Origin of the sequence: Bacillus nitratireducens (genome assembly GCF_036320425.1) — a bacterium.
In the GTDB taxonomy this organism is placed as follows: domain Bacteria; phylum Bacillota; class Bacilli; order Bacillales; family Bacillaceae_G; genus Bacillus_A; species Bacillus_A nitratireducens.
Genome location: NZ_JAUMJO010000004.1, coordinates 57,672 through 173,014 on the forward strand (window position 1 = coordinate 57,672; position 115,343 = coordinate 173,014).

111 protein-coding genes, 3 pseudogenes and 2 other annotated features (2 of these 116 cut by a window edge) are annotated in these 115,343 nt (G+C 35.0%); of the genes and pseudogenes, 87 read left to right on the plus strand and 27 right to left on the minus strand.

The window, feature by feature from the left end; all coding sequences use genetic code 11:
- Positions 1-6, minus strand: partial view of a MocR-like pyridoxine biosynthesis transcription factor PdxR gene (gene pdxR, locus Q3V31_RS15825; RefSeq protein WP_090813621.1) — the 5' end (the start) only. The gene continues 1,437 nt to the left of window position 1, outside the view; the window shows 6 of its 1,443 coding nt (coding positions 1-6); the start codon lies at positions 4-6; the stop codon falls past the left edge of the window.
- A 124-nt stretch (positions 7-130) separates the two neighbouring features.
- Between pdxR and Q3V31_RS15830 the strand changes: the two genes are divergently transcribed.
- On the plus strand, positions 131-1,042 hold the full coding sequence (locus Q3V31_RS15830; RefSeq protein ID WP_090813620.1) for a DMT family transporter: 912 nt from the start codon (positions 131-133) through the stop codon (positions 1,040-1,042).
- 18 nt (positions 1,043-1,060) lie between these two features.
- Here Q3V31_RS15830 and Q3V31_RS15835 read toward each other — a convergent pair whose 3' ends face one another.
- On the minus strand, positions 1,061-1,528 hold the full coding sequence (locus tag Q3V31_RS15835) for an NUDIX hydrolase (RefSeq protein ID WP_000623998.1): 468 nt from the start codon (positions 1,526-1,528) through the stop codon (positions 1,061-1,063).
- Between the two features lie 189 nt (positions 1,529-1,717).
- Here Q3V31_RS15835 and Q3V31_RS15840 point away from each other — a divergent pair, with 189 nt between their 5' ends.
- From Q3V31_RS15840 to Q3V31_RS15855, 4 genes are read left to right on the plus strand one after another with little or no spacing between them, the layout of a single operon-like run.
- Positions 1,718-2,032 carry a DUF3980 domain-containing protein gene (locus Q3V31_RS15840; RefSeq protein ID WP_083583378.1) on the plus strand — a complete coding sequence of 105 codons (315 nt, stop codon included), beginning with the start codon at positions 1,718-1,720 and terminating at the stop codon, positions 2,030-2,032.
- A 17-nt stretch (positions 2,033-2,049) separates the two neighbouring features.
- A complete protein-coding gene (locus Q3V31_RS15845; protein ID WP_016129786.1) occupies positions 2,050-2,520 on the plus strand; it encodes a GNAT family N-acetyltransferase in 471 nt (156 codons plus the stop codon).
- Between the two features lie 48 nt (positions 2,521-2,568).
- Positions 2,569-3,459: an AraC family transcriptional regulator gene (locus tag Q3V31_RS15850; protein ID WP_090813619.1), complete on the plus strand. Its 891-nt coding sequence runs from the start codon at positions 2,569-2,571 to the stop codon at positions 3,457-3,459.
- Between the two features lie 23 nt (positions 3,460-3,482).
- Positions 3,483-4,424, plus strand: coding sequence for a serine hydrolase domain-containing protein (locus Q3V31_RS15855; protein WP_001192446.1), 942 nt, complete (start codon positions 3,483-3,485; stop codon positions 4,422-4,424).
- Positions 4,425-4,607: 183 nt separating this feature from the next.
- Here the strand turns inward: Q3V31_RS15855 and Q3V31_RS15860 are convergent, their stop codons facing one another.
- Complete coding sequence (locus Q3V31_RS15860) at positions 4,608-5,363, minus strand: CPBP family intramembrane glutamic endopeptidase (RefSeq protein ID WP_002076494.1); 756 nt, start codon at positions 5,361-5,363, stop codon at positions 4,608-4,610.
- 173 nt (positions 5,364-5,536) lie between these two features.
- On the opposite strand from Q3V31_RS15860, the gene Q3V31_RS15865 reads away from it, so the two are divergent.
- Both Q3V31_RS15865 and Q3V31_RS15870 read left to right on the plus strand, forming a co-directional pair.
- Positions 5,537-5,890: a hypothetical protein gene (locus tag Q3V31_RS15865; RefSeq protein WP_000361374.1), complete on the plus strand. Its 354-nt coding sequence runs from the start codon at positions 5,537-5,539 to the stop codon at positions 5,888-5,890.
- 255 nt (positions 5,891-6,145) lie between these two features.
- Entirely contained in the window at positions 6,146-7,183 is a 1,038-nt protein-coding gene (locus tag Q3V31_RS15870; RefSeq protein ID WP_000697745.1) for an SDR family oxidoreductase, read from the plus strand.
- A gap of 59 nt (positions 7,184-7,242) precedes the next feature.
- Here Q3V31_RS15870 and Q3V31_RS15875 read toward each other — a convergent pair whose 3' ends face one another.
- Positions 7,243-8,034, minus strand: a complete 792-nt coding sequence (locus Q3V31_RS15875; protein ID WP_071734922.1) for a DUF4240 domain-containing protein — start codon at positions 8,032-8,034, stop codon at positions 7,243-7,245.
- Between the two features lie 190 nt (positions 8,035-8,224).
- On the opposite strand from Q3V31_RS15875, the gene Q3V31_RS15880 reads away from it, so the two are divergent.
- The 21 genes from Q3V31_RS15880 to Q3V31_RS15980 all read left to right on the plus strand — a co-directional run bounded on the left by Q3V31_RS15880 (position 8,225) and on the right by Q3V31_RS15980 (position 30,284).
- Positions 8,225-8,692: an NUDIX hydrolase gene (locus Q3V31_RS15880; protein ID WP_071734921.1), complete on the plus strand. Its 468-nt coding sequence runs from the start codon at positions 8,225-8,227 to the stop codon at positions 8,690-8,692.
- A gap of 21 nt (positions 8,693-8,713) precedes the next feature.
- Positions 8,714-9,355 (plus strand): alpha/beta hydrolase, encoded by a 642-nt coding sequence (locus tag Q3V31_RS15885; protein ID WP_090813617.1) that lies wholly within the window; start codon positions 8,714-8,716, stop codon positions 9,353-9,355.
- Positions 9,356-9,628: 273 nt separating this feature from the next.
- Positions 9,629-10,987 carry an MFS transporter gene (locus Q3V31_RS15890; RefSeq protein WP_000836226.1) on the plus strand — a complete coding sequence of 453 codons (1,359 nt, stop codon included), beginning with the start codon at positions 9,629-9,631 and terminating at the stop codon, positions 10,985-10,987.
- A gap of 129 nt (positions 10,988-11,116) precedes the next feature.
- Positions 11,117-13,321 (plus strand): helix-turn-helix domain-containing protein, encoded by a 2,205-nt coding sequence (locus Q3V31_RS15895; RefSeq protein ID WP_090813616.1) that lies wholly within the window; start codon positions 11,117-11,119, stop codon positions 13,319-13,321.
- Between the two features lie 175 nt (positions 13,322-13,496).
- Positions 13,497-14,318 (plus strand): MerR family transcriptional regulator, encoded by an 822-nt coding sequence (locus Q3V31_RS15900; protein ID WP_016129777.1) that lies wholly within the window; start codon positions 13,497-13,499, stop codon positions 14,316-14,318.
- A gap of 349 nt (positions 14,319-14,667) precedes the next feature.
- Positions 14,668-14,970 (plus strand): PTS sugar transporter subunit IIB, encoded by a 303-nt coding sequence (locus Q3V31_RS15905; protein WP_001244592.1) that lies wholly within the window; start codon positions 14,668-14,670, stop codon positions 14,968-14,970.
- A 39-nt stretch (positions 14,971-15,009) separates the two neighbouring features.
- The gene (locus Q3V31_RS15910; protein WP_090813615.1) at positions 15,010-16,302 is read left to right on the plus strand and encodes a prolyl oligopeptidase family serine peptidase; all 1,293 of its coding nucleotides are present in this window, start codon (positions 15,010-15,012) and stop codon (positions 16,300-16,302) included.
- Positions 16,303-16,389: 87 nt separating this feature from the next.
- Positions 16,390-17,172: a histidine phosphatase family protein gene (locus Q3V31_RS15915; RefSeq protein ID WP_000038011.1), complete on the plus strand. Its 783-nt coding sequence runs from the start codon at positions 16,390-16,392 to the stop codon at positions 17,170-17,172.
- Between the two features lie 33 nt (positions 17,173-17,205).
- On the plus strand, positions 17,206-18,504 hold the full coding sequence (locus tag Q3V31_RS15920) for a PTS sugar transporter subunit IIC (RefSeq protein WP_000770437.1): 1,299 nt from the start codon (positions 17,206-17,208) through the stop codon (positions 18,502-18,504).
- A gap of 113 nt (positions 18,505-18,617) precedes the next feature.
- Positions 18,618-18,938 carry a PTS sugar transporter subunit IIA gene (locus Q3V31_RS15925; RefSeq protein WP_329765614.1) on the plus strand — a complete coding sequence of 107 codons (321 nt, stop codon included), beginning with the start codon at positions 18,618-18,620 and terminating at the stop codon, positions 18,936-18,938.
- Between the two features lie 197 nt (positions 18,939-19,135).
- Complete coding sequence (locus Q3V31_RS15930; RefSeq protein ID WP_016129774.1) at positions 19,136-20,521, plus strand: glycoside hydrolase family 1 protein; 1,386 nt, start codon at positions 19,136-19,138, stop codon at positions 20,519-20,521.
- Between the two features lie 256 nt (positions 20,522-20,777).
- A complete protein-coding gene (locus Q3V31_RS15935; protein ID WP_090813613.1) occupies positions 20,778-21,632 on the plus strand; it encodes a 3-hydroxyacyl-CoA dehydrogenase family protein in 855 nt (284 codons plus the stop codon).
- An 18-nt stretch (positions 21,633-21,650) separates the two neighbouring features.
- Entirely contained in the window at positions 21,651-22,430 is a 780-nt protein-coding gene (locus Q3V31_RS15940; protein ID WP_090813612.1) for an enoyl-CoA hydratase/isomerase family protein, read from the plus strand.
- 15 nt (positions 22,431-22,445) lie between these two features.
- Positions 22,446-23,624: an acetyl-CoA C-acetyltransferase gene (locus tag Q3V31_RS15945; RefSeq protein ID WP_071734259.1), complete on the plus strand. Its 1,179-nt coding sequence runs from the start codon at positions 22,446-22,448 to the stop codon at positions 23,622-23,624.
- A 107-nt stretch (positions 23,625-23,731) separates the two neighbouring features.
- Positions 23,732-25,288, plus strand: a complete 1,557-nt coding sequence (locus Q3V31_RS15950; protein WP_329765615.1) for a class I adenylate-forming enzyme family protein — start codon at positions 23,732-23,734, stop codon at positions 25,286-25,288.
- 20 nt (positions 25,289-25,308) lie between these two features.
- Positions 25,309-25,725, plus strand: a complete 417-nt coding sequence (locus Q3V31_RS15955) for an acyl-CoA thioesterase (RefSeq protein ID WP_000393358.1) — start codon at positions 25,309-25,311, stop codon at positions 25,723-25,725.
- Between the two features lie 55 nt (positions 25,726-25,780).
- Positions 25,781-27,010 carry an FAD-dependent oxidoreductase gene (locus tag Q3V31_RS15960; RefSeq protein ID WP_000514039.1) on the plus strand — a complete coding sequence of 410 codons (1,230 nt, stop codon included), beginning with the start codon at positions 25,781-25,783 and terminating at the stop codon, positions 27,008-27,010.
- Between the two features lie 55 nt (positions 27,011-27,065).
- On the plus strand, positions 27,066-27,623 hold the full coding sequence (locus tag Q3V31_RS15965; protein ID WP_329765616.1) for a hypothetical protein: 558 nt from the start codon (positions 27,066-27,068) through the stop codon (positions 27,621-27,623).
- A 92-nt stretch (positions 27,624-27,715) separates the two neighbouring features.
- Entirely contained in the window at positions 27,716-28,660 is a 945-nt protein-coding gene (locus Q3V31_RS15970; protein ID WP_016129770.1) for a fumarylacetoacetate hydrolase family protein, read from the plus strand.
- Positions 28,657-29,157 carry a DinB family protein gene (locus Q3V31_RS15975; protein WP_000167462.1) on the plus strand — a complete coding sequence of 167 codons (501 nt, stop codon included), beginning with the start codon at positions 28,657-28,659 and terminating at the stop codon, positions 29,155-29,157. The genes Q3V31_RS15970 and Q3V31_RS15975 overlap by 4 nt, the downstream gene beginning before the upstream one ends.
- A gap of 14 nt (positions 29,158-29,171) precedes the next feature.
- The gene (locus Q3V31_RS15980) at positions 29,172-30,284 is read left to right on the plus strand and encodes a cupin domain-containing protein (protein ID WP_071734269.1); all 1,113 of its coding nucleotides are present in this window, start codon (positions 29,172-29,174) and stop codon (positions 30,282-30,284) included.
- A gap of 64 nt (positions 30,285-30,348) precedes the next feature.
- Here the strand turns inward: Q3V31_RS15980 and tet are convergent, their stop codons facing one another.
- Positions 30,349-32,292, minus strand: a complete 1,944-nt coding sequence (tet, locus tag Q3V31_RS15985) for a tetracycline resistance ribosomal protection protein (RefSeq protein WP_329765617.1) — start codon at positions 32,290-32,292, stop codon at positions 30,349-30,351.
- 264 nt (positions 32,293-32,556) lie between these two features.
- Here tet and Q3V31_RS15990 point away from each other — a divergent pair, with 264 nt between their 5' ends.
- The 13 genes from Q3V31_RS15990 to Q3V31_RS16050 all read left to right on the plus strand — a co-directional run bounded on the left by Q3V31_RS15990 (position 32,557) and on the right by Q3V31_RS16050 (position 44,956).
- A complete protein-coding gene (locus Q3V31_RS15990; RefSeq protein WP_000204168.1) occupies positions 32,557-32,985 on the plus strand; it encodes a MarR family winged helix-turn-helix transcriptional regulator in 429 nt (142 codons plus the stop codon).
- Between the two features lie 17 nt (positions 32,986-33,002).
- Positions 33,003-33,641 (plus strand): nitroreductase family protein, encoded by a 639-nt coding sequence (locus tag Q3V31_RS15995; protein WP_090813609.1) that lies wholly within the window; start codon positions 33,003-33,005, stop codon positions 33,639-33,641.
- A 44-nt stretch (positions 33,642-33,685) separates the two neighbouring features.
- Positions 33,686-33,979 carry a putative quinol monooxygenase gene (locus tag Q3V31_RS16000; RefSeq protein ID WP_000583820.1) on the plus strand — a complete coding sequence of 98 codons (294 nt, stop codon included), beginning with the start codon at positions 33,686-33,688 and terminating at the stop codon, positions 33,977-33,979.
- Between the two features lie 145 nt (positions 33,980-34,124).
- Positions 34,125-35,057 (plus strand): AAA family ATPase, encoded by a 933-nt coding sequence (locus tag Q3V31_RS16005; RefSeq protein ID WP_001023372.1) that lies wholly within the window; start codon positions 34,125-34,127, stop codon positions 35,055-35,057.
- A complete protein-coding gene (locus Q3V31_RS16010; protein WP_071734277.1) occupies positions 35,054-36,163 on the plus strand; it encodes a DUF58 domain-containing protein in 1,110 nt (369 codons plus the stop codon). Before Q3V31_RS16005 ends, Q3V31_RS16010 begins: the two co-directional genes overlap by 4 nt.
- A gap of 15 nt (positions 36,164-36,178) precedes the next feature.
- On the plus strand, positions 36,179-36,913 hold the full coding sequence (locus Q3V31_RS16015) for a hypothetical protein (RefSeq protein WP_000932783.1): 735 nt from the start codon (positions 36,179-36,181) through the stop codon (positions 36,911-36,913).
- A 312-nt stretch (positions 36,914-37,225) separates the two neighbouring features.
- The gene (locus Q3V31_RS16020) at positions 37,226-37,732 is read left to right on the plus strand and encodes a DUF3902 family protein (RefSeq protein WP_000805744.1); all 507 of its coding nucleotides are present in this window, start codon (positions 37,226-37,228) and stop codon (positions 37,730-37,732) included.
- A gap of 222 nt (positions 37,733-37,954) precedes the next feature.
- Positions 37,955-39,058, plus strand: coding sequence for an efflux RND transporter periplasmic adaptor subunit (locus Q3V31_RS16025; RefSeq protein ID WP_000727469.1), 1,104 nt, complete (start codon positions 37,955-37,957; stop codon positions 39,056-39,058).
- Entirely contained in the window at positions 39,055-39,729 is a 675-nt protein-coding gene (locus Q3V31_RS16030) for an ABC transporter ATP-binding protein (RefSeq protein WP_016129764.1), read from the plus strand. The genes Q3V31_RS16025 and Q3V31_RS16030 overlap by 4 nt, the downstream gene beginning before the upstream one ends.
- Positions 39,730-39,731: 2 nt before the next feature.
- Entirely contained in the window at positions 39,732-40,910 is a 1,179-nt protein-coding gene (locus tag Q3V31_RS16035; RefSeq protein WP_141435212.1) for an ABC transporter permease, read from the plus strand.
- 190 nt (positions 40,911-41,100) lie between these two features.
- Complete coding sequence (locus Q3V31_RS16040; protein WP_016129762.1) at positions 41,101-42,267, plus strand: serine hydrolase domain-containing protein; 1,167 nt, start codon at positions 41,101-41,103, stop codon at positions 42,265-42,267.
- A 294-nt stretch (positions 42,268-42,561) separates the two neighbouring features.
- Positions 42,562-44,316, plus strand: coding sequence for an adenine deaminase C-terminal domain-containing protein (locus Q3V31_RS16045; protein ID WP_000504430.1), 1,755 nt, complete (start codon positions 42,562-42,564; stop codon positions 44,314-44,316).
- A 112-nt stretch (positions 44,317-44,428) separates the two neighbouring features.
- Complete coding sequence (locus tag Q3V31_RS16050; protein ID WP_329765618.1) at positions 44,429-44,956, plus strand: hypothetical protein; 528 nt, start codon at positions 44,429-44,431, stop codon at positions 44,954-44,956.
- A 120-nt stretch (positions 44,957-45,076) separates the two neighbouring features.
- On the opposite strand, the gene Q3V31_RS16055 is transcribed toward Q3V31_RS16050, so the two are convergent.
- Complete coding sequence (locus Q3V31_RS16055) at positions 45,077-46,456, minus strand: catalase (protein WP_071734287.1); 1,380 nt, start codon at positions 46,454-46,456, stop codon at positions 45,077-45,079.
- A gap of 271 nt (positions 46,457-46,727) precedes the next feature.
- Between Q3V31_RS16055 and Q3V31_RS16060 the strand changes: the two genes are divergently transcribed.
- Together Q3V31_RS16060 and Q3V31_RS16065 are read left to right on the plus strand one after the other, a co-directional pair.
- Complete coding sequence (locus tag Q3V31_RS16060; protein ID WP_001286446.1) at positions 46,728-47,942, plus strand: aspartate aminotransferase family protein; 1,215 nt, start codon at positions 46,728-46,730, stop codon at positions 47,940-47,942.
- 302 nt (positions 47,943-48,244) lie between these two features.
- On the plus strand, positions 48,245-49,702 hold the full coding sequence (locus tag Q3V31_RS16065; RefSeq protein ID WP_090813606.1) for an MFS transporter: 1,458 nt from the start codon (positions 48,245-48,247) through the stop codon (positions 49,700-49,702).
- A 57-nt stretch (positions 49,703-49,759) separates the two neighbouring features.
- Here the strand turns inward: Q3V31_RS16065 and Q3V31_RS16070 are convergent, their stop codons facing one another.
- The 3 genes from Q3V31_RS16070 to Q3V31_RS16080 are packed head-to-tail and all read right to left on the minus strand — an operon-like array spanning position 49,760 to position 52,933.
- Entirely contained in the window at positions 49,760-50,869 is a 1,110-nt protein-coding gene (locus Q3V31_RS16070) for a DUF4018 domain-containing protein (protein ID WP_329765619.1), read from the minus strand.
- On the minus strand, positions 50,844-52,007 hold the full coding sequence (locus Q3V31_RS16075; RefSeq protein ID WP_090813604.1) for a DUF58 domain-containing protein: 1,164 nt from the start codon (positions 52,005-52,007) through the stop codon (positions 50,844-50,846). The genes Q3V31_RS16070 and Q3V31_RS16075 overlap by 26 nt, the downstream gene beginning before the upstream one ends.
- Complete coding sequence (locus Q3V31_RS16080; RefSeq protein ID WP_090813603.1) at positions 52,004-52,933, minus strand: AAA family ATPase; 930 nt, start codon at positions 52,931-52,933, stop codon at positions 52,004-52,006. The genes Q3V31_RS16075 and Q3V31_RS16080 overlap by 4 nt, the downstream gene beginning before the upstream one ends.
- Before the next feature lie 204 nt (positions 52,934-53,137).
- Here Q3V31_RS16080 and Q3V31_RS16085 point away from each other — a divergent pair, with 204 nt between their 5' ends.
- Positions 53,138-53,455 carry a PadR family transcriptional regulator gene (locus Q3V31_RS16085; RefSeq protein WP_000991891.1) on the plus strand — a complete coding sequence of 106 codons (318 nt, stop codon included), beginning with the start codon at positions 53,138-53,140 and terminating at the stop codon, positions 53,453-53,455.
- Between the two features lie 7 nt (positions 53,456-53,462).
- On the plus strand, positions 53,463-53,999 hold the full coding sequence (locus Q3V31_RS16090; protein ID WP_090813602.1) for a DUF2812 domain-containing protein: 537 nt from the start codon (positions 53,463-53,465) through the stop codon (positions 53,997-53,999).
- Between the two features lie 118 nt (positions 54,000-54,117).
- On the opposite strand, the pseudogene Q3V31_RS16095 reads toward Q3V31_RS16090, so the two are convergent.
- A pseudogene (locus Q3V31_RS16095) lies at positions 54,118-54,395 on the minus strand (hypothetical protein).
- Positions 54,396-54,537: 142 nt separating this feature from the next.
- Positions 54,538-54,786 (minus strand): hypothetical protein, encoded by a 249-nt coding sequence (locus Q3V31_RS16100; protein WP_000433610.1) that lies wholly within the window; start codon positions 54,784-54,786, stop codon positions 54,538-54,540.
- Positions 54,787-55,068: 282 nt separating this feature from the next.
- Between Q3V31_RS16100 and Q3V31_RS16105 the strand changes: the two genes are divergently transcribed.
- The 5 genes from Q3V31_RS16105 to Q3V31_RS16125 all read left to right on the plus strand — a co-directional run bounded on the left by Q3V31_RS16105 (position 55,069) and on the right by Q3V31_RS16125 (position 57,883).
- The gene (locus Q3V31_RS16105) at positions 55,069-55,452 is read left to right on the plus strand and encodes a VOC family protein (RefSeq protein ID WP_001049873.1); all 384 of its coding nucleotides are present in this window, start codon (positions 55,069-55,071) and stop codon (positions 55,450-55,452) included.
- Positions 55,453-55,467: 15 nt separating this feature from the next.
- The gene (locus Q3V31_RS16110) at positions 55,468-56,010 is read left to right on the plus strand and encodes a GNAT family N-acetyltransferase (RefSeq protein WP_000506646.1); all 543 of its coding nucleotides are present in this window, start codon (positions 55,468-55,470) and stop codon (positions 56,008-56,010) included.
- The gene (locus Q3V31_RS16115) at positions 56,010-56,603 is read left to right on the plus strand and encodes a kinase (RefSeq protein WP_000106088.1); all 594 of its coding nucleotides are present in this window, start codon (positions 56,010-56,012) and stop codon (positions 56,601-56,603) included. The genes Q3V31_RS16110 and Q3V31_RS16115 overlap by 1 nt, the downstream gene beginning before the upstream one ends.
- A 556-nt stretch (positions 56,604-57,159) precedes the next feature.
- Positions 57,160-57,300, plus strand: coding sequence for a hypothetical protein (locus Q3V31_RS16120; RefSeq protein WP_165444522.1), 141 nt, complete (start codon positions 57,160-57,162; stop codon positions 57,298-57,300).
- 271 nt (positions 57,301-57,571) lie between these two features.
- Positions 57,572-57,883, plus strand: a complete 312-nt coding sequence (locus Q3V31_RS16125; RefSeq protein WP_329765620.1) for a hypothetical protein — start codon at positions 57,572-57,574, stop codon at positions 57,881-57,883.
- 41 nt (positions 57,884-57,924) lie between these two features.
- On the opposite strand, the gene Q3V31_RS16130 is transcribed toward Q3V31_RS16125, so the two are convergent.
- Both Q3V31_RS16130 and Q3V31_RS16135 read right to left on the minus strand, forming a co-directional pair.
- Positions 57,925-58,140 carry a helix-turn-helix domain-containing protein gene (locus Q3V31_RS16130; protein WP_000974613.1) on the minus strand — a complete coding sequence of 72 codons (216 nt, stop codon included), beginning with the start codon at positions 58,138-58,140 and terminating at the stop codon, positions 57,925-57,927.
- A gap of 10 nt (positions 58,141-58,150) precedes the next feature.
- Entirely contained in the window at positions 58,151-58,633 is a 483-nt protein-coding gene (locus Q3V31_RS16135) for a DUF2975 domain-containing protein (RefSeq protein WP_088009447.1), read from the minus strand.
- Between the two features lie 361 nt (positions 58,634-58,994).
- Between Q3V31_RS16135 and Q3V31_RS16140 the strand changes: the two genes are divergently transcribed.
- From Q3V31_RS16140 to Q3V31_RS16170, 7 genes are all read left to right on the plus strand, one after another.
- The gene (locus Q3V31_RS16140; RefSeq protein WP_000844591.1) at positions 58,995-59,783 is read left to right on the plus strand and encodes a DeoR/GlpR family DNA-binding transcription regulator; all 789 of its coding nucleotides are present in this window, start codon (positions 58,995-58,997) and stop codon (positions 59,781-59,783) included.
- 172 nt (positions 59,784-59,955) lie between these two features.
- Entirely contained in the window at positions 59,956-60,822 is an 867-nt protein-coding gene (locus Q3V31_RS16145) for a carbohydrate ABC transporter permease (protein WP_090813599.1), read from the plus strand.
- Between the two features lie 10 nt (positions 60,823-60,832).
- Positions 60,833-61,651: a carbohydrate ABC transporter permease gene (locus tag Q3V31_RS16150; RefSeq protein WP_000715652.1), complete on the plus strand. Its 819-nt coding sequence runs from the start codon at positions 60,833-60,835 to the stop codon at positions 61,649-61,651.
- Positions 61,652-61,676: 25 nt separating this feature from the next.
- Positions 61,677-63,038 carry an extracellular solute-binding protein gene (locus tag Q3V31_RS16155; protein ID WP_090813598.1) on the plus strand — a complete coding sequence of 454 codons (1,362 nt, stop codon included), beginning with the start codon at positions 61,677-61,679 and terminating at the stop codon, positions 63,036-63,038.
- Between the two features lie 89 nt (positions 63,039-63,127).
- Positions 63,128-64,555, plus strand: a complete 1,428-nt coding sequence (locus Q3V31_RS16160) for a CehA/McbA family metallohydrolase (protein ID WP_000570213.1) — start codon at positions 63,128-63,130, stop codon at positions 64,553-64,555.
- The gene (locus tag Q3V31_RS16165; RefSeq protein WP_001030209.1) at positions 64,548-65,255 is read left to right on the plus strand and encodes an HAD family hydrolase; all 708 of its coding nucleotides are present in this window, start codon (positions 64,548-64,550) and stop codon (positions 65,253-65,255) included. Before Q3V31_RS16160 ends, Q3V31_RS16165 begins: the two co-directional genes overlap by 8 nt.
- A 61-nt stretch (positions 65,256-65,316) precedes the next feature.
- Positions 65,317-66,417, plus strand: coding sequence for an ABC transporter ATP-binding protein (locus tag Q3V31_RS16170; protein ID WP_090813597.1), 1,101 nt, complete (start codon positions 65,317-65,319; stop codon positions 66,415-66,417).
- Between the two features lie 454 nt (positions 66,418-66,871).
- On the opposite strand, the gene Q3V31_RS16175 is transcribed toward Q3V31_RS16170, so the two are convergent.
- The gene (locus tag Q3V31_RS16175) at positions 66,872-67,462 is read right to left on the minus strand and encodes a hypothetical protein (RefSeq protein ID WP_090813596.1); all 591 of its coding nucleotides are present in this window, start codon (positions 67,460-67,462) and stop codon (positions 66,872-66,874) included.
- A 628-nt stretch (positions 67,463-68,090) separates the two neighbouring features.
- On the opposite strand from Q3V31_RS16175, the gene desA reads away from it, so the two are divergent.
- Positions 68,091-69,122 (plus strand): Delta(5) desaturase DesA, encoded by a 1,032-nt coding sequence (gene desA, locus Q3V31_RS16180; protein ID WP_001053256.1) that lies wholly within the window; start codon positions 68,091-68,093, stop codon positions 69,120-69,122.
- A gap of 183 nt (positions 69,123-69,305) precedes the next feature.
- Here desA and Q3V31_RS16185 read toward each other — a convergent pair whose 3' ends face one another.
- Positions 69,306-69,509 (minus strand): hypothetical protein, encoded by a 204-nt coding sequence (locus Q3V31_RS16185; protein ID WP_329765621.1) that lies wholly within the window; start codon positions 69,507-69,509, stop codon positions 69,306-69,308.
- Positions 69,510-69,877: 368 nt separating this feature from the next.
- Positions 69,878-71,128, minus strand: coding sequence for a helix-turn-helix domain-containing protein (locus Q3V31_RS16190; protein ID WP_329765622.1), 1,251 nt, complete (start codon positions 71,126-71,128; stop codon positions 69,878-69,880).
- Between the two features lie 147 nt (positions 71,129-71,275).
- Here Q3V31_RS16190 and Q3V31_RS16195 point away from each other — a divergent pair, with 147 nt between their 5' ends.
- Positions 71,276-72,034 (plus strand): SDR family NAD(P)-dependent oxidoreductase, encoded by a 759-nt coding sequence (locus tag Q3V31_RS16195; protein WP_090813595.1) that lies wholly within the window; start codon positions 71,276-71,278, stop codon positions 72,032-72,034.
- A 442-nt stretch (positions 72,035-72,476) separates the two neighbouring features.
- Complete coding sequence (locus Q3V31_RS16200; protein ID WP_329765623.1) at positions 72,477-74,642, plus strand: S-layer homology domain-containing protein; 2,166 nt, start codon at positions 72,477-72,479, stop codon at positions 74,640-74,642.
- Positions 74,643-74,797: 155 nt separating this feature from the next.
- Here the strand turns inward: Q3V31_RS16200 and Q3V31_RS16205 are convergent, their stop codons facing one another.
- Positions 74,798-76,030 (minus strand): helix-turn-helix domain-containing protein, encoded by a 1,233-nt coding sequence (locus Q3V31_RS16205; RefSeq protein ID WP_000995832.1) that lies wholly within the window; start codon positions 76,028-76,030, stop codon positions 74,798-74,800.
- Positions 76,031-76,276: 246 nt separating this feature from the next.
- Here Q3V31_RS16205 and Q3V31_RS16210 point away from each other — a divergent pair, with 246 nt between their 5' ends.
- On the plus strand, positions 76,277-78,565 hold the full coding sequence (locus Q3V31_RS16210) for a glycoside hydrolase family 3 C-terminal domain-containing protein (RefSeq protein WP_090813594.1): 2,289 nt from the start codon (positions 76,277-76,279) through the stop codon (positions 78,563-78,565).
- Positions 78,566-78,789: 224 nt separating this feature from the next.
- Here Q3V31_RS16210 and Q3V31_RS16215 read toward each other — a convergent pair whose 3' ends face one another.
- On the minus strand, positions 78,790-79,281 hold the full coding sequence (locus tag Q3V31_RS16215; protein WP_000516601.1) for a DinB family protein: 492 nt from the start codon (positions 79,279-79,281) through the stop codon (positions 78,790-78,792).
- 318 nt (positions 79,282-79,599) lie between these two features.
- Here Q3V31_RS16215 and Q3V31_RS16220 point away from each other — a divergent pair, with 318 nt between their 5' ends.
- From Q3V31_RS16220 to Q3V31_RS16250, 7 genes are all read left to right on the plus strand, one after another.
- Positions 79,600-80,643 (plus strand): ArsR/SmtB family transcription factor, encoded by a 1,044-nt coding sequence (locus tag Q3V31_RS16220; RefSeq protein WP_000451636.1) that lies wholly within the window; start codon positions 79,600-79,602, stop codon positions 80,641-80,643.
- Between the two features lie 57 nt (positions 80,644-80,700).
- Complete coding sequence (locus tag Q3V31_RS16225; protein ID WP_090813592.1) at positions 80,701-81,915, plus strand: MFS transporter; 1,215 nt, start codon at positions 80,701-80,703, stop codon at positions 81,913-81,915.
- Between the two features lie 97 nt (positions 81,916-82,012).
- Positions 82,013-82,339, plus strand: a complete 327-nt coding sequence (gene hmoA / locus Q3V31_RS16230) for a heme-degrading monooxygenase HmoA (protein ID WP_000469495.1) — start codon at positions 82,013-82,015, stop codon at positions 82,337-82,339.
- A 184-nt stretch (positions 82,340-82,523) separates the two neighbouring features.
- The gene (locus Q3V31_RS16235) at positions 82,524-82,961 is read left to right on the plus strand and encodes a VOC family protein (RefSeq protein WP_000250787.1); all 438 of its coding nucleotides are present in this window, start codon (positions 82,524-82,526) and stop codon (positions 82,959-82,961) included.
- A gap of 165 nt (positions 82,962-83,126) precedes the next feature.
- The gene (locus Q3V31_RS16240; protein ID WP_000572076.1) at positions 83,127-83,822 is read left to right on the plus strand and encodes a nucleotidyltransferase domain-containing protein; all 696 of its coding nucleotides are present in this window, start codon (positions 83,127-83,129) and stop codon (positions 83,820-83,822) included.
- A 217-nt stretch (positions 83,823-84,039) separates the two neighbouring features.
- Positions 84,040-84,459, plus strand: a complete 420-nt coding sequence (locus tag Q3V31_RS16245; protein WP_090813591.1) for a VOC family protein — start codon at positions 84,040-84,042, stop codon at positions 84,457-84,459.
- A 303-nt stretch (positions 84,460-84,762) separates the two neighbouring features.
- Positions 84,763-85,266, plus strand: a complete 504-nt coding sequence (locus Q3V31_RS16250) for a GNAT family N-acetyltransferase (protein ID WP_000213828.1) — start codon at positions 84,763-84,765, stop codon at positions 85,264-85,266.
- Between the two features lie 140 nt (positions 85,267-85,406).
- On the opposite strand, the gene lsrF is transcribed toward Q3V31_RS16250, so the two are convergent.
- Genes lsrF through Q3V31_RS16270 form a run of 4 tightly spaced genes read right to left on the minus strand, consistent with a single transcriptional unit; the run spans position 85,407 to position 89,078 of the window.
- A complete protein-coding gene (gene lsrF, locus Q3V31_RS16255) occupies positions 85,407-86,189 on the minus strand; it encodes a 3-hydroxy-5-phosphonooxypentane-2,4-dione thiolase (RefSeq protein ID WP_000219756.1) in 783 nt (260 codons plus the stop codon).
- 6 nt (positions 86,190-86,195) lie between these two features.
- Entirely contained in the window at positions 86,196-86,558 is a 363-nt protein-coding gene (locus tag Q3V31_RS16260; RefSeq protein ID WP_000921867.1) for a cupin domain-containing protein, read from the minus strand.
- A gap of 25 nt (positions 86,559-86,583) precedes the next feature.
- Positions 86,584-88,146, minus strand: coding sequence for an autoinducer-2 kinase (gene lsrK / locus Q3V31_RS16265; RefSeq protein WP_090813590.1), 1,563 nt, complete (start codon positions 88,144-88,146; stop codon positions 86,584-86,586).
- The gene (locus Q3V31_RS16270) at positions 88,146-89,078 is read right to left on the minus strand and encodes a sugar-binding transcriptional regulator (RefSeq protein WP_000080656.1); all 933 of its coding nucleotides are present in this window, start codon (positions 89,076-89,078) and stop codon (positions 88,146-88,148) included. Before Q3V31_RS16270 ends, lsrK begins: the two co-directional genes overlap by 1 nt.
- A gap of 197 nt (positions 89,079-89,275) precedes the next feature.
- On the opposite strand from Q3V31_RS16270, the gene Q3V31_RS16275 reads away from it, so the two are divergent.
- Genes Q3V31_RS16275 through lsrB form a run of 4 tightly spaced genes read left to right on the plus strand, consistent with a single transcriptional unit; the run spans position 89,276 to position 93,784 of the window.
- On the plus strand, positions 89,276-90,769 hold the full coding sequence (locus Q3V31_RS16275) for a sugar ABC transporter ATP-binding protein (protein WP_139265929.1): 1,494 nt from the start codon (positions 89,276-89,278) through the stop codon (positions 90,767-90,769).
- Complete coding sequence (locus Q3V31_RS16280) at positions 90,766-91,734, plus strand: ABC transporter permease subunit (protein ID WP_090813589.1); 969 nt, start codon at positions 90,766-90,768, stop codon at positions 91,732-91,734. The genes Q3V31_RS16275 and Q3V31_RS16280 overlap by 4 nt, the downstream gene beginning before the upstream one ends.
- The gene (locus Q3V31_RS16285) at positions 91,731-92,744 is read left to right on the plus strand and encodes an ABC transporter permease (RefSeq protein WP_141534518.1); all 1,014 of its coding nucleotides are present in this window, start codon (positions 91,731-91,733) and stop codon (positions 92,742-92,744) included. Before Q3V31_RS16280 ends, Q3V31_RS16285 begins: the two co-directional genes overlap by 4 nt.
- Positions 92,741-93,784: an autoinducer 2 ABC transporter substrate-binding protein LsrB gene (lsrB, locus tag Q3V31_RS16290; protein ID WP_000823642.1), complete on the plus strand. Its 1,044-nt coding sequence runs from the start codon at positions 92,741-92,743 to the stop codon at positions 93,782-93,784. Before Q3V31_RS16285 ends, lsrB begins: the two co-directional genes overlap by 4 nt.
- Positions 93,785-93,923: 139 nt before the next feature.
- On the opposite strand, the gene Q3V31_RS16295 is transcribed toward lsrB, so the two are convergent.
- Positions 93,924-95,426: a malate:quinone oxidoreductase gene (locus Q3V31_RS16295; RefSeq protein ID WP_000069135.1), complete on the minus strand. Its 1,503-nt coding sequence runs from the start codon at positions 95,424-95,426 to the stop codon at positions 93,924-93,926.
- Between the two features lie 423 nt (positions 95,427-95,849).
- Between Q3V31_RS16295 and Q3V31_RS16300 the strand changes: the two genes are divergently transcribed.
- From Q3V31_RS16300 to Q3V31_RS16325, 6 genes and pseudogenes are all read left to right on the plus strand, one after another.
- Positions 95,850-96,896 (plus strand): DUF2332 domain-containing protein, encoded by a 1,047-nt coding sequence (locus Q3V31_RS16300; protein ID WP_329765624.1) that lies wholly within the window; start codon positions 95,850-95,852, stop codon positions 96,894-96,896.
- 362 nt (positions 96,897-97,258) lie between these two features.
- A complete protein-coding gene (locus Q3V31_RS16305; RefSeq protein ID WP_097872203.1) occupies positions 97,259-98,998 on the plus strand; it encodes a sigma 54-interacting transcriptional regulator in 1,740 nt (579 codons plus the stop codon).
- Positions 98,999-99,254: 256 nt separating this feature from the next.
- Entirely contained in the window at positions 99,255-100,859 is a 1,605-nt protein-coding gene (locus Q3V31_RS16310; protein WP_090813585.1) for an ATP-dependent acyl-CoA ligase, read from the plus strand.
- Positions 100,860-100,912: 53 nt separating this feature from the next.
- Positions 100,913-101,704 carry an enoyl-CoA hydratase gene (locus Q3V31_RS16315; protein WP_000428757.1) on the plus strand — a complete coding sequence of 264 codons (792 nt, stop codon included), beginning with the start codon at positions 100,913-100,915 and terminating at the stop codon, positions 101,702-101,704.
- Positions 101,705-101,824: 120 nt separating this feature from the next.
- Positions 101,825-103,261: a GntP family permease gene (locus Q3V31_RS16320; protein ID WP_000364903.1), complete on the plus strand. Its 1,437-nt coding sequence runs from the start codon at positions 101,825-101,827 to the stop codon at positions 103,259-103,261.
- Positions 103,262-103,437: 176 nt separating this feature from the next.
- Positions 103,438-103,615: pseudogene (locus Q3V31_RS16325) on the plus strand (flavoprotein); the annotation flags it as partial.
- A gap of 91 nt (positions 103,616-103,706) precedes the next feature.
- Here the strand turns inward: Q3V31_RS16325 and Q3V31_RS16330 are convergent.
- Both Q3V31_RS16330 and Q3V31_RS16335 read right to left on the minus strand, forming a co-directional pair.
- Positions 103,707-104,192, minus strand: coding sequence for a GNAT family N-acetyltransferase (locus tag Q3V31_RS16330; protein WP_000549261.1), 486 nt, complete (start codon positions 104,190-104,192; stop codon positions 103,707-103,709).
- Between the two features lie 53 nt (positions 104,193-104,245).
- Positions 104,246-104,626 carry a VOC family protein gene (locus tag Q3V31_RS16335; RefSeq protein WP_090813583.1) on the minus strand — a complete coding sequence of 127 codons (381 nt, stop codon included), beginning with the start codon at positions 104,624-104,626 and terminating at the stop codon, positions 104,246-104,248.
- Positions 104,627-104,874: 248 nt separating this feature from the next.
- Between Q3V31_RS16335 and Q3V31_RS16340 the strand changes: the two genes are divergently transcribed.
- Genes Q3V31_RS16340 through Q3V31_RS16355 form a run of 4 tightly spaced genes read left to right on the plus strand, consistent with a single transcriptional unit; the run spans position 104,875 to position 107,145 of the window.
- The gene (locus Q3V31_RS16340) at positions 104,875-105,366 is read left to right on the plus strand and encodes a hypothetical protein (RefSeq protein WP_000529637.1); all 492 of its coding nucleotides are present in this window, start codon (positions 104,875-104,877) and stop codon (positions 105,364-105,366) included.
- A 52-nt stretch (positions 105,367-105,418) separates the two neighbouring features.
- Entirely contained in the window at positions 105,419-105,985 is a 567-nt protein-coding gene (gene satA / locus Q3V31_RS16345; protein ID WP_329765625.1) for a streptothricin N-acetyltransferase SatA, read from the plus strand.
- A 34-nt stretch (positions 105,986-106,019) separates the two neighbouring features.
- A complete protein-coding gene (locus tag Q3V31_RS16350; protein ID WP_090813581.1) occupies positions 106,020-106,433 on the plus strand; it encodes an SMI1/KNR4 family protein in 414 nt (137 codons plus the stop codon).
- 37 nt (positions 106,434-106,470) lie between these two features.
- Positions 106,471-107,145, plus strand: a complete 675-nt coding sequence (locus Q3V31_RS16355) for a hypothetical protein (RefSeq protein WP_000177657.1) — start codon at positions 106,471-106,473, stop codon at positions 107,143-107,145.
- Between the two features lie 29 nt (positions 107,146-107,174).
- Here the strand turns inward: Q3V31_RS16355 and Q3V31_RS16360 are convergent, their stop codons facing one another.
- Positions 107,175-107,678: a kinase gene (locus Q3V31_RS16360; protein ID WP_000843216.1), complete on the minus strand. Its 504-nt coding sequence runs from the start codon at positions 107,676-107,678 to the stop codon at positions 107,175-107,177.
- Between the two features lie 376 nt (positions 107,679-108,054).
- On the opposite strand from Q3V31_RS16360, the pseudogene Q3V31_RS16365 reads away from it, so the two are divergent.
- The 3 genes and pseudogenes from Q3V31_RS16365 (at position 108,055) to Q3V31_RS16375 (ending at position 109,481) form a co-directional block, all read left to right on the plus strand.
- Positions 108,055-108,360 (plus strand): annotated as a pseudogene (locus tag Q3V31_RS16365) (YfzA family protein).
- Positions 108,361-108,373: 13 nt separating this feature from the next.
- Positions 108,374-108,913 carry a GNAT family N-acetyltransferase gene (locus Q3V31_RS16370; RefSeq protein ID WP_000898787.1) on the plus strand — a complete coding sequence of 180 codons (540 nt, stop codon included), beginning with the start codon at positions 108,374-108,376 and terminating at the stop codon, positions 108,911-108,913.
- A gap of 43 nt (positions 108,914-108,956) precedes the next feature.
- Complete coding sequence (locus tag Q3V31_RS16375; RefSeq protein WP_000709522.1) at positions 108,957-109,481, plus strand: cysteine hydrolase family protein; 525 nt, start codon at positions 108,957-108,959, stop codon at positions 109,479-109,481.
- A gap of 161 nt (positions 109,482-109,642) precedes the next feature.
- Here the strand turns inward: Q3V31_RS16375 and Q3V31_RS16380 are convergent, their stop codons facing one another.
- Positions 109,643-110,080 carry a YndM family protein gene (locus tag Q3V31_RS16380; protein WP_033656767.1) on the minus strand — a complete coding sequence of 146 codons (438 nt, stop codon included), beginning with the start codon at positions 110,078-110,080 and terminating at the stop codon, positions 109,643-109,645.
- 151 nt (positions 110,081-110,231) lie between these two features.
- On the opposite strand from Q3V31_RS16380, the gene Q3V31_RS16385 reads away from it, so the two are divergent.
- The gene (locus tag Q3V31_RS16385; RefSeq protein ID WP_090813580.1) at positions 110,232-113,744 is read left to right on the plus strand and encodes a DUF4020 domain-containing protein; all 3,513 of its coding nucleotides are present in this window, start codon (positions 110,232-110,234) and stop codon (positions 113,742-113,744) included.
- A gap of 108 nt (positions 113,745-113,852) precedes the next feature.
- Positions 113,853-114,089, plus strand: a binding site (T-box leader).
- A gap of 54 nt (positions 114,090-114,143) precedes the next feature.
- Positions 114,144-114,378, plus strand: a binding site (T-box leader).
- Positions 114,379-114,572: 194 nt separating this feature from the next.
- On the plus strand, positions 114,573-115,343 hold the 5' portion of the coding sequence (locus Q3V31_RS16390; protein WP_001273571.1) for a bifunctional 3-deoxy-7-phosphoheptulonate synthase/chorismate mutase. The gene runs 306 nt beyond the window's last position; the window shows 771 of its 1,077 coding nt (coding positions 1-771); the start codon lies at positions 114,573-114,575; its stop codon lies beyond the right edge, outside the window.

Sequence of the window (115,343 nt, forward strand, 5' to 3'; positions counted from 1 at the left end):
TTCCATACAAACGCCTCCGCATCTCTTATATACATTAAGTATAACAAATTGGCTGGGTAAAAAAACAGCCAATTGGACGGTGTTATATCCAGCCAATTTTACTATGCTAAATATGGAAGGGGAGATTCGGATGAAACGATGGCAAATGGAATGGCTCCTAGTATCAGTAGCATTAGTATGGGGAGCAAATTATACAATTGGAAAGTATGGCGTGGCATATATGTCATCCATTCAATTTAATAGTTTACGATTTTTAGTAGCATCACCGGTATTATTACTTATTACTTTTATGATGGAACGCTCATTACGTATTGAAAGAAAAGATTGGTTACGATTAGTAGCAGTCGGTATCGTTGGTACGGCAATGTATCAAACGATGTTTATGCTATCTGTAAAATATACTTCAGCAACGAACGCCTCATTATTAATTGCGATGTCACCTATTTTTACAGGAATATTAGCAGTATTACACAAACAAGAACGTTTTTCGATAAAAGTACAAATTGGTTCAATAATAGCGTTTATTGGTGCAGCATTCGTTTTATTAACAGGGCATACAGGAGGAGCTACATACGAGTATGCATGGCTCGGAAATGTAATTGGATTAGTCGCAGCAATTGCGTGGGGATGGTATCCAATATTAGCACAACCTCTTATTACAAAATACTCCGCAATGAGAGTCACATCATGGTCTACTTTAATTGGAATTGTACCTCTCGTTATATACTGTTTATTCAACGTAAATTCTTTAACGTGGCCAGTAGATACGCCAAGCTGGGGTTCTCTAGCATATTCAATCGTCTTTGCGACAATCTTCGGACTTGCAATGTGGTATGTCGGTATTAGTAAAATTGGCTCAACGAAAGTAATGGTTTATATGTATCTAGTACCATTGTTCGCAGTTATCTTTGCAGCTGTAACAATTGGAGAGCAAATCAATATGATGCAACTCGTTGGCGGACTTATTATCTTTATCGGCTTATATGTTGTAAAAAAAGACGGAATCAAAAAGCCAGCTCTCAATTTGAAAAAAGTAAGCTAACAGTAAAAAGGATCTCTTTCATATAGAAGGAGATCCTTTTTTATTTCGTAATAAAAGCGCTTGTTCAACGGCCCATTTTTGATGATCATGAATGAGAATTTCTACAGCAAGTATAGGAGACATCCACTTTAAAACATGGTCCTCTTCACAGTTATCAGTTTGCTGATGTACCATGTTTGCGCTATAAAAGAACCCATCGTTTAAATAATATGTATCTTCCTTTTCTGCATAAAAATATCGTGCTGCATTACCGATATATTGATCCATTTCAATTGCCCATCCTAATTCCTCTAGTAGTTCACGGTGCAAACATTCTTCTTTTGTTTCATTACCTTCCATACCACCACCAGGTAAAAAGTAACGGTCTCCTTTTTGGATAACAGCAATCATTGAAGAAGATGAATGGAAAATAACCGCATAACAACTAGGTCTTAATACATAATGAACGGTATGTTTTTTCGAGCCAAACGTAAGTTTTGAAATCATAAAACACGACCTTTCTCTATAAAATACATAAAAGGGATATTAAGGTAAATACAGAATGGTATAAGTATAATCTTAATGGATTGGAGTGGTAACAACATGATAAATCGAAAATGTTCAAGGTGTAAAGAGATAACGGGTACAATACATGGGGGTAAAAAAATTAAGGAAGAATTTTAATGTGAGGACTGTTTGCAAAAAGGAATTGCGAGCGGAGAAATCGAATTATCACAAGTGGAGCAAGAACAAACTTCTTATCTTTCTATAAAAATATTAAAAATAATGAGTGTGATTTATTTAATAGCATCTATTTTTATGGCTTTTTCAACCGGTCCATTTATACATAATATAGGATTTGATGAAATGTCAATTTCAGGATCAGAATTAGGTTTAATAAGTATAGTTATGCTAGGTTCTCTATTCCAGTCTGTTCTTGTATTTTGCGGGATATGGGTATTCATCCTATTAGTAGAAACAGTCATTAAAATTTATGAAAAAATGAAGTGAGTGAGAGGGAGAAATACATGCGAGTAAGGAACATTCAAGGGGAAGATTATGTTAAGATTCATTCTGTTTTAAATGATTGGTGGGGCGGGAGAGACATGGCTGCCTTGTTGCCAAAATTGTTTTTCGTTCACTTTCAAGAAACGAGTTTTATCATTGAAGAAGATGGCGAAACGTTAGGTTTCTTATGTGGATTCTTTTCACAAACATATAAAGATGAAGCATATGTTCATTTTATCGGTGTAAATCCAAAGTATAGAAGAAGAGGAATCGCATCGACATTGTATTCTTATTTCTTTGATGCCGCTCGTGCAAATAACCGTAAAGTTGTAAAAGCAATTACGTCACCAATTAATAAAAATTCGATACAGTTTCATCAAGAAATCGGTTTTCGAATCGAGGCTGGGGATGATGAGATAGAGGGTGTATCGGTACATACAAATTATGATGGGAACGGCGGTAGTAGAGTGCTATTTTTAAAAAATGTGTAAAAGGAGGCTAGCTTAACGTTAGCCTTTTTGTTGTGAGGAGTGATAAATATGGAGAGTTCTCAAAGTAGAAACGAGTATTTACGACGTGTTTATAAAGTGCAAGACTATATAGAATCACATATAAATGATTCACTTTCAATTGAAGATTTAGCTAATGTGGCAGGCTTTTCAAAATTTCATTTTCATAGAATTTTTAAAGGGATGATGGATGAGCCGTTATCTCGGTATGTGAATCGTTTGAAATTAGAGAGGGCAACACACCTTCTTACTTATCGTACAGATATGACGATTACAGACATTGCGTATTACTTCGGGTTCACAGATTCAGCAGTTTTCTCCCGGACATTTAAAAGTTATTACGGAGTAAGTCCGTCTCACTATAGAAATCACAATAGCAAGAAGTGCAAAGACGTTAGCGAAGATTCTCAATACAATGAGTGTAAGAAGGTTCGAGGAGAGGTCGAAATTGTAACAGCGGACAACGTAAACGTCGCATACATAAGACATGTAGGTACATATAAAGATTTAGCTATAAATTTTCCGAAAATGATAGAAAAACTATTTCATTACGCATCGGAGCAAAACTATCATGTATTTGAGGATACGAAAATATTAACCATTTACCACGATCATCATGAATTTACTGAGGACTATCATTTAAGAACAAGTCTATGTATAACAATTCCAGATGAGTCCGCAGTAGAAACGAGCGACATTGGAATAATGGTAATACCTTCAGGCAAGTATGCGGTAGGTCATTTTGAAATATTCCAAGATGAATATAAAGGAGCATGGGATTTCTTATACGGTGAGTGGCTTCCAAATAGCGGATATAAGCCGAGAGATTCGTATCCTTTTGAAGTATATAGAAATGATCCAAGGCAGTACCCGGAAAATAAACATATAGTTGATATATATGTACCTATCGAACCTTTTTAATCATTGATTAAGGGGGAAGAACGATGCAAACTGCTGAAAAGTTAGATCAGATTATAAAAGAAGAATATGAAAATGTTAATGGTATGTTAGTAGTACAGAAAGGTAATGTTATTTTTGAAAACTATTATAACGGTCACGGTCCAAATGATGCATTTCATATAGCGTCGGTCACAAAAACGATAATCTCTGCGTTAATTGGGATATGTATAGATAAAGGATATATCAAAAGTGTAAATCAAAAAGTAATAGAGTTTTTTCCTGAATATAATCTTAAGGCATCTGAAGTAACAGTTCGGCATCTACTTACAATGACAGCTCCATATCCTTATATAGACTGGCAGGAACCGTTAGAAGAACTATGTACACAAATGGACTGGGTGAAGTATACGTTAAATAGGGCAGGAAAAGGTGGAGAAATTGGACCTTTTAAATATTCATCGGCAGGCGCACATGTACTATCAGCAATTATTACGAGTGTAACAGGAAAAAGTGCGCGTGAATTTGCGAATGAATACTTATTTCAGCCACTCGGCATGAGAGAAATTCCAAACTACAATATGAAAGCATTTGGATTCGATGACTTATTCGGAAAAGATGTAAAGGGATGGGTTCACGATCCAAATGGAATTTCGACGGGCGGCTGGGGACTAATGTTAACAGTTAAAGATATGGCTAAGTTTGGACGATTATATTTAAACGCAGGTACTTATGAGGGGAAACAAATTCTTTCAAAATCATGGGTAAAAGAATCAATAGCGATGAATCCGAATCAATATGGCTACTTATGGTGGTTACGAGAAGAAGATGGTATCTTTTCATATTGTGCAATGGGCGATGGTGGGAATATGATTTGCTGCGTACCAGAGAAGGAACTGGTGGTGGCGATTGCTTCTGAAGTCATACCGAATGCAGGGGATAGATGGAAGTTAATTAAAGAGTGCATATTTCCTTATTTAAAAGATTAATATGGTTATTTTTATAAAAATAAGAATGAAAGGTTTAGTTAAACTTGTTTTGTTCTTCATGATAGAAAAAAGTGTTTTATTAACCAAGTTGTTCAACTAAGATTAGAAAACTTCAACACCTATACGATTATTGAATAATTGCAAGGTGTTGAAGTACTTTATAATTTGTTTAGGTACTTTTAACTATTTTTTAACTTTTCGATGTATTAGATACATCATGCCAAACACAATTGCCAGCAAGATAAATTTAATTAATTCCATTAGGCTAAAATCCCATTTCGTTTCTACTCCATCTGTTAAATAAAATACATTAAACATACCGTGTAAAATAGCGGGTGGTATTACAGAACGACCATACTCTCTCATATACGTCAAAATTATAGATAATATAAATAATAATGATAGATAGCTTAATATTCCTACAAACCATAATTCATAGTTTTTATAAAAGATTGATACTGGTAAATGCCATAAAGACCAAAGCGATGCAGTAATGATTGCTGTTTGTTTTAATGAATATTTTTTTCGTAAATGGTAATGAAAATTTCCACGCCATATGATTTCTTCTAAAAATGCAGACAAAGCTGCAATTGTAAGACCAATGAGTAGGAGAAATCCCAATTCATTGCAGTGATTAAATAAGAACTTTATATTATAAATATAAAAATAGAAATGGAGACATAGACCTAGAAGTAGTGGGAATAAAATGGAGAAAATTAGTGATTTTAATGTTGGACGTGAAATGCCAAATGTATGAAAAATTTCTTGTTTCTTATATGCTTTTTGATATAAAAGAACGGCTAACAACGGAACAACCATCGTGAAACCCAAATAACTACGACCATTTTCTATGTTTAGCAAAAAGATATAAAAGAACGATGTGAGAGAATAAATGTAAAATGTTGAATGATAAACTATGTTTTTATTAATATTTATCACCTACCTAAGTACGTATAATTTGTTAATCAAATATTGGATATTTTAATTATATATGAAATGGAAATAGACAGAATGAATATTTTCATATTGTTGATTCTAGTAATAGAGAAGGGGATTAAATTATATCTCTTTTTTTTGCTAGTATAGTAAGAGATAGAAAGAGACTTCACTAGATGGATAAAAGGCGTTGTTTGAAAGGTGAGGGTATGATGACAAAGTCTAATGTTGTAGAAATCATTTCAGCATTAGTAGCTATTATCGGTGTGTATGTACTAATAAATGCACCAGAAATGGGGAGTAAGGCAACAAGTGAATCTGTTGCAGAGCAGGGCGGTCATATGGATACAAGTACGTATTTAGCTTTATTACAAGGATATGGAAATTCTTATACAATTCTAGGTGCGATTTGTTTATTTATGGGGTTGCTTAGTTTGATTTCGATAATTTCAATTCAAATGTATAAAAGTAAATGGGGGTTGAAAAAAAACAATGCTCCTGTCAATTTGATAGGAGCATTGTTTTTATGAAAATCAGCAGTCAATTTTAAAAATAGCGTAATTTAGAATTTATGTCATTTTGGTAGAGTAAATGTAAAAAATACGTAAAAACGTTAATTAAAAGAATATTCTAACTTTTCTGTTGTTTTTTCTTATATAATGAGGTCACGGTCCGAAAATAGTTAAATATTTAATTGAAGTAAAACAACAAATCCCCCGTAACTTTTCACAACAAAAAATCGTTTAACAAAAGAAAGGATTTTCAATCATGAATGGGGGAGAAACATGAAGATTTTAATTCTAGGTGGTACACGTTTTTTAGGAAGAGCTTTCGTAGAAAAAGCTTTAAAAAGAGGACATGAAGTTACATTATTTAATCGCGGAACGAATAAAGAAGTTTTTCCTGAAGTAGAGCAGTTAATCGGTGACAGAAATGATGATGTTTCAAGTTTAGAAAATCGAAAATGGGATACGGTAGTCGACACGTGTGGATTTTCTCCGCATCACATTAGAAATGTTGGAGAAGTCTTACGGGATAATATAAAGCATTATATATTCATTTCAAGTCTTTCCGTTTATAAAGATTGGATTCCGCATCATATAAAAGAAAGTTATATTTTACAACCCGAACCAACGGGTGATCAAATAAAGGCTGTGGAGAATGATGAAGTTTCTCCTTATGAGTATTACGGTGCGCTGAAAGTATTGTGTGAAAAAGAAGCAGAGAAGTATTGGCCGGGGCGTGTTTTACACGTAAGAGCAGGACTTCTTTCAGGGATGTTTGATTATACAGATCGGCTTCCATACTGGATTGGGCGTGTAGCAAAGGGAGGAGAAGTGTTAGTTCCAGGAAGAAAGGACCGTCCAGTGCAGATAGTTGATATAAAAGACGTCGCAAACTGGGGACTAAACATGGCAGAAAACAATAAAGCAGGTACATTTAATGTAACGGGTCCGAAAGATGAATTGACGATGGAAGAGTTATTAAATACGTGTAAAGAAGTTACGAATAGCGATGCTGAATTCGTTTGGGTTGATGAATCGTTTATGCATGAAAATAAAGTACATCCATGGACGGAAATGCCATTATGGCTTCCCGAAACTTTTTCATTAGAAGGTGAAACAGATCCGTGGAAAGGTGGATTCTCTATTAATATAGAGAGCGCAGTTAAAGAGGGTCTTACTTTTAGAAGATTAGAAGATACAGTTACAGACGTGTATGAGTGGATGAAAGAAACGAAAGGTAGGGAATTTAAGGCAGGTATTTCAATTGAAAGAGAAAAGGTGCTGTTAGATAAGTGGTATGAAATAAAGAGAGGTTAAATAAGAATCCTATGAAAAAAGGACTCTGTCTATTGGTTAAACAGAGTCCTAATATTAGTCTACCACTCAATCGGTTCTTCCCCGTACATTTCCCATAGCTTAGGAAACATCTTTTTCAAACCTTCTTCGTCATCTTCATCCCAGTCTAACTCGATATCAACTTCCTCAAATTCTTCATTTGATAAGACATGGTATAGTGTAAAGTATGTATCATCTTCATCCCCAGTCTTCTCCATATATACTTCTTGTCCGAAATATAGCGTAAGTTCTTCAATTTCTGGAACATCATACTCACTCAAATTTTCTAATACAGGAATTAACCGTTCTGGATCTTCAATACATGCTTCGTAAACTTCTTTTCCTTGGAACAATAACCACCCGCGGAAGTAATCAAAACTATCATCCGAACAACCGCCCATAATTATATATGCAGCTGCCCATAAGTGAGACGTATAGGAGGCTTTTAAAATATGGTGCATATGTGTGTCAAAAGCTACAATTTCATGTACTGTACGTTTAGCGAGGTGAGAAGTGAGCCATTCTATTTGTTCTTCTTGGTCTTCGCCTTTCGATTTTGCACGAGCAAGTAGTTCCCAAAAATTTTCTTCTGTTATCGTTTTTTCTTTTATGTAATCTTTCCCTAGAATAGGGTCGGTATATCCTTTTTTTCGTTTGGAAGCGATTAGTTTGTTAGCTTCTTTTATGCATTCTTCTTCTGTTTCTAATTCTTTCGCTTTCACACTACCAGCTGTGCCAATTTTTCCGTAAAACACAACGTAGTCTCTATCTTTCACAACGATTTTCCAAAACTTATTTGATTTCTCAGTTTGCTGGATTAATAACGTTTCCATTTGTACCCCCATAGTGCTTTTCTAGTGTGCATTGTGATTGTAACATATGTATAAATACCTGTAATGACAAAAAGGTAAGTGTAGTTTTCGGAAAGTTCGAAAATCATTGAATGAAATAGAAAAATTTAGTAATCTTATTTGTACAGCACATACATAATAGTTTTGTAATGATACATTGGAGGGATTCGTTGTGGATCTTACATTTAAAGTAGAGGAAACATGTTTTAATTACCGCGTTGGAGCAATTTGTAAACATGATAATAAAATACTCATTCTGCAAGGTGACAGTGAAGATTTTTGGTATGTACCGGGTGGACGAGTGAAAATGCTAGAAAGTAGTGAAGATGCGTTAAAACGAGAGCTTGCTGAAGAATTAGCTGTTCCTATTAAGGTGAAGAGATTAATATGGTCAGTAGAAAATTTCTTTACACTTTCTGAGCGAAAGTTTCATGAGATTAGTTTTTATTATGAAGTAGAATTGCATGAGTTACCTGCAAATGGGGCTGATCAATATATTCTAGAAGAAGAAGGTAGAAGGTATTTATTTATGTGGGTGCCGGTAGAAGAGTTAGATGCGTATAACTTACAGCCAGCGTTTATAAAAGATAAAGTAAAGGATATATCAATTCATACAGAACATATCGTTTTGCAAAAATAAGCGTGTTTGGAGGGGAAAACGGTGAAGGGGACTAAAAAAGAGATACATATAGATAATAAAGTCATTCGTTACACACATATCGAAAAAGGTTCTAATACAATCTGTTTTATGTTCTCAGGCTCAGGCTACAATTATGACAAGCCGTTATTTTATTATGCAACGATGCTTATGCTTGAAAATAAAATAGATGTAGTACATATTCATTATTCCTACGATGGACAGTTAATGGAAAAACCAATGGAAGAAGTAACGAAAGTAATGATGGATGATATTAATCCTATCATTAATGAAGTGCTAAGAAATGGACAATACAACGATTCGATGTTTTTAGGAAAATCACTCGGAACAATCCCGATTGCAAATGATTTAATGAAGAGAGAAGAATTTGCACAGTCAAAAATAATACTACTTACACCTTTACTAACTTTTGATTCCATTTTTGATTCGATCTTACATAGTCATCACGAAGGGCTTTTAGTAATTGGAGACAAAGATCATCAATACAATGTAAATCAAATGAATCAAGTACATAAAACGAATTTAAAAATTGTTGTTGTTAAGAACGCTAATCATTCTTTAAATGTTGGGGAATTTGAAACAGAGAATTCAATTACAGTTATAGCAAAAATGATAGGGACACTTGAAGAAACAATAAAAGACTGAATAACAATTATTAATTTACATGCAAAAGAGGTGCTTATTGCGCCTCTTTTTTTATGTTCAAACTTTAATTCCTATGAGGCAACGCCCGCATTAAAGAGGAATATTACTTTTCTATTTCCTATAAAAAACGGATAACAATTTTTAATAGTAATTATTACAATTTAAATACGGAAAATTCAGAAAAGTATTTAGAAACTTAAGGGAGGTAATTGAAAGCGTTTACTGTTGTTGAGGTACAAGAAAAGAAGATTCCCATATAAGGAGGCTATTAAGATGAAATCGATTAACCCGATGAATGTGATAGACGAAAGCCGTATTCATTCCATGCATATTTGGTTAATATTTTGGTTATTTATCGTAATTGCATTTGATGGATATGATGCTGTTATTTATGGAGCATCAGTACCTTCACTCATTAAAGAGTGGGGAATATCGGATGTTACAGCAGGGGCAATTGGTAGTTATACAGCTATAGGAACAGCAATTGGTGCTGCTTTCTTTGGTTTATTAGCTGATAAAATAGGTCGTAAAAATATCATAATAGTAACTACAATCTTATTTAGTCTATTTACATGTCTATCTGGTTTTGCGAACGGTCCTGTAATGTTTGCGATTTTTCGTGTTATCGCAGGTATAGGGCTTGGCGGAGTTATGCCGAATGTAATTGCTATAGCAACAGAATTCTCGCCGAAACGAGTTCGGACTGCTATCGTATCATTTATTTTTTGCGGATATTCAATTGGAGCAATGGTAGCGGCACTTACAAGTCGTTCCCTTCTTACGACAGCAGGATGGGAGCCAGTTTTTTGGTTAGCAGGAATTCCGTTATTGTTTATCCCGTTTTTAATGAAAAGTATTCCTGAGTCTATTGGTTTTCTTTTAATGAGAGGAAAAATAGAAGAAGCGAAAAAAGTAATAGCTAAGGTAAATCCAGAGTTAAGTAAAGATGCGGCAATTGAATTTACAAAACGACCGACTAAAGAAGTAGGTTCTCCTGTTGTTAAGTTATTTGAGGAAAAGCGCGCCGTAAGTACAATTATGTTTTGGATTTCATGTTTTAGTGCTTTCGTACTCATTTACTCTATGAGTACATGGTTACCAAGGCTTATGATGCAGTCAGGATACGATCTTAAATCAAGTCTCTCATTTACAGCTGTCATGCAAATCGGAGCTATCATTGGAACTCTCATATTCGGTCCAATAGTAGATAAAATTGGATTTAAAAAAGTACTTGTCCCATTATTTTTCTGTGGAGCAATTGCATTATCACTCATCGGATTTGTAAATAATATGTTTGTTGGATTTTTGTTAATTTCAGTAATTGGTGCTTCTTCTGTTGGACTACAAAATATGTCAAATGCATTTGTTTCTCAATATTATCCTAGTAATATGCGCTCAACAGCGGTAGGAAGTACAATGGCCTTTGGGCGTCTTGGAGGTGTGGTAGCTCCAACTTTGATAGGTATTCTACTTTCCATGCATTTATTGCCTCAATATAATTTTGCAGCAATTGCGACTGCTGCTGTAATTGGCGGTATAGCATTGTTATTTGTGAAAGAAGAACACGGGATTTATTATAAAGAGAAAAAAGAAATCACTAGTAGAGATAATAATGTAACTACAGCAAAATAGTAAATGATCAATCCCGGGGATACATTTCTTCGGGATTTGCATTTGTTCAGTGAATAATTAGAATATTTACTTTTATTTTATGTAACGTTTCTTATACAATAGATAGAAAGATGAAATGGGGGATTGGGCGTGTCTAGTAATAAGAGAGAGAGATTAATGAAAAGAATAGAATATCATTTGCGAAATACATCACGCCAGCTTATTAAAATTGATACGGAAGAAGAGGCGCTTCAATATTTAACTCATTCCTTTTGCGCGGAATTACATTGTGATTTCGTCGCTGTAATTTTTAATGAAGGTGGACAATTTTTGCCAAAAGCCTGGAGTGGTAATTTAACTTCTTTAGCTTCGGCGTTTCCACTTCATTCTGATGAATGTTCCTCCAAACTACAATACCAAAGCATGACGGATCAAACGGCAGATTTACCAGAAGTGTGTCTTCTATCTGAAACTTTGAAAAATGCTGGGGTGGAGACTTGGTTTACTGTTCCATTAAAAGATGATATCCAGCATTTTGGTTTTTGTATTGTCGCCTTTTCAAGTCATATCCCGCTTTTAGATATGGAAATTTCATTTGAAGAGTTTGGAAAAGATATAGCAGTGGCAATAGCTGTAGCGAGACAAAAAGAGTCACAGTTGAAAAAAATTGAAGGGTTTGGATGGATTAGTAAAAATCTGTCGCTAGATGTTCCATTAGAAAATCATGTATATGAGGTAACTTCTAAAGCCGGAAATGAAACAAATTCGAATTTTGCTTGTGTTTATTTATATAACGAGACTGAAAACTGTTTTGTTTTTCAAGCACCTTCATATGGAGAAATGAAGAAGCCATACAAAATTATGGTTGAGGATAAATATGTATTAAAAGAACACTTTCCATTTTTTGAAACGATTGGTGGTGAACAGTATACTGCTCCAATCATTATTGATATGAAACCAATTGGAGTATTACATGTTGAAAAGGAATGCGAAGGGTTTTTTACGGAAGCAGATGCGAAATCACTTGAAATGATTGCAAATCATTTAGCAACTATACTAGATAATGCAAGGTTATATAATGGTGAGAAAGAACATAAGCAACGTCTTCATTTTCTATTAGATTATCAGCAAGCATTATTAAAAGAAACGGTCGATGATAATAATTTTGAAGGCATTACAACAATGCTTGGTAATCTGTTTCAAGATACAGTATTTATTTTTGATAGATTTATGCAACCAATAGCATTTCATGATGAAAAGGATAGTCGCTTAGCAGAACATTTAGCTGAACTAACAAGAGAAGAACGTAAAAAGAAAAGATTTACTGATACTTTCCAAATTCATGATCCGAATAATAGTGATTATTGTTTTTCGTTTTGGATCATTAATGGGGGCGGTAATTTTTTAGGATATTTAGCAGTACGAAGAAATAGCGGGGGGATGGATGAATTTGATCAATTAACGGTTGATTTAGCCCGAAATATATGCTCCATCCAGTTTATTAAACAAAAGCTCGTTCTAGATACGAAAGAACAGATGAAAGACAGCTTTATTAGTAAATTATTAACTGAAAGAATTGAGGACCGAGATAATATTTTGCAATATGCAAACTTGTATCAATGGGATCTTTTCAAAAAACATCGAGTCGCGGTATTATCAATTTCACTCGATGAGAAAGAATTAAAGAAAGGAAACCTACTCGAACAACAAGCGAAAAAGTCACTTATATGGGATTTGATTAAGACGCGTGTTCCAGAACTAGGGACAGGCATTTTAGCAGTATCCCATAACGATGAACAACTTTTAATTGTTCCAATTGAAAATCAGAAAAAGGGCGCAGATACATTTTGGGAATCGATGTTTTATAGCATAAAAAAATGGATTGGCTCATCACCTATAGGCTGTCGTGTTTTATTAGGGATTGGCGGTGTTACAAAACAGTTGGAAGATTATTATACTAGTTATCAGCAAGCTATACAGACTTTAAATATTTTAGATAGTCGCTTCCGCAAACAGGGGTTTGCACTATTTGAAGATCTAGGATCGTATGCCATTTTACATCATTTAAATCATTCAACAGCTGTAGATCTTTTTGTTAAGAAACAAATCGGTCCGCTAATTGAATATTCAGAAGGGAAGAATATTGATTTATATAATACATTACATGTATTCTTACAAAACAATGGAAATGTAAAAAGTGCTGCAGAAGAACTTTTTATTCATAGAAGTTCACTCTTATACAGGCTAGAAAAAATTGAATCGCTCATTTCAGTTGATTTAAATCATGCTGAAGTTAGATTTAATTTAATGATGGCGTTGAAGCTTTATGATATGTACGGGGAAGTAGTAGGGTAATAGAAGTTTATATTTTCAGTGATGTTCTATTTTGATAAAAGGAGGTTTCACCTTTATCCGAAATCTCTTTTATCCCACTGATTAAAGTTGCACTTTATTTTTATATAATTGTTTTTCAAAACTTGTTACACTATATAGGTATTTAAAAGGAATTATAGAGTTGAAGGTGATATGCATGAAGAAATATAAAATAGGAGAAGTAGGAAAGGAATTTGGAGTTTCAATAGATGCTTTAAGGTTTTATGAAAAGAAAGGGTTCCTAAAACCACAAAAAGACAAAGATAACGGTTTTAGATTTTATACATATGAGGATTTTGGAGTATTTTTAGCAATTAGAAGCTTTAGACAGATGGGATTTCATGTAAAAGAAATTGGATCGGTTTTTAACGGTTTAGAGTATGATGACATAATGAAAAAATGTAATGATAAAATAGCTGAAAAAAATGAAGCAATAAAACAGTTAGAGTTAGAAACAAAGCAAATAAATGAATTTATGAACTTATTAAACGAATATAAACAAGAAGATAGGCGATGGGTTATAAAACAAGCTGAGACTTATTATTTTCTCAAACATGTTCATTTAAATGAAGGAAGGTTATGTGTAAATCCTCTATTAAAGAAATGGTTAAATTTCTTGCCAACAGTTTCCACAGCATTATGTATTCCACTTGAAGAATATAAAATGAAAAATATAGATAATAGTTACTGGGTAATGGCTATCTCTGAATCAAAGATGAAAGAATGTCAATTACCTATGGATGATTCAGTTATTCAAATGCCTATGGGAGAGTGCTTGAATTATTTATATGAAAAAGACGTGGATGAACCGTTATCATCGTTGATATTAGATGAACCATTCCATATTATGCATGAACAGGGATACGCTCTTAATGGAGATGTTTTATGTCGATATGTTTGTGAAACAAAGAGTCAAGACAAAACAGTTGAACATTATATTATTATGATTCCTATTATTAAATCAAACGGTACAAAGTGACTTGAAGTAGAGAAGGAAATGAAAAAATGCATGTAATTGTTAGACACAGTCTACAGTTACATGCATTTTTTTTGAAACAAAAGAGTTTTTATACGGTGTTTAGCTAGGTTTATCCAGCTATTTATGGGCAGTAAACGCCCGATTGGTATGGGCTGATAATCAGTAGGGAATGAACAAAATCCCATTGATTAAAGTTACACTTTATACAAATTATACAAAATAAATGAATTAATTAAATTAAGCTATTGACCCTAGTCTTAGACCATAGTTTATATTGAACCTATGAAGAAAGCGCTTGCAGAAGTAGAAAGTATGCAAGCACTTAAAATAAATATTGGAGGTTTTTATTATGAGAAACATCGTACTTTTATGTAATGCAGGTATGTCTACAAGTATGTTAATGAACAAAATGAGAGGGTATGCAGAATCAGCAGGTTATAACTGTGAAATTAATGCTTATGCACTAACTGAAGCGAAAAATGTTGGGCCAACAGCAGACATCATTTTATTAGGACCACAAGTTCGATATGCATTAAATAATGTGAAAAGCCAATTGCCAGAAAAGCATATTGAAGTGATTGATATGGCAGCTTACGGCATGTTAGATGGAAAAAAAGTAATTGAGCAAGTGAAAAACATTTTAGGTGATTAAAAGGTCATACATAGGGAACGATTAACGAGATTATGAGTTATGTCAGTTATGAAAAGTACATATTTTGAGGGAGGTCATCTTCTGAAAAAGATAAGAAAATTTCCAATTTTATGTATGGTAATAGGGAGCCTGGCAGGTGGTTTGGTACTTTCAGGATGTTCATCAGAAAGTAAAGATAAGGATTTAAAAGACTCAGATATAACACTTATAACAAATGTTCTTCCATATGGTGAAGTAGGAGCTACCGTCGTTTGTGATTTTGGAGATACAATAGATAGCTCAAAATTAACAAAAGATAGTTTCAAAGTTGAGGTGGAAGTGAATGGGAAGCCTCAAAATAGAAAAATAAATAAAGTGTACACAAATAATAAAGCTGAGGTATCAGAGACTTCAAAAGACGGACAATACGTTGTAATCGAATTAGATGAAAACGATAAATATGCATCTACCTCAACATTTAATGAAGAAAAATTTTTAAGCACAAGAGATAATTTAGACTATAAATTATCTCTTACGAAAGATATTAAGACAAAAGATGGTGCAAATTTTAAAGCATCCGAACAGAAAAATAAAATTTCAAATGTAGTTACTCCAGTTGTAGATGATTTTAAAAAAGGGGTATATCAAGATACATCTGGAAGCAAAATGCAATATAGACTTTTTGAGCCTAAAAAAGAGGCTAACAAAAAATATCCATTAGTCTTATTTTTACATGGATCAGGTGAACGTGGAAATGACAACTATATGCAAGTCGTAGGAAATGAGGGTGCTGTAGCGTGGGCTAATCCAGAACAGCAAAAGAAAAACCCTGCATATGTGTTAGCTCCTCAGGTTGAAGCAACTGAAACCCTTACAGCATATTGGACCGAGGAACCTAACTATTCTACTATGTTGAATTTACTCAAAGAAACCATCGATAAATATGATATTGATAAAAATCGTATATATGTTGTTGGTATGTCCAATGGTGGAATTGGGACTTGGAATGTTATTAAGAAGAACCCAGATCTTTTCGCAGCTGCTGTTCCGATTTGTGGAATAGGTGATTTGCCGGAAAATAAGCTTGTCAGTGAATATGAACCGATGCAAGATACTTCAGTATTCAAAGATATTAAAGATATGCCAATTTGGGTCTTCCATGCAGAAGATGATCCGCTAGTTGATGTGAGATATAGCAGAGATGCTGTACAAGCGATTAAAGAACTAGGTGGTTCTTTGGTCAAATATACAGAATATCCAACTGGAATCGTTCAACCGATGGGACACTTCTCTTGGGTACCAGCTTTGCAGGATAAAGAGATGATAAATTGGTTGTTTAATCAGTCAAAATAATTTTTAAATATCTTGATTATAAAAATAGCATTCTACTCATGTAGGTGGTGCATGCATATTTTTATAAGCCCATAAGGAGAATTCATAATGAGTAAAAAGATAGTATCACTTTGCTTGTTAGCTTCTTTAACAGTTTCATTATTTGGATGTTCAGCAAATGAAGACCAAAAAGTGAAAGAGAAAAAAGAAGAAAAGCCGGTTGAGTTTTATTTAGTAAGGCATGGGAAAACGATGCTAAACACGACTGATAGAGTACAGGGGTGGGCAGATGCGCCCCTTACTAAAGATGGAGTTGAAGTGGCAGAGTATCTTGGTAAAGGTTTGAAAGAAGTTAAGTTTGAAAAGGCATATAGTAGCGATAGTGGACGTGCAATAGAAACTGCGAAAATTGTATTAGATCAAAGTGGAAATAAAGATATGAATATCAATCAAAGTAAAAATTTGCGTGAAGTGTGTTTCGGTGAGTTTGAAGGGGAGTTAAATCATACTTTTCGGGAAAAACTTGCACAAGCAAATAATATGAGCCATGAAGAATTTATGAATAATTTCGACATCGATATTATGCAAAAAACTGCAGCGAAGATCGATAAGAGTAAACAGGCTGAAGATACTGAAACAGTCACAAAGAGAATGAAAAACGAAGTTGATAAAATTGCAAAAGAAGTAGCAGAAGATGGCGGCGGTGAAGTCCTTGTTGTATCACATGGTATATCTTTAATGGATCTATTATATTCAATATCTCCTGAATCTTTAAATGAGGTTGAAGAAGGGTTAGGAAATGCAAGTGTTTCAAAAGTTGTATATAAAGATGGGAAATATAAAGTTCAATCTGTAAATGATATGAGCTACGTAGAAAAAGGAAAAAAGTAAATTAATTAAAAGTCAGAAATGTTGGAGGTAATTATGAAGCTGTTAGAAGGGATAAGAAACGGATTAGAACGAATCATCACACCACTAACAAATTATCTCGGAAATAGTAAAGTAGTGAATGCTATTACATCAGGGATGATGATGACGATTCCTGTTACGATTGGTGTTACATTGTTTGCTATTTTAGGTAATCTACCATTTAAAGGGTGGAAAGAATTTTTAATTCAAATTGGTTTATATACGCACATGCAAGACATGATTAGTGCGACACTTAGCTTGTTAGCAGTATATATGGTTGTCATTATCGCTTATTCTTATGTGAAAGAAGAAGGCATGAACGGAATGACAGCTGCTGTTATAGCATTAGGTAGTTTCTTATGCTTAATGCCAATGTCAATTAAAGTTGGAGAAGAACAAATACCAGCCATTTTAAATCAGTATTTAGGTAGTGATGGAATATTCGTTGCCATGTTTGTCGGCGTGTTCACCGGTAAATTGTACTGTGCATTAAAAAGAAAAAATATTGGAGTAAAATTACCAGAATCGGTACCACCTATGGTAGCTGATGCGATTAATCCAGTATTTATTTCAATCATTATTTTCACGCTTATCTTCTTTATTAGAGTAATATTTGGCTATACTCCATATGAAAATATTTTTAACTTTGTAAGTCAAGTAATCTCGTTACCTGTAAAAGTAATTGGATCGTCTGTATGGTCAGTTATTGCTATCTTTACTTTTATGAATTTATGTTGGTTCTTCGGTTTACATCCAGCTCCAATCATAAATGTATGGTATAGTGCGACGGCTCCATTATTTACGGCAGCAATTACAGCTTTCGCTTCAGGAACACCTTTTGCGGAAATTCCTTATTTAGGATTTAGTTTAATGCATTTTGCAGTTGCCATTGGTGGAACAGGAAATACGTTAGGTTTAGCAATAAATCTACTATTTGCGAAGTCACAGCAATATAAATCACTTGGGAAAATCGGTATCGTCCCAAATATCTTTAATATTAATGAGCCGATTGTATTTGGATTACCGCTTGTTCTGAATCCAATCTACTTTATTCCATTAGTAGCATCTTCAATAGTTGGCGGGTTAATTTGTGTCGTATTCCTTAAAATCACGGGAATTTTATCTACCTTTAATCCACTTATTGAATTGCCATGGGTAACACCAGCACCATTTGCAGGTTATATTTCTGGTGGTTGGTTACTATTAATCATGACGGTATTAATTATTATCTCTCAAATTCTACTATATTATCCGTTCTTTAAAATGGGAGATAAGAAAGCTTATGAGGCAGAACAACAAGCAGCACAACAATAATAATGAATCCCTCAAAAGCCCGATTATTGCGGGCTAGTAATCAGTGGGAATGAGCTAAACCTCACTGATTGCTTTTTAAATAATAAAAATAAAAAAATGTTAGGAGAATAGTTATGGAACAAAATGAATTAGTAGTATTTCAAATTATATCAGCAGTAGGTAGCGCACGATCTTCCTATATTGAAGCAATTCAAGAAGCAAAAATGGGTAACTTTGAACAAGCAAGAAAATTAATGAATGAGGGTAGTGAAACTTTCATTGAAGGGCATAGAGCGCATGCTGGACTGATTAGTAGAGAAGCAACTGGTGAAAAAGTAGAAGTAAGCTTATTGTTAGCACATGCAGAAGATCAATTAATGAGTGCAGAAGGATTTAAAATAATAGCGGAAGAGCTAATTAGTGTTTATGAAACATTTTTAGTGAAACAAGCTTAATATAAAGTGAAATTTTAATCAGTGGGGGGTTCATCCCACTGATTATCAGCCCTCACCGATCGGGCATTTACGGGCAGCCCGACTCCCACCTAACTACTTTGCTCCACCTGAATTTTGAGGTGGGAGTTTTACTGCCCACAAATAGCGGAATCAACAAACTATAACAATACTATTTTTGAAAAGGACAGGTAAAAATTATGCTCAATAGTTCATTTAAAAAAGACTTTTTATGGGGGGCTTCCACAAGTGCTTACCAAGTAGAAGGAGCCTATAATGAAGATGGGAAAGGCCTTTCTGTTCAAGATGTGAAAGTTATTCCTGAAGGTACGTCAGATTTTAAAGTTTGTAGTGATCATTATCATCAATTTAAAGAAGATGTGAAGCTTTTTTCTGAATTAGGGCTAAAAGTATATCGCTTTTCAATAGCTTGGACTCGAATTCTTCCAAATGGTACCGGCGAAGTGAATGAAAAAGGTATTACATTCTATAGCAATCTTATTGATGAATTGCTGAAGCATGATATCGTACCGTTAATAACGATGTATCATTTTGATTTGCCGTATGAATTAGAGAAAAAGGGTGGCTGGAGTAACCGTGCTACGATTGATGCATTTGTTACATATTGTGAAATCCTTTTTGAACGTTTTGGAGATCGAGTAAAGAATTGGTTAACGATTAATGAACAGAATATGATGATCCTACATGGACAGGCCATTGGGACATCGATACTATCTCAAAAAGAGCTATATCAGCAAAATCATCATATGCTTTTAGCAGAGGCAAAGGTAACAAACTTATGTCACGAGATGATACGTGATGCGAAAATTGGTCCAGCGCCAAATATTAGTTATGTGTATCCGAAAACATGTAAGCCGAATGATATAATTGCAGCTCAAAATTGTAACGCAATTCGTAATTGGTTATATCTAGATATGGCTGTATATGGACGATATAACAATATAGCGTGGAATTTTATGAAAAGCAAAAATATCGAACCAGTCATTCTAGAAGGAGATATGGAGATTCTATCTAGTTCAAAACCAGATTATATAGCTTTTAACTACTATTCTTCTATTACTGTTAGTGAATATGATGAGAACTTTGTAATTGATGATGCGGGTGATCAACAAATTGAAGTAGGTGAAGAAGGATTCTTCATGGGTGACGATAATGAACATCTAGAATTAACCGATTTCGGTTGGGAAATCGACCCAATTGGCTTCCGAGTTACATTAAGAGAAGTGAATGATCGTTATAACTTGCCGATTATCGTTACAGAGAATGGGATAGGTGCTTACGACAAAGTAGATGAAGATGGATCAGTCCAAGATCACTACCGAATTGATTATTTGAAAAAACATATTGAACAGATGGAATTGGCAATTGCGGATGGAGTGGATGTAATTGGTTACTGTCCTTGGGCCGCAATCGATTTAATTTCTACGCATCAAGGTTTCAGAAAAAGATATGGTTTTATTTATATAAATCGTGATGAAGACGATTTAAAAGATTTAAAAAGAATAAAGAAACAGAGCTTCTATTGGTATAAAGAAGTTATTTCATCAAATGGAAAAGAACGATAACATATAGTTTCAAAATTCACATCATAGAGTGCGTACCTCAAGGGAAAATTATTTAATTTGAGGTGCGCATTTTTTATATGAAATATACCAATACCTCTCACTAAATGGAAAATGAAGCTGTTTGTACTGAAATGAATACCCTCAAAATGTATGAAAGAAATATATGTATTTCCTACACTATGTATATACAAAAACTTTTTGGATATAGATATAATTTATTTACAGAATATTAAAAAGTTAGGTAGGGGGATGAAAGATGTCGATTCAAACAATTGGTATTGTAGGTGCAGGATCTATGGGTTCTGGCATTGCAAATTTAGCTGCACTAAATGGATTTACAGTTATTTTACATGATATTGAAGAGCGTTATTTAGATAGTGCAATACAACGTATGAATGGTTTTATGACTAAAAGTGTTACAAGAGGAAAGATGACGGAAGAAGATAAAGAAAAGGCGCTTGGCCGAATTCGACTCACTACAACGTTAGAAGATATGAAAGATGCGGATGTAGTTATTGAAGCAGTGTTAGAGAAGTTAGATTTGAAGAGGGAAGTGTTTGCAGCTCTAGATCGAATCGTTCCTGAAGGGGTTATACTTGCAACGAATACTTCATCTATGTCGATAACAGAGATTGCTTCAGCAACGAATCGTCCGGAACGTGTGGCAGGTATGCATTTCTTTAATCCTGCACAACTTATGAAACTTGTAGAAGTTGTTCGTGGTTATCGAACGAGTGATGAAACAGTTGAAGAATTGAAAGCGTTATCTAAAAAGCTTTCGAAAGAACCAGTTGAAGTAAAGAAAGATTCTCCAGGATTTATTGTGAATCGAATAATGATTCCACAATTTATAGAGGCAATTAAATTGCTAGAAGATGGAGTTGCTTCTGCAGAAGATATTGATAAGGCTGTTACACTAGGTCTTAATTATCCGATGGGGCCATTTACACTTCAAGATTTTGCAGGTGTAGACATTGGGTATCATGTGATGGAGTACTTCAAAGAAGAATTAAATAATGATCAATACGCGCCACCGCTTCTTTTAAAACAGCTAGTTAGAGCAGGTAGAAATGGCAAAAAAACAGGCGCTGGTTTTTATGATTATGAATAAAGAATGGGGGATTAAGTTATGAATTATGAGTTTTTAATTTGTGAAATTGAAAATAGAGTTGCGATCGTTACAATTAATCGACCACCTGTAAATCCATTGAATACACAAGTGTTTAATGAACTTTCCGGTCTATTTAGTGAACTAGAGGCAAATGAAGAAGTACGAGTAATCGTTCTTACAGGAAGCGGAAGGAAGGCATTTGTCGCAGGCGCTGACATTAATGAAATGGCAGCACTTGATCTTGTCGGTGTTAACAAAATGAATAAGACTTCACGAACGGTGTTTAGCAAAATTGAAAATATGTCAAAACCAGTTATTGCGGCGATAAATGGATTAGCTCTTGGCGGTGGTTTTGAACTCGCTCTCGCTTGTGACTTACGCATTTGTTCGGATCAAGCAAAATTCGCTTTTCCAGAAGTCGGACTCGGAATTATTCCTGGAGGCGGAGGAACACAGCGTCTGCAAAAGATTGTCGGCCAGGGCATAGCGAAAGAATTACTTTATTTCGGAGACATGTTTGATGCGCAGCGTGCGTTCGATTTACATATTGTCAACAAGGTCGTACCTGCGGAAGAGTTGTTTGAGTTTGCAAAGGAATGGGCATATAAATTGGCAAAAAAACCACCAGTAGCACTTCAAATGTTAAAAACTGCGGTAAATGTAGGAAGTAATGCTGATCTTGAAACAGGCTTAATTATTGAAAGCACCTGTTTTGGAAATGCTTTCGCAACAGAGGATCGTAAAGAAGGATTACAAGCATTCGTTGAAAAAAGGAAACCAGTTTATTTAGGGAAATAATGAGGTGAAATGGATATGAAAGAAATTGTTTTGTTAGAGGGAGCGAGGACTCCGTTCGCTGAAATTTCGGGATCGTTCAAAGGATTAAATGCAACAGATTTAGGGGCGATTGCCGCTAAGGAAGCAATACGAAAAGCTTCTATATCTGCAGAAGATATTAATCAAGTTGTATTTGGTAATGTTCAGCAGTCTAGTAAAGATGCACATTTATTGGCAAGGCATGTTGGTTTAAAAGCCGGAGCGCCTATTCATGTCCCAGCTTTGACGATTAATCGTCTTTGCGGAACTGGTGTTGAATCTATTTTAACGGCAGCTCGTTATATTCTATGCGGAGAAGCAGACGTTGCACTTGCCGGGGGAACGGAGAATATGAGCCAAGTTCCACATGTAATACCTGGAATGAGATGGGGAAGTCCACTCGGCGGTCCGGCTATAGAAGATTGGTTATGGGATGGTCTGTATGATACGTATGGTAAATGTACGATGGGAGAAACTGCAGAAAATTTGGCTGCAAAATATAACTTAACGAGAGAAGAAGTAGATCAGCATGCACTCTCTAGCCATGAACGAGCTCTTTTAGCAAGGGAGAAAGGGTATTTAAAAGAAGAGATTGTCCCAGTAACAGTGAAAGGAAGAAAAGGAGAACAGGTCATTGAAGAAGATGAGCATATCCGTCATACAAGCATAGAAAAACTTGCAAAGCTAAAGCCACGCTTTGTGGAAAATGGTGTCGTAACTCCTGGTAGTGCAAGTGGGATGGTAGATGGTGCAGCGGCAGTTGTTTTAGCATCAAGCGATTATGCAAATGAAAGAGGATTAAAACCGATTGCTAAGCTCGTTTCTTGGGCTGTAGTTGGGGTAGAACCGAAGTATATGGGAATCGGACCGGTTCCGGCTATTCAAAGCGCATTAGAAAACGCAAATCTAAATCTAGCAGACTTAGACTTAATTGAAATTAATGAAGCATTCTCCGCGCAGTACTTAGCTTGTCAAAAAGAATTAGGATTCGATCTTAATAAAGCGAATGTAAATGGCGGGGCAATTGCGATCGGGCATCCACTTGCTGCGAGTGGAACGAGAATTTCTCTATCCTTAATTTATGAATTAAGAAGAAGAAATAAGAAGTACGGGGTATCCGCTGTTTGTATTGGCGGAGGGCAAGGAATTGCAGCGATTTGGGAAGCTTTGTATTAGAAAAGCCAGGGGGATCCTTCCTGGTTTTCCTACATCGTTTATCCGGCTATAAGTATGGGATAAAAAACTCGGGCTAGTTGGTAAGACGATAGAAAGTGAGTGAGAGAATGAAAAAGGATAAAAACTTATTAGCGGTGTATGAGCTGATAGAATCTATTACTTCATCTTACGGTGAAAAAGAAGCAATATATGATTTAACGAGACGAATTACATACAAACAATTGAAAAACGAAGTAGATTGTTTGGCTACTGCATTTAAGAGACTAGGAATAGGTAAAGCGGACTGCATCGCCGTATCTCTACCAAACTGGTCCGAAACAGTAGTTATATATTTTGCAGCAGCAAAATTAGGAGCGACAATTGTTCCGTTTAATCCAAAATATAAATCATTTGAAATTGAATATATATTGAAAAGTTCAGCTCCGAAGCTATTAATAGCTTCGGAAGAATTTGAAAAGAATTTTGGTTTTGAAAAAGTACTTAATATGGTACAAAAAGCTATTACAGTAAGGTTTCCACAAGAGAATCTTAGTACGTATGAGGAGTTAATGCGTACGGAAATAATGGATATTGAACCAGTAAGTATAAATGTGAATGAAGATTTGTTTTGTATATTATATACGTCAGGTACGACGGGAACCCCAAAAGGTGTAATGGTTACACACCGTGCTGTTGTACAATCCGCTCAAACGATAGGAACAGAGCTACATTGTACACAAGATGATGTATTTATAATTTCAGCACCACTGTTTCATATTTTCGGTATGGCAATAAATATGCTTTGTGCTGTAGCGATGGGGGGACGAATCGTATTACAAGAAAAATTCCGTCCGCGAGAAACTTTACAATTAATTGAACAAGAAAAGGTAACCATCCAAAAAGGCGTACCAACCATGTTTATAAAGGAACTAGAATTAGAGGACTTTGATAAATATGATTTATCTTCATTACGTGCCGGATTAGTTGGTGCAGCACCTATTCCAGCAAAAACAGTGACTGAGATACGAGAACGGATGGGGATTAACCTTTGTCAATCATTTGGGATAACTGAAACGGTTTCTATTACGATGACCTCGTATGATGATACAAATCAGAACATAACAGAAACTCTCGGAAAGGCAATCCCAGGAGTAACATTGAAAATTGTAGATGAAAATAGAGTGGCGCTCCCGCCCGGAGAAGTAGGAGAAATCGCCGTTAATGGATTTGGAGTAATGAAAGGTTATTATAATATGCCTGAACAGACAAAGCAGGTTTTAGATAATGAAAATTGGTATTATTCAGGAGATTTAGGCACCCTAGATGATCAAGGTTATTTAAGGTTCGTAGGGCGAAAGAAAGAGATGATAATACGAGGAGGGTTAAATGTTTATCCTCAAGAAATTGAGGCAGTCATTATGAAACATCCAAAAGTAATCGAAGCAGCAGTTGTGGGACTTCCAGATAAAGTGCTAGGGGAAGTTGCATGTGCGGTCATACGGTTAAAGAATGGGGAAGTAAGTACAGAAGAAGAAATAAAATTCTATCTTAAAGAGAGAATGGCAATTTATAAACTGCCAGAGAAAGTGGTCTTTACTAATGAATTTCCTGTAACAGCAAGTGGGAAAATTCAAAAGTTGAAACTGAGAGAACAAGTATCTTCTAATATTAGTCCAACAGTTTGATAGATAGGAGGGAAGACATAATGGAAGAATATGCTTTTCAAGTAAGGTGGGGAGACACAGATGCTGCGGGCATTGTGTATTATCCTAATTTTTATAAATGGATGGACGAAGCAACCCATGAATACTTTAAAAAAATTGGTTATCCTTCAGTCGAACTTTACGAAGAACAACAAATTGGTTTGCCCTTACTAGAAGCAAAATGCCAATTTAAGTCGCCTCTTCGTTTTGAAGACCAAGTAGTTGTGAAAAGTACTGTGAATGAATTGCATAATAAAGTTTTTACAATTCAACATGTTTTTGTAAAAGGCGAACAGGTCGTGGCAGAAGGTTATGAAACGCGTGCATGGACTTCTTTTAAAGAAAAAGCGAAAGCGCAACCAATACCTGAATATATTCGGCAGAAGATGATGCCGGAGATCAAAACTGTGGAAAGTTAAAGAAGGACGAGCAAAGATATCGTAACTAGAAATTGTTAATAAAGGGGAGATATTGATGGGAAAAGAAAAAAAATATGATGCCATTGTTGTTGGTGCGGGACCAGTTGGACTTGTAGCAGGACTTGCATTACAAAAGAAGGGAATATCAACGTTAGTAATAGAGGCAGATTCATTCGGAAGACCCCGTCCAGGAAGCAGAGCAATTTATTTGCACAGTGCTTCGTTAAAACTACTGGAGGAGACTGCCGAAGGTCTTGGTTTTACACTTGCTCATAACGGAATTATTTGGCCTGTAAAACGAACATTTTATAAAGGTAAAGAAGTATATGTAAGAAATTATGGTAAGGATGAAAACCTTAAGTTCAACAGATTGCCTCATTTCACAGCTCTTCACCAAGATGAGATTGAAAAGCATATGTATGAGGCTTGTATAAATACGGGCGTTGAATTCCTTTGGGATGCTCCAGTTAAAAAGTTACACATTACAGACTCTGGAGTAGAAGTAACAATTACAAATGACGAAATTTTAAAGGCGCAGTATGTAATTGGATGTGATGGAGCACGTTCAATTGTAAGAGAGCAAGCGGGATTAACGTTTGAAGGTCCGCGCACAGCAGATACTTTTATCGTCGTAGATGCGAAAGAAGATGAAACAGATCCACTTCCTTTAGAAAGAATATTCCATTATCAGCATCCAGCTATGGAGGGAAGAAATGTAATGTTTGTTCCGTTTAAAGGGGGATGGCGTATCGATTTACAACTGCTTGAGTCAGATAACCCAGATGATTATACAAATATTGAAAGTGTTAAGAAATGGTTACCGAAAGTCATGGATGCTAAGTACGCTGAGAGGATTACGTGGGTGTCTTCCTATCGTTTCCATCAAGTAGTGGCAAATTCATTTACTGACGAAAAACGTCGTGTTCTTCTAGCTGGGGAAGCAGCGCACTTATTCGCCCCATTCGGAGCACGTGGATTAAACTCTGGAATTCCAGATGCTGTTCTCGCTGCGAGAGGTATTGAGAAGGCGCTACAATCTAACTCTGAAGAAGAGCGGATAAACGCGATTGAAGCAGCTGCAAACGAACGCCGAATTGCAGCTAAATGGAACCGAGATGCTTCAACTACTGCGCTTCATCACCTTCAGGGGAACTCTCCTGAAATGAACATGAAACGCGACATTGCTGCTTCAATGGTATCTATCGTTCCAAGGCTTGGAAGATGGCTTGATGAGGGGCCATACGGACCGAAATTTGGACCTCCTGAACTGACAACGAAATATTAAAAGTATAAAAATATTTAGATGGGTAACATGAACGATATGAAAGGAGCGATAAGAAATGGCTTTGTCTCAATTCATGAGTGAAGAAAAATATGGTTCTCATGCACGTTCTAAAAATGGAATGATTGAACGGTTAATGACGATGAACTGGTATTGCAACATTGGACAGCAAAATGTAGAAGCTGAGAAGAAAATGGATCAATTTATGAGTTCTCTAAACATTAGTGAATATGAAATCAAATGGATTTCAAGAAAACAATTAAATGAAACAATTGAGCGGATTTCATTTGAAGATAACGATTTATGGGGGGCACTAGCAGCAGCACCTGATCAATTGAAAGAAAAAATTGAGCGCGCTGATAACGAAAAACTTCTTGTAGATGTAGTAGATAAAGTACCAGAAGCAATCTTTCATGGCGTTTTTAAAGAAGCTTTCAAGCATTTTGGAGAGGAAAAGACAGTGAAATTTCTCGTTGGGCATGCGATGTACATAAGTGTTGTTGCATGTGCCGCTGAATTAGCTGAAGAAAAAAATGTATTTCTGCCAATTGTAGAGTTATTAGAATTGGGACATATACCACTTGGTCCAGAGGGAAATACTTTCTATCTTTTATAACAAAAAGTGGGCTGGAAAGTTATACGCTACTATCGTTCTCGATTATTTGAGAAGGTAGAACTTTCAATCATTTAAAGGAAAGGGAGATAAATATGAAACTTGTTACTTTTACACATAATGGAGAAGCGAGAATTGCTGCCTTAGAGAATGGAAAATTGATTGATTTGCATGCTGCTTATAAAGCGAAATTGACCAGCGAAGGAAACATTCGGGCCGCTCAAATTGCAGAGGCGTATATACCAAAGGATATGAATGGATTTTTACAAGGTGGAACAGAAAGCATGAATTTAGCAAAAGATGCGATTGCTTATGCACTTATGAAAAATCATGAAGATAAATTGGTATTTGAAGAAGGTGAAGTGAAAATAGAAGCTCCAGTACCGGCGCCAGGAAAAATTATATGTGTAGGTCACAATTATCGTGAGCATATTTTGGAAATGAAACGAGAATTACCTGCATTTCCGGTCATCTTTGCGAAGTTTGCGAATACAGTAATCGGTCCAGAAGATGATATTCCGTATTATCCGATTTCTGAACAACTAGATTACGAAGCCGAATTTGCTTTTGTAATCGGAAAGCGTGCTCGAAATATTTCAGAAGGAGATGCCCTCGAATATGTAGCAGGTTACACAATTGCAAATGATATTACTTATCGTGATATTCAGCGCCGTACGATTCAATGGCTTCAAGGTAAGACAGTTGAAGGAAGTGCCCCAATGGGACCGTGGTTAATTACATCAGATGAATTAACGAACCCGTCTGGTTTGGAAATCGTTTTAACGGTAAATGGAGAGACACGTCAGCAATCTAATACTGCTAATCTAGTATTCTCGGTACAATATCTCGTTTCGTTTTTATCTGGTTTAATGACACTAGAGCCAGGGGATGTCATTTTAACAGGTACGCCAGGTGGGGTAGGTGTTGCACGTAATCCGCAAGTATTTCTTAAAGATGGAGATATCGTTCGTATTGAAGTTGATGGAGTAGGCGTACTTGAAAATAAAGTAAGACAAACAGTAGAGGTGCCAGTACTATGACGAAAAGTTTGCAAATCCACGCAGCCGAATCTGTTTATGAATCAATCGATAAGATCAAGACTATTGTTAAGCCTTTGCCAGAGGAAATCATCTATTGGAAACCTTCAGAAGATGAATGGTCAATTATGCAAATTATTACACATGTAGCGGAAGCTGTCCCGTATTGGGCAAAAGAAATTAACAATATTAAATTGAACCATGAAAACTTATGGGGGCGTGGTTTAACAGATGAAGTACGTCTACAAGCAGTATCAGAAGAGAATATTAATAATCAGTCTATAGAAGAAGTCATAGAGCAGTTGTCTTCTATACCACTTATCATAGAAAATGTACTAAACACATTAACAGACGAAGAGTTAAATATTCAGGCTCCAAGTCGCAATCCCCGATTTAACAATAAGTCGATTGACTTTATCGTGAATCACCTCATCGTAGAACATACAGAAAAACATTATAAACAAATCGAGCGGAATTTATGTAAATTTAATGAACGATAAAGGGGGCAAATAAAATGGCGGAAAAAAATGCTTTTTTTGAAAGTACACTCGTACAAGATTTCAACCGTGATATAGAACAATATCATCTCGGACCACTTTGGAACGCGATTCCAGATTTAATGAAACATACACCTGAACCTCATGCACAAGCGTACCTTTGGAAAGCTGAATTGCTTCAAAAGAAGTTAACGGAGGCGACGCAAATATTTACACCAGACCGCGGGGGAGAACGCCGGGCCATCTACTTTCAAAATCCTGGACTTAATTATAGAAAACCTTGGGGATGGGCATCGACCACCCAAACATTATATGCAGCGGTTCAATTGATACAACCTGGAGAAACCGCTCCGTCACATCGGCATGTTCAAAATGCGTTACGTTTCGTTATGGAAGGAGAAGGGGCTTATTCAATTGTGCAAGGAGAGCGTATTTTCATGGAACGAGGAGACTTTTTAACAACTCCAAATGGACTGTGGCATGGACATGGTCACACAGGTGACAAACCGATGATTTGGATGGATTGCCTTGATATTCCGACCATTTATTATCTCGGCGGTACGTTCTTTGAGCCGTATCCAGAAAAAATTGAACAGCCAAACGTACCAGACAATTATACCGCTCAGCGTTATGCAGGTGGAATGGTTCGCCCGGTTTCAGACCGATATGCAAAGAAAGCACCACTTAGTTCCTACAAATGGGCAGGGACGGAAGCTGCACTTAACGGATTAAGTCGTTTTGAGCCAGATGCGTTTGATGGTTATGCGGTTGAATATATCAATCCATCGAACGGTGAAACAGCGTGTCCAACGATTGCAGCTTGGATGCAAAAACTGCCGAAGGGATTCAAAGGAAAAGCGCATCGCCATACACATGCATCAATCTATCATGTACATGAAGGAGCAGGATATACGATTATTAATGGTGTTCGCTTCGACTGGTCTAAAGGCGACTTCTTTGTTGTACCAAACTGGGCATGGCACGAACACGTTGCGCTAGAAAATAGTTATGTATTTTCAACAAATGACCTGCCTATTTTAGAAAAGTTCGGGTTAGAGCGGAAGCAGGAATATGAGAATAATAACGGATATCAAACAATCACAGGAGAGTTTGAACCAGCTTTACCTTAATTTGGCTTACAAAAAAGCGCCCACATATCATACTAGTGGGCGCTTTTTTTGTTATTTATATGATTTAATAAGCCTTCAGCACATGAAGTAAATAATCCTTACGATTCAGCGGATTATAATCAACACGTTTTCGAGTAGGGAAGGGAGCCGTAAGTTTTGTAAAACCACCTGGCCTTGTTGCAAAGATTCCTTCTCCTTCAGTAAATGAATGGAGCATTCTTTTAAAATCCTCTGTTTTCGCAACAGGTAATGATCCTGTTAAATGGTAGGAGTCATTATATAATTTAGGCTCTCTAAAAGTTGCTGAAATAGCAGCAAGCTTATACATTGCGGTACTAATTGCGTGCTCTGGTACAGTTAATTCAAATTCGTTTAATGGCTCATATACACATGTTTCAGCTTGCTTTAAAGAATTCATAAATACGAGTGGTGTTAAGTTTCTAAAGTCACTCGCTGTTGTAACAGGGCTTGCATAACCAGTATGGGCTAGCGTAACGATAATATCGGTAACTTCCCATCCGTATAATCCTTGTTTTATCGTCTGAAATACAGTATCTTCAATTGCTTTATGAAATGCTAAAGGCAGTGATCCAAGTTCAACACCTAACTTATACGTTATACCAGAATTAAGTTCACCAGGTTCCACTTTGAAGCCGATTGTTGCGTAAAATGGATTCGCTTTTTCACCTATTACTTCAACGCTATTACCTACGCCAATTGGTTTCTCAATACATACAACTCGTGTATTTGAGAAAGTGACCTGCAAATTATACTTCTCACAAAGTGTTGTTTCAATAACCTCTTTTTGTACTTCACCGAATAGGCGAATGTACAGTTCATTATGAATATCGTCTTTCCACACTTTAATGAGCGGATCTTCTTCGCATAGTTCCATAAGAGCTACATATAAATCATGAGTTCTTTCTTTAGGCATTGCTTCAATAGCCGCTTCCATTTGTGGTTCGGCAAAGCGAATATCCTTTATATAATCCGTCCGCTCACCGATAATATCACCAATTTTTATATTACTCAGTCCCCACACTTTGCAAAACTCTCCGCTTTGAACAGTAGAAGATTGAACGGCATCTCCATTATGAAACATGCACATTTTTTTAATCTTTTCTTTATGTGATAGAAACTCTCCGCGCTGTATATCAACATATTTTCTAACGTGTAAACTACCAGAAAAAACTCTTATATAAGCAACCTTTTCTCCAGAAGGTTCGCGTTCAATTTTAAAAACAACACCAGATAATGTTTCATCTTGTGCCGATGTATTAGCTGGAATTAGGGCCGGAAGTTTTTCAAGTAGTTCAGTTACGCCCATACCTGTCATGGCTGAGCCGAAAAAGATTGGATACACATTAGCTTGCTGTATTTGTTTTTCTAGTTCTTTTCTTAATAGTGAGTCCGGTATTATTTCATTATTTACATATGACGCAAGCAATGATTCATTGTATGGTATTAATCGCTCTATACAGTCTTCATATGATCTATATTCAAAAATACGAGCTTCCTTTGTTCCTTCGTTTTGGACAGAGTAGAAGGGGAATGCTTCATTTGAAAGGATTGTTTTTATTTGTTTTACAACTTTTTCAGTATTTGCACCACTACGATCAATTTTATTAACAAATAAAATTGTCGGTATGTTTAGTTTCTGTAATGTCCGCATTAAAATCTTTGTTTGTGCTTGCACACCTTCAACGGCAGAGATAACTAAAATCGCACCGTCTAAAACCCGGAATGATCGCTCCACTTCAGCTATAAAGTCAGCGTGTCCAGGTGTATCAATGACATTTACTTTTAAATTGTCAATAAAGAAAGAAACGACAGATGCTTTAATCGTAATTCCGCGCTGTCTTTCTAATTCCATTGAGTCAGTTTGCGTATTGCCACTATCTACTCGGCCAACTTCTTTAATCACATTCGTTTCATAAAGAATACGCTCAGTCAAACTCGTCTTGCCGGCGTCTACGTGCGCGACAATCCCTATATTTATTGTTGTCATATGTGAATATCCTCATTTCATTTTCCATTTTTATTTCCTCATTTCTATTTGTGTATTGCCGCATTACAATCACTCTCCAGTCATTTAAATTAGTACTATTATAGTGCAATTAACATTTTTTGTAACGCGACAAAGCGCCTTAATTTGGAAAAATAAAAATGTAAACAAAATGCTTGCATTCTAAATCGATATAGATTATATTAATTGACATATCAACTATTGATACATCAAACGTTTTTGTTTTTCATGTAAAGGAGGGGTAATTTGACAAGTTCATGCTCAAAAGAAGCAATAATTTTATATAAATTACACTTTCTCAACAAAGAAGTAAGTTCGAAATTTGAAGGGTGTACGGGTATGAGTCAATCTAGACTAGAGCTTATACTTCAGTTATATGAAGTAGATGAAATTAGTCAAAAAGCACTTCAGCAAGAAGTGAATATTGATAATGCCGCGATTACGAGGCATTTAAAACAGCTGGAAGCAAACGGAATGATTACAAGACGTAAAAATCCAGATGATAACAGAATTACGTTAGTTTCTCTTACAGAAGAGGGGCGAAATAAAATTCAAGTGTATCAAGAGGAAAAAGAGCGTTTCGCTACTTCAGCATTTAAAGGATTAAGTGAAGAAGAGCGCGACAATCTTTTAACGATGTTAGACCGCATTCAAGAAAATATAAAAGAACTTTAAAAAGGGAGAATACAACTATGACTAACTCAGTAAAAACAAATGATTTTAACGAAATTTTAACAGGACGCCGTTCAATTCGTAAGTACGATCCTTCAGTGAAAATTAGTAAAGAAAAAATGACAGAAATCCTTACAGAAGCAACACTTGCACCATCATCTGTAAACATGCAACCATGGAGATTCCTTGTTATTGAAAGTGACGAAGCAAAAGCAACACTTGCGCCACTTGCGAAATTCAATCAATCTCAAGTAGAAACATCTTCAGCGATGATTGCTGTATTTGGTGACTTAAACAACTTTGATAACGCAGAAGAAATTTACGGTACAGCAGTTGAACGTGGTTTAATGCCAGCCGAAGTAAAAGAAGATCAAATGCAAAAACTTTCAGGTTACTTCTCAATGGTTACACCAGAAGTAATGAAAGATACTGTTTTAATTGATGGTGGTCTTGTAGCAATGCAATTTATGCTAGCAGCTCGTGCTCACGGTTATGACACTTGCCCAATTGGTGGATTTGAAAAAGACCAAATCGCAGAAGCATTCGGATTAGACAAAGAGCGTCACGTACCAGTAATGTTAATTTCAATCGGAAAAGCAGCAGACAGTGGTTACCAATCAGTACGTCTTCCAGTTGAAAAAGTTGCTGAGTGGAAGTAATTTTATAAATACAGAAATAAGTGAGATATGAGAGGGGAAACACCATGATTATTATTCACGCAATATTTCAAGTAGATCCAGCAAAACAACAATCATTTTTAGAAGAAATTCAGCCACTACTTCATGGTTCAAGAGAAGAAAGTGGAAATGTATCTTATGATCTTTATAAAGATACGGAAAAAGAAAGTGTTTATACGATGGTAGAAGTATGGAAAGATGAAGCAGCAGTTGCGAGTCATAATACGAGTGAACACTTTACATCTTTCGTTAGCAAAGCACCACAATTTTTAACTGCTCCACTTGATATAAAAGTTTATAGTGGTGAACTAGTAAAATAATTAGGTAGAAAAAGATGACTTTAGCATATGGCTGAGGTTATCTTTTTTATTTTGATAGGAATATATTTACTTCTAACGTAATGTGTTATAATTTGGAAAATAAATATTCTTAATTTTAAAAATATTTAAAGGGGTAGTGAAATGTATGAACATATTAAAGAAAATCACTAACAATATTTCAAAGGTCATTATAGGAAAAGATGAATCGATTGAACTCGCAGCGATAGCCCTTATAGCAAGAGGACATGTTTTATTAGAAGATGTACCTGGGACGGGAAAAACAACATTAGCGAAAAGTTTGGCTAAAAGTGTAGACGCTAAATTTCAAAGAATTCAATTCACAGCGGATACTTTGCCTGGAGATGTTATTGGTCTCGAATATTTTGATGTGAAGGAATCAGATTTTAAAACGAGGTTAGGGCCTATTTTTGCAAATATAGTATTAGTGGATGAAATTAATCGAGCTGTACCGAGAACACAATCGTCGTTACTTGAGGTTATGGAAGAACGTACTGTTACAATTGCGAAACAGACACATTCATTACCAGAACCTTTTTTAGTAATTGCAACGCAAAATCCTCTTGAATCGGCTGGTACATTTCCTTTACCTGATGCTCAATTAGACCGATTTTTACTTACTATACGACAAGGTTATCCTACGAGGGAAGCAGAAAAGGAAATGATGAATCGCTTTCAAACGAATGATCCATTAGAAACGCTACATTCTATTATTTCGAGTGAAGAAATAATAAATATACAAAAACGTGCAAGGGAAGTGTTAGTAGGGAATGATGTGCAAGATTATCTTCTTGAAATTATTGAAGCAACTCGTAAGCATGAGTTAATTGAAATTGGTGTAAGCCCGCGAGGCACATTGGCATTTATGCGGGCAATCCAAGCACGAGCAATATTAAATGAAAGAGATTACTGTACACCAGATGATATAAAACTACTAGCTGCATCCGTTTGTGCTCATCGTTTAACGCTAACGATTGAAGGGGAGATGAAAACGACGAAAGAACAAATCATGAAAGAAATTCTTCATACGATTAGTGTGCCAGTGGAGAATGTACGATGAATCAACAGCTTGTGTATACACCTTTAGCGGAGCCTTTCGTAATAGGAGTTATGTCAGTTGTAGCCGTTATTTTATGTGTATTTTCAAGTAATCTACTCATATTATCTCTCGTATTTTTGTATTTAATTTTAATAGGCGCTACGCATATATATATTCGGAAAGTATCTCGCGTTAACTGGAAATACAATCAAGGTAATTCGAACGTTTTTATAGGTGAAACAAATATGTGCAAATTGAAAATTTCAAACAAGTCGATATTTCCTATTTTCAATATCGTATTTCGATTTAAATGTGAAAACAAGCTAACTTGGAATCATGATGAACTAAACAAAAATCATAGTACAGGTTCAAATTATTATTTGAATTTCAATATAAAAGGTGGAGGGACCGTTTCATTTGATTTACAAGCTGTAGCATTAAAAAGAGGTATCGCGAAATGGGAAGAAGTTGAAATTGTTATTACTGATCCATTTGGATTCATAACGAAACATATAACATATAAACAAGTTGATACGCCGTCCTATTTAGTTTTACCAGCCGTTCCGAAAATGCAAGTTCCTGAATTACAAGAATGGTCACGTGGATTTCGAAAAGCGATGTCTTCTCCGCTATATGATGAAACGAAAGTAATGGGAGTGAAGTCTTATGAAAATGAAGATTTTCGTTCTATCCATTGGAGTGCAACGGCCAAAACAGGGACGATAACTGCGAAAAAATATGAACGAACACAATCTGATAAATATGCGATTTATCTCAATTTACAAAATAAAAATGGCGTTTCTTTACGAAATGATATTGAAGAGCTTATTGAATTAACCGCAGGCATATGCAAACAACTGCTCATGCAAGAGTGTTCATTTGAATTATGGATTAACAGCGTGAAAGATAACGGATTATTGCATATAAAGAACGGGGATAATCGGAAACATTTGCAAAATGTATTAAAGGTACTTGCCTCAATATCGGACCAAGATACGCCTGTATCTTCTTCTTATTTTTACACAGCTGGCTTTCGTCGCAAGGAATTGGATGCGGTTCCTTTAATTCTTGGTACTTCTCCAAGGAAATATAGTAGAACGAATAAATGGATTGTAATTAAAGAATAAGAAAGGGCTTATGTTATGTTGAATAAAAAGCGGCATATGAAGGTGAAGTTTTGGAGTGTAAGAGTTTTAATACTACTTTTCTTTGTGGTTAGTGCGATCACGTTATCACAAGGTATTGTGCATGTACAAGACATAGTAAAAGAGCGTTTTTTTAGTGAAAAGAAACCTAAAGAAATTTATAAGGAAACAATAAACAATGAAAATAATGAAGATTATGGCAGACCTTTGGAAGAGACAAAGGTAGGAGATAATGGGAATAGAACGACAACGGGTAAAAAATTTAAAGGTTTTGAAAGGGAAAGTTCATGGGGAGACGTATTTTCTATGCTCTCAAGCTCATGGATTAGTATAGCTTTTTATGTGATTATTGTAATGTCAATTATATATTCCATCTACAAGTACATTAGGAAAAGGTTGACGAAAACTGAAATAATACAGGAGAAAGAATCGGTCACAAAGCAAACTGTGGTAAGAACTATAAAAGATGAAAAAATCATTGATCAGTCAGAAAAGTCATTGCCTACTGATACGATAAGGAAAACGTTAGTTGAATGGGAAAGAACTTTACCATTTCACGAACAGCGAAGGTCTTATGAAACGATGCAACAGTGGTTAAGCAGAATCTGTAGAACACGAGATATTATTCCGATATATGAGTCTGTTCGATATGGTGAAAAGACGTATACGGAGTTAGATGTTAAGAAGACTATGCGGTGGATAGAGCGGGATGGAAAAGGACGACATGAATAATAGAAGATGTACTATAATGAAATAAAAAAGATGGCGGATATAACAAGTAGATAAGTAAATAAAATTAACTGTAAATTAATTTTATTTACTTATATTTAATTACGTGGTAGTGTATACTTACTTTTTTATATCGCTACCAATGGGAAAAGGTTGCCTTAGTAGAGTATTGCTCGTTAAATTCTTTATGAGATTATGTTTGTTTCATTAGTATAGAATGAAAAAGTGATGTACTAGAGTTAAAGAATTAATGGGTAGCATATAAATAAAAAATTATATTTTATTATTAAATTTTTGTAAGGGTGTGAAAATAGAATGAAACCGGTATTGAAAAACATACTTCTTTCCTTTATTTTTTCTGCAGCAGGGATGTGTTGGTTTCTGTTTATGTTAGTTAGAGGAGGCGGAGACTGGTTATTGTCTTGGGTAGGTGTATTAATGGCATTTTTATCTTTATACACATTAATAGATTTATATTGTAAGTATACATACGATAAAAAATTAAGTAAATTGTTTATCAAAGCAACAGTTACTACCTTTAGTTTTGGAGTATTAGGAATCATATTTGGTATAATACACGAGCTATTAACACCATGGAGTCTCAGTTTAATGGTTTGGTATTGGTTGTTAGTGTTACTTTTATTTGTAACGACCATAATATTATTAGTTTTTGTAGTATTTGTTAATCGTAAAAATTATAATATCCCTGGAAGATATAGAATACTTATATTGCTAAATCTATTTCTTACGTTAGGGCCAGTACTATGGCCACTACTTCTTACTATTATCGGAAATGGTATAAACGCTAGTGCAGGATGGTAAAAGTGAATGAAATAAAAAGTTGATATAGGGTTTTAAGTATGTAAGAGAACGTGTTTTCATAAATTGAAAACACGTTCTTTTTTATTGTTAATCTTTATACGAACTTCTTATATTAAGAAAAACTTAAGAAAACATACGAGAAATTATTAAGAAACCAAATATATACTAAAAATCGTCTTCTCCAAAAGAAGAAATAAAAGTATATGAAAAGGTGACATGTAGATGAAAAAGAAAAAGAAAGTATTACTTATCGGTGTATTAATTGCCGGGATTGGGGCTGGAACATATTTTGGTTTAGCAGGTAGTAGTCCGGAAGTAGCGATGGCATATGATACGTATAAAATTACAGAGAAAAAAATTGAAAATGCTCAGAAATTTGGCGGAGAAGTTATTCCGAATGGTATTGAAATGATTGCGTTCGATCTATCAAAAGGGAATTATGAGCTCGCAGTGAAAAAAGGTGATGAAGTAAAAAAAGGACAGTTACTTTTTAAATACAGTGATGCATCTATAAAACTAGAAAAAAGTGAAGCAGATACGCAAAAAAAGTTAGCTGAAAAAGAAGTAGCGTTACTGCAGAAGCAAATTGATAATGCGAAACAAAAGCTGCAAAAGGATAAAGCAAGTGGTGTAGAAAAAGCGATGCTACAAGCAGCTGAGCAAGAAATGCAAGGACAGGAAACACAACTTGAAATGAAGAAGTTTGAAGTTGAAAAGGCTAATCAAATGATACAGGCAATTAAAGAAAAGACGAATGCTTTAGCGGTTACTAGTCCTGCTGATGGTGTGATTGAAGAGATTAGCAAAGAAGCAGATGGGAAAGCAGGAATGAGCGGAGTTACGATTCGAACAGCTGGTTCTTTGAAAGTGAAAGGTCAACTATCTGAATATGAATTATCTCAAGTGAAAGTCGGACAAGAGGTTTCTATTACGTCAAAAATAATAAAAGATAAAGCGTGGACAGGAGCTGTGACGGAAATTGGCACAACACCAATAAAAAGTGCGGATGAGAATAACACAATTTCTAATTATCCATTTGTTGTTACACTAAACAACTCTGAAGAATTACAAACGGGTTTTCATGTCAATGTAATAAGTAAAACCGGCGAAGCAAACGGAACAGTGATTCCGAAAAGCAGCATCGTGAAAAAGGGTGATAAAAACGTTGTATTTATTGTGAAAGACGGTAAAGCAAAGGAACAACCTATCAATATTGATTTTGAAACAGACAACGAGGCGAAGGTTTCTGGTGTGAAAAAAGATAATCAAATTATTTCTAAACCGGAAAAGGATATGGTTGATGGTATGGAGGTTACCACTCAATGATCGAATTAAAAGACATCACGAAATCTTTTCAAAATGGGGAAGAAACAGTTGAAATATTACATGGTATAAATGTAACACTTAACGAAGGGGAATTTACTTCGATTATGGGTCCGTCTGGTTCAGGGAAATCAACGCTTATGAATATTATTGGTTGTTTAGATAAACCGACGGCTGGGATTTATTCATTAGCGGGTCAAAATATATCAAGCATGTCTGAAACAAAATTAGCACACATTCGAAATGAAGAAATTGGCTTTGTGTTCCAAAATTTCATGTTACTTCCGCGCTTAACAGCATTACAAAATGTGGAGTTGCCCCTTATTTATGCAGGGGTAGATAAAAAAGAAAGGCGTAAACGTGCATTAGCAGCCCTAACGAAAGTAGGACTTGCCGAACGATCAAACCATCTTCCAAATGAACTATCAGGCGGGCAAAAGCAGCGTGTCGCTGTTGCTCGGGCGATTGTAAATAATCCGAAATTTATATTAGCTGATGAACCAACGGGTGCACTGGATACGAAAACAAGTAAACAAATTATGGACCTCTTTTATGAGTTAAACAAACAGGGTGCAACAATTATTATTATTACTCATGACCGTGAAATTGGGGAAGCGGCAGCGCGCCAAATTGTAATTCGTGACGGAAATATTGTCCAAGATTGGAGAGGATAAAGTTGAATATAAGTGAAAATATACGCATGGCTATATCTTCTATCTTTGCACATAAAATGCGCTCTATATTAACGATGCTCGGAATCATAATTGGAATTAGTGCAATTATCACAATTATTTCAATGGGCGATGGATCGAATGAGAAGCTGAAAGCAGAGTTAAGCCAAGGGAAAGATGATGAAGTAACCATCTTTTACGAAAATCTTGATTACGGTACAGAGAATGCAAAAATTACCCCTGAAATGATAAAGCGGATCGAGTCCGTTCAAGGAGTAAAGGCTGTGTATCCGAATGTAAGTATGGACGTGAAAGTATTTTCTGGTGCAAAAGGAACAAAATTAAGTTTAAATGGTGGAACAGGTAATTTTATGGAGGATAATAAACTAACAATTACCCATGGACGAGAGTTAAATGATCGAGAGTTAGAACAACCAACGCCAGTTGTAATTATAAACGAAGCGGCATTTACAAAATTATTTCATGAGTGGGAAGATGATCTGTACATTGATATAAAAGGAAAACCTTATAAAATTATTGGAGTTTACAAAAGTGAAGAAAGGTTTATTTCTCCAAGTCCTGCAGGGTATACATCACTTGAAAATACGCCAGTAATTTCAGGAGTAAGTGAATACGATACAATCACAGTAAAATTACATACTAGAGAGGAGCGAGAAAGTGTTGGAAAAGAAGCAGTGGCACGAATAAATGAAATCAAATCGCCAAAATTTGAACATAAATTCAAAGCTTCAGAAGATGGAGACGAATTTATGGGAGATTTAGACGAATCTACGAATATGATGAAAATGGTTTTTGGTGGAATTGCTGGAATCTCATTATTAGTAGGTGGCATCGGTGTTATGAATATAATGCTTGTATCTGTAACAGAACGTACGCGTGAAATTGGTATCCGAAAGGCACTTGGTGCAACGCGTAGTAAAGTATTAATGCAATTTCTTATTGAATCTTGTATTTTAACAGCATTAGGTGGCTTAATCGGATTTATACTTGGCGTATTCTTTGCATGGTTAATTGCGATTTTTGCAGAGTGGCCTTTAATCGTTTCAGTAAACTTAGGACTAATGTCGGTTGGGATATCTATGTTTATCGGTATTGTATTTGGTATATTACCAGCAAATAAGGCGGCCAAATTAGATCCAATTGAGTGTTTACGATATGAATAAGTTGAGGAGAGAATATAACTTTTGTTATGTTCTCTTTTTATATTTGGATAAACGCTTTTTCTCAGCCGATCGTATCAAATTTTGAACGTAAGTATTTCGTAAGGAATGGATAAGAAAAAAGAGAGTTTTATCATATAGGATGAAAGTATAGCTTGAATCAATATGATATGAATAGAGGAGAGAAAGCCTTATGAAAAAATGTTATTCTATTAAGTTAGCGAGTTTGGCAATTTTATTAGCGGGTACTACTTTATTCACACCAGGTTTTACTGTAAAAGCAGAGTCTACTCAAAATATTTCTAGTTCGTCAGAAGCGCAGGATCAAAAGAATCGGAATGGTTGGAAACAAGTCATGCAGGAAACAATCCAAATTGGAGCGCCAGGGGTACTAGCTAAGACGTATAATAACGGAAAAATTAGTAGTTATAATGCTGGCGTCGCGGATTTAAGTACAAAGAAATCGATGAAATCAGATTATCGCTTTCGGATTGCTAGTGTGACGAAGACTTTTACTGCTACGACTGTTCTTCAATTAGTAGGAGAAAATCGCGTGCAACTTGACGATCCAATTGAAAAATGGTTACCGGGTCTCGTAAAAGGAAATGGGTATGATGGCAATCAAATTACGATACGTCAACTTTTGAATCATACGAGTGGTATAGCTGAATACTTAAAGTCAAAAGACGCGGACTTTACGAATACAAGAAAATCGTATACAGCTGAAGAATTAGTGAAAATTGGACTTTCTTATCCACAAGATTTTTCACCAGGTAAGGGATGGTCATATTCAAACACAGGATACGTAATACTAGGAATGCTTATTGAAAAAATAACTGGAAATAGTTATGCGGAAGAAATTGAAAAGAGAATTATTGAACCTCTGGACTTGTCAAACACATTTTTACCAGGGAATTCAACCGTTATTCCAGGAAATAATCATGCTCGAGGGTATTTGAAAATTGACGGAACGAGTGAGCTGAAAGACGTAACGTATTATAATCCGAGTATAGGTAGTTCAGCTGGAGATATGATTTCTAATGCGGACGATTTAAATAAATTCTTTTCATCTTTACTCGGTGGTAAGTTACTGAAGGAACGTGAGCTAAAAGAAATGCTTACTACAGTTCCTACAGAAGGAGAAGGTGTTGGTGATGCATATGGCCTTGGAATCTATGAGACTAAACTTCCAAACGGTATTTCAGTTTGGGGTCACGGAGGAGCAATTCCTGGGTTTATGACTTTTGCTGGCGGAGTAATTGGAGGCAAGCATACATTTGCTGTCAATGTTAACTCTTTAGGTCCGGTTGATATTCTTAAACAGTTTAATAAAATGATGCAAATAGAATTTAAGAAATAGATGAAAAGAATGCAAATGGCATCCTGCTTTAAAGGAAAGTATTAGCATTCATAGTATGACATCAAGTGTAATTCAACCTTATAGTTTAGTATAAAAAAGGATGTCAGTTACACGACATCCTTTTTTATTGAGGATCAAAGAGAGTTTATAATTCTGAAAATTGTTATTTTTATAATCATTTCATATAATGAAAGGTATAGGGCTATACAGGGGAGTAATGAATGGAGAATACTTTAGTTAGTTAATTGTTTTTATTTTAATAAATAAAAGTAAATTGATTTGGAGTGAAATTCATTGGGAGAAAATCAGTTTAGATGGAGTAACAAGCAATTAAGAGAACATGTTGAAGTAATAGATGGCAAAAGAAGTCCGCACATTTTGTTCAAGAATGCAACATATTTAAATTCCTATATGCGCGAGTGGGTGCAAGCAAATATTTGGATCTATGATGACCGCATTATATATGTAGGAGAAAAACTACCAGAGCAACTACACGAATGTGAAGTCATTGATTGTGATGGAAAGTATATAGTTCCAAGTTACATAGAACCGCATGCACATCCATATCAATTATATAATCCTGAAACTTTAGCAAATTATGCGATGCAATTTGGGACGACGACGTTTATTAATGATAATTTAACTTTATTTTTCACATTACAACGTGAAGAAGCATTTCGTGTATTAGATGAATTTGAAAAGATTCCAGCAAGTATGTATTGGTGGTGTCGTTTTGATGGGCAAACTGAATTGCAAAACGGCGAATCTTTATTTAATCGTGAAGAAATAATAGGGTGGCTTAAGCATAAAGCAGTTCTTCAAGGCGGTGAGCTAACGGCGTGGCCAAAGTTATTACATGGCGATGATGAAATGTTATATTGGGTGCAGGAAACGAAACGATTACATAAAAAAGTGGAAGGGCATTTTCCAGGAGCATCTGAAACGACTTTAGCAAAGTTAAAGCTGTTAGGTACAGATTGTGATCATGAAGCGATGACAGGGCAGGAAGCTTTCGCTCGTCTTATGCAAGGTTACACTGTTTCCCTTAGGAATTCTTCAATCCGCCCAGATTTAGAAGTTTTACTGAAAGAATTGCTAGAACTAGGAGTAAAGCAGTTTGATAGATTCATTCTCACTACAGACGGCTCACATCCGTCATTTTATGAAAATGGAATGACGAATAGGATGATAGAAATAGCGATAAAGCAAGGGGTTCCAGTAATTGATGCTTATCATATGGCAAGCTATAATATTGCTCGTTATTATAATGTGGAGCATTTACATGGTTCAATTGCGACAGGTAGAATTGCTAATATTAATATTTTGGAAAGTAAAGAAAATCCGATTCCAATAAGTGTAATTGCAAAGGGGAAATGGATGAAGCGTGACGGAATAAACAAAAATGCATCATTACATATAGACTGGAGTAAATTCAAAGTAACGCCATTATTATTAAACTGGTCCATAGAAAAAGAGGATATGATTTTTTCTCATAAAATGGGTATACAATTATTAAATAACGTTATAACAAAACCATATATGAGTGAAATCGATTTAAACCGTGATGAACTTTCTCTAAATCATGATGAGTGTTTTCTTATGATGATTGCTCGTGATGGTACGTGGCGAGTGAATACAGTTGTAAAAGGCTTTGCAAAAAAATTAGGAGGCCTTGCTAGCACTTATTCTGGTACAGGTGACATCATTCTTATTGGGAAGAATAAAGAAGATATGCTTACAGCTTTTCATAGAGTAAAAGAGCTTGGCGGGGGAATGGTAATAGCTGAAAAGAATGAAGTATTACACGAAATTGCATTACCATTGCTCGGGATTATGTCTAATTTGAAAATGAATGAATTAATACAGGAAGAGAAACAGATGGTGAAATTATTGCAAGAGCGTGGCTACGCATATGACGATCCGGCATTTACCATTTTATTCTTTTCTGCGACGCACCTGCCTTTTATACGGGTAACGCCTATAGGACTATATGATGTGAAAAATAGTAAGGTAGTGGCTTCACCGGTGAATTTGATAAAGCAATGTTAATATGAAAGGCCCTATAAAAGTCCAATTTATAGGGCCTTTCACATTGTTAGCATAAGAATATTGCAAGCCTCAAATAATATAGTATCTAAGTTACTTGAGGTGAAACGTAAGTATGAAAAAAATATTGTATATTTTAAGTGTATTTATATTATGTGTATCTATTCAACAAGTTGTACATTCTCAAACAGATGCACCAGAGCTATCTTCTGATTGTCTTGAAAAAAGGAAAATTCGAGATGACAAGCATGTGAAAAATATAATAAGTGATATTAAATCCACATTTAATTTAAAAATTGATGAACATAGTTTTTGGGAAGTAAGTAAAAGAGATCTGGAGGCTGCGTATTTGATGTATGGTGGGTGGGAAAATGATTCTTATTATAATTCGCTAACTAAAATTTATGATAGTGGTGGATTTAGCGAGCAGCCTAGCTTATTCATGAGGGTACAAGAAGCATTTTTACTTTATAAAGAAAAAGATAATATCAATGTAATGAAACACTTAAACCTAGATGTTGAAAAAGGGGAATGGATCGTTATAGAAACGAAAAAGAAGAAAGGGAAAAAAGTGAAATTCAAGCCGTTACAATGTGAAAAAAAATATTTGAAAAAGAGAAATGAGTACCATAATCTAAAATGAAATAACGGAATTTTGAATGCGGAAAATTTCGTTAATAATTGTAAATAAAGTGGTTGGAATTCCTAGTAATTTCGCCATAAAAAAACGTCATTTTTTATTTTAAAATGACGTTTTTTATACTTAAAGCTTTTGCATCGCACTTTCAATCCTCTTCACCAAATCAGTTGACACTTTATGAAAATACCCTAAAACGACCTTTCTAATATCATCGGAGATAACTTTCAAATCACTAGCTAAGTTTTTAGCAAGATGTTCTTTTTCAATCGGTTTTAACTTCGCATAAAATTCACTAGGCTGCGTAAAGTCATCCTGTTTCGTAATAGAAGTTCTTTCAAGTTTACCTTCAACGTATCTTCCGTCACCGCTCGTTATTTGATTAGCAGGTGTCCAATTTTGCTGTTGGTTAATTGTTATTTTGCGAAATTCAGGTCCAATTCTTCTTCTTTGTGAATCACTATAAATGTTAGCGCGTCCTTGCAGCATTTTATCATCTGATAATTCAGCGCCGTCTAGTAAATTAGAAGGGGAGAAAGCGACTTTTTCTACTTCTTCCATATAATTTTCAGGATTTTTATTTAATATCATTTTGCCGACTGGTATAAGAGGATACGACTTTTCATCCCATACCTTTGTATCATCTAAAGGGTCATAAGAAAGATGTGCTTCATCTTTCGGATCCATGAGCTGGACATATAAACCATATTCCACTGGTTTACCATTTGCAATTGCATCATATAAATCTTTCCCGCTATAATCAGGGTTTTCGGCAGCCAGTTTATTTGCTTCCTCACTAGTAATGAATTGTACACCTTCAAATGGGTACCAATGATACTTTACATACTTTCGAGTACCTTCTGCATTTCTCCAAACATATGTATTAACACTATGTCCTGGGATGTGGCGAAGACTTTTGGCCGTACCAGCATCAGAGTATAAATGGACAACGAAATGAATGGATTCAGGTGCTCTAGCGACAAATCTCCAAAATCTATTCGGGTCTATTAAGTTATTTATAGGTGAAGGTAACAACGCTTGAATCGTTTCAGGGAAACGCATCGGATCACGAACAGAAAAGACAGGAATGTGATTACATAAAAGATCGAAAATGCCTTCCTTTGTATAAAACTTTGTAGAAAAACCGCGTACATTTCTAGAAGTGTCAGGTGTTCCTTTCGTACTAACAGCTAATGAAAATCGAACCATAACAGGAACTTTCTCATTAGAATTTTGTAGAAAACTTAACTTTGTATGTTCTGACATTGGATAGATCGTTTGAAAATAACCGAACGCACCAAATCCTTTTACATGAACAGGTCTTTCTAAAATTTTTTCGTGAATAAATTCTTGTAACGTCTCGTGAAGTACACTATCTTGCTTTAAAATAGGTCCACGTGAACCAACTGTTTGAGAGTGATGTTTGGCTGGTTCATTAAGTTCTCGATTGATATTAAAGGATTCTCCTAATAAAGATTCCCGCTGTTTATCATGTTTTTCATCCATCGATATAGCCTCCAAATCTTTTTTGTCCATTGTTACTAAATATGATTTTATAGCGTTGATTATGTATGACACGCAAAGTTCAAACTAGTAACAGACCGCTAGATGAAAAAAACACGTATGTAGTGGACCTGTTGAAATAGAAGAAATTATGGAAAAATGAATATCGGGAAGGAAATTCCTATTAAAATATTAATCTGAAAAATGAATTTATACATGAATTTATAGAGAATGAACATAAATAAACAGGGGAAATAACTAGGAGGAATTTAAAATGTCGGATTGGTTTCAATTAGATAAAGAATACATTATGCCTACGTATTGTCGTACGGAGGTTGCGATAGAAAGAGGAGAAGGAAGTAAACTTTATGATGTAGATAGTAAAGAGTATTTAGATTTATTTTCTGGTGTAGGAGTAAACGTATTAGGATACAATCACCCTAAAATTGTGCAAACAACAATGGAACAAGTTACGAAATCGTTGCATCTTCCATTTCATTTTTTAAATCCAGTTGCGATTGAGTATGCAAAGAAATTAGTTGATTGCTCTTTAAAAAACGGAAAGGTCTTTTTTACAAACTCTGGTACGGAAGCGACAGAAACGACGTTAAAATTAATTGATAAATATAAATCTATTACGAATGAAGAACGTGACGGAGTAGTTGTGCTGAAAGATAGTTTCCACGGGCGAACATTAGGGGCGTTACATTTTACGAGACAAGAAAATGTATATCAAAATTTCCCTAAAACATCGATTCCTGTATATGAAGTGGAACGTGAAAATATAGAACAATTAGAAGAAATAATTATTAACGAAAATCCCATTGCAATTATGTTAGAGCCTGTTTTAGGAAGCGGGGGGATCTATCCTTTATCAAGTGAATATTTACATGGTGTTCAATATCTATGTGATAAATATAATGTACTTCTCATAGTCGATGAAGTACAAAGTGGTATGGGGAGAACAGGAAAACTATTCGCTTATCAAAATTTCAATATTACACCCGATATTATTCAAATTGGCAAAGGAGCAGGAGGCGGGATACCGCTAGGGGGAATTATTGTAGGTGAAAAATTATGTGATGTATTTGCACCAGGAGATCACGGCACAACGTTTGCTCATTCTTCAATGGGAACCGCTTTAGGGTTAACGGTTTTAAATACATTGATTGACGATGGTTTAATGCAAGAAGCGTATGAAACGTCACACTATCTAAATGATAAATTGCAAGAAATTCAGAAAGAAAATTCTTATTATATTCAGGAAGTACGCCATGCTGGTATGATGTTTGGAATTAGTTTGAATGATACGAATGAAAACGTAAAGAAATTACAGGTAAAGCTAATGGAGAAAGGGATGTTAGTTGACGTTACACAAGGGAACATCATCCGTTTACTTCCGCCATATATAATTACAAAAGAAGAAATCGATACATTTGTTAATGAGTTTATCTCTTGTATGCATAGTTTAGCAGCTACAAGTGTTTAAAAACTTTAATGAAAAATCACCTTATTTTTAATGCAAATAGGAAGAAAATAGTGGTAAAAAAATAAAATTACGTAAAAAAATAAAAAGCTGAAAAAGGTACTCATATAGCGCCTTCTTCAGCTTTTTATAATACTAAAATTAATTAACCTAAGGAGCATCTCATTGGACAAATAATTAATTATGTGAAACAATAATAACAGATAAGGAGACATTAATTTTCCTTAAGTGCTTCTAATTAATTTTATTCAATAAGAGAAGGTGTGCTTAAAGAAGTTAAATTAAATAAGGAGCTGTTTTATTATATGCAACAAAATAATGATTTGAATTTTGAACCTCAAGACGTTAATATTGTCAATCCTAAACAAGCCAGGAAAGCAGTAATTGCTACTGGTATAGGGAATGCAATGGAGTGGTTTGACTTCGGATTATACGCGTATTTAGCGGTTATCTTAAGTCAATTATTCTTCTCAGGTGTTAATAATAGTGGATTGCAACTTGTACTTACATTCGGTACATTTGCAGCAGCCTTTCTCGTTCGACCAATCGGAGGTGTATTCTTTGGTAGAATAGGAGATAAGTACGGCCGAAAAATCGTGTTAAGTACTACTATTATTTTAATGGCACTTTCTACATTATTCATCGCATTACTACCAACCTATGAACAAATTGGTGTATGGGCACCAATACTACTTTTAGTTGCCCGAATGATTCAAGGCTTCTCTACAGGCGGCGAATATTCAGGTGCAATGGTTTATATCGCAGAATCTTCTCCAGATAAAAAGCGTGGTATACTCGGTAGTGGTCTTGAAATTGGAACACTCTCAGGTTACATTGCTGCATCGGTAATTGTTACCATTTTGACGTTATTGTTAACAGATGAACAAATGCTCAGCTGGGGCTGGCGTATTCCTTTCTTAATAGCTGCACCAATTGGTTTGGTCGGTTTATATTTACGCCGTCATTTAGATGAATCTCCCATCTTTGAAGAGATGGAAAAAGCACAAGAGGAATCTGAAGACAACGAACAATTTTCATTTATGGATATATTAAAATATCACAAAAAAGACTTCTTATTAAGCACAGTTATTGTCGCCTTCTTTAATATTACAAATTATATGATTCTTTCGTATATTCCTTCTTATCTAACTCAAGTACTTAAAGTCAAAGAAACAACTGGCTTATTAATTATTTCTATTACGATGGCACTTATGATTCCACTGGCCCTTTATTTCGGTAAATTAAGTGATAAAATTGGTAATAAACGTGTCGTGCAAATTGGTTTACTTGGTTTAACAGTATTTGCAATTCCAGCATTTTTACTAATAGGTAATGGACATATTGCAGCTATATTTGCAGGTATTTTCATTTTAGGATTCTTCCTAAGTGTATATGAAGGAACACTACCTTCATTATTACCATCACTATTTTTCACCGATGTACGTTATCGAGCACTTTCGATCTCATTTAATATTTCTGTATCGATATTCGGTGGAACAACACCGCTCGTATGTTCATACTTAGTTCATGCAACCGGTAACCCGCTTGCACCGGCATTTTATTTAGCAGGTGTAAGTATTATTGGATTAGTTGCATTTAGTGTATTATTCGTTACAACTTCAGGACGTGCACTTAAAGGTTCATATCCTACAGTTGAAACGAAAAAGGAAGCACACCTAATCGCTAAAGAAGACCCTGAAGAAACACTTTGGTGGTATGAAGAGTCGTTAGAAATTGAAGCAGGGAAAAATGCTTCAATTTAAAAAGTAACTTAGAAGTATAAAAAGACTCCTATGAAAATAGGAGTCTTTTTTGTTATGTTATTTCTTTCTTTTCTTCAAACTCTTCTGATACAAGTAAAGTTTATGAATCTCTTCCTTAAATTCTTGAAGTAGTATCATATCCTCACGATTCGAATATCTTACTGCATTATAAGCATCTATAATAATATGACTCTGAATATTTGCACCTTCTTCAAGATTTATTCTTTCTAACCAAGCCTCAACCGTTTCTCCTCGCTCTCGGTTTAAAGGGGGGGATAGTTTGCTCTCGAGTTTGAAAATTTCTTTCCGAATTTCGTTATTTGGTGGTTTATTTCGTTTGAACCGTTTTTGACCGGTTCCTTCTTTATCAGCAATGATAGTAGATTCGAAGATAGGCATATTTGGTAAACTTAAATGTTTTCGATTTTTTATTATTTTCCTTACGACATAAATAGCGATGACTGTACAGACTATTATTGTAGCGGTATTTATGAGTATTGGGTCAAAATCAGGAAGTTTTTTCCCGTCTTCAATTCGTGGCTTTAAGAGATGTCCTTTATTTGCCCAAACTCCTTCTGTATCTTTCATTTCAGCTGCTTTAATTAATGGCATTAGAGCATAGCCGACTCCTAATGCGATAAATTCTGTCATAAAACCAAACATAAGTCGAATAAAAGGGAACACTTGAACAATTAACATACTCATTACACCAATCGTAATGATAGAAGCAAAACGTAATAGTTGTTGTTTACGATTTGCCCCGGTTAACCAAAAGGTAATCATAATGTGTAAAGCTAATAGTAACACTTTCCACAATGGCGGAAAGGGGGCATAAAATATTGCTGAAACGACAAACCATACAATACCGCCTAACGATTTTTGAACTGGATAGCCAGGTCCGACCGCGTGTACGATAAAGAAGAAAAGCGGTAACATAATTGTTCCAAATAAAGAGAAAGGGAGAAGGAAAGAAAAACCGACTATTTGAATAACTAACAGTATTACAAACCCTGTTGTTTTTTTCTTCATTAATTTATGAATAAGAAATACCCCTACATAGCCTGTTGTTAAAAATATTGCAATACCAATGAGTTCATCTCTTTCCGTTAATAATGAAAGAAGGAGGAGTAGAATAAAGTCATTAACGTGATAGAGCCAAGTTTTCAAGCTTTTCCACCATCCCTTCATTATTAATGAGAAACGTAGGCTGAGATAGAAGAGGGAGCTCATGCTTCTGCGTACCAATGTATATCATTGTTGATGAGCGCTCTCTTTTTCTCGTTAAATAGTGAAGAAATCCTTGTTTCGGAAGTAACGTACTATCATCTGAAATACGTGCTAATTCCTCTAAAGCCTTCCCGTAATGTGTTTGTCCTTCGTTTAATGGTAAATGCAATGCACCAGCTTCTGCTAATACACTAATAAATAATTCAAACGGTATTTGATGCTTCGTTGCGAATTGACAAATGTATGTTGTAAATGAAATAAGGTCTTCTACATTTTCTTTCCAACCGAATCCGCGATCAGCAGCTAAAGAAAGACAAATCGTCCAACTATAATTTTTTACAGGTTCATATTGCTTCGCTTGTAACGCCTGCATTTTAGCAGATGCTTTCCAATGAATAGAGCGGAAAGACTCACGTTCATATCGCTTTACACCGATAATGGATGTTTCATCATTGTAAAAAGAGAAATTCGTTCGATACGAACCTGTTAATAATTGCTGAAGTTTTTGTAAACCGGCTACTTCTTTAGGAGTAGGGTATACAATAATTTCAGTCTTTAATTTATCGAAAACAGGTAAATGTACAGTTAAAAGATGAAAAGGATCTTTTAAAACACATTCGAACTGTTCAATTTGAAACACACCACGCTTCGTTGCGGTTAATGTTAAATCCCATTTTTGTGCTGAATGAGCAGGTTGTGAAAATGGGAAAGAAAATAACGTTTTTGATATTTGTTCAATCCCTTGATCTTTATGCGGTATAAGGGACGAATTTAAATGAAAATAACAAACACCATTAACGAGTGGTATATTTGCTCCATTTTTTAAATGAATAAAAAACTGTCCGGATTCATCAGGGAAAAGCCGAGTTGTTTGTTTTTCATTTATAACTTGAAATCTTTTCTCTATGTAAGCGACATATTTATAAATGAAAATCGCAAATAAATAATAGAAGAAAAAGAGAAACATAATAATTCGTTGCGGCAGAAAAAACGTAAAAAGTAAAGCGATGGGCACAGTTAATTGAATAATGTGGATTTGAAAAAATAAAGGTACAGTTACAACGCGCTGTCCATTCATGCTTGTTCAATCTCCACAGGTACGTCAACTTCTTTTAAAATCCTTTGCGTGATTTCATTTTTTGTCGTGCGTAAGGCACCTTCCATTGATAAGACGATACGGTGATTCCAAACGGAAGGAACTAAAAATTGTATATCTTCAGGTGTGCAATATTCTCTGCCGCGTAAAAAGGCTAATGCTTGAACGGCACGTACTAAAGCTAATGTAGCACGCGGGCTTACACCGTTAGCAATGAAATCATGATTTCTTGTAGCGTGAGCAAGTTTAATAATGTAGTGTTCTAACGGTTCTGATACGAAAATTTCTTTCACTTGTTTCTGCGCTTTTAAAATGTCTTCTAAAGAAATGACTGATGTGACGCTTTCTAAAGGTGTATTGTTACGAAAACGACGCATCATTTTTAATTCATCTTCAGGAGCCGGATAACCAATTGAAATCGTCATTAAAAAGCGATCAAGCTGTGCATCTGGAAGAGGAAAAGTTCCTTGTGATTCAATCGGGTTTTGCGTCGCAATAACAAAGAATGGTTTCGGAAGAGGAGTAGACTGCTTTTCAAGCGTTACTTGTCGTTCTTCCATAGCTTCTAACAAACTAGATTGTGTTCTCGGCATCGCGCGGTTAATTTCATCTGCAAGTAGTATATTTGTCATAATTGGTCCAAGTCTTAATTCGAATTCACTAGTTTTTGGATTGAAATATTCAATACCTGTTACATCACTCGGAAGTACATCAGGGGTAAATTGAACGCGAGAAAAATTACCACCAATGCTTTTTGAAATTGTTTTTGCAAGTAATGTTTTTCCGGTGCCAGGCACATCTTCGAGTAGTACATGTCCATCAGCAAGCAATGAAACGAGTAATAGATCTATAACATTGTCTTTACCGACAAAAACGGACCTTATGTTATCTTTCAATTTATTTATCATATGTATCATTCCTTTCAAAATATAAACGGATATTTCTATATTTTAACAAATTATTCAGAAAATTGATATGATTTTTTAATTTAAAGAAATAGATATTAAGTTATTAAATTACTCTTGCATATTTTGGAATATGATTATACAATATCGATATATGATGTATCGTTAGTCGATATATCATGAAGCGATGTATCGGAGGTAGTTATAATGAATGCGAAAGCGCAAAAATATATTCCGTTAACTGAAGCAACCTATTACATATTATTGTCACTTGTGAAGCCAATGCACGGTTACGGAATTATGCAAATGGTAGAAGAGATGACAAATGGGGAAGTAAAACTAGGTCCTGGTACTTTATATGGGAATACGACGAAGTTACTAAAAGAAAAGTTAATAGTCGAAGTTGCCTCTACGGACAGAAAGAAGTGCTACGAATTAACACCATTTGGTAGAGAAGTGTTAGAGCTAGAGTATAACAGATTGCAAAGATCTGTAAGGAATGGAAACAGTATATTAGGGGAGTGAATGGAAGATGGAGACAAAGAAGATATTCAAACCTTTCGCGGTATGGAGCTTAGAAAAAGAAGAAGCTTTTTTACGGAATATGCACCAACAAGGCTGGGCATTACAAAAATATAATATAATGTATACGTTTAAGAAAACTAAGCCGAAAGATGTAGTATATAAAGCGGATTTTAGATTGGATTATAAAGATTCAAAGGAAAAACAAAAAGAATATATTAAAATATATGAAATGTGTGGATGGAAACATGTAACGAGTTTTGCAAAATGGAATTATTTTTGTAAAGATGTAGAAGAGGAAAAAGAGTTGCCTGATATTTATTCAGAAAAGGAAACGAAGGTACAAAAAATGAAGGAATTACTACAATTTTTTGCCTTTATTTCAATAACTATATTACCCTCAATGTATAACGCATTTTTAAGTTCAACAGAATCAAGAGTGCCAATTTGGGCGAAAGTTATGCTGGGGTTTGTTGGTTGTATGTATATGTATCTCTTTATAAGGCTCTCTTGGAAAATTAAGAAATTGAAAAGCGAAATATTATAATAAAGAGTGGATTTTAAAAGAAGATGATTTCGTAGATAATTATACTGGAATCATCTTCTTTCATTTCTATGTAATTTTATTTTGTTCACTCTTTTTTACATAATAAAAGACTATATATTTAAGGAATATAACTAACAGTTACAAAGAATAATTACTAGTAATAATACCTAAAAAAATCATAAATAATGAACTACTGATTAATACTATTTTATTAGAGTTTTGATGTTTAAAGTGGTAATAAAGTAAAAAGCCGCAAACAGTAGAAACAGTCCATATAGCTAGACTGTAAGGAGTTGTTATCTTCTTCCAATCGAAAATCCAAAAGTAGAGTATGATCATGTGGCAAACTAATAGTAGTAATGCGGATGGAATCATTAATCTGTTATTAAATATCATTTATTTCACCTCTCTTATGTAAATATTACTAAAAGAGTATGGAGTTTAAAATATAATATGGAAGAAATACGTTTTGTACTACCGCATTAAAAGGAAAAATCCCTTATAGAAAAATCTATTTCTATAAGGGATAGTAATGATTTTATGAAAAAGACTGATTTTGAGCAGGTTTAATAAATTGTTCTGGATTTTCAACAAGCCCGCATACAGCACATTGGACACGGTAAGTAGGTCCTTGATAAGCCATATGAAAAGCATTCATCGTTTCATTTGTGTATTCTTCTTCTACTTGACCAGTTTGTGGATTTAATTTGACTGGTTTTACTTGTTGCTCAAGAATATTAAAGCGAGTACGGTTCGTTTTACAGCTTGGACATAGCATTGGTTCCATATGTATACACCTCCATTTGTAGCATTTCTTAAGCGGTATGATTTTATGCAAGTAAAAAAACTTTCTCAATATAAATAGGTGTTTAATGCATTTAAAATTCAGAAAAAATAAAATATAATAAAAGTACGAACTGGTTATGTCCAAACCAAATCTCCTGTTTTATGCCAATAAGCTGGGGGGCCGAGAAATCGGCCTCATTTTTTTGTGCTCGGCTCTATGAGGTACAAGGTTTTTAAAAACATTTGTCGAATTTTTAGAGGTGAAGGTAAAGGGGGAATAATTATGAACTTAAAAATGAAATACATTATTTTATATGTAGAAAAGTTTGAACAATGTCTTCAGTTTTATAAAGAAATTTTAAAATTACCAATAAGAGCTGAACACGGTACATATATTGAATTTGAAACGGGAGCAACAATTTTAGCGATGAATACACGAGAGGATGTTAAGGCGTTAACGGGACTACCTCTTACAGAAGGTGTACTACAATCTTCTCATTTTGAGTTAGGGTTTGTTGTAGAGAATGTAAAGGAAACGATTGAGAAATTAAAAGAACAAGGGGTTAAAGTTCTAGTTGAGCCAATCGTAAAACCGTGGGGACAAACTATTGCTTACATTGCTGATCCAGACGGTAATTATATTGAAATTTGTAGTTCATTAGAATAGAGGGAGAAAAAGAGGATGGGGTTTCCAAAATTAGAAACAGAACGTTTACTATTAAGAGAACTTACACTATTAGATGCAGAAGCGATGTTCCATTATTTTTCAAAAGAATCTGTTATTCGTTATTTCGGAATGGACTCTTTCGAAAATATTGAGCAAGCGAAAACGACTATTCAAACGTTTAGAAAGCGAAATGAAGAGGGAAATGTGTTTCGCTGGGGGATAGAGAAGAAAGGCACGGATCAATTAATCGGTACGTGTGGGTTTCATTTAATTAACAATCACCATAAACGAGCTGAAATTGGCTATGAGCTAGATGATACATATTGGGGACAAGGATACGCAACCGAAGCACTGCAAGCAATGCTAGCTTACGGATTTGAAACGTTGCACTTTATAAGAATTGCAGCTGTCGTATATATAGAAAATGAAGCTTCCCGTAATTTATTAAAAAAATCTGGGTTTCAAGAAGAAGGATTACTTCGAAAATATATGATTCAAAATGATGTTGCTCATGACACGGTCGTTTATTCATTATTAAAAGAAGATTGGCAAAAGTAATGAGCACAAATGAAATAATGAAAGTTATTCAGGAACATAAAGATGAGCGATTTATACTAGGTATAGACGGACTAAGTCGTTCGGGTAAAACAACATTGGTTAAAAAATTAGAAGAAAATATGAAACGAAGTGGAATCTCGTTTCATATTTTTCATATTGATGATCACATTACCGAGCGAAATAAGCGATATAATACTGGATTTGCAGAGTGGTACGAGTACTATAACCTTCAATGGGAAATTGATTGGTTGCTGCGAAACCTTTTTCAAAAGTTACAAAGCGACATTGAATTAGAATTACCTTTTTATCATGATGAAACCGACTCATGTGAAATGAAGGAAATACATCTTCCTTTAGTAGGTGTAATAATTGTAGAAGGAGTTTTTCTACAGCGAAAAGAATGGAGAGATTTCTTTCATTATATGGTGTACTTAGATTGCCCAAGAGAGAAAAGATTTCTGCGAGAAAGCGAAGAGACACGAAAGAAACTTTCGAAGTTTCAAAATAGGTATTGGAGAGCAGAGGATTATTATTTGGAGATGGAATTGCCGAAGGATGGGGCGGATTTAGTAATATGTAACGATATTAAATAGAAGGTGTAAGAAATGAGGTTTTCAAGTAGTTATTTATAAAGAACTATCAATTTTAATAAAGACTGTATCTTTCAATTTAAAGGTACAGTCTTTATTTTCTATATACTTCCATACGTTATTTCCCCCTGTATTCAACAAGTTATATATAAAATGAGTATAGTAATAAATAATGTAAAATGAAGTGTAGCTGATAGGTTTAGTAAGGGTGTCTATCGTGGTTGTTAGCTAAGGGAAGAAAGAAACATTAATTACCATAATTATAGTAATTAATAAATTGGAAATTATGATTTGAGTAAAGATGTTTTTACAAAAGGTGTGGAAACACCAAATTAAAAACTTATCCGATAGAAAGCACTGAGTATTCTTATTGCATGGTACATGGCTTTTTGTTTTTAGAGCAACTCTTTGGTGGCTCTTTTATTATGTGAAAATTATATAAGCTATGTGAGAGTTGAAAAAATAGCATAGTATCTTTCTCAATGTACATATTAAGTGAAGTGCGTCATATGTACATAAAAGGCGGGATAATATGGATAAAAATAAGAGGAATGACGAATTGGATGAGTTTAAGAAACGTTGGTTTAATGAAGATAATCAACCAGTAGCTGGAATAGAGTTAGCTTTGCCACCTGATATTGGAAGCATGTTAGACTCGAAACTCATTAATGATGAAAGTAGAGAAAGTAAAAATGAATAACTTTTATCTAAGCATCCATTCGGGTGCTTTTTATTTTGGAGGAGAAAGTAAAGTGGAACTAACTAAACAAGAACAAATAGTTATTATCGGTAGGTTAATTATACGTATGAAAAGGGTATACGTCACCGTAACAAGTGTGTTGTTAATTTTGTAGCGTTATATGTTCCAGGGGAAAATGGGATAATTGCTGCAGAAGTATCTGTTTTTTTAACCAAATTATGGTTATTCATGCTAATATGAACTCATAGCTATATAGAAGGGGTGGGTAATTATGAAAACAGAAATAGTTCCCAAGAAGAAGTATAGCATAATAAGCTATGTATCTTTACTCATCGGGATTATGTGTTTTTTATTCGTTTTTATAACTCCGACGAGGATAGCGAATGCGGGTAATATAGTGGGAGGTTATATTACAATTGCTCTGACAGGCGTAGGTATTATACTTTCAAGCATTGGAATTGCGAAACAAACAGAGAAGAAGGCAATTGTAATTATCTCATTAATACTTTCCTCATCTTTCTTCATTTTTTGGATTATCGCGATTATCTTATTGTTTACTGGGCAAATAAGTTTTGCGCCTTAATGAGCAATAAAAAGAGTCCTTCATTAATAGAAGGACTCTTTTTATTCGGTATCTTCAGGTTGATATTCTAAAATATCCCCAGGTTGGCATTCTAATGCTTTACAAATAGCATCTAAAGTTGAAATTCTAATTGCTTTTGCTTTTCCATTTTTTAATATAGAAAGGTTAGCCATTGTAATTCCAACCTTCTCTGAAAGCTCTGTTACGCTCATTTTTCTTTTAGCTAACATTACATCAATATTAATTATTATTGCCATGTTATTCACCTCAGACCGTTAAATCATTTTCTGATTTTATATCTATCGCATCTTTTAAAAGTCTTTGGAGAACGGCAGCAAAGACTGCGATAACCATTGAAGCAAAGATTAGAAGCATCCCAAGTATAATAATACCAGGTGCGTCATCTCTCTCTGCCACAAGATAGAAGAGTGGCATGCCTACTACATATAATATACTAATTGTTACTGCGCAGTGTTTTATCTTCTTTAAAGCCCTAACAGATAATTTCGAGAAGGCGTTACCCTTGTCAATGTAGCTTACAAGTTTAAAGGCTTGATATAGAGCAAAATAAAAAGGTATCACTGTTGCATATAGAGTAAGTAACACCAGATATTTTATTAATGCAAAATCGGGGTACAATTCCGCTGCATAATTCCCTATGTTAGGAACTAAAAATATACATAAAGCAAGAACAGGAATACCGATAAGGATAATAGCTGTCTTTAAAAAGAGTGTGGATCCTTGTTTCATTTAAAGCACCTCATTTATTAATTATCTATTAAATCTAACATGAAATTTATCGTTTAACAATAAATTATTATTTATTTTAATCGTGTTTTTATTGATAAGTAAATTTCAATTTTAGATGAAAATAAAAAGTACTGCTCTTTATAAAAAAGGGCACCAAACAAATAGACTTCCTGTAATAAAAAAGTATGGTGAATATATAACAAGGTGATATAAATCATTGTTCCTATGACGATATATAGAAAAGATAATCGTTCCTTCTTTCTGTAAATGATGTTATGTTAAAAGTAACGATTCAGTCTTTCTTATAATAAGAGTTTTTAGAAAATCAATATTTTGCGTAATTTGACGAGGTGTTAATGAAATGAAATCGTACACACAATTTGAAAGAAGAAAATACATACTAGATGAATTAGAAAAGTATAACCGAGTAATGGTAAATGATTTAGCGAAGGTATTAAATGTTACAACGGAAACGATACGAAGAGATTTAGATATGATGCATAAGGAAGGGACCCTTACTAAAATACATGGTGGTGCACTTAAGAAAAAAGATCAAACACTAGAATTTCATTTTGATAAGCGACGATCTGAGAATATTGAAGAGAAACGAAAAATTGCAATGGAAGCGAGTAAGCTCGTAGAAGATAATGATATAATCGCTATTGAAATTGGGACAACAACTATGCAAATTTTAGATTACATACACGATAAAAAGAATTTGACGATTTTAACAAACTCGATACCAGCTGTTAATAAAATTATTGAGCTGAAAGAACAGTATGATTCCTTTGATTGCAGGTTAATAGTCATTGGAGGAATATTGAATACAAATTCATTAGCATTGTCTGGAGAAATGACGTTAAACTATCTTGACCATTTCACTGTTAATAAGTTATTTGCTTCTTGTGATGGAATTTCTTTAGAAAAAGAACTAACATGTTCGTATATTGAAGATGCACAAATATATAAGCAGTTAAAGAATAATGCAAAACAAGTTGTAATGATGGCAGATGAGTCAAAGTTTAATTTAACAAAGTTTTATAAAAGCGGGAATTTTAGTGATATAGATGCATTATATACAAACGCTAAGCTCGATGAGGCGTGGCAAAATGTATTAGCAAGTAATGGGGTAGAAGTAATAATAGTATAGAATAACCAAAAGAAGAAGACTATTTCTTAGCAAATTGAGAAGTAGTCTTCTTCTTTCTGTTTGTTTATATGTTGTTTTATTTTGTTAATTTGTTGTTTTTACAATTAGTTAACAAATTAACAACATTGTGTTAATAATATACTCGTACAATATGAATTAGGAGGTGGCAAGAATGCAAATAAAACTATCAAAAGCTGTGTTCTTTTTAATACCAGTTGGAATACCTCTAATATTGTTTTGGATTATTCCGAATTTCATTAGTTTAGGTATTAGTTTTACTGATTGGGATTTTATGACGAATGATTTTAACTTTGTTGGTTTAGAAAACTATTTCAATTTATTTACACAAGATTCTTTTATGCAAGCATTGCTAAATACGTTTTATTTCGGAATTGGAACAGTGATTCCAACGATTGCATTAGGTTTAGGATTCGCATTATTCTTCCGAAAAAAATTCAAAGGTTCCGCATTGTACCAATTAATGATTTTTTCACCTTGGGTAACGCCAACAATAGCTGTATCTATTGTGTGGTCACTTTTATATGAACCTCAATTTGGAGTTATTAATAAAGTTCTAAACTTTTTCGGGGTACCAGGTTTGGACTGGCTTCAGAGTAGTCAAACAGCGATGTTAGCAGTCATTATTGTGACAGTTTGGAAATTAGTTGGTTGGACGATGATCTTCTATGTCGGCGCATTAGAAAAAGTTCCAGATAGTTTATATGAAGCAGCTAGTATTGATGGAGCAAATTCATGGCAGAAATTTCGATATGTAACACTGCCAATGGTTTCATCAACAACTTTCTTCTTAGTTGTTGTCAATACAATTTCTTCAGTGCAGGCTTACGATCAAATAAAAATTTTAACACAAGGTGGACCTAGTGGTTCGACGCGTACGTTACTTTATTTATTCTTCCAACAAGGCTTTGAACAATTTGATATGGGATCTGCAACAGCAATCGCATTTATCATACTTATCATTACAATTCTACTATCTGTTATAAACAAAATAATAGGTGACAAGTGGGTGAACTATTAAGGTGAATAATATGAAAAAAGGTCCATTAATCGTAAAGCATCTCTTTCTAGCGTTATCAAGTATACTATTTGTTTTTCCATTCATATGGATGGTACTTGGTTCGTTTAAAACATCTAGTGAAGTATTACAAGGAGGTTTTTGGCCTAAGGAATTTCACTGGGAAAATTATCGGCAAGTATTAGATATACTTCCATTTAGCACATATTTATTTAATAGCTTCTATACTTCTTTCATCATTACTATATATGTACTTGTTTCGTCAGCGCTTTTTGCTTATATGTTGGCATTTTATAAGTTTAAAGGCAAGAATATTACGTTTAGTGTTGTGATGGCAACCTATATGATCCCTGGAGCTGTTTCGTATGTTCCTGTATATGTAATGTTAGGGAAGTTTGGTTTACTTGATTCACATTTTGGATATATGATTTCTATGGCTGTTAGCGTATTCGGTATTTTCTATTTAAAACAAACGTTCCACAAAGTTGGTTTTGAAATAGTAGAAGCAGCCAAAATTGATGGAGCAAGTGATTGGCGTATTCTTTGGAAGATTATTTTCCCGATGACACGATCATCATTTGTAACATTAGGATTGGTCACATTTATTGGTAACTATAATAATTACATTTGGCCAGCTCTTATTTTGAAAGATAATACGCAAAAGTTAATCACGAATGGAATTGCTGATTATTTCATTAATAGTTCTTTAGGACGAGATTGGTCACACATTATGGTTGCAAGTACAATCGCAACAGTGCCACTCTTACTCGTATTTTTAATTCTACAAAAATGGTTCTTATCCGGTGTTACTGATTCAGGAATAAAGGGGTAAGTAAATAGTAAAGGAGATACGTGGGATGAAAAAACTATTCATGCTTCTAACAGTTTTAACATTGTTTGTTAGTGCACTTGCGGGTTGTTCAGGTGGAAAAGGAAGTACGGTTAAAGCAAGTAAAGAAGGCGAGAAGGTTGTTGTTCCATTCATAAATGGAGTGGGGGGTTCTCTTGCAGACCGTGTAGACACAATCGTGGAAGAATACAATAAAAGTCAGGACAAATATGTAGTGAAAACGACGAAAGCAGGTAACTACGATGAGTCTTATCAAAAGCTGCAAAGTGGATTTGCAGCGAATAACCAAGAAGCAATCGCATTACTAGGCTCAGACGTCATTCAAGAATATGTTAAAAAACAGTTAATCGTACCTTTAGATGAATCTGTTAAAAATGATACTGATTTTAAAAAGGAAGATTACGGAAAAGGTTTTATGGAGCAAGCAACAATTGACGGAAAGTTATATGGAATTCCGTTTTACGGTACAACGCAAATCTTTTATTACAATAAAAAAGCATTAGCGAAAAATGGCTTTACAAAAGAGGATTTAAAGACGTGGGAAGGTGTAGAAAAAGTAGCAAAAACAGTCGCAAAGCGTGGTGAAAATGGAAATGTTTCATATGCTGGCTGGATGCCAATGTGGGGGACGTCAAACTTAATTGATGCGGTCCGCAGTGCTGGCGGCAATGTATTAAGTGAAGATGGTAAAAAAGTGTTAATTAACGATGATACTTGGGTTACGGTATGGGAGAAATTCCGGACATGGCTTCATGAAGATAAAATTATGAAAATACATTCAGGCGGTACTGGATGGGAGTATTGGGATAAAACAGTAATTGATTTAGTTGAAGGTAGAACGCTAGGATTTACAGGATCATCTGGTGACCAAGCATTTGTTTTTAAATCATTAGGTAAAGGAATGAATGAAGAAGAACGCCTAAACACATTTGAAGCTTTACCACAACCAGCTTGGGGTAATAATAAACCAGCGCCAAAATTAGAAACATATTTATTCACATTAACGAGAAATATTGACCCAGAAGTAGCAAAGGGTGCATATGACTTTATGAAATTTGCGACCAGCACTGAAAAAACGGCTGAATGGTCAATGGCAACAGGCTATATTCCTGTTCGTAACAACGTAACAGAGTACGGTCCATATGCTGAATTTGTTAAAAAACAACCACAAGCACTAGTTCCATTAGAACAAGCTAACAATAATGGAGTGGGACCATTTGTAGATCCAACGGGCGGGAAAATCAATGACGCTTTAAATGTAGCGAAAGATAAAGTAGAGATTGAAGGAGTTCCAGCAAAGAAAGCATTAGATGAAGCAGCTAAAGTTGCGCAGGAAGAATTAGATAAAGTTTTGAAAAAGAAGAAGTAAACCTGTTTGTAGTACGAACGTGAGGTGCTTTTTAACGAAGGAAGTGCTTCTAAAATTCCTTCATTAAAACTTAAAAAGGTGTGAGAACTATGATCGAAATAACAAGTACGATAACACTTTCTCCATTCGTAAAAAATAAACACTGTTTCCGAATGGATGAAACTGATATTACAAACTTTACATTAACTATTAATCAAGGGGATAGCCGAAAGATTCCGCTTTTACTAATTTTGAGAGATCCTAACGGTTATGTACGTATACAATATCAAACTCCAATTGTAAATGAAAAACTAGTCGTTTCGAAAGATTCAAAGTTTTGCTCGGCTGGTTGTATTGGAGGAGCAATACAGTCAGGTAATTGGGAATTAGAAGTCGTATATATCCCTCATTGTGCAAAGAAAGTAGTGAAATTTTCTGGGGGAAAAGTTGACTATACAATAAATATTGAAGTGAATGATCAGTTGGAACGAAAGTATAATAGAGAGCATTTTTGTAAGGGAAATGTTTTTATCGATGAAGACCGTTTTAATAAGGTAGTAAATGAAGAACATCGTTGGTATAAAGGGGATTTTCATGAACATACAGATTTAACAGATGGCGAGATAGATGATGAACTTGGAATGAGAGTATGTGAAAAACAAGAATTAGATTTTTTATATGCGACGGAGCACAATATTGTTATGCCATCTTATGAAAAAGGAAACACATTGATTATACCATCCATGGAACTTACAACTCCTTTCGGTCATTACAACATATTTGGTATAAGAGAATTCATTGATTTTACAGAGTATGTAGATGAATCATTTAGTGCTGAAAAAATGAATACACTATTTTCACTCATGAAAGAAAAAGGTTATTTATTGAGTGTGAATCATCCGTTTATGAAGCCTTGGGCGAACCAAGTTAATATTAACTTAGAAAATGTTCATACGATGGAAATTATGTGTGATCCAACTTATAAAAAAAGTAAATCATCTACTTTAGAAGCGTTACGTTGTTTCGATCAAATGTGGTCAAATGGTCTTAAAATCTGGGGAATAGGAGGAAGTGATTCTCATTTACATCCATCTAAAACATTCCCAGGATCAAAAGACCCATCAATTTACGGTGATCCAGGAACATATGTATTATGTAACGGTTTATCTATTAATAACTTAAAGTTTGCGATCAAAAACGGAAGAATTTATTTCTCTCGATTTAGAAAACTAGCTATAGATATTCAAAACGAAGGTGAAACGATTTATGTCGGCGATGAGGTTAAAGGAAATATTATTTATAACGTTCAAACAGATAAACCGTGTGAGTGGAGATTACTTATAAAGGGACGAACGATTGAAAAAGAATACGGCAGCGATGTAACCTTTGCATTCTCTTTAAGTGAAGGGGAATACGCTAGAGTTGAGGGATGGGAAGAGGACGAATTAGTAGCATTTATTAATCCTATTCATAATAAAGTTCAGAATAAAAATATGAAAACATGGAATGAAGTTATAGGGGGAATAAAAGGTGAATAAAGCGATTATTTTTGATAAGGATGGAACATTGATACAGTTAGATTCAGTTTGGTACAAAATTGTGCATCGTGTATTAGATGATATATTCCAAACGTATCCAAATGAAAAAAATAAACGAGATGACTACTTAACGATTATTGGTATGAATGATAACGATTTTGAGAGTACGAGTTTACTAGCTTGTCGCACAAATTACTTTATTGCGGCTGCATGGTATTCGTTGTTAGAAAATCAATATGTGGATAAAGAAGATTTTATTCAAAAAGTATGTCTTTTATTCAAAAAGCATTCTACTGCAGATGATCTTGTATTTACAGAAGTGGAAGGTGCAAAGGAAACGTTACGATATTTAAAAGACAATGAATATATTATTGGAGTTGTTACGGCAGACGATGTTGATGCAGCTATTCATTCTCTAAAAATGACAGAGTTATATGATTATGTAGATTTTTTAGGTGCAGATGATGGTGTGAATAGAACAAAACCTGAAAGTGATTTTTATCATATGTTTAAAGAAAAATTTTCACTAACTGAAGAAGATGTGCTTATGGTAGGTGATACATTAACAGACGTTACATTTGCAAGAAATAGTAACATTAAAGTAGTCGGCGTCTTATCGGGTGCGAGCAGGAAGGGAGATTTAGAAGGGAAAGCGGATTATATTTTAGACAGTATGAAGGATATTTCAAAGATTTTATAATTCATGTCATCATAATTTTTAGCAATATCTATAAATATAGCTCAAATTCTAGGAGGATATTATGGCTCAACTATCATTCAAAAACATTTACAAAAAATATGATCATGATGTGACTATCGTAAAAGATTTTAACCTAGAAGTAAATGATGGAGAATTTATCGTTTTGGTTGGTCCTTCAGGGTGTGGGAAATCTACAACGTTACGTATGATTGCAGGACTTGAGGAAATTTCAGAGGGTGACTTTTATATTGACGGAAAGCGTGTAAATGATATTACACCGAAAGATAGAGATATTGCAATGGTATTTCAAAACTATGCGCTTTATCCGCATATGAGTGTTTATGAAAATATGGCATTTGGATTAAAGCTACGAAAATATAGTAAAGAAGAAATTGATAAACGTGTACAACACGCAGCAAAAATTCTTGGGCTTGAGCAGTATTTAAGCCGAAAGCCAAAAGCACTTTCAGGTGGACAGCGTCAGCGAGTTGCCTTAGGCCGAGCGATTGTTCGAAATGCAAAAGTATTTTTAATGGACGAGCCTTTATCAAATTTAGATGCGAAGTTACGTGTGCAAATGCGTGCTGAAATTACAAAATTACACAAAAAGCTGCAAACAACAACTGTGTATGTTACACACGATCAAATAGAAGCTATGACGATGGCAACGCGTCTAGTTGTGCTAAAAGATGGTATTGTACAACAAGTCGGTACACCGAAAGAAGTGTATGATAATCCAGAGAATGTATTTGTCGGCGGATTCATTGGTTCTCCTGGAATGAATTTTTTCAAAGGAGTATTAACAGATAATGCAGTTATGATTGATAAGTGGAAAATTGAAGTGCCAGAAGAGAAGATGAAAGGCTTGCGAAATAACGGATATACGAATAAAGAAATCATAATAGGAATACGTCCAGAAGACTTTTATTATGGAAAAGAAATCGAGACTTTACCATATAACGCAAAAGTAACGGTATCTATTGATGTAGCAGAATTAATGGGGGCAGAAACATATCTATATTCTAACATTAATGAACAATCTTTTGTTGCACGTGTGGACACATCTTTAGATGTGCAAAGTCAATCTAATATAGATTTAGTTTTGAATATGGATAAAGTTCATTATTTCGACACTAAAACTGAGAAGCGAATTATTTCATAGATAATAATTAATATGATTATACCCTTATAATTTCTTCAACTACTACAAAGAAATGAATAGTAAAAAGCCGATTATCCTTTAGATTACAGGAAATCGGCTTTTTTATATAAAAAATCGCTTAGCGTACGAAAATCGCTTTTTGTTGGCAGTGCCCTGTCACAATCAAGTTGAGAAAATTCTTAATTTGATGGATGTGTGATGCTACTCCTATGTTAAGGTTCGAGTCATTTGAAACAGCAACTTTTATATTGAGTAGTGTTAAAGCGACGTATATGATAAAAAAAATGTATCGCTTGTGAAAAAATTGTATCACCTTTGAATGAGCTAATACGACAAGAATTCGTGTCAGGCCTAATTAGGGAATGCAGTACAAATCATTATATAGTATACAAGCATTCCCTTTCTTTAAATACGATATGTTTTTAATATAATTAAAAGAAAATTTTTGTGTTCTTTAATATGATGTGACATAATACCAGTTTTTTTCTATTTTTGTGATCTCTTTATATTCATTATTAAAGTCGTATTTGTTTGGTCTTGTATCATTTGGTGTGTAAATAAATCCTGAAAAATTATCTAATATACCACGATAAGTAAAAAAGAAAACAGAAATATCATTTTTATTTTGTTGAATAATTACATCCCCACCGTTTTTGGAAGTGGATGCAAACTGTTTAGGTAAATGAATTTGTCTACTATCATAATGAACATTAGGAGTTAACTCTTTATGTTCTATAAGTGCTATAACTTTTTCACGGTCTTCTTTATAGATAATAAAATCTAAATTTATATAAATCTCATTAAATGGTATACATATCCAAGTAATTACTATGATTAGTTGAATAATTAACGGTTTCCAATTTTTGTATTTAATGAGATGTATGATTGTGAAAATTAATATTAAGAAAAACAATCCATGAACTATTATTGAAAGAAATGGCATAACAAATGGGGTAAGGAATTCAACTAAATACCATTTGAAAAAATGATAAAGTATAAGAGCGATACCGCTTATTAATGTAATTTTGGTTAAATTCTTATTCAAATTTTGAATCTCCTTTCTATACTAAAAACTATGTGATTTTAGTATGAATATAAAATATGTTTTTTCATAAATTTCCCTTAGTTTCATTTTATTAACTTTGTGTGATTAATATTTTGAATATATCATAGATTTGAAATTAAATAAACGGACATTAAATTTTTACATTTTATATAGAATAAAAGTTAAATAAAAGTGAGGGAAGTTTTCAAAATAGACTAGTTTTTTATTTGAAATGTAATTTGATTAGTTTCATGAAATAGATCCAGTTCCGGTAAAATCAGTTGCAACAAGTGAACATTACGAGACTAAGAGGATCATATCAAAGTCGGTGACACCGACTTATGGGACAGTTCACTTCTGATTGTGGAAACGGGGCAGTACAGAAGTGAAAAAATTCTGTGTTTCTTTTTAATTAATATATTTATTGAGAAAACTTCGAAATTTCCGGCGCAAATGCTCCTTCTTTCCTATAATAGAAGCTATACTGGACGTAAGCAATTTGTAAGGGATGAGTAAGAAAAAAGAGATTTTTATATTATAAAATATTTATTATACCTACATATAACACCTACTACTAATAATGTGTTATAATACGAATTAGCAACAAAAAGGAAAGGAATTAGAAAAAATGAACTTACAAAATACTAAAAATTTAAAAAAACAAGTTGCTCCTTTTGAAAAATCAACGGCAAAAAAAAGTATTTGGCAAATCATCAATACGGTAGTGCCATTTATTATCTTATGGTACCTTGCTTATAAAAGTTTGTCCGTTTCTTATTGGTTAACATTAGTTCCATCACTGTTAGCCGCTGGATTTATGACACGGATTTTCATTATTTTTCATGATTGTACCCATCATTCTTTTTTTAAAAGTCGCCGTGTAAATAGAATAGTAGGGACGTGTATGGGTGTTTTAACTTTATTCCCGTTTGATCAATGGGGGCATGAGCATTCCGTTCATCATGCTACAAGTGGTAATTTGGATAAGCGAGGTACAGGAGATATTTGGACGCTTACAGTGAATGAATATTTAGCAGCACCATTTAGACTCCGTTTAGCGTATCGTTTATATCGCAATCCGTTGGTTATGTTTGGATTAGGTCCGATTTATGTTTTCCTTCTTAAAAATAGATTTAACAGAAAAGGTGCTAGAAAGAAAGAACGCATGAACACTTATTTGACGAATGTTTTAATTGTTGCTTTAATAGGGGTACTTTGCTGGGCAATCGGATGGCAATCGTTTCTATTAGTACATGGTACGATATTCTTAATAGCAGGTTCAGTAGGTATTTGGCTGTTTTACGTACAGCACACATTTGAAGATTCTTATTTTGAAGAAGATAAAGAGTGGGAATATGTGAAAGCGGCAGTGGAAGGAAGTTCATTTTATAAACTTCCAAAAATCCTGCAATTTTTAACTGGTAATATTGGATTTCATCATGTTCACCATTTGAGTCCGAGAGTACCTAACTATAAATTAGAAGAAGCACACAATAATACGCTTCCTTTAAAAAATGTACCAACGATTACTCTTGCTACAAGCTTGCGTTCAATTCGTTTCCGTCTTTGGGATGAGCAAAGTAACAATTTTGTTACCTTTAAAGACGTCAAAAATTTAATTAAAAACAATGTTTCTGTTCGAGTTAAATCTGAATTATAACTTCATCATATTTAACTGACTCCCCTTAATCATTTTTGATTTAAGGGGAGTTTTTGTTTAAATAGTAGATGTCCGATATGGAGAAAATTTAAATGAAAATGATGATTTTGCACCTGAGCGGTTTGTTATAAATAAATGAAAAAGAATCAAGTTTACTTATTCTTGAGATTTTTTCGTTGCAATTTACTTTTTGTTTGTTGTTCTTTCTAGATCTGAAATGGGTAAGTCTGTGCCATATAGGTCTTGTGTAATATCTTTATTGTTGTCGAGGGATTGTTTCTCTTGAGATGACGTTTCTAGCATTTGTTCTTGGGCTTTACTAGGGGTATTCAGAGCATCCGATGGGATGTGATTAATCGGTTGGTCTAATAGATTTTCTTTGTCCATGTTATGTAGCTCCTTTTTTATTATGATAAAAATAATGTAAGTATAAATGATCACTTAAATATTTTGTGTTTTTGAATGATATTATATACAAAGCTTATTTTGCAAAGTTAACTAAATGAAAAATGAATAATTATTAAGATGCACAAAATCAAAATTCTTAATAAAAACTAAAAAGAGCACCACACACAAGCGCTCTTTAACATAATATCTAGCCCAGTACCTTTTTCTGTTCGGTATTGGATACAGTGTACTGATAAACGACACCTAAAATATCAAGATGGTCTTTTCGTCCATTTTTCGGTGAATTATGGATATAAATTTATCTTAGGTCGATAGTGATGTGCTGGCACCCCTATTTGATAGAATAATTATGTCGTTGTATGATCGGGAAAATGATCATTTCTAAACTGCCTGGGGGTTAAACCAGTGTATTTTTTAAAGATTTTTATAAGATAACTTTGATCGTTGAAATTCAGCCACATGCTGATGTCTAAAATCGAATAATTAGTTAAAAGTAATAGTTTTTTTGCTTCGTCAACTCGTTGCCGTTGGATGTATTCACTTAGTGGTGTACCAACCTCTTTTTTAAAAAGTGAGGATAAGTAATTTGGGCTTAAATGACACAATTGTGCAAGGTGATCAAGTTTGATGTCGTCGTAAAGATGGTCATAAATATAATGTTGACAAGCTGTAATTGTTGCAGAATATTTTTCTACATTTAATTGGTGCACACGATTGGTAAAGTCCATTATGGCTTCTTCCATTAATTTTAAAATTCCTTTTAAGCTTCTTAATTCCTCGAGTTGTTGAATATAGAAATCACTTAAGGTAAAGGCTGTTTCATTATTTAAACCACCTTCAATAGCCGCTCTGCAAACAAGAGCAATTCCAGTTATCATTAAATTTTTTTCACTTCTTAGGCGATTTCGTTTCGATAATAACCCTAATTCCGCCTCACCGACAATAGAGTAATCGAAGATATCCTTTATTTTATTTATTTGTCCTTTTTTTACATAATCAAGCAAAACTCTTTCATACGAAAGGTTGGAATGGAAAATGAAATTCCTTCTTCCTTTTGAAAGCTCAAGATCCGGATGCTCTAATTTAATCATATCAAGGGTCAGCGCTTTATTGTTTTGGGTAACCATCGTTTTATCAAGCTTTTTATGATAGATCAAATAATAAACTAATAGACTAATCGTTAAGAATTGTTGATTATCAATAATGGGGATGGAACGATAGTATTCAATGAGTTTCCTTTTATTCAGGTTTCCTTTAAAAGCATCAAGGATCTTGCTAATATTTTCATCACATATTTCTGACTCAAGGGTAGGGCCTAAAATAATGGTACCTAAAAATCGGTTCGCTTTTTTTAGATTGACAAAGAAAAAGCTCAAATTTGAATTTGAAAAGAAGATAGGAAAATCCTTTGAATTCTCTTCGTAAGTATAGACACTGATTTGCTCTTTAAACTGGTTGTAATATGAATGCCCCTGTAAGTCTCTACTTGAAAATTCGTATTCAATCTCACCAAATTGATTGACATAATAAACAGGTATTTGATGAGCTTCATAAATAAGCTCACATATATATTGTAAATCTAGTATAACTATCTCCATCTTTTGTAAACTCCGTTCATTTTTAGAATTAGCTAAATTTTTATAATGCTTAAATAAATACTATTATTCGTAAGATAATACAATATATCTTTTTATACAAGCAATAAAATGATTGATGTAAGGAATTATTAACAGGGGGGATTAAACATGGAATTATCAAATAAAATAGCTGTTATAACTGGTGCGGGAAGTGGAATCGGAAGAGCAAGCAGTTTGAAACTTGCTAGTAACGGTGCAACAGTTGTATTGGTCGATTTCAATCAGGAAACAGGAGAAGAAACGTTAAAACTTGTGAAAGAACAAGGGGGAGAAGGCATCTTCGTCCAGGCCGATGTCTCGAAAACTGAAGATGTGCAAAACTATGTAAAGAAAGCAGTCGAAACATATGGACGTATCGACATATTTTTCAACAATGCAGGTGTTATCCAAAAGTTCGCATCTTTCACTTCAATAGAAGAATCCGAATTTGACCGCATTATGTCTATCAATGTAAAAGGGGTCTTTCTTGGAATGAAATATGTGTTAAAAGTGATGGAGGAGCAAGGAAGTGGCTCAATTATTAATACAGCTTCTACTGCAGGGGTTCGTCCTGAACATAGTGTAGCTGCATATTCTGCAAGCAAACATGCGGTTGTAGGCTTAACTAAGGGTGCTGCATTAGAATATACGAAAAAAGGAATTCGTATTAATGCACTTTGTCCTGGCGGTGTGAAAACAGCATTAACGACAAGTGTGGAAGCTCAATTTGCAAAAGGTGGATACGTTCCAGAAGAGATTTCCAATATGAGAATGGGTCGTTATGCTGATCCGAAAGAACTCGCTGAAATGGTTGCTTACTTAGCGACAGACAAGGCAAGCTATATGTCCGGTTCAATTGTTCTTGTAGATGGCGGGCTAACTTTATAGTCAATAAAAGCATCGAGTAGGGTTTTTCCCATTTTATAATTAGGGGCAGTTATGACTGTCCCTAATTTATTTTTTTAAACCTGACTCAATCATTCATGTGTGCTGTTTGTGTTATGTAATGATTTTTCAGCAAGCCTGTCGATGCAGCTGACTCCCTATATGTAATTTTGTAAGCAATAATATCGCCGGTATTGTATCGTTAAAATAAAGTTAGAATTCTAATATGCAGCCTGCGAGATGTTTACAATTAATTGTACAACGATTATGAGAAGTTAATTGGTTCAATATACGAGTATACATTTTGACAAGAATTTCCCAAAATGTAATTTAATATCTTGCAAAATTATTATTGTGATACAATTAAAAGTGAAGATCATAGTGAAAATATTATATATTTAATATATTGAAACAAAACAGTGAATATAAGGGGAGTTACAAATTTATGAACAGCACTAAAATTACTATAGCTGGACTTGTAATATTTACAACTCTAGCAATACCGACGTCATCTTTTGCAGAACACGAAAAACAAAAGCAAGATGCAATTCAAAATCAAGTTAAAGAGTATAGTGATAATCAATCTGCTGTGATTATTTCTCCAAAAGAACAATCAAAGACACAAACAAATAACAATGCAGTTAATTCCACGAGCAAAGGTTCCGATAGTCAAAATCATGATAATAATGCTCTCGACAAAGAGATAAAAAATAATATAGAGAGTCCTCATAACAATAGTAATAATACGCAAGTAAAGGTAGAGGATAAGATAGAGGAAAATAGCACGGATACAATTAAAGATAATGATAAAATTATACATGATGAAACACAGCAAGAAATCCTACAAAATTCAAAACTTGAAAGTGCTCAACAACATATTGATAATAATGAAACACCTGAAGTAAATGAGGAAAGTAAAGAAAATGATATAAAAATAAATAATACGTATCGAAACATAACACCACCCAATTTTACTGATGTACCAAACTGGGCAAAAGACGCAGTTAACTATTTAGTAGGTAGAGGTGTGATAAACGGTTATCCAGACGGAAGATTCGCACCGTATGATACACTTACACGTGCCCAAGCAGCAACGATAATAGCAAAGTCGTTAGGATTGCATATAGATCCATCAGCAAAACCTTCTTTTGATGATTCGCAAAATAATTGGGCTACACCTTATATTGCAGCAGTTGAAAAAGCTGGTGTAATTGTTGGTGACGGCAAAGGTAAATACAACCCGGATGGAGAAATCACTCGAGCTTCAATGGCAAGTATTTTAGTGAAAGCGTATAACTTGGGTAAAGATATGAATAATTCTAATTTCCCAACTGCTTTTCCTGATTTAAAGGAGCATTGGGGAGAAGAATACGCTAATATACTAGTTGCCTACGGTATTTCTAACGGGATTGATGATTCGAGTTGGTTACCTAATAAATCAGTTACACGAGCTGAAGGAGCGCAATTTGTTGCAAATGTAGAAAGAAATACTGGAATAAAGGTAAAAAAAGAATATATAAATAGAGAATTCTATACTTATAATGCACCATCATTGTCATCTGGGATTACGGGTTCATACGGACCACAAATAATGAATATTTATGAAGAAAAAGGAAATTGGATTAAAGTGGCTACACACCTTGGTCTTCGTTGGATGCCTAGAAATGAAATTACTAGTACAATAGATAGAAATTTTGTTACATTTGACCAGCCTTCTCGTAGTGCGAGCGCTTTAGGTACATGGGGGCCTCAACCAGTAACTGTAGTAGAAGAACGTGGTAGCTGGATACGAATCAAAACGTATTTAGGTTTGCAATGGGTAGATAAAAAGCCGGAAAATCAGTACATTTCAAAAGTATTTTTTGCATACGATGAACCAAATTATTCTTCCCGTGTTTCATTTAAATACGCACCACAGAATGTGGTAGTTGAACAAGAAATGCACAATGGGTGGAGCAGAGTCCAAACAGGAAATGGGTTGAAATGGGTGAATATCAATAATATTAATGCTCAAAAAGTTGTTTTAGATGTACCAGCCCATCGCCAACTTCCTGAGTTATACAACGGATGTGAAGTAGTTTCATTGCAAATGTTGATAGAATACAATAATGGTATTGCTTTAAATAAAGTAAATTTCGCATACGAAATGCCTTTTGACCGCACACCTATACAAAGAGATAAAAATAAAAAAATCATAGTATGGGGTGACCCTGATGTCGGATTTGTAGGAAATGTAACTGGCAAGGGCGCACCTGGATTTGCCATTAACCCAGGACCATTAAAAACATTGCTAGACAGGTATGCCCGTGGAACTAACTTAACAGGACAAAGTTTTTCTGTACTTGAAAATTACGTTAGAAATGGGAAACCGGTAGTAGCATGGATTACTGAAGACCTTACATATCCTGAATCTCCTACTGTTTGGAAAACTCCAAAAGGGAAAACAATATATGTAAGAATGAATACCCATGCAGTTACTATAACAGGCGTGGATGCAAATAGCGTTTACTATAACGATCCAATTACAGGCCAAAAAAATGCACGCGCTGATAAAGAATGGTTTACTAATATATATAATCAAATGGGAAATAAAGCATTAAGTATCGATTAGATTTCGATTTAAAGTATTAGAAATATATTTTCGTTAAATTATTACAGAAATAAAAATCCCCTCAAAGTGAAGGGGATTTTTATTAATAATATAAAGCAACTAACTAAATCTATTGGTCGAACGAAGGAAGACTGCTCTTAGTAGTACGATAAACATTAAAAACATCCATTTTTAAATTGTTTAGGTGAAACACCAGTATGTTTTTTGAAGACCTTTGTAAAATGGCTCTGATCATGGAAATTTAATAATGTAGAAATTTCAGATATAGAATGTCTTGTATAAGTCATTAAACTTTTTGACTCATCAATCTTAGCGCGCTGTATATATTCGCCTAGTGAAATTCCAATTTCTTTTTTGAAAAGGGAAGATAGATAACTAGGATTTAATGCGACTATTTCGGCTAGATGGGATAGCGTGATTTCTTCATAAAGATGAGTAAATATATAATTTTGACATACGTTTATAGGTTTTGAATGTTTTTGCATCGTCCCATTTTTAACTCGTTCTGAGAACTCAAGTAAAGCATTCTCCAAAAATGGAGAAATGGCTTCACTTTTATTTATTTCTTCGAGTTTTTGAATAAATAAATCACTGAGGGTATATGCGATTTCAGGGAATAGTCCACCATCTATAGCTGATCTAGTCGCAAGTGTAATTGCGGCGATGGCAGAATTCTTCTGGCTTCGCAAATGACTTGTTTTTGACAACACCCCAAGATCCCCTGATTCAGGCAATTTCTTTAGATTTTTAATTAAATCATCCTTTTTCCCCAGCTTAATACACTCGAAAATTTCCCTTTCAATTAGTGGATCGATATGAGTTAATGTACTTTGACGTTGCTCTGATATTTGTACGTCAGGCTGCTCTATTTCAAATTCTGCCTTTTTTACAAGTATATTTTTTTGCAGAATATCAGCAATGTCTAATTTTTGTTGATACAGCATGTAATAAAGAACCATACTCACATTTAAAAAATTCAAATTACTTAAGATGGGGAGAGAATGATAATATCGAATCATTTTCTCTTTGTCTATTTTTAGTTGAAGATCATTAATGAGTCCTTTAATTGAGGTTTCTGATAACCTGGAATAAAGGACTGGTCCAACGATGATATTCCCACTCAGTTGATCGTTTAAACGCAAGTTAATTGAGAAAAAATTTTCAAGAAAAGAAGTCTCTTCAAGTACCGGAAAAGTATAGGGAGGATTGTCCCTAAATACTTGGTTAAGCAACTCCTCTTTTGAAGAATACAAAGGGTTATGCTGAAAATTTGGAGAGATTTCAAATGCTAAATTTCCTTTGTCATCAATGAAAAAGATGGGTGTTTTATGTATGTCAAAGACTAGCTTACAAATATAATATAAATCTTCTAGTTTGGAGCAATTCATTATTTTAACCTCTATTCATTAAACATTAGCCAATATATTTACAAGTAAAAGGCAACATAAAATCCTCTCTTAAGCAATGGTTTCACAATAAGAGGGTACATCTTATGTTACTCTGCAAAGTAATCATAAATATAATAAGCCAAAATTTTTACAAGTATTCTAAAGAATATACCATAATATCTAAAAAATAATAACTATAATGACATTAAGAAAGCGTTTACTTAATTGTTTTTTAGGAGGGCTATCATGAAAAGAGATATTAAGAAAATCATTTCACAAATGACGTTAGAAGAAAAGGCAAGTCTATGTTCTGGATTAGACTTTTGGAATACAAAAGGGATTGAGCGATTAGGAATTCCTTCTATTATGGTAACTGATGGACCACATGGGCTTAGAAAACAAGCAGAGGGAGCAGATCACTTAGGGATTTATAACAGTATTCCATCGACTTGTTTCCCATCAGCAGTAGGGTTAGCAAGTACATGGAATAAAGACTTAATAAATCAAGTAGGAGTTGCATTAGGAGAAGAATGTCAGGCTGAAAATGTAGGTGTTCTCCTTGGACCAGGTGCAAACATAAAACGTTCGCCGCTATGCGGAAGAAACTTTGAGTACTTTTCAGAGGACCCGTATTTATCATCTCAAATGGCTGCAAACCATGTGAAAGGCGTACAAAGTCAAGGGATTGGAACGTCATTAAAACATTTCGCTGCTAATAATCAGGAGCACCGCAGAATGTCTGTAGATGCAATTGTTGATGAAAGAACTTTGCGTGAAATCTATCTTGCTAGCTTTGAAGATGTCATTAAGGAAGCACAGCCTTGGACAGTGATGAGTGCTTACAACAAGATAAATGGTGAATATGCTTCGGAAAATAACTATTTATTAAATGATATTTTAAAAGATGAATGGGGATTTGAAGGTTTTGTCGTTTCTGATTGGGGTGCAGTAAATGAGCGTGTTGCAAGTTTAGCGAATGGCTTGGAGTTAGAAATGCCTTCAAGCTTTGGAATTGGTGAGAAGAAAATTATTGATGCAGTTAACGGTGGTGAGTTATCTGAAGAAAAGCTTGATCAATCAGTAGAACGTCTTCTCAACATTATTTTTAAAGCAGTGGATAACCAATTAGAAAACGCTGTGTATAGTAAGGACGCGCATCATCAGCTTGCTAGAGAAGTTGCTAGTGAAAGTATGGTTATGTTAAAAAATGAAGATTCCATCCTTCCGCTGAAAAAAGAGGGGACAGTAGCGATAATTGGAGAATTTGCAAAGCAACCACGTTATCAAGGCGGCGGAAGCTCTCATATTAATCCAACAAAGCTTGAAAGTATTCTCGAAGAAATCGAAATGGTATCAGGTGAAAAAACAAACATATTATTTGAACAAGGCTATAATCTTGCAAGCGATGATGTAGATGAAAACATGATTAATGAAGCAAAAAAGATTGCAGAAAGCGCAGATACAGTGGTCCTTTTTGTTGGACTTCCAGATCGTTATGAGTCAGAAGGTTTTGATCGAAAGCATTTACAGATGCCAGAAAATCACGTGCAATTAATTGAGGCTATTGCTGAAGTTCAAAGTAATATCGTTGTAGTTTTAAGTAATGGTGCTCCAATTGAAATGCCATGGATAGGTAAAGTAAAAGGAATACTTGAAGGCTATTTAGGTGGACAAGCATTAGGCGGAGCAATTGCTGATTTATTATTTGGTGATGCGAATCCAAGTGGGAAATTAGCAGAAACATTCCCGAAAGTTTTAAGCGATAATCCTTCTTACTTAAACTTCCCTGGTGAAGGTGACAAAGTAGAATACAAAGAAGGTGTCTTCGTCGGATACCGTTATTACGATAAAAAAAATGTTGAACCATTGTTCCCATTTGGTTTTGGGTTAAGCTATACAAACTTTGAGTATAGTAATCTTTCAGTAGATAAGAAAGAAATAAAGGATACGGAGACAGTTTCTGTAACTGTAAACGTGAAAAATATTGGTAGTACGGTAGGGAAAGAAATTGTTCAACTCTATATAAAAGATGTTGAAAGTACTATGATTCGTCCTGAAAAAGAATTAAAAGGATTTGAAAAAGTAGAATTGCAGCCGGGAGAAGAAAAAACGGTTAACTTTACTTTAAATAAAAGATCATTTGCTTATTATAATGTTGAATTGAAGGACTGGCATGTTGAAACAGGTGAATTTGAGATTTTAGTAGGTAAGTCTTCAAGAGAGATCGTTTTACAAGATAACATGTATGTTCAATCAACGACTATAATTCAAAAAACAGTGCATCGTAATACTTTGCTAGGAGACATATTTGCAGACCCAATTTTAGCACCAATTGCAAAAGGGCTTATGGAAAAAGCATTAAAAGATAGCCCGTTTGGTAGTATGGCTGAAGGGGATAGTGATGTCTCTGAAATGATGGATGCTATGCTGAACTATATGCCATTACGAGCATTAGTAAACTTTAGCGCAGGTGCTTTTACAGAAGAAATGTTGAGTGAAATCATTGGGACTTTGAACGATACGCAGATGAATTGATAAGTATGAATGAACTTTTTATCACATATTAATGGCCCGGAAATGCCCGATTGGTTTGGGTTAATAATCAGTGGGGGATGGACAAAATCCCACTGATTTAAGTTTTATGTAGGACGTTTCTCCAACAAAAAAAGAAAATGAGAGTTAGAATCTCATTTTCTTTTTTTTGTACTTATGCTGCTAAATATAGAAGCATTCGCTTGTCTATCATCTTTAATCATCACTTATAAATATGAACGATGAGCTGGCCATGAACCTTGGAGTTTACGAAGTTGTATAATTTGTCCTGTATGATAAGCATCGTGCAAAAGGATATTCATATATTGTTGCCAAACAGGTAGAGAAGGACTTGGTTGATCCAGTTCTGCTTCTTGAAGGGATGTTAATGAAGATTGTAAGGCATCATGTACTTGAAGCGTTCGCTTCACTGTTTGCTGCCAAGCATCCTCATCATTAGGTCCACCTTGGACAAACGTGTCATCATTATTTTGTGGAGCAACAAATGTGTCATCTTGATGTAAGCGAGAAAGTAAGCGCTCTTTAAAGGTTAGTAAATGGTTTGCATTTTCCCAAATCGTATTACTGGCCTTTCCTTCTGGTTGCCAACATGCTTGTGCAGCGGTAAGATTCTTTAACGCTTCTGATATCGGTGGGTACCATTCTTCATCGTAAAAAACTTGTTTGACTCCATTTTGCAATATTTCTTTTTTACCCATCCATATAGCCTCCTTAACTATGAGATAGACCAACAATAAGTGTTAGAGAAATTAGGTACGTTTCTAAAAGAATAATATGACGCCGTTGTAGCAATTGCAGAAATAAACTTATGCTTTCTAACTCATTTTTCTTACTGCAATAAATTCTCCTTTCTCTTCAAGAAACCTGCCTCATAGTTGAACATGAAAAGCAACTGCAGCTTAAATTTAAAAAATTGTAGCGAAATAAATTTCGGAATGTTTCAAAATTCTAAAAAAATAGAAGGTATAATTCGATAAATATAGAATTTATTACTTAGCAAATAAGGAGGGGATTAAATGGAAGTCTTTCACGTAACGAGTAGAAAAAGGGAAACGTATAACGTTCAAATGAAGTATTCGATACTTTTCGAATGTGTACTTGGCATTGCAGCAATTACTCATAAAAGGTTAATCGACACGCTTGAAAAGCCTCAAAGCGAATGGGAAGAAATTAGAAAATCTTTATCTCATGAAATGATAGAGCATTTGCAATTTGTCGAGAAGCACAATACGTGGAAAGCGTTGCTACAGTTACTGTATGATGGAGATTTTACGGATTTATCTCAGTTTGTTCATAATATCAATTCGCTATCGGAAGTAGATTTTAAATATGTGTGCTTACCGTTTTTAGGAGAAATCCATCAAGAAAAAAGACATTTAGCAGCTAGCGGAGAAGTTTCAGTAGCACAAGAACTAATGGAATTAACACAGGAACATCAGTTTTTCTCTGCGTATATTGAGTTTATATGTAATACAGATATGCAAGTATTAAAAGCGCATTTAATCGCTGTTATGACAGGATGGTATGAGAGTGTTATTAAGAAAGAGGAAGAGGAACTACTTTCTATACTAGAGCGAGATTATGAAGCGAAAAATGAAATGAATAAAAAGATGAAACCGGAAGAGTTTGTCGAGTGGGCAACAGGTGGAGTTATATACATGCCAGAACCAAGTGTGCATCATGTACTTCTTATCCCGCAAATCACATACAGACCGTGGAACATAGAAGCAGATATTGAAGACACGAAAGTATTTCATTATCCGGTCGCAAATGAAAGTATTCATCCGGAAGATCCATATGAGCCGAGCTATTTTTTAGTACATAAACATAAGGCGCTTGGGGACGAGGCGAGATTGCGTATTGTAAAACTATTATTTGAACAAGAGCGTACACTGCAAGAAATAACGGAAAGATTACAACTAGGAAAATCGACAGTACATCATCATTTGAAACTTTTACGTTCAGCAAAGTTAGTTGATATTCATGATGGGAAATATGTGTTAAGAAAGAAAGCATTGCAGTCTTTAGCGAAAGAATTAGATGCATTTTTGAATAGATAGTATACAACGAGAATGTACATAAAGGGAGGAATTTAATAGAAAAGTTGGTGAGCTATAGTGAATAGTGTATTGAAAAATCGTTCGTTCTTTTTTATGTGGATTGGCAGTGCAATTTCAGAATTAGGTGGGGCTTTCGGGACGTTATGTAATTCAATTCTTGTTTATGAATTAACAGGATCAAAAACAGCATTAAGTAGCATGTGGTTACTATATTTTATCCCGTCTCTCATATTGCAACTTATAAGCGGGCCATATATTGATAAATGGAGCAGAAAGTGGATTATGATTTTTTCGCAATGGATGCGAGCTGTGGTTTTCTTATTGCCGTTAGTCATGTTAGTTACTAGTAGTATAGAAGTTTGGCATGTGTATGTCGTACAAATTATAATCGGGCTTATTACGCCGCTGTATACACCTGCAAGTCAGGCGATTACACCAAGTATTGTAAGTAAAGAGAACCTACAAGAAGCAAATGGATATATTGATGGAATGACTCGTCTTATGATGTTTCTTGCGCCAGTATTAGGTGGTATCGTTATTAAATTCATTGGAATCAAATTAACAATAATGTTCGTATGTGTTTGTCTATTCATTAGTGGAGGATTGTTACTTTTCATAAAAGAAAAAAGGGTAAAGCAAGAATTGAGAAAAACGTGGCTAGAACAGTTTCTTCACGGGTTTACATACTTTTTCACAAAACCAGTCATCGTTTGGCTCGGGGTATTTCTTACTTTCGTTCAATTTGGAGTAGGGGTAACGATGGTCACAAACCTTCCGTATATAAAAGACGAGCTGTCAGCGGGATATGCGGAGTATGGCTATTTTATGGCAGGGTTCCCGCTTGGCTATGTAGTTGGCTCCATGTTAGTTGGGAAAGTGAAGAATAGAAGTCGTCGACTACTTATGCTTGGAGGATTATTCGTAGGGGGACTTACTTACATTTCACTAGGTTTAAATAATAGTATTATTATTGCGATTGTAATCGAAGTAATTGCCGGTATATGTATTGCATTTTTCAATGTTCATAACACAACAATATGCCAACAAACTGTCCCAAATAATATGATAGGAAAAGTATTTTCAGTGCGACTCTTTTTCATACGATCAGCTATGCCATTAGGTGTGTTATTAGGAGGCATACTGAGTGAAATGTGGGGAGTGAGAGCACTATACTTTATCATCGGTACGATTATATGTGTCACTTCTTTAATAGGGATATTGCTACCGTATTTTAAATTTTTAGATGAGTCGATTGAGGAGAAGTCTGCATAATTCTAAAAATTTGAAACTTTTTAATTGAAAATAATTATCATAATCAATTATAATAGAAGAATACTAGTATTGGTATTACAAAGAGGGAGTGGAATATATGTTTATCGAAACGAAGACATTTACAGTAAAAGAAGGTACATCAAATATAGTTGTGGAACGCTTCACTGGAGAAGGAATTATTGAAAAATTTGAAGGATTCATCGACTTAAGTGTTCTTGTGAAAAAAGTAAGACGCGGAGACGAAGAAGTTGTAGTTATGATTCGCTGGGAATCGGAAGAAGCATGGAAAAACTGGGAAACGAGTGAAGAGCACTTAGCTGGACATAGAGCGGGCCGCGGTAAGCCAAAACCAGATCATATCATTAAGGTTGAGCACGGGGTTTATTATGTGAAATCATCGAAATCGGCTTATCAACAGTCGTAAAAATACATTTGTTTAATTATATTCTTTCGAATAAATAACCATCTATCTGCTTACTGATAGATGGTTATTTATATTGAATAAAGAGAATGATTCGCATGTGATGTAAGGAGAATTAACGGACAGGTTAAAACTAGAAATGTTATAATATAAACTCGATCAGTGAGTAAGATTAGGAGGGACAATAATGGTTCAATCGATAGTTCATATTGCATTAGTAGTAAAAGACTATGATGAGGCAATAGAATTTTATACAAAGAAACTAAATTTCACATTAGTTGAAGATATTTATCAGCCAGAAGAAAACAAACGTTGGGTAGTGGTATCTCCTCCAGGTTCAGTCGGCACCACAATATTATTAGCTAGGGCATCTAAACCAGAGCAAGAGCCCTTTATTGGTAATCAATCAGGTGGTAGAGTATTTCTTTTCTTAAATACTGACGATTTTTGGAGAGATTATAATGAAATGATTTCAAGAGGAATAGAATTTGTGAGAGAACCGAAAGAGCAATCATATGGAATTGTGGCAGTATTTAAGGATTTATACGGGAATTTATGGGACCTGTTGCAACTAAAAGATGATCACCCAATTGCACAAAGAATTAATAGAAAGCAATGCGACTAAGCATTTCGCAAGTATGTAAAAATTAGCAGTGTCTATAATGGTAATGTATGAGAAAAAATATAATTCAATATCGTTTAAAAGGTGTTTGCGTATTTTAGAAACTGAGAAATATCGATATATTCTTATAGGAATTATATTACGTGCTCAATAACTTGGAGGGTAAAAATGATAGAAAATCTTTCATTTATTACATATGAAAACCATAAAGAGTTAGTACATAAAATTCTAAATGAGCATATAGATAGGAAAGATGAGAGTGGATTAATGCTCATCGGATCTATCGCAAGAGGTGACGCATACCCCGAATCGGATTTAGATTTATACGTTCTTTTAGGGAATGGACAAAAGAAAGATTTTCATTCTGAAAAGAGAGAAGGTATTTTAATTGAATATAAGTATGCAGACTTTAAAAGAATTCAATTAAACTTTAAAAATAATCCAATGGAATTATACTCTTTTCTAGAAGGAGAAATTTTATTTGATCGTAACGGTGAGTTGAAAAGGTTAAAGGAAATAGCTCAACATAAATATGAAAACTATTCTGTTTCTAGTGATAAAGTAAAAGGCATTTCTCATTGGTTACATAGTTCGCTTATTAAAATTCAGGCTGCTTTAAAAGCAAAAGATGAGTTAAAAGCTTCATACATAGTTCACACATCAATGTGGACATTGCTAGAGGGAATATGGGCTATTAATAACAGACCAACACCTCCAGCTGGATCTGCTTTAAGGTATATTCAAGCATTATCTATTAAACCGACTAATTTTGATGATTTACTTAATAAAGTGTTTTTAGGAGATACGACAGAGCGGATCTCTTCAGCAATTTCCTTGATTGAGTGGATTTTACTTAATTTGTAGAATAAATAATTTGGCTATAACACTTGTCAACTTATATAGGTAAATCGATACTCCATGTCGAATTGTTCATATGATTGCATTCCTTTCGAAAAACGTTCTAAGCTATAGGAAAAAGCATAAGACTATAAAAAAGTCTTAGACGGTATATCTTTCTTTACATATGTAAGTGTTATCAATATGAGTATATATTACCCTCTGCTTAAAAGGAGATGAGTAAATGAAGTTAAATCATATGAATCTATGTGTTGATGATTTATCAGAAGCGAGACATTTCTTTGAAACATTTTTTGATTTTCAATTTTTGGAGCAAAAGGGAAAGGCACTAGTAGTGATGAGTGATGAGAGTGGATTTATACTTGTGCTAAGCAATCCCAAAGCATTTAAGGGGAATAAGGAAGTTACGTATCCGGAAGCTTTTCATATTGGTTTTTTAGTGGAAACTTCAAGTGAAGTTGATCAAGCATATAATCGATTAGTAGCTGGTGGCATTGAAATAGACAAGGAACCGTATGCAATGAGAGGTAGTAGTTATGGTTTTTATTTTACAATGTTTAATGGATTGTTAATTGAAGTGTCTTGCCTTGACTATAAAGATGGTAAGAAAGTTCCAAAGCTTAATGATGCTCATCAAGAGTAGTTGTTTGAAGATGTAAATATAGCCCCTATCCAGTTTGGAAAGGGGCTTGATCATTTTATTTGTATGATAAGTGAAAAACAAACTGTTAATAAACTAGAGGGTATTCATCTTAAAGCCAATATTGTATGTTTAAAATAAAGTTGTATAAAAAGGTCTATTTTTTAGAGGAATTGCTTATGCATAAAAGAACTCTAATTTTTTTGTGCTGTTGCTAGAAAATTTAGAGAATCAATCTTATTTTTGATGTGATGAGGTGCGAAACTATTATGAGTAGTACAGTGATATAAGTAGGAGGTTCTCACTATGACAACTTCATATAAAGCTATGGCATTCCAGCTGAAAACGGAACGACTCGACCTGAATATGTGGGAGGAATCCGATGCAGTCTGGCTGAGAAAATTAATTGGCGAACGTGGTGTGGACATGCCAACCATTGACTCTGTTCGTAGCTATCTTATTGAGATGCGCAAGAAAGCAGCTGAAAATGGTATTTCTCTTCTCACTATCCGTAGGCGAGACGAAGGCGATTTCATCGGATACTGTGGCTTAATTATCGGTCGTTCAACGCTTGAAGAGCCGGAGATTGCATACGAGTTGTTCCGCAGTGCTCATCGCAAGGGTTATGCGACAGAGGCAGCATCAGCTGTGCTGGAGGCTGCGATTGCTACGGGGCGCCAAAGACTTTGGTCGACTGTAGGCGCTTGGAATGTTGCGTCCTTCCGGGTATTAGAAAAGATAGGATTTAAGCGGCATCACAGTACGTGGGGTGAGCGCGGTGAGATTGTTTGGAACGTACGCGATCTGTAGAAATCTGACCAAATTCGGAACAATAAAAAATGTAAAAGAAAGCCCATATGTTAGGTTACTCAGTAATCTAACATATGGGTTTTTCCTTATAGTAAATATTGATTTTGTATATATTTAAGTGTAATAGTCTGTCTTTTACCTTAATTTTTCACATCATCATAAAGTTCCAGCGCTTCTTTCACATTCAATCTATTTTTTACAATGCCATGAATTGCTTGAATCATCGCAGCTGGATGTTCGGATTGCCATATGTTTCGGCCCATGTCTACTCCGATTGCGCCTTCTTGGAGGGCGTTGTAGGTAATGTTTAATGCGTCTTCGATTGAATCTAGTTTCGGACCGCCCGCGATTACGACTGGAGCAGGGCAAGTGCTCGTTATTTTTTCGAATCCTTCGCAGTAGTACGTTTTAATAATGTCAGCTCCCATTTCAACACATACGCGGGAGGCGAGCGCTAGAAAGCGAGCTTCACGTTTTTGTAGTTCTTTCGCAACGGCGGTAATACCGAGTACTGGCAGGCCATAATCGTGAGCTTCAGATACTACATTTGCGAGATTTGAAACGGTTTGTGTTTCATAGTCTGATCCAACAAAGACAGAAACGCCGACGCCAATTGCGTTTTGTTTAACAGCTTCTTTTACAGGTGTAACAATTGTTTCATTCGCTAAATCTTTACCGACGACGGTTGCCCCGCCGGATACACGCATAACCATCGGTGTGTTGCAGTTTTCAGGTATACAGGAGCTGAGTACACCTCGTGTTAAAAAGAGGGAGTCTGTATAAGGAAGTAAGTTTTTAACTGTTTCTAACGGTTGTTCTAGTCCATGAATTGGTCCTAAAAAGTAGCCGTGATCTATCGCTAACATAACTGCTCTGCCATCAGGTAAAATTTTGTTTAATCGATTTTTAAATCCCCAAGTCATTAGGAATCACTCCTTCGTTAATGTTGGATTTTCAGTTTGTACTGTATCTTTATTTGGTAAATGTGGTGATTTTATAAAAACAGCTTTAAAAGGTTTGTCAGAATGGTTAATAAGATAGTGAGATTCATGAGGGCGAACTTGCAAGACGTCACCTTGTTTGATTGGAACTCTTTCATTATTTACATAGAAGTCTATTTCTCCTTCTAATGCATAAAAGACTTCTTCGCACGTTGTATGATAATGATTTTGAAACTCTTGCCCAGGCTGAATAACAACAAGGCCAAGATCAATATTTGGACCTTGTATTAAATATTTCGGCCCGTTATCACCGAAGCGATATGTGAAATCATCTTCATTCACTTTTAGCATAGAAATCACTCCTTTATGTAATGTGTTACAGTGCACCGGGGGCAATCCACATATGTGATGTGAAACCTTTATCGGCTAAAGAAAGTTGGCTAGCATACACTGTTTTCCATGTTTCATAGAATCCTTTATAGAGCTCATGATTTTCAGCGTTTGGCATAAATGTTTTTTCCCACTGTACAAATTGCTCGGCAGTTTCTGGCATTGATTCATATATGCCTGCACCAACACCAGCGGCAATTGCTGTACCTAAAGCAGCTGCTTCTTTAACAACTGGTACTTTGACTGGGATTCCAAGAACGTCTGAAAGAATTTGCGGCCAAAGCTTTCCTTTAGCGGCACCGCCAGCAAAGATTACTTCAGAAGGGAATTTACCAGTGAGAGCTTCAATTAATTTCAAGTTGCCAAGTGTAACGAAGGCCGCATTCTCTTCAATTGCACGAAACATCTCTTTCTTCCCACATTTATCAGCATCTAAGCTCAAATTTAAAAAGGATGGTGCAGCATGTCGCCAAGAAATATAATTCATTACATTTGAAAAAGTAGGAATGATGCCATGTGAACCTACAGGAACTTCTTTCGCTTGTTCTTCTAATAATTCATATGCATCTACACCGAGTTTTTCAGCGAGTCTTTTTTCTTCTTGGCAAAAGGCATCTCGAAACCATCTCATAACAAGGCCAGGGAAGAAAGCGATTGTTTCGTATTGCCATAGGTTAGGAATGACGTGGCAATTTACACGAATCGCCGCATTTGGATCAGTTTCTGATTTTGTTATATTTACTTCTTGTTGCCAAAAACTGCCCCCGCATATAAATGTTTGTTCAGGTTTTACAACTCCAGTTCCAAGTGATGCCATTTGTGCATCTCCGCCGCCAGCAACGACAGGAATTCCTTCATGTAATCCTGTTAATTCAGCAATTCGTTTTGTGATATTCCCGATAACTGTACCAGCTTCATTTACTTTTGGAGCAAAGGCTAGAGTAAGACCGCATTGCTCAGCAACCGAGTTATCCCAAACTCTATTTTGTAAATCGAATATACCGGACGTACATCCGTTTGAAGGATCAATTTGTAGTACGCCGCACAATTTATATAAAATCCAATCGTTTAACATCGTGAAAGAATGAATGTTCCTGTACACGTCTGGTTCATGTTTTTTAATCCAAAGTAAGCGAGGTAAAGCACCTAATGAAAAAGTTTGACCGGATTTTTTATATAAATCCTCTTCAATTTCGGAACGAATTTGTTTTAGTTCACTAACTTCCGCTGATGCGCGGCCATCAACATTTGCACAAGCCCATATTTCTTGCCCATTTTTATCGTATAAAACAAAGCCTTCGCGCATGCTTGTTGCACTAATACCTTTAATAGAAGAGGAGGACGTATTACTTTTTTGCAGAACATCCTTCGTACACTCTTGAACGAGTTTCCAGTTTTCTTTTACATCAAAATTCATAGAACCGGGATAACGACTATCTGATTTATGAATCCATTCTTTTTGACTAACAGCAAGCTGATTTCCTTGTAAATCAAAAAGGACTGCTCGAATACTTCCTGTACCAGCATCGTAAGCTAATAAAGAGGACATTAAGAGTCACCTTCCTTTCTTAATAAGGAGAGGGCAGTATCTTCATCGGTAATTAATGTATGAATGAATGTTCCTTTTAAGGCACCATAAATTGCATCTAACTTTTCAGTGCCGCCAGCTACACCAACGACATGCTTCATATTTTTAAGAACAGAGAGTGGTGTGCCGATAAGACGATTATGATGGGGAAGTTCTAATTGTTTTCCAGCAGTATTATAAAATTGCCCTAAAATATCTCCGGCCCCGTACTGACTACGTATATATGTCATTTCATGTAGCGTTAATTTTTCTTCTTTCACAATAGTGGCGTCTTGAGAGAGGCTGCCAATGCCAACTACTGCTGTATGGGCAAGTGAAGCAACGTGAAGCATATCTTTCACACTCGGCTCTGATAGAATACTTTGTGCCATTTCGTTAGTGGATGCTAGAAAAGGGGTAGGAATGATGTGAAGATCTCCTTGCATGTAGTTCAAGTAGTTTTGTTTTCTCGGAATATAATGGTTAACACCGCCTGTAAGGGTAACGATTGAAAGATTCATAGAAGTTTCAAAATGAATATTTTCTAGCATTTTACTTATCGTTTCGCCCCAGCCGATGCCGAGTAAATCTCCTTGTTGCAGATGAGTTTCTAAATATTGTGCAGAGGCTTTTCCAAGTGATGATGCATAATCTTCAGTTGGTGTTGGAATAACGAAAGCATCTTTTAGATGGAATTTTTTCATAAGGTCACGTTCGATGCTTAAACAGTGTAAACCAGTACCTTTTACGTGAAATGTGACGACACCTTCCGCACGTGCTTTATCTAACAACCGAACAACTTTATTTCTTGAAATGTGGAGAAGTGAAGCTATTTCTTGTTGCGTTAGTTGATCTTTATAGTAATACCATGCCACTTTTGTTAACAAATTTTCTTCAAAGTTCAGCTGTGACATTCTCTTCATCCCTTTCAACAATTGACCACTGCTTAAACATATGTGTTCGTTATTTTGTTTATTCCAGTTGAAACGATAGTTAGTCCAGTGAAAAAAGTGTTCTAGATATGAAAAAAGGAATATACAATGCTACAAAACAAGTAGAACAAAAAATCATTTTCTCAAAAAATGTTCTGCATAAAGGCAGGTGATATCATGTGGAGAGCGTGCCCTTATTACAAGTTACAAAGATGAGTAAATCATTTGCAGATCAACTCGTATTAAAAGAAGTCAATTTACAATTAGAGCGTGGAGACGTATACGCTTTAGTCGGTGGAAATGGTGCCGGGAAATCAACGTTAATGAAAATATTAACGGGTTTGCATTCATACGATTCAGGTGAGTTGTTTGTAAAAGGGGAAGTACAACAGTTTTCAAACACAGCAGAAGCGCATCAACATGAGATTTATTTAATACCACAAGAGCCCCTCATATTTCCTCATATGACAATTGAAGAGAACATTTGTATCGGAATGAAAGCGAAAAAGCAAGAGCTTCGAAATAAGATTAATAAGTTGCTAGAAGAATTAGGGTGGAACATTCAACTTCATGATCTAGGGTTATCGTTATCCATTGCCCAGCAACAATTGGTAGAAATATTGAGAGGATTAATAAGGGAAGCTGAGATTCTTATTTTAGATGAGCCAACATCGACATTAACAACTCACGAAATTAAGAGTCTTTTTGTGTTGATGAAAAGTTTAAGAGAAAAAGGAATTGGCATGATATATATTACGCATCGTTTTCCAGAAATCTTTGAAATTGCGAATAAAGTAGCGATTTTGCGTGATGGTATGATTGTTAGTCAGGGAAATGTATCGAGTTATACATATGACTTGCTAATGGATGGGTTATTGCCGAAAGGTTATAGAATTGAGGAGAAGAAAGAAATAGCACATGAAGAAATAGAGCCTTCGGAAATAATATTAGATGTCACGAATGCGTCTAGTTACGCGTTTCAAAATGTATCATTAACTGTACACGCTGGAGAAGTTGTTGGGATTGCAGGTATCGTCGGATCAGGTAGGACGGAATTAGCTGAATCAATATTTGGATTAATACCTTTGAAATCAGGTTCCGTCTTATTAGAGGGGAAATCCATTACGAAGTATTCGGTACATAAGAGAATAAAAGAAGGGATGGTGTATGTGCCGGAGGACCGGGCAGGGAATGGCATATTTTCAATTGCGTCTGTTAAGGAAAATATAACATCTGCATCTTTAAACAGTATGAGTAGCTTCTTTTTAAATAACAAAAAAGAAAGCGCTTTATCCGAATCGTATATAAAACAATTTCGAATTGTTGCCCCTCATATAAATGAAGAGATGACGTCTTTATCAGGTGGAAACCAACAGAAGGTTGTACTGGCGAAATATCTTGCGTGTAATCCGAAAGTGATTATTCTTGATGAACCGACCCGCGGTATTGATGCGAAAGCAAGACTAGAAGTATACGAAACTATATTAAGTTTGAAGAGAAAAGGACTGGCGATCATATTAATTTCTTCAGATGTAGAAGAAATTGTTCAATTAGCAAATCGTGTATATGTCATGAGAAACGGAGAGTTTGTATCTCATTTAGAAAAGAAGGAAATTAGTATAGATGAAGTTACACGCCTGGCATATGGAGGAAAGGGAGGTGTAACGGAGTGAAACGTGTATTTAAGATGCATGAGACGTCTATTATTATTTTATTACTTCTTTATATAGCCTTCGTTGGAGTAATGAATCCTAGTTTTATTCAGTTTAGCTCATTATCTTTAATGCTGAAATCAAGCGTTATTTTAGTTGTTTTGGCAATTGGTCAATCTTTCGTATTATTTACGAAAAATATTGATGTATCAGTAGGATCTATTATGGGCTTAAGCGCTGCGGTTTGTGGGATGTTGTTAACAGATGGATACAGTGCCTTTATTTCAATATTTGCGGCAATTATACTTGGTGCTCTTATTGGTATGGTAAACGGAATTGGCGTTACGAAATTTCGAGTGCCAGCTATCATTATGACATTAGGAATGCTCGGGATTATTAGAGGTGCAATGTTACTATTTACGGGCGGAAAGTGGATTGAAGATATTCCGAATAAGTATAAACAGATTTCTTCTATTATGATGTTCGGTATTCCGGTAACCGTATGGACCGTTCTTATCATATTACTGCTACTATATTTCTTTTTAATGAAAGTACAAATTGGAAGATATTTTTATGCGGTAGGTGATAATGAAGATGGTGCAAGGCTTATTGGAATACATGTAGATAAAGTGAAAATATACGCGTTTATCATATCAGGCATAAGCGCTGGGATCGCTGGATGCATATTCGTAATGAATATTGGGTTCGTTCCAAATCAAACAGGTACAGGGATAGAATTGCAAGTGATCGCCGCTGCTGTTTTAGGTGGTATTCATTTAAAAGGAGGAACAGGTTCTATATTTGGAGCGGCATTAGGTGCATTCTTTTTAGAAGTTATAAGCAGCTCACTTGTCTTTTTAAAAATACCTGCATTTTGGAATAGTGCTATTTCAGGATTTTTACTTTTACTCATCATTATATTAGATAGCGTCTTAAAAAAATGGAAGAAACTCCGGCAATTAGAAGAAAGGAGGGTGAATCTATGAGGGGAATACGTAGTTTGTATAGATGGGAAGGGGTTCTTCTCTTATTGCTTCTCATAGAATTCATTTTCTTTAGTATCATAAATAGTGATTTCTTAAACATTAGTAACCTCCTTTTTAGCATGAACGATTTCCTCATTATTTCAATTGCGGCTATTCCGATGACATTTGTCATTGTAACTGGCGGAATTGATGTATCAGTAGGATCTATTATGGGGCTTACTTCAATTCTTATCGGCGTACTTTGGATGAATGGTATGCCGATACTGTTGGCAGTTATCATTGCGCTCGTAGTAAGTTGTATAGCCGGCGGATTAAATGGACTTATTATAAAAATGACAGATGTAGAACCTCTTGTCGTTACACTTGGAACGATGTTTTTATATGCAGGAATCGCCCTTGTTATTTCAGGTGGTTCGGGGGCAGCGGGCTATGAAGGAATTAGTGGTTTACCAGATTCGTATGTGCAATTGGCAAATGGTAGTTTTATCGGTATACCTAATTTATTATGGCTCCTTGTCATTTTAACGATAGTATTTACGATATTGTTTCACCATACAACATACGGTCGTCACGCAAAACTAACTGGCGCAAATGAAAGTACGGCGAAATACTCCGGGATTCGAACGAAGAAAGTAGTGATTATTGCATACGTACTTTCTGGGTTAGGAGGTGGATTAGGAGGAGCTTTCTTAACAGCGTATTTCGGTTCTGCTCGTGCTGATATTGGAAGTGAAACGATTTTGCCAGTTATTACGGCAGTTGTTTTAGGGGGAACACTTATTACGGGCGGAAAAGGGAGTATTATTGGGACAGTACTAGCGAGTATTTTTATAGGACTTATGCAGTACGGTTTGCAAATGACTGGCTTAACGAATGAACAATCCAATGTAGTAATTGGTATTATCCTTATTCTTTCAGTTATTATGAGACATTTCAAATTACATCAATTCAAATTACATCAATTCTTAGCGGGGAAAAGACGGAATTTGCATAAGGGGGAAATGTCATGAAGAGAAAACTGGGGATTGTTATTATTATGTGTATTTGTTTAATCGGTTTAATCGCTTGTTCTAGTCAAACAGCGGATAAGAAAAAAGCAGATGATGTAAAATTTGCGTTCATTCCGAAATTAACAGGAGTTGGCTTCTTCACATCAGGCGGTGAAGGTGCAAAAGAGATGGGGGATAAGTTAGGTGTACAAGTGAAGTATGATGGACCGTCTGAGGCGAGCGTATCAGGGCAAGTAAAATATATAAACAATTTTATTAACCAAAACTATGATGCGATTATGGTTTCATCTACGTCAGTTGATGGTCTCTCGCAATCACTGCAACGTGCTAAGAAAAAAGGGATGACGGTGTTAACATGGGATTCTGATGTGAATCCGAAAGACCGTTCTTTTTATATAAGCCAAGGAACGCCAGACCAACTTGCAAATTTATTAATTGAAATGACTTCTAAGCAAATAGGGGATAAAGGAAAAGTAGCATTCTTTTATTCAAGTCCGACTGTAACAGATCAAAATCAATGGGTAACGAAGGCGAAAGAAATTATTAAAGAGAAATATCCGAATTGGGAAATTGTAACGACGCAATATGGTGAAAATAATGCACAAAAATCTTTATCAGTAGGGGAGAGTATTTTAAAAACGTATCCGGATATTAACGCAGTAATATGTCCAGATGCAACAGCACTTCCAGCGATGGCGCAAGCGGCTGAGAACTTAAAAATGGATAAAAAGGTAGTCGTAACTGGGTTTTCAACGCCGAACGTTATGCGTGATTATGTAAAACGAGGAACAGTAGAGCAATTTGGTTTATGGGATGTTAAACAACAAGGTGCACTTGCAACGTATGTCGCAAATGAAATTGTTGTAAAAGGGAAAAAGTTAAAAGTAGGGGATAGCTTTGAAGTAAAAGGAATCGGAAAAGTGAAAGTAGAACCAAACTCTATTCAAGGGTATGACTATGAGGCAGAAGGAAATGGTATTATCGTATTACCTGAACGAGTTGTATTTACGAAGGATAATATTGATAAGTATAATTTCTAGTTGAGAGTTAAAATGAATTTGTCGTTTCTTGTGGGTAAGTCGATATAAATTTATCTACTATTATTTATTCGCAAGAAAAAGTAAAAAAACGTCCGAATACATCGGACGTTTTTATTATGTCGTTTTTTTAATCTATCCGTTAATTGTGAACAGCTTCTTTTTCATTTAACCCAAGTGTGCGTCCTGTTGAAGCGTGAAGTTCTTGGAACAGTCTTGGATTTTCCGTTAGTGATATGCCATAAGAAGGGATCATCTCTTTTATTTTTGGCTCCCATGCTAGAATGCGTTCTGGGAAGCATTTTTCTAATACTTCAAGCATAACGTGAACTGCAGTAGAAGCACCTGGAGAAGCACCAAGTAACGCAGCGATTGATCCGTCAGATGCACTAACAACTTCCGTACCAAATTGCAATGTTCCTTTACCACCTGCATCAGTATCTTTTATTACTTGCACACGTTGACCAGCAACTACAATATCCCAATCTTCACTTTTCGCGTTCGGAATAAATTCACGCAATTCTTCCATACGCTTTTCATGTGATAGCATAACTTGTTGGATTAAGTATTTTGTTAAGCCCATTTCTTTTACACCAGCTGCTAACATCGTTAAGACGTTATTCGGTTTTACAGAACCGATTAAGTCAAGATTTGAACCAGTTTTTAAGAATTTAGGTGAGAATCCAGCGAATGGTCCAAACAGTAAAGCTTTTTTATTGTCTATATATCTCGTATCAAGGTGAGGTACAGACATTGGCGGAGCACCAACTTTAGCTTTACCGTAAACTTTAGCATGATGTTGCTCTATAACTTTTTGGTTTTTACATACCATAAATAGTCCACTTACTGGGAATCCTCCAATATGTTTTGATTCAGGAATACCAGTTTTTTGTAGTAGAGGTAGACTACCGCCACCGCCTCCGATAAAGACGAATTTTGCAGTATGGTGTTCGATTTTACCACTATTCATATCATGTACTTTCACTTCCCACAAACCGTTCTTCGTACGTTTAATATTTTCGACACTATGTTTGTAGTTTAGCTCGACATTTTTAGTTTTTAAGTAATCAAACAACATGCGCGTTAACGCACCAAAGTTAACATCTGTTCCAGAATCAATTTTCGTTGCAGCCATCAGTTCATTAGAGTTTCGACCTTCCATAATAAGTGGAAGCCATTTTTTTAATGTGTCAGGAGCATCAGAAAATTCCATTCCTTGGAATAGAGGGTTTTTTGAAAGCGCTTCAAAACGATTTTTTAGAAACTCGACATTTTTTTCCCCTTGCACCAAACTCATATGAGGTAGTGGCATAATAAAATCTTGTGGATTACGAATTAAGTTTTTCTTAACAAGATATGCCCAAAATTGTCTTGAAAGTTGAAATTGCTCATTTACTTTTACAGCTTTACCAATATCTATAGACCCGTCAGATTTTTCGGATGTATAGTTAAGCTCACATAGCGCAGAATGTCCTGTACCGGCATTATTCCATTCGTTAGAACTTTCTTCTCCGGCATTTGCGAGTTTTTCAAATACTTTAATTTCCCATTCAGGTGCCAATTCTTTCAGTAATGATCCTAACGTTGCGCTCATAATTCCAGCGCCAATTAAGATAACGTCTGTTTTTTGCTGCATGTTGCTCATGATAATCTCTCCATCCCCTATATTGGCAAAAAAGAGTAGGTGTTTTTATGTCTAAGCCGTAAGAAGAAAACACCACCTAGGCCCCACCTAGGTATTTACCTTTTTTGTCTCAATTATATAACCATCTCATACTCTATTATAATAATTAATAGACTAAAATATCTAGTGTTATCTGATAATTTTAAACTATTTAACGCTTTATTTTGTAGAATTCTTCTGCCATAAGGGTAAAAAGCATTGTAGTAAAGCGGAATTTGGAGAAGAATTCCAGTTTGATGTTATCTCAAAAAAACTTACTAATACTTTTATTTTTAAGTTTTAATCTTTGGGAATTTGTAAAAATCTGTTTTTATTACATCTTATTTGAAAAAAATAACAAATAAATGATAAGATTATTCTGAAAATAATTAAGGAGGGATACCAATGCTTACGAAAGAAAAAGTCGCAAACTTATTTCGAAACTTTTCTGTGAATGAATGTAAAGGATCTAGTGACTTATACGAATATTTATCAATAAAAATTTCTGAAGATGAGGAAGTTCTTACGTTAGCTTCCTACGCACAACCTGGTCAACCAGTCCCAAACTTATTATTAGGTGCAGTCCATTATTTATTGTTAAAAGGAAAAGAGCACAGTTTAAAAAACTATTATCAAAGTTTAGTTGAAAATGCTGATATAAGTTTTGAAAATGCCTTTTACCAATTTAAAGATTTTTGCCATGTATATCGAGAAGAAATTATCTCTTTATTACAAACGAAACTTGTTCAAACGAATGAAGTAAGACGATGTGCCTATTTATATCTAAGTTTCTGTTACATATTTAATAAAGTGAACAAACCGTTAGCGTTAATAGAAATTGGTACAAGTTCAGGATTACAACTATTTTGGGATCAATATAGTTATTCATATGGAATGGAAGAAGTGTATGGAAATACACAATCGAATGTTCAGTTAACCTCTGAAATAAGAGGGGAGAATATGCCGAATCTGCTAAAACAAAGTCCACCTGTCGTAGAAAGAATCGGACTAGATTTACACGTGAACGATTTAAATGATGACGAAGACTATTTATGGTTACGAGCGCTTATTTGGCCAGAACATAAAGAAAGACTGGTACTATTCGATCAAGCAGCAGAACTTGTAAAAGAACAATCAGTGCAATTAATTGAAGGAGATGGTGTAGTGCTTCTACCATCCATTGTAGATCAAATAAGAGAAGATGCAGTGATTTGTATTTTCCATACACATGTAGCGAATCAAATACCAGAAGGTGTGAAACATACGCTAGAAAAACAAATTAAAGAAATTGGTGCAAAACGTGATGTATTCCACCTATATAACAACATGTGGGACCGGGACCTTCATATTGATTATTATATTAATGGAAACGAATATTGTGAAACGGTTGGGGAAACGGAAGGGCATGGAAAATGGTTTAGTTGGGGATTGGGGGATAAAAATTTATGCTAAAGTAAACCTAATAATTATGGGTTTCATCACCAAAATTCGCAATAAAAATAGTTGATGGGAGACACTCCATCAACTGTTTTTTACTTTTCATAAAACTCATTAGGTATCTAAGGTAAGCGTCAAATATTCCTCACCTACAAGTTGTAAATAGCCCATGAGATTCATCTTCTTACATCTAAGGATTTAAAGAAATTGGATTATTAAAACCTGACAGGTGTCAAAAAAGAACATACCGGTTAATCAGCTATATTACTGGTTCAAGAAATTATTACTTCAAACGGAAGAGCCGAAGGGAAGTAAATATTTAAAATGAATATATAATACATGCGAGAAAGAGCACAATTTGATAGGGAGGCTTCCAAATGCATATGGATGAAAAAATGAATTTGCAGTTAACAAGCCAGGCTCTTCAGGTAATGAATAACGGAATTGCTGTCATAAGTCATGATGGAATCATCACATTCAGCAACCAACTATTCTGCAGCATGTTACATAAAAAAGAAAATGAAATAATAGGTAAGCATATATCAACGATTATTCCTGATCGTAAAAAGCTAGTAGTGAATCAAATTGATAGTTTGTACAAGTACGAGTGTAAGGTGGGCAACCAAGTATTGATTATGAATGAATCCCGTGTATATCAGAGCGGAAAAGAAGATGGATCAATTGCCATTTTGGAAAACAAGGAAAAAAGTATACAGTCCTTGGAAAGTATCATCAGTCGATATGAAAATGCCTTAAATTTACTGTCGGAGTGTATTCTAGGGGTAAATGAACAAGGGATTGTCAATTTTTTAAGTGGTTCTTATGCACAATTTTTAGGGATTGATAATCCAAAGGAAGCGATAGGTAAGCATTGTACGGAGGTTGTTGAGAATACGAGGATGCATATTATCGTGAAGACGGGACAGGTGGAAATTGGGCATATACAGCGCATAAATAACCGGAATATTATCGCAACTCGCATACCTATTGTTAAGGACGGTGAGGTTATTGGTGCGATTGGTAAAATTATGTTTCATGATATACAGCAGTTTAAAGCTTTGGGGGATCAGATTAGTGCAATGGAATCAAAGTTATCTTACTATCAAACTGAATTACAGCGGTTGCAAGAAGGTAGGTTGTCCTTTCAAAGTATTATAGGAGAGAGTGCGAAAATGAAAGAAGTTAAAACGATGGCCCTGAAGGTTTCTAAAAGTCGGTCGACCGTTTTGATAAGAGGAGAGAGCGGTACAGGGAAGGAGCTCTTTGCGCATGCGGTACATCGTGCAAGTCCGCGTGCTAGGGGTTCATTTATTCGTTTGAATTGTGCTGCGATTCCGAGGGATCTTTTGGAGGCTGAATTATTTGGGTACGAAGAGGGGGCTTTTACAGGAGCGAAAAAAGGTGGTAAGCCTGGGAAGATTGAGTTGGCCCATAAGGGAACTTTGTTTTTAGATGAGATCGGTGACATGTCTTTGGACATGCAGGTGAAGTTGCTGCGTGTGTTGCAAGAGAAAGAAATTGAAAGAATTGGTGGTACGAAAATTCAAAAGATTGATGTCCGTTTCATTGCGGCGACACATCGAAATCTTCGTGAAATGGTGCAAAGAGGGGAATTTAGGGAGGATTTATATTATAGGTTGAATGTGTTTGCGATCGATATTCCTCCGTTACGAGAGAGAAAGGAAGATATGATACATATAATGGAATTTTTAATTCGAAAATTGAATGGGGAGCTGGGTAGTAGCGTTCTTTCATTGGATGAGAGAGTAAGGGATATATTCATGGAGCATGATTGGCCAGGGAATATTAGGGAGCTAGAGAATGTGTTAGAACGAGCGATGAATGTTATAGAAGGAATAATTATTCAAGTGCATCATCTTCCTGTCTATTTGCGGAAAAAAGATTTGGAAGATGAGTTATATCATGAAATATTTGCGGTGGATCAAGAGAAGAATGAGATGAGTTATTCACTGCAGGAGGAAGTGGAATCGGCTGAAAAACGGGCGATTACAAGGGCTTTGGAAAAGACAGCTGGAAATATAAAAGAGGCAGCCAAGCTTTTAGGGATTCATCGGGCTAGCTTATATCGAAAAATAGAAAAATATGGAATGTCGTGAAGGCAAGTAAAGGGCAAACAGGCCCTTTTTTTATTTGGTTTGCAGTAATATAAACTGTCTCTTTTTTGCGACACTTTCTTATAGATGCGACATGATCGTAATCATTTGTAGCGCAAATGCGACATGTGAAGGTGGACATGTAAGGGAGACTTGGGGTATGTCCCTGAAGGAATAAGAGAATAGGGAATGAGTCGATTTTTGGCATGTTTCTTGCTATATAAATAAAAAAGATTATAGCCAGAAGGGATGGAATTCAATGCTGGAAAATCACAGTTTGCCGCATTTTATTATGCAAAGTATTGAAAAAACACCAAGTAAGGTGTATTTACAATTTGAAGAACAAAAAGTTACGTATGAGGAGCTCTATCATCGAATTACAAAAGCTGCAGCGGGATTTTGTGAGCTCGGTATTCAAAAAGGGGACAAGGTTTGTATTATGCTTAATAATACTCCTGAATATCTGGATGTATGGTTTGCTTTATCTTTTATGGGAGCAATTGCAGTGCCTCTGAATGTGCATTTAAAAGGAGAGGGCCTACAGTATATTTTATCTCACTCTGATTGTAAGCTAATTATCGTTGAGAAGGAATTTGTTCCTCAAATTGATTCTTGTTTGTCTTTTATGCAAAGGGACATTCAAATTGTTGCTTACGGAAATAATGAAAGCGTAATCATTACGAACGATAGTAAAGAACGGCTCGTAATCGAATTGAAAGATGTACTGAATACAAATAACCATCACCTTCCAACTGAATTTGTTTCCTCCTCTGCTATTAACAGTATCCTTTATACCTCTGGAACGACTGGATTACCTAAAGGGGTCATGTTAAGTCATTCTGCCTATGTAAATTCTGCGCAGTCATTTGCCGCCTATATGGTTGGCGCAAGTTCAAAAGATGTTTTATTTACAGCGCTTCCGTTATTTCATATTAACGCCCAGGCTCATACAGTACTCGGAGCTATTTCTTCCAATGCGACGATTGCTCTTGGCAAGCGGTTTAGTGCTTCTAGATTTTGGGATGAAATTCGTGGTCATGGAGCGACCATTTTTAATTCTTTAGGATCTATGATTCCTATTCTCTGCAAGCAACCAGAAAAGGAAAATGATAATGAAAATTTTGTAAGGGTGACGGCTTGTGCTGCTACGCCTAAGGAATTTTGGAAGCCGTTTGAGGAAAGGTTTGGCGTCCAGATTGTAGAAGGTTACGGATTAACGGAAACGACGGGTTTTTGTGTAACGAATCCATTGAATGCCAATAAGCCGCCTTCTATTGGAAAGCCTTATTCTTATGTAGAGACGAAGATTGTCAATGAGGATGGAAATGAAGCTCGGACTGGTGAAATTGGAGAGATTTTTATACGTTCCTTACAGGGACAAGCATTCATGGAAGGCTACTATAAAATGCGGGATAAAACAGAAGAGGCGATGAAGGAGGGATGGTTCCATACAGGAGATCGTGGTTATCTAGACGAGGAAGGTTACTTATATTTTTGCGATCGAATCAAACAGTGTATCCGGAGGCGTGGAGAAAATATCTCCTCTTGGGAAATCGAAAAGGTATTGAATAATCACCCGAAAGTACTTGAATCAGCGGCCATCGGTGTTCCATCGGAAGTGGGAGAAGAGGATGTCAAATTATATGTGATTGTAAAGAAAGGAGAAACGATGTCCCATGAAGAGATTATAGATTGGTGTCAAGAACGTATGGCTTACTTCATGGTGCCGCGATATGTTCAGTTCAGTGAAACTTTTCCAAAAACCGCGACGGAACGGATTCAGAAGTTCAAGCTGAAGGAGGAAGGGATCGGTACTGCTTGGGATAGTGAAAAGGTCGGCTATGTAATTAAAAGAACGAATTGATGTGCTGACGGTAGTAAAAGTATCTCATTACATATTGGAAAGAAGGGATTGAATTGGAAAATAAGCGGGTTGTTACATGGTCCAAAGAAAAAGGAATCGCGACAATCATCATTGATAATCCTCCTGTGAATGTATTGAGCGGTGCTGTGGTGGAGCAACTGACGGTAGTGGTCGATGAAATTGAACGGGATGATGAAGTGATTGCTGTACTTTTAACTGGAGTTGGAGAAAAGGCCTTTGTTGCAGGAGGGGATATCAAGTCATTTCCGGACTGGATTGGGAAAGGGAGTGAATATGCAGAGGGAAAATCATTGTGGCTTCAGAATCCATTAAATAAAATAGAAAGATTGCCTAAGCCTGTAATCGCTGCTATTAACGGTTTAGCGCTTGGGGGCGGGTGTGAATTAGCTTTATCATGTGATTTACGGATTATAGAAGAACATGCTCAAATCGGGCTTCCGGAAGTGAAGTTAGGCTTGTTTCCAGGTGCGGGAGGAACGCAACGTTTGCCTCGATTAATAGGAACTGCAAGTGCGAAAGAAATGATGTTCACTGGTGAACCACTCACTGCCGAAGTAGCTTGGCGAGTTGGTTTGGTGAATCATGTTGTCCCGCGTGGCGAATCGCTGAATAAGGCGAAGGAACTAGCCGTGAAGATGGCTCGATTTTCCCTTCCTGCTTTATCTTTGATGAAGCAATCTATCAATAAGGGATTATCTTCTTCTCTTGAGGAAGGACTAAAAATAGAAGCTGAGAATTTCGGACATGTATTTCAAACGAGTGATGTAAGAGAGGGAGTGGAGGCTTTTATAGAAAAAAGGGTACCACTTTTTCATCATAAATAAAAAGCTATGAAATAATATGCAAAAAGCAATGCCTGCCTTTGGCAGGCATTGTAACAATATATACAAACATAAAAGAATGTAAAGTTAAGAGAATCCATTTTATTGAGGGGGATTACGGTTATGGATTTATTGATTGTATTGCTATCGCTTGGCTTGCTTATATTTGTGGCTTACCGAGGATTCTCAGTCATTTTATTCGCTCCGTTATGTGCATTGCTAGCTGTGTTTTTAACAGAGCCGGAGTACGTTTTACCGTTCTTTTCCAATGTTTTTATGGCGAAGATGGTCGGATTCATAAAATTATATTTTCCTGTGTTTTTGCTTGGAGCGATATTTGGTAAAGTGGTAGAAATTACTGGAATAGCAGAAAAAATCGCGAAAATTATCATACGTTTTATAGGTGTGAAAAGAGCGATTCTTTCCATCGTGTTAATGGGGGCGATTCTTACATACAGTGGTGTCAGTTTATTTGTCGCAGTATTTGCGATTTATCCATTTGCGGCGCAATTATTTCGTGAGGCGGATATTCCGAAACGTCTCATTCCAGCGACAATTGCATTCAGTGCTTTTACGTTTTCGATGGATTCGCTTCCTGGATCGCCTCAAATCCAAAATGTTATTCCAACTACGTTCTTTAAAACAGATATTTATGCGGCTCCTACATTAGGAATTATAGGAGCATTGTTTATCTTTATATGTGGCATGCTGTATTTGGAAAGCTGTAGGAAAAAAGCTGCTGCTAAAGGAGAGGGGTACTTTGGTAAAGGCGGTGCTACTTCTGAACTTGCTGCCACAACTAGCGCACAATCGGTGCAAGCGCCGATTGCTTCCAGCGATGTTATTCCAGCTAGTTACTGGGTAGCTTTTCTTCCGCTTGTACTGGTTGGAGTGATGAATAAAGTCTTTACAGAATTCATCCCCGTTTGGTATACAAAGGGATTTGATTTTGCATCCATTGGTTTGAAGGAGTACGGAACGATTGATATGGGACAAGTCGTGGGTATTTGGTCAGTGGAAATGGCACTTCTTATCGGAATATTGGCTGCTATATTATTAAACTTCCAAGCGGTAAAAGAACATTTTCAATCTATTACAAGCGTAGGCGTAAGTGGTTCAATCTTAGCTGCCATGAACACTGCAGCCGAGTATGGATTTGGTGCCGTTATAGCAGCTTTACCCGGATTTGTCATGATTCAAAATTCTTTGACAGGGACATTTTCAAACCCTTTAATTAGCGGAGCGGTCATGACGAATATTTTGTGCGGTCTGACGGGATCAGGTTCGGGTGGAATGAGTATTACATTAGGTTTAATGGCAGAAAAATATATTGAAGCGGCAGCGAACTTTGATATTCCGTTAGATGTGCTGCATCGTGTAATTGCAATGGCAGCAGGAGGTATGGATACTTTACCTCATAACGGAGCAGTTATAACCTTACTTGCTGTTACAGGATTAACGCACCGGGAAGCTTATAAAGAGATTTTTGGTATTACGATAATTAAGACGCTTGCCGTTTTCTTCGTTGTTGGAGTGTATATGATGTTTTCTATTGTATAGGAGGGAGGTTGATTGGCTGTTATAAATAACGCAGCCATCAAGTTAAGATTATGTATAATGGTAAACAGAAACAGCCATCATTTCATGGAATGATGGCTGTTTGTATGTTTTCAATGAATTTCACAAAAAACTTCAAGTGTAGATTGGAATTGAACTATCCACTTGGTTTAGAGGAGGGGGATAAAGCCCATGAATCTTTATTACTTACACTAGGTATGCTAGATACAATTGTCGTTCAAAAGGATCCCATCTGTACGTACTAAATTTAGTGATGATGCAAAAGTTACAGATCGGGATACAAAGCAAGCTCTTACCTCTTTAGTTCAAAGTGTAGTAGACGAAATAAAAGGATAATAATTTAATTTGTATAAAAACGATAATGGGATCTTTAAAATTATAAAGAGGGAAAAAGGCAATACTACCGATAGTATTGCCTTTTATATAGTTAAATATATTTACTCAATATCTCTCCAGGTAATCCATCAATCTCACAAACTACATCTGATGTAAAACCAACGTTAATTAATATTTTTCGAGAGGGGATATTATTTGGATCGATAATTGCCTTTAGTACGTTTACATCTGTCTGCTTCGCTATTTCAATTAATTCTCTTGCAATATAACTACCATATCTTTTTCCCCAGTGCTCTGGCAAAATCATATACCCAATTTCAGCTTCTTTTACATGATCTTCATGCACTGTTACATGTCCAAGGCCGATAAATTCATTTGTTGCACTGTCATAAACTTTATAAGACCCAACCAGTTTATGTTTTTCATTGCGCCTTAACAATTTTTCATAGTCGTTTTGTGCCTCTTCTAGCAGAATAGCACGCTCTGTAATTTGTGCCATCACTCTTTCATTTGATACGAGCTGAAAGTATAGATTAAAATCTGTTGCTTCAAATTTTTTGAAATGTAGTTTATGCATCGGATTCCTCCAAACGAATTTTTAATTGTTCTTCAGAAAAGATAAAACGACAGTTAAATAGTAATCTCTATTTGATTACCTCCCGGATCGCTTATTACACTTTCATAATAGCCATCTCCAGTGAAACGTGGTCCATTTAATAAAGGATAACCTGCTTCTTTTAACGTTTTTGTTAGTTCATTTACACGTTCTTCACTACCAACAGAGAAAGTCATATGTGCATAGCCAGTTATATTTAGGTTAGGCTCGTTTTCTATGCCTTTCTTACGCATAATTTCAAGACGCGCTCCAGATTCGAACGTAATAAAATATGATTCAAATTGTTTTGCTTCGTTATGATATAAAGAGTTTGTTTTGCCGTTGAAATACTTTGTATAAAAAGTACGCATTAATTCTAAATCATTTACCCAAATTGCTATATGTTCGATTTTCATTCGTTTCACCAATCCTATCTTTATGTAAATTTTAAAAAGTATACTCTGTAGTAATTAGCGGAGGTGAACAACACTAATTAGATGTTCACTTTATTAAATTTGCAATCATATTTCAAGAAATAGGAAAAAGCGGATTGTAATAAAAAAGTTTTATTAATGGTATTAGATAATTTTTAAGTCATAACATGCATACAATGTCTAATTAAGTGAATTACGTACGTCAAAATTTCAAATAAGGAGGGGCATTTGTGGGGCAATTTGAACAAATGATGATTGTCGGTATTTCCATGTCTTTTATACTATCTATTATGATATTAGGGTCTACATATTATAACCCTCGCCTTTGGTTAAATGATTATCCGAAAGATATTCAAAAAGTAGTTTTGCCAAAATCGATAAATGAAAAAAAACAAACGTTTTATTTCGGAATTATTTACAATATTATTCTCTTCGGAACACCTTTCATTTCTACATATATACTACATCACCATGTGAAATTATTGTATATTGAGGCTTATTTACATACTTTTGGGATTGTAATGATTTTTAATTTAGTAGATTTATTAATAATCGATTGGCTTATATTTTGCTGGATTACTCCGAGGTTTGTTGTTATTCCTAGTACTGAGGGAATGAAAGGATATAAAGACTATAAGTTTCACTTAAGAGGTGCAATAGCTGGAACGCCATTTTTAGCAATTGTAAGTTTATTTTTGGCAGGAATTGCGACAACTATTTAGTATAAGGAAGAGAGGGACGAAACGTTAATACTTATACTTAAAGGAGTAAATAATGAGCCTTGTGATTAGAAAACTAGAAATAAATGATTTAGACCATTTACCTGAAATTGATGATAGTTTTACAGTGAATGCTCGGTTAGTGCTTTCTGTTTCAAAAATAAATAACCGAATAGAATATACAGTAGAAAACGTACCTAGTTATGAAAAAAGTTATTCAGAAAATCAGTATGATGACGATGAAGAAGAACTAGCTTACAATGAATATATAAATAATTCTAATCAAGTAATTTACATAGCGCTTTTACATAACCAAATCGTAGGAGTTATCATATTGAAAAAGAATTGGAATCGCTATGCATATATAGAAGATATAAAAGTGGATAAAGAATGTCGAGAACTCGGAATTGGTAGAAGGTTAATAGAACAAGCAAAGAAGTGGGCAAAAGAAGGTAATATGCCAGGTATTATGCTTGAAACACAAAATAATAATGTTGTAGCGTGTAAGTTTTATGAGAAGTGTGGATTTGTAATTGGGGGATTAGATTTTCTCGTATATAAAGGGATAAATGAGAAAAATGATGAAGTTGCGATTTATTGGTATTTAAAATTTGCAGCGTAATTATGTTAGTAAAGTTAAAGGCTAGGTGTACCTTATGAGAGAAGTAAGAGAGATCATTCAAACAAGGAAAACAGGAGTAGACGAAATAGATATAAAGGAAACGGAAGAAAAGTTAGGTGCTATTTTCCCAGAGCAATATAGAGACCTTTTCAAATTAGTTAATAACGCTGAAATAGGGGAATGGATACTATATCCTATTAAAGATAGTAGAAATCTAAAAAAAACATGGGATGATATTATTAGACAAAATATTGAAATGAGAGAAGAAGATATACCTGAAAACCTTATTATAATTGGTGATGATGGTTCAGGGGATAAGTTGTGCTTCAAAATAAATAAAGGAGTAATGAGTGATGTAATATATCTTTGGTATCATGAAGATGCAGAGATTGAAGAATATGCCCAGGATTTAAAAGGTTTTATCACAGCAACTACTCAGGAAAATTGAAAAGATTTTATTGATTTAAATGAAGCGAGGATTAAAAATGACAATGGAATTATATGGCGAACATTGGGATGGAATAAAAGGGTATAGAGTAATGGAAGGGAAAGATTCATATAATCATTATTTCGGTGGTCAAGATTGTGAATTACCATTGTGTAAGTTATGCGGTGAGAAAATGCATCAAATTTTTTGTTTTGATTTGAAAGATGAGAGACTTGCTGAACTTAAAAATGATGAAATGAATGTGTTACCATTCGTCTCTTGCTTAAATTGTGCGATGGTGTGGGAGCCGCAATATTTTCAATTAAGTAATGGGGGCAAAACGGTACAAATAATAAAACAAGACAATACGGAAGAGTGGATTATGGAAGCTGAGGATAAGCTACCGGCCAATCTTCCAAAAACTAATGTAAAGCTAACGAATATGAAAAATGAAGATATACCTACTGATGAAGATAGTTACTGGGAAGCTTTTGACTTATTCGGTTCGGAATATGTATGTAGATTGTTAGGACCGCCTTTATATGGTGATGTTCCAGAAGATTTAGGATGTCCAACTTGTTCGAAAGAGATGAAATATGTTGCTACAATTACACAAGATCTTGAGGGACGGGAACTTATTTCAGTAGTTGATTTTCAGTTTGGGGAAATGAATATATATTATTACTTATGTAAAGATTGCTCCTTAATGAAAACCGAAATACAAGGTACATAATAAAGTAAGACTGACATAATGAGTCAGTCTTATTTTTGTTGCGTCACATCATTAACAATCGCATGAAATATGTCTTTTTGCGTGAAATCATCTGTAAAAATAGTTTCTCTATCAACTTCAATTGAATCGTGCGGGTTATACCATTTACTTAATAAATCTTCTCCAAATTCAAGTCTTTTTTCTCTCGTATTATGCCGTCTAATTGTTTCTTCAAGTGATAAATCAAAATAATATGTATAAGCGTTTCCTTCAAAATAATGTATTAATTCTTTTAACATATCACCGTATCTACGACTGTTTAGTATACCTTCTAAAATAACAAATTCACATTTTCCTTTTCCGTACTTCGTAATTTCAAAAATTAAATCGTGAGACAGATTTCCCATTGTGTCGTGAACTTTTAACATATCTCTACGAACTACATCTTGAGAGACTAGTAGTGTTCCTTGCCCGAAATGTTCTTGCAGTTCTTTTGCGATCGTTGTCTTGCCACTTGCGGAGTTTCCTCGAAGAATGATTAATGTTGATTTCAAAGTCTCATCTCCAAATTGTAAGTGTTTTTTAGCGCTTTATGTGGGAAAATCTCTTAGTTGGATAAGTAATAGTTTATGGCATTTGTTCTAGGTTGAACAGTTTAAATTTTATTTGTAAAGATACAGCGAATAGCGAATAGGTAAACTCATCGTAAGTTAAAAGATTGTAATCGACAAATCTTATTTTGCTATAAAACTTTTGTACAGATATGTTGTCAGGGTGAACTGTTAAACGAATTCGCTGACAACATATAAATTATAAAAGTAGAAGTAGTTTTCAATTGTAATGTTTTGTGTATTATTTAGAATTTTTTTACAATTTCACAAAATAAAGTGTATAATCAATGTGATGAAAAATAAAGAGGGGATAAAGTAGGTGGGAGATATAATTACAAAAGGACAGCCTGTATGGAAACGGACATGGTTTGGCTATTTAGAGGCAGTTTTACGTATTTAATTACTATTTATTATTTGTGAAGTCACTACATGGGCACCGCACTTTAGAACGGGTGGAGAATTTTTTAATACAATATTAAACTCTCAATTTTTCACGGAATGGTTCGTACCATATCAAATCCCACAATTTAATGTATTTACAGCGTTTTTTGCGATAACATTACTACCAAATGCGTTAATAGGCGCAATTAAAGATTTAATCTTGAGAAAAAATATAAATAATTAATAAGAGGTACTACATGCTATTTCAAAAAGAAAATTTATCGGTTAGGTACGTAATAAAAAAAGATGCACCTATCATTTCCACATGGTTAACAAACCCAGAAGTTTTACAGTATTACGAAGGACGAGATAATCCGCAATCTGTAGAAAAGGTACTTGCTCATTTTATACATAATCCAAACAGTAATGAAAAAAGATGCTTAGTAGAATTCGACGAAATGCCGATCGGTTACATTCAAATGTATCCAGTTGATTTTGAATGGAAAGCGTTATATGGATATGAAGAATCACAAAATGTATGGGGAATGGACCAATTTATCGGTGAACCACCCTTTTGGGGAAAGGGAATTGGAACAAAACTCATTCAAGCAGCAATTACATACATTATGAAAGAAGAGGGGGCAGAAACAATTGCAATGGACCCTAAAGTAAATAACGAACGTGCGATAAAGTGTTATGAAAAATGCGGATTTAAAAAAGTGAAGATTTTAAAGGAACATGAACTGCATGAGGGGAAATTAGAAGATTGTTGGATGATGGAATATAAACAATTATAATGATTTATGAAAGGGCTTATACAAACAAAGGGAGCTGTGTAAAATGAAAAAAGCATTAATAGTAATTGATGTGCAAGCGGGTATGTATACAGCAGGAATCCCAGTACATAATGGGGAAAAATTTTTAGAAACATTACAAGAACTTATTGGGGAATGTCGTTCAAATGGTATTCCGGTTATTTATGTCCAACATAACGGGCCAAAAGATCATCCATTAGAAAAAGGGACAGCTGGTTGGAAAGTACATGCGGCAATTGCTCCGCAAGAGGATGATAGTATCGTTGAAAAGACGACACCCGATTCGTTTAATAAGACGAAATTGAACAAAGTTTTACAAGAAAAAGGCATTGAGCATGTTATTATTTCAGGAATGCAAACCGAGTACTGTGTTGATACAACAACGCGTAGAGCGTTTAGTGAAGGATATAAAGTAACATTAGTAAGTGATGCCCATAACACGTTTGATACAGATGTATTACGTGCTGAAGATATTGTGAAGCATCATAACGTCGTGTTGGGATCATTTGCAGATGTTATTGCGTTAAAAGATTTAAAAGTAGAAGCGTAAGTAAGTGTTGAAGGAGAAGCTATTCTAAATGGAAATTTGGAACAGCTTCTTTTTATTTTTATCGATTAATCTTAAAAATCGCAAATATAATTTCATTCACCGTAATGATAATGTAAAAAAGGAGCACCACCTTACCAAAAAGGAGCTCCTTCATCAAAACGTTACTTTTTCTTATCTTTATCCAACACATTCTGTTCTTCAGCAAACTCCGTACCATATGCAAATCTGCGATTAATACGAATATTATCGTTGTTATGACGAGTACGTGAATGAGAAAAGCGATGAACAATTACTTCAGATAATGTAAAGACGATGGCAGAAAGGATACTGCCCCAAGCAATTTGCATGTAGTTGTCTAATAAAATATTTCCGAAGATCCAAACGCTTAAATACGTAAGTAAAAAGTTTGTCATAATGGCAGCAGAATCGCCAATTCGATTTAAAATGATTTTATCAACAAACATATAAGAAACGATTGTGACAAATAGACTAAAAGAAATAATTTGGACGAACGTAGCAGGGAAAAATAAAGCTAATCCGATACTAAAAGCGATGATACACGATATAAATTTAATTACTATTACAGTAAAATCATTCAACATTTACACCTCCGATTTATACATAGTTTTACAATAAATTCAGGAGTTCATACATTGGAACTGATTTATTTAGATAAAACTTTTTCATGTTTGAATTTTTGTTTAAATATTAAAAAAACAGAAGAAAAATGTTATAGTAAAATGAGAGCGTATGACATTTTTAGGTAAGGGGGAATCCGGGATGTGGATAACTTCAGAAGTAGAAATTCCAGATGAGTTAATCGATCACCTTGAACAAGGGAAGTTAGTATTATTCGTTGGAGCAGGAGTTTCTATGAAGGGGAAATCAAACTTACCGAATTTCGATGATTTAGTTGATGAAATTTCGAAAGCTTTATATGTCGAAAAGCGTGAGATGACAGAACCCCACGATTATTATCTTGGTAAAATTGCGAAAACGAAAGATGTGCATCAAGTTGCAAGAGATCTCGTTAATATAGATAAATCAAAACCAAACCCATTACACTATGCTATTCCAAGGCTGTTCCCAGTAGATACGGATGTTCGTATTGTAACGACAAACTTTGATCAACATTTTACATCTGTAATTGCTGAAATGAAAAGAGAGCTGAATATTTATTATGCGCCAGCTTTACCGACAGGGAGAGCGTTTAAAGGATTGGCTTACATACATGGAAATATAGAACAGGAGAAAGAAGCTTTAATTTTAACAGATGGTGATTTTGGAAGGGCTTACTTAACAGAAGGTTGGGCGAGACGATTTTTAGTTGATTTATTTTCTAATTACACCGTTTTATTCGTTGGTTATAGTCATAATGACCCAGTAATGAAATATTTAGCAACAGGTTTACCACCGAGTACAAGGCGTTATGCTTTCGTCGCACAAGGTGATAATACATACCACTGGGAACATTTAGGAATAAGACCGATTGTGTATCCGAATAAAGCTAATAATCACCAGTCACTTGTGAAAGCGGTGAAACGATGGGCGGAATTAATGGGTGATAATTATATTACGAAAAGAATGCGTATTCGTGATATTGTAACCGTTCCTCCATCAGTAGAACAGGAGCAATTATCCTATATAAAACAATCAATAAAAAAAATCGAAACAGTTCGGTACTTTGTTGAATTTGCTCGTGATTATGAGTGGGTGGAATGGCTTGAAGCAGAGGGGAAACTAAGAAATTTATTTCAGCTTACAGCAAATTATGATGAAGTAGATGAATTAATTGCAGAATGGTTAGTGGAGCAATTCCTTTTTACTCATCAAAAAGAACTATTTCAATTGATTTTTAAAAATCATTCTAAAATATCCCCGTTATTGTGGCGAATAATTTGTACTTACTTGAACGAAACGAAAGAAACGATGGATCCTTTGTTGTTTGCAAAATGGACATTGCTTATATTAGAAACGGCAGAAAAAGATAGTAGCTCTATTGAAATGATTTCATACTTACTGCAAAAATGTTCTTTCCCAGAGCATAAAGAAATTGCTTTATTGTTACTAACGTTTATTTTAGATGGAAAACTTAAATTGAAGCGTGTAAGAAAATGGGGAAATGATACGCAAGAATCAATTGAACTAGAGGAATCGAGTCGTTTACCGGTGTCTAAATTTTCTCATGTGGAGCTAATTTGGAATGATAAGATGAGACCGCATATTACTTATTACGCAGTTCCCATCATGATGATGGGATTAGAAAAGATTCGCCTGTTGTCATTAAGACAAACAGCACTGAAAAAAAGAAATAAGGATAATGTGGAGAGAGAGTTTTATCAAAATGACCTCGCATTTTTAATTCAAATTGTAAAAGAGTGTCTTACATATTTATGTGAAAACAATGAGAAAAAAGCGGATTATTATATTACAGAAATGATAGGAACAGATAGTATACTTCAAAAGCGAATCGCGATTGAAGCGATGAATAAAAATGTGTTCGTTACTGCGGATGTCAAATTGAAGTGGTTACTACATGAAGGCCTTCTGTTAGATTTCACATATAAACATGAAGTGTTTCAACTGTTAAAGAATTATTATGCAGATGCTTTAGAAGAAACAAAAGAAGAAGTGATTCAAACTGTATTAGAACATCTTGCAGAAGAGAGGGCGTTTGATGCTTGTCTCGTATTAGATTCATTATTTGCATGCGATGCGAATAGTCGAAGCACGATAGAAGGATATGAATTAATGAAACAGAAGCACCCTCATTTTTCTTCTGATCGATACAGTGTTCCGAAGAAAGAATCTATTGAACAAAGCATTACTTGTAATGTAACAGCTGATGGATTACTACAGCTGAAAGACGATGAAATAATGAAGCAAGTTCTGCAGTTTTCTCAAGATGGTGTTTTTGAGCAACGCCATTTTTTAGAGATGTTATCAAAAGCATGTAAATTGAATGTAGAGTGGAGTATTTCGTTTGCTTATCAACTAGTAGGCGTACATGAAATTAGTAATGAAGTTTGGTTTGTTTGTATTAGAGAATGGCGAAATAATAGGAATTTAACGAGTGAGCAAATTCAAAGGATTATTCCGTTATTGCAGAAGTTTTCTCGAAATACTACTTTTCATTGGCTAATTAGTAGTTTTCTATATGAAATTAGCAATCGATTAGAAGAGCTAGAAGAAAATAGTATACGGGTTGTAAAGCGCTTTGCTTTTTCAGTATTTCCACAAGTTATGAAAGGGGAAACAGATTTTAAAATTGGAAAACAAGAGTTTTACAATGAGTCTATACAGCATCCTGTTGGGAAGATGACAGCTGTATTACTAAAACTGTTAGCGTATGATCACTTATATGATCGCAATGTGTATGAATATTTATTTTTATTTGAGGAACAGGTAAGGGTTACTTCGGAAAGAACGAACTTTATGTTAACTCGTTTAACAGCAGATATTACGTTTTTATACCATATTGAGAAGCAATGGTGTCGAAAATATTTATTACCTTACTTAGATTTAAAGAAAGAAAATGAGCTGACCAAATATGCGTGGGCGGGATTATGTTATACGCAAATTAATTTACCTCTATTTACAGAAATAAAGAGATATATTAAATATGCGGTAGAACATTTAGAGGTGCTGCACCCGTATACGAGAGAAGCGTTTTTAAAATGGCTTAGCTTTGTATTTATTAAATGTGTACTGTATTGGGAGCAAAAAACAGATTGGTTATACCCACTCTTAATGCAAGTAAACGAAAATAATAAAATTAAATTTATGCAGTATGTATGCTACTACGTAAAAACGTTAAGCGGAAAAGAACAACAAAAATTTTGGACAGCATGGCTAAGTGTATTTTTAAGAGAACGTCCGAAAATGGGTGTAATAACTACGAGAGAATATATGATGCTTTTACGTATTGTATTATGTATGGATGAAATTTTAGAAAAAGGACTTTGTATTATATCAAGTAAATTTCTAGGTGTAGAAGGGCAATGCAATCAAGAGGAAATGAAACAGTTATTTACTGAGATGCTTGAAAAGAAGAATGGCATGAAAGAATATAAAGGGCTTTATGCAAATGTCTTTTTTATTTTACTTCAAACACGTCAAGAAGCTGATTTACTTGAGAAGGAAATCATACAAATAAAAGAACAATTAACCCAGTATGGAGTAGAAAAACACGTATTAAAATTAATTGAAAATGAGATGATTCGTATCGGAATAGTAATGGAGAATTTGCACGAAGAATTCTAGGGTGAAAGCGGAATTTTAAAAAAATAAATAAAAAGTTGTTGACAGTGTTTTAAAAAGCGTTCTATAATACGAATCATACTTATTCAATTTCAAAAACATTTGAATAAACAAAGTGCAATGAAGAGATCACAGTAGTGGTTAGTCTTACTGTAACAGAGAGCTGGTGGTTGGTGTGAACCAGTACAGGGATAATCATGAATTACAGTCTTGGAGCATCTTTTTCGTAGTAAAGATACAATTGTCTTTATGAAGAAAGAGCGGTCAAATGATCGTTAACAGTGAAGAGAGGTAGACGGAAATTTAGTCTACAACTAGGGTGGTACCGCGATAAATATCGTCCCTACTGATTTATTCAGTAGGGACTTTTTGTATTTTGACGGTCCAACTTGAAAATATAATAAACATGCGTTGAAAGGAAAAGCAGTAGTTGTTGTTTCCCTGTAACAGAGAGCTGGTGGTTGGTGCGAACCAGTACAAAAACAAGAGCGAATTACAGTCCTGGAGCATCTTTTTCGTAGTAAAGATATGTATCTTTATGAAGGGAAAGACGGTCACATTGATCGTTAACAATGAAGAGAGGTAGACGACAGTTGTCTACAACTAGGGTGGTACCGCGATAAATATCGTCCCTACTGATTGAATCAGTAGGGCTTTTTTGTACAAAAAAGTGGCTTATTAACTAGTAGTTAGTGTCTTTATGGTAATTATTAGTTTAAAATAAGAAGAGGTATCGATTCCACTTTAAATTTGTATAATTAACCAGTTCTGAAAATAGAGAATTTTTCATTCTCTTACTATACTTTTAAAACATTAGAGGAGGATTTCCAAATGGCAAATCATGAATTAGATCAATTACGTAAACAGGTAGATGAAATTAACTTACAACTATTACACCTATTAAACAAACGCGGTGAAATCGTTCAAAAAATCGGGGAACAAAAACAAGTACAAGGTACGAAACGTTTTGACCCAGTACGTGAGCGTGAAGTGCTTGATATGATCGCAGAGCATAACGAAGGACCATTCGAAACGTCAACGGTTCAACATATTTTCAAAACGATTTTCAAAGCAAGCTTAGAATTACAAGAAGATGATAACCGTAAAGCGTTACTAGTATCACGTAAAAAGAAAAAAGAAAATACAATCGTTAATGTGAAAGGCGAATTGATTGGAAACGGAACACAAACGTTCATTATGGGACCTTGTGCAGTAGAAAGCTTAGAGCAAGTTCGCCAAGTAGGGCAAGCGATGAAAGATCAAGGGCTAAAATTAATGCGCGGTGGTGCTTTCAAACCGAGAACATCTCCATACGATTTCCAAGGTTTAGGAGTAGAAGGATTACAAATTTTACGCCAAGTAGCAGATGAGTTCGACTTAGCGATTATTAGTGAAATTTTAAATCCGAACGATGTTGAAATGGCGCTAGACTACGTTGATGTAATTCAAGTTGGAGCACGTAACATGCAAAACTTCGATTTACTACGAGCTGTAGGTAAGGTTAACAAGCCAGTATTACTAAAACGTGGATTAGCAGCAACAATTGATGAGTTCATTAACGCAGCGGAATACATTATTGCGCAAGGTAATGACCAAATTATT

Coding starts and splice junctions, on each gene's coding strand:
- Q3V31_RS15830 (WP_090813620.1), top strand. CDS start 131: ATGAAACGATGGCAAATGGAATGGCTCCTAGTATCAGTAGCATTAGTA.
- Q3V31_RS15835 (WP_000623998.1), bottom strand. CDS start 1,528: ATGATTTCAAAACTTACGTTTGGCTCGAAAAAACATACCGTTCATTAT.
- Q3V31_RS15845 (WP_016129786.1), top strand. CDS start 2,050: ATGCGAGTAAGGAACATTCAAGGGGAAGATTATGTTAAGATTCATTCT.
- Q3V31_RS15850 (WP_090813619.1), top strand. CDS start 2,569: ATGGAGAGTTCTCAAAGTAGAAACGAGTATTTACGACGTGTTTATAAA.
- Q3V31_RS15855 (WP_001192446.1), top strand. CDS start 3,483: ATGCAAACTGCTGAAAAGTTAGATCAGATTATAAAAGAAGAATATGAA.
- Q3V31_RS15865 (WP_000361374.1), top strand. CDS start 5,537: ATGGATAAAAGGCGTTGTTTGAAAGGTGAGGGTATGATGACAAAGTCT.
- Q3V31_RS15870 (WP_000697745.1), top strand. CDS start 6,146: ATGAAGATTTTAATTCTAGGTGGTACACGTTTTTTAGGAAGAGCTTTC.
- Q3V31_RS15875 (WP_071734922.1), bottom strand. CDS start 8,034: ATGGAAACGTTATTAATCCAGCAAACTGAGAAATCAAATAAGTTTTGG.
- Q3V31_RS15890 (WP_000836226.1), top strand. CDS start 9,629: ATGAAATCGATTAACCCGATGAATGTGATAGACGAAAGCCGTATTCAT.
- Q3V31_RS15900 (WP_016129777.1), top strand. CDS start 13,497: ATGAAGAAATATAAAATAGGAGAAGTAGGAAAGGAATTTGGAGTTTCA.
- Q3V31_RS15905 (WP_001244592.1), top strand. CDS start 14,668: ATGAGAAACATCGTACTTTTATGTAATGCAGGTATGTCTACAAGTATG.
- Q3V31_RS15910 (WP_090813615.1), top strand. CDS start 15,010: ATGTCAGTTATGAAAAGTACATATTTTGAGGGAGGTCATCTTCTGAAA.
- Q3V31_RS15915 (WP_000038011.1), top strand. CDS start 16,390: ATGAGTAAAAAGATAGTATCACTTTGCTTGTTAGCTTCTTTAACAGTT.
- Q3V31_RS15920 (WP_000770437.1), top strand. CDS start 17,206: ATGAAGCTGTTAGAAGGGATAAGAAACGGATTAGAACGAATCATCACA.
- Q3V31_RS15925 (WP_329765614.1), top strand. CDS start 18,618: ATGGAACAAAATGAATTAGTAGTATTTCAAATTATATCAGCAGTAGGT.
- Q3V31_RS15930 (WP_016129774.1), top strand. CDS start 19,136: ATGCTCAATAGTTCATTTAAAAAAGACTTTTTATGGGGGGCTTCCACA.
- Q3V31_RS15935 (WP_090813613.1), top strand. CDS start 20,778: ATGTCGATTCAAACAATTGGTATTGTAGGTGCAGGATCTATGGGTTCT.
- Q3V31_RS15940 (WP_090813612.1), top strand. CDS start 21,651: ATGAATTATGAGTTTTTAATTTGTGAAATTGAAAATAGAGTTGCGATC.
- Q3V31_RS15945 (WP_071734259.1), top strand. CDS start 22,446: ATGAAAGAAATTGTTTTGTTAGAGGGAGCGAGGACTCCGTTCGCTGAA.
- Q3V31_RS15950 (WP_329765615.1), top strand. CDS start 23,732: ATGAAAAAGGATAAAAACTTATTAGCGGTGTATGAGCTGATAGAATCT.
- Q3V31_RS15955 (WP_000393358.1), top strand. CDS start 25,309: ATGGAAGAATATGCTTTTCAAGTAAGGTGGGGAGACACAGATGCTGCG.
- Q3V31_RS15960 (WP_000514039.1), top strand. CDS start 25,781: ATGGGAAAAGAAAAAAAATATGATGCCATTGTTGTTGGTGCGGGACCA.
- Q3V31_RS15965 (WP_329765616.1), top strand. CDS start 27,066: ATGGCTTTGTCTCAATTCATGAGTGAAGAAAAATATGGTTCTCATGCA.
- Q3V31_RS15970 (WP_016129770.1), top strand. CDS start 27,716: ATGAAACTTGTTACTTTTACACATAATGGAGAAGCGAGAATTGCTGCC.
- Q3V31_RS15975 (WP_000167462.1), top strand. CDS start 28,657: ATGACGAAAAGTTTGCAAATCCACGCAGCCGAATCTGTTTATGAATCA.
- Q3V31_RS15980 (WP_071734269.1), top strand. CDS start 29,172: ATGGCGGAAAAAAATGCTTTTTTTGAAAGTACACTCGTACAAGATTTC.
- tet (WP_329765617.1), bottom strand. CDS start 32,292: ATGACAACAATAAATATAGGGATTGTCGCGCACGTAGACGCCGGCAAG.
- Q3V31_RS15995 (WP_090813609.1), top strand. CDS start 33,003: ATGACTAACTCAGTAAAAACAAATGATTTTAACGAAATTTTAACAGGA.
- Q3V31_RS16000 (WP_000583820.1), top strand. CDS start 33,686: ATGATTATTATTCACGCAATATTTCAAGTAGATCCAGCAAAACAACAA.
- Q3V31_RS16005 (WP_001023372.1), top strand. CDS start 34,125: ATGAACATATTAAAGAAAATCACTAACAATATTTCAAAGGTCATTATA.
- Q3V31_RS16010 (WP_071734277.1), top strand. CDS start 35,054: ATGAATCAACAGCTTGTGTATACACCTTTAGCGGAGCCTTTCGTAATA.
- Q3V31_RS16015 (WP_000932783.1), top strand. CDS start 36,179: ATGTTGAATAAAAAGCGGCATATGAAGGTGAAGTTTTGGAGTGTAAGA.
- Q3V31_RS16020 (WP_000805744.1), top strand. CDS start 37,226: ATGAAACCGGTATTGAAAAACATACTTCTTTCCTTTATTTTTTCTGCA.
- Q3V31_RS16025 (WP_000727469.1), top strand. CDS start 37,955: ATGAAAAAGAAAAAGAAAGTATTACTTATCGGTGTATTAATTGCCGGG.
- Q3V31_RS16030 (WP_016129764.1), top strand. CDS start 39,055: ATGATCGAATTAAAAGACATCACGAAATCTTTTCAAAATGGGGAAGAA.
- Q3V31_RS16040 (WP_016129762.1), top strand. CDS start 41,101: ATGAAAAAATGTTATTCTATTAAGTTAGCGAGTTTGGCAATTTTATTA.
- Q3V31_RS16050 (WP_329765618.1), top strand. CDS start 44,429: ATGAAAAAAATATTGTATATTTTAAGTGTATTTATATTATGTGTATCT.
- Q3V31_RS16055 (WP_071734287.1), bottom strand. CDS start 46,456: ATGGATGAAAAACATGATAAACAGCGGGAATCTTTATTAGGAGAATCC.
- Q3V31_RS16060 (WP_001286446.1), top strand. CDS start 46,728: ATGTCGGATTGGTTTCAATTAGATAAAGAATACATTATGCCTACGTAT.
- Q3V31_RS16065 (WP_090813606.1), top strand. CDS start 48,245: ATGCAACAAAATAATGATTTGAATTTTGAACCTCAAGACGTTAATATT.
- Q3V31_RS16075 (WP_090813604.1), bottom strand. CDS start 52,007: ATGAATGGACAGCGCGTTGTAACTGTACCTTTATTTTTTCAAATCCAC.
- Q3V31_RS16080 (WP_090813603.1), bottom strand. CDS start 52,933: ATGATAAATAAATTGAAAGATAACATAAGGTCCGTTTTTGTCGGTAAA.
- Q3V31_RS16085 (WP_000991891.1), top strand. CDS start 53,138: ATGAATGCGAAAGCGCAAAAATATATTCCGTTAACTGAAGCAACCTAT.
- Q3V31_RS16090 (WP_090813602.1), top strand. CDS start 53,463: ATGGAGACAAAGAAGATATTCAAACCTTTCGCGGTATGGAGCTTAGAA.
- Q3V31_RS16100 (WP_000433610.1), bottom strand. CDS start 54,786: ATGGAACCAATGCTATGTCCAAGCTGTAAAACGAACCGTACTCGCTTT.
- Q3V31_RS16105 (WP_001049873.1), top strand. CDS start 55,069: ATGAACTTAAAAATGAAATACATTATTTTATATGTAGAAAAGTTTGAA.
- Q3V31_RS16110 (WP_000506646.1), top strand. CDS start 55,468: ATGGGGTTTCCAAAATTAGAAACAGAACGTTTACTATTAAGAGAACTT.
- Q3V31_RS16115 (WP_000106088.1), top strand. CDS start 56,010: ATGAGCACAAATGAAATAATGAAAGTTATTCAGGAACATAAAGATGAG.
- Q3V31_RS16125 (WP_329765620.1), top strand. CDS start 57,572: ATGAAAACAGAAATAGTTCCCAAGAAGAAGTATAGCATAATAAGCTAT.
- Q3V31_RS16130 (WP_000974613.1), bottom strand. CDS start 58,140: ATGGCAATAATAATTAATATTGATGTAATGTTAGCTAAAAGAAAAATG.
- Q3V31_RS16135 (WP_088009447.1), bottom strand. CDS start 58,633: ATGAAACAAGGATCCACACTCTTTTTAAAGACAGCTATTATCCTTATC.
- Q3V31_RS16140 (WP_000844591.1), top strand. CDS start 58,995: ATGAAATCGTACACACAATTTGAAAGAAGAAAATACATACTAGATGAA.
- Q3V31_RS16145 (WP_090813599.1), top strand. CDS start 59,956: ATGCAAATAAAACTATCAAAAGCTGTGTTCTTTTTAATACCAGTTGGA.
- Q3V31_RS16150 (WP_000715652.1), top strand. CDS start 60,833: ATGAAAAAAGGTCCATTAATCGTAAAGCATCTCTTTCTAGCGTTATCA.
- Q3V31_RS16155 (WP_090813598.1), top strand. CDS start 61,677: ATGAAAAAACTATTCATGCTTCTAACAGTTTTAACATTGTTTGTTAGT.
- Q3V31_RS16160 (WP_000570213.1), top strand. CDS start 63,128: ATGATCGAAATAACAAGTACGATAACACTTTCTCCATTCGTAAAAAAT.
- Q3V31_RS16170 (WP_090813597.1), top strand. CDS start 65,317: ATGGCTCAACTATCATTCAAAAACATTTACAAAAAATATGATCATGAT.
- desA (WP_001053256.1), top strand. CDS start 68,091: ATGAACTTACAAAATACTAAAAATTTAAAAAAACAAGTTGCTCCTTTT.
- Q3V31_RS16185 (WP_329765621.1), bottom strand. CDS start 69,509: ATGGACAAAGAAAATCTATTAGACCAACCGATTAATCACATCCCATCG.
- Q3V31_RS16190 (WP_329765622.1), bottom strand. CDS start 71,128: ATGGAGATAGTTATACTAGATTTACAATATATATGTGAGCTTATTTAT.
- Q3V31_RS16195 (WP_090813595.1), top strand. CDS start 71,276: ATGGAATTATCAAATAAAATAGCTGTTATAACTGGTGCGGGAAGTGGA.
- Q3V31_RS16200 (WP_329765623.1), top strand. CDS start 72,477: ATGAACAGCACTAAAATTACTATAGCTGGACTTGTAATATTTACAACT.
- Q3V31_RS16205 (WP_000995832.1), bottom strand. CDS start 76,030: ATGAATTGCTCCAAACTAGAAGATTTATATTATATTTGTAAGCTAGTC.
- Q3V31_RS16210 (WP_090813594.1), top strand. CDS start 76,277: ATGAAAAGAGATATTAAGAAAATCATTTCACAAATGACGTTAGAAGAA.
- Q3V31_RS16215 (WP_000516601.1), bottom strand. CDS start 79,281: ATGGGTAAAAAAGAAATATTGCAAAATGGAGTCAAACAAGTTTTTTAC.
- Q3V31_RS16220 (WP_000451636.1), top strand. CDS start 79,600: ATGGAAGTCTTTCACGTAACGAGTAGAAAAAGGGAAACGTATAACGTT.
- hmoA (WP_000469495.1), top strand. CDS start 82,013: ATGTTTATCGAAACGAAGACATTTACAGTAAAAGAAGGTACATCAAAT.
- Q3V31_RS16235 (WP_000250787.1), top strand. CDS start 82,524: ATGGTTCAATCGATAGTTCATATTGCATTAGTAGTAAAAGACTATGAT.
- Q3V31_RS16240 (WP_000572076.1), top strand. CDS start 83,127: ATGATAGAAAATCTTTCATTTATTACATATGAAAACCATAAAGAGTTA.
- Q3V31_RS16245 (WP_090813591.1), top strand. CDS start 84,040: ATGAAGTTAAATCATATGAATCTATGTGTTGATGATTTATCAGAAGCG.
- Q3V31_RS16250 (WP_000213828.1), top strand. CDS start 84,763: ATGACAACTTCATATAAAGCTATGGCATTCCAGCTGAAAACGGAACGA.
- lsrF (WP_000219756.1), bottom strand. CDS start 86,189: ATGACTTGGGGATTTAAAAATCGATTAAACAAAATTTTACCTGATGGC.
- Q3V31_RS16260 (WP_000921867.1), bottom strand. CDS start 86,558: ATGCTAAAAGTGAATGAAGATGATTTCACATATCGCTTCGGTGATAAC.
- lsrK (WP_090813590.1), bottom strand. CDS start 88,146: ATGTCCTCTTTATTAGCTTACGATGCTGGTACAGGAAGTATTCGAGCA.
- Q3V31_RS16270 (WP_000080656.1), bottom strand. CDS start 89,078: ATGTCACAGCTGAACTTTGAAGAAAATTTGTTAACAAAAGTGGCATGG.
- Q3V31_RS16285 (WP_141534518.1), top strand. CDS start 91,731: ATGAGGGGAATACGTAGTTTGTATAGATGGGAAGGGGTTCTTCTCTTA.
- lsrB (WP_000823642.1), top strand. CDS start 92,741: ATGAAGAGAAAACTGGGGATTGTTATTATTATGTGTATTTGTTTAATC.
- Q3V31_RS16295 (WP_000069135.1), bottom strand. CDS start 95,426: ATGAGCAACATGCAGCAAAAAACAGACGTTATCTTAATTGGCGCTGGA.
- Q3V31_RS16300 (WP_329765624.1), top strand. CDS start 95,850: ATGCTTACGAAAGAAAAAGTCGCAAACTTATTTCGAAACTTTTCTGTG.
- Q3V31_RS16305 (WP_097872203.1), top strand. CDS start 97,259: ATGCATATGGATGAAAAAATGAATTTGCAGTTAACAAGCCAGGCTCTT.
- Q3V31_RS16310 (WP_090813585.1), top strand. CDS start 99,255: ATGCTGGAAAATCACAGTTTGCCGCATTTTATTATGCAAAGTATTGAA.
- Q3V31_RS16320 (WP_000364903.1), top strand. CDS start 101,825: ATGGATTTATTGATTGTATTGCTATCGCTTGGCTTGCTTATATTTGTG.
- Q3V31_RS16330 (WP_000549261.1), bottom strand. CDS start 104,192: ATGCATAAACTACATTTCAAAAAATTTGAAGCAACAGATTTTAATCTA.
- Q3V31_RS16335 (WP_090813583.1), bottom strand. CDS start 104,626: ATGAAAATCGAACATATAGCAATTTGGGTAAATGATTTAGAATTAATG.
- satA (WP_329765625.1), top strand. CDS start 105,419: ATGAGCCTTGTGATTAGAAAACTAGAAATAAATGATTTAGACCATTTA.
- Q3V31_RS16350 (WP_090813581.1), top strand. CDS start 106,020: ATGAGAGAAGTAAGAGAGATCATTCAAACAAGGAAAACAGGAGTAGAC.
- Q3V31_RS16355 (WP_000177657.1), top strand. CDS start 106,471: ATGACAATGGAATTATATGGCGAACATTGGGATGGAATAAAAGGGTAT.
- Q3V31_RS16370 (WP_000898787.1), top strand. CDS start 108,374: ATGCTATTTCAAAAAGAAAATTTATCGGTTAGGTACGTAATAAAAAAA.
- Q3V31_RS16375 (WP_000709522.1), top strand. CDS start 108,957: ATGAAAAAAGCATTAATAGTAATTGATGTGCAAGCGGGTATGTATACA.
- Q3V31_RS16385 (WP_090813580.1), top strand. CDS start 110,232: ATGACATTTTTAGGTAAGGGGGAATCCGGGATGTGGATAACTTCAGAA.